Raw genomic sequence first — 87,152 nt, forward strand, 5'->3', positions numbered from 1 at the left:
TGCCAATGGCTGGCCAAACAGCGATATCGACGCCCTCATGCCATGGAATTACCAGCGCTGAACGGCCTCAGCTGCCCGCTTACGGACAATCACCTGGAACGGCCGTTGATCTCGTTTGCGGCATGTTGAGCATCGAAACGATTGCGCAAACGTTTCGATTGCATTATCGTTTCGCCTAATCGCCAATCAGAACAAGAGCGGATGGGAAACACAGTGAGGGAGGAGCGCTTGCGAGCACCCCATTCGAGCCGCCATGCCGACAATGGCTGAAGTGGCGCGCCGCGCGGGCGTGTCGGTTTCGACCGTGTCGCATGTCGTCAACCGCACCCGTTTTGTATCGCCCGAGAAGGCGAAGCTCATCAACGACGTGATTGCCTCGATGGGCTATCAGCCTAATGAACTGGCGCGCTCTCTCAAGGTCTCGACGACCAACAGCGTCGGCCTGGCAATCTCGGCAATTTCCAATCCCTATTTCACCGACATCATCTGCGCAGTGGAGGCCGAGTGCGCGCGTCTCGGCCTCATGGTTTTCCTGTCCGACACCCAGGACGACCCGGATCGCGAGCTTTCGGTAGTTCGTGCGTTCCATCAGCGGCGGGTCGACGGCGTCATTCTGGCGCCATCGGGCGCGCCGCAGCGAGCGATCGACTATCTGGCCGAGAAGAAGCTGCCCTGCGTCTTGATAGACCGCTTGGCCGACGAGCGCTTCGACCAGATCGGCGTTGAAAACCATTCGGCAATGCGAGCCCTTATCGATCACGTCGCCTCCTTCGGCCACAAGCGGATCGGCTTCGTCGCTGGCCAGCCGGGCTTGGCGACGACCCGCGAACGCGTCGAGGCGTTCCGGTCTTCCCTGGCCGGCAACGGACTTGACTGCCTGCCGCGCTATTTGTCGGTCGGGAACGTAGACACCGCGTCCGCGACAGCATCGACCCGCGTCATACTGTCTTTGCCGTCGCCGCCCACGGCCTTGGTCACCGGCAACAACATGACGACGATCGGAGCAGTCCGCGCGATCCGCGAAATGGGCCTGGCGATACCGGGCGATCTTTCGCTTGCCGGCTTCGACGACTTCGAGTGGGCCGATTGTTTCGAGCCGCGGCTGACGCTGGTGGCGCAGCCTTGCGCCGAGATCGGCCGGCAGGCGGCCGCTTTGCTCAGCGCTCGTATCGCATCCTCCGCGACGGAGCCGCGCACCGTCCGACTCCAAGCCACGCTTCATGCCCGCCAATCCTGCGCGAGGCCGAGATGAGCGCGCCGCTGCTTTGGGTCACCGGCGCGGTCAAGCGCTTCGGTGGTGTCCAGGCTCTGCGCGGCGTCGACTTCGAGCTCAGGGCCGGTGAAATCCACGCCCTTCTCGGTGAGAACGGCGCCGGCAAATCGACATTGATGAACCTGTTGTCGGGCGTCTATGCGGCGGACGAAGGCACGATTGAGATCGACGGCAAGCCAGTGCGCTTCAGCAATCCACGCGAAGCGCAGGGTGCCGGCATTGCCACCATCTTCCAGGAGCTCGATCTCGTACCGACGCTCGATGTGGCGTCGAACCTCTTCCTGGGCCGCGAGTTAATGCGCCCGGGCGGCTTGCTCGATGTGGCGGCGATGCGCCGCGAGGCCCACAGGCGGCTGGAAGCGATCGGACTCGCCATTGACCCGGCACGACTGGTCGCCGATCTCTCGATCGGCCAGCGCCAGGTGGTGGCGATCGTCAAGGCGCTGTCCTACGCGTCGCGCGTGCTGATCATGGACGAGCCGACGGCGGCCCTGACGGTGGGCGAGGTCGAAAGGCTGTTCGACATCATGCGCAAGCTCGCCGCCAGCGGCATCGGCATCGTCTATATCTCGCATCGGCTGGAGGAAGTGCCCGAGATCGCAGACCGGGTGACGGTGATGCGCGACGGGCGCGTCGCCGGCGTCACCGAGCCGCACGCGCCGCAAGCCGAGTTGGTGCGGCTGCTGGTCGGGCGTCCGCTCGACGAGCTTTATCCCCAGCGCGCTAAAGCAGTCGGCCGGGCACTGCTCAGCTTGCGCGATGCAAGCTTCCGGCTGGCGCGCGACAGTGCCGGCTGGCAGGCCCCGACAGGGCTTTCGCTCGATGTGCATGAAGGGGAGATCGTCGGACTGGCCGGCATCATGGGGGCAGGGCGGACCGAACTTCTCAGCGCGCTTTACGGCACCGGCCTCTCCGGCCACTGGGAGGGCTGTGTCGCCCTCGACGGCCGTCAGGTGAAGCTCAATTCGATCAGGGCGGCGCGAGCGGCCGGCATCGCCTTCGTCACGGACGACCGTCGCGGCAGCGGCCTAATGCTGAGGATGGCTGTCGGCCTCAACCTGGTCATGTCGGTGATCCGCCGCCTCTCGCCGGCCGGACTGATGTCGCCGGGCCGGCAGGCGGAGGCGGTGAAGCAATCCTTCGGTCAGTTCGACATCCGGCCGAAGAATCCCGACATCGCCGTCGGCGCGCTTTCGGGTGGCAACCAGCAGAAGGTGGTATTGGCTAAGGAAATCTTAGGCAATCCGCGTCTGCTGCTGCTCGACGAACCGACGCGCGGCGTCGATGTCGGTGCCAAAGGCGAGATCTATGCGCGGCTGAGGCAACTGGCCGCTCAAGGGTTGGGCATTCTGGTCGCCTCCAGCGAAATGCCTGAGCTGATCGGCCTATGCGACCGCATCGTGGTGCTGCGCCAAGGGCGCAATGTGGCGGAATTCATCGGCGGCGTCGACGAGCACACGGTGCTGGCCGCAGCAAACGGCAAGGAGGCCTAATGTCTGACGAGACGACTTCGGTTGCAGGCGGCCCGTTGGCGGCAGCACCCGTGCATCGCGATCCGCTCGCTTTGGTCGTGCGCTTCCAGAGCTTGATCGGCCTGGTGCTGGTGGCGATCGGCGGCGTCATCTTCTCGCCGAGGCGCCATGGCGAGATCCTGTTTCTTGCGCCCGACAACATGGCCAACATCGTGCGCGCGGTGTCTGAGACCGGCATTATCGCAATCGGCATGACCTTCGTCATCATCACCGCCGGCATCGACCTCTCAGTGGGCGCCGTGCTCGGTCTCTCCAGCGTGGTTACCGCAACGATGATGATCTCCGGCGGCTTCGGGCTTATCCCGACCGTCCTCGCCGTGCTGGTAATGGGCACCGTCTTCGGCATGATCCAGGGCATGATTTCCAGCCGCTTTCGCCTCGAGCCGTTCATTGTCACGCTCGCCGGCCTGCAGGCGGCGCGGGGGCTCGCGCTGGTCGTTTCGGGCAACCAGTACATCAACATTTCCTATGGCGACGGCCCCGGCCTGGCGCCACCTGTTTTCGCGGTGCTGGGCGAGCGTCTGTTCAACAACACCGTGCCGGTGGCGACCATTGTCTTCATCGTCTTCGCCGCCATTGCCACCTTGGTACTGAACACGACGCGCTTCGGCCGCTATGTCTTTGCCGTCGGCGGCAACGAGCGGGCGGCGCGTATTTCCGGCGTGCCGGTCTCGGTGGTCAAGATGTCAGTTTATGCCATCACCGGCTTTGCCGCCGCCCTTGCCGGCATCGTTCATGCCGGCCAGTTCAATTTCGGCAGCGCCAATGACGGCATGGGCTATGAGCTCACGGCAATCGCAGCAGTGGTCATTGGCGGGACAAGCCTGTTCGGTGGGGCCGGCTCTATGGTCGGCACCGTCGCCGGGACTATCATGCTCGGCGCGCTCGCCAACATCCTTCAGCTCAACAACATTACCCCGGCCATGCAGTTGCTCGCGACCGCCGCGATCATCGTGCTGGCGGCAGTGCTTCAATCCCTTGTTCGCCGCCGCGAGGGTTTGGGCAGATAGCAGGCAGACGGCGAGCAAGTGGAAGGCGTTAAAAACCAAGGTCTGGCCGCAGCGGCCCCAAAAGGAGGAGAGAGAGCATGAGAACCATAGAACGAGGATCGTGGCGTGCCTGGCGGCTTGGACTGCTCGCCGGCACGTGCCTGTGCATGGCGGGCACCGCAGAGGCCGCCGACCCTATGGTCAAGGCCTGCGCCAAGGACGGCCAGTTCATCATTGGCTTTTCGCAGGCAAACAACGCCGAGCCCTACCGCCAGCATGTCAATGACGAACTGAGCGCGGCGGTCAAGGAAGTGTCTCAGTTCACGCTGCAGATCGCCGATGGCGCCGGCAACGTCAACACGCAGACATCGCAGGTCGACAACTTCATCACTCAAAAAGTCGATCTGCTCTTGATCTCGCCCTTCGAGGCAGCGCCCCTGACCCCGGCGGTGAAGCGCGCCATGGATGCCGGCATTCCTGTGATCGAGCTAGACCGCAAGACGGTAGGCGACCCAGGTAAAGACTACACCGCCTTCATCGGCGGCGACAATTACAAGATCGCGCTCGAAGCGGGCAAATACACCGCAAAGACCCTGCTCCCGGAAGGCGGCGAGGCAGCGGTGCTTGAAGGCCTGCCAAGTTCGACGCCGGCGGTGGAGCGACTCAACGGCTTCAAGGATGGTGTGAAGGAAAATGACAAGATCCAGGTGGTGGCCGAGCAGGCCGCCGACTGGGTGCCCGACAAAGCTCAGACCGCTTTTTCTGCCATGCTGCAAGCGCACCCCGACATCAAGGTGCTCTACGCCTCGAACGACATGATGGCAGCCGGCGCGCTGCTTGCAGCCAAGGGCGCGGGCAAGCAGGTCAAGATTATCGGCACCGACGGCCTGCCGGGCCCAGCCGGTGGCATCGAGGCCGTGGCCAAGGGCGACTGGGCGGCAACCTTCACCTACCCGACCGGCGCCAAGGAGGCGATCGAGATGTCGAAGAAGATTCTGCTTGATTGTGCTTCGTCGGTGGAGCCGACGGTGACGGTGGCCACGACCGCGATCACGCCAGAGAATGCCAAGCAGTTGATGGGGAAATGAGTTCAGAGCAAAAGTTGACAGGACAAGGCCCCCGTGAGGGGCCTTGTTGCGTATTGGGAGACGCCATGCAGCGCACGCACCGTGCCGAAGAGCCTGCCGATTCATCGCCTGGGAAATTAGCTAGTCTGATGGAAGGGTGGCACGCGCCGAATGAATAAGTTGTCCATGAGTAGATAGATTGCCGGCAACCGGACTTTCGCCAGGGCTCACGCCGGCCGATAGATCTGCGCCACCGCGCCCCCGGAAATGCCTTCGAGCTTGTCAGCTTGAGAGACATCGGCGCGGCGACTTCGGAGAACAGCGGCAGGCCTTTGCCCAGCGCCACGGGCACCACCATCAGGGCGAGCTGGTCGACCAGTCCCTGAGCGGCGAGACTGCGGGCAAAGCTCACTCCGCCGTGCGCGATGATCGGCTTGCCTCTTGGGCTTTTCAACTTCCCGATTTCCTCCGCCATGTCACCGCTCGCCACATAGGCCTCCGCCCAACTTTCACCACCGGGCTGCAACTCCGCAAGCTGTCCTGTTCCCGCATTGACGGCGCGCGCCTCATCCAGCGCTGCCGTCGTGTTCGGAGCTGTGCAAAGACCGGTTCTCGGGGCGCCATGCGCTTGGAGCTTGAAACCAGTCGAAAAGCGCCATATGTTTTGCACAGTAAATGCGGCTGTTAATATGACAAGGAACTCCATGGGGCAGGTCCTCAAGAAATCCGTGCAGAAGGAACCCCTGGTTTTGTCCTATATGGACCGGGCCGGGAAAATTGCCGTTGACCAGGTGGCCGACAGCTTTGGAATGTCCAAGGCTCAGTTGGCTCAGACGGCCGGGCTTGCCCGCGAAACCCTCTATCGGCTGGAGCGCAGCCGAACGGCCAAGACGCAGGGCCGTCTGCGCGAGATGCTCGAGATCATCAGCCGCGTGACGGATTGGGCGGGAGGCAAGGAACAGGCCATGGCCTGGTACCGAGCCCAGCCGCTGCCGGCATTCGGTGGACGGACCGCCGAAGCCCTCGTGAAGGACGGCAAGGCCGCTGCTATTCGCGACTACCTCGATCACATGGCCTTGGGTGGCTTTGCTTGAGGTTTGTCGGAACCTGCTACCGGGCGCATCATCCACGTTGGGCATTCAAGCCGAGTTCCGGTGATGGAGCGGCGATCAGGGGCGCTCGATTCAATCCCAAAGGTGTGCCCGCGCTATATCTGGCGCTGACCGTCATGACAGCTGTCAAGGAAGCCAACCAGGGCTTCGCGCATCGCATCGACCCCTGCGTGCTGTGCTCTTATGAGGTGGACTGCGAGGACATCACTGATCTGACAACCGAGCGGGGGAGGGGAGAATCTTTTGTCACGCTTGCGGACATGGGCAGCGCCTGGGCCACGGCTCTCAGCAACGGAGAGCGACCTGCATCCTGGTCCATCCATGACCGGCTGCGGCCTGAAGGCATCGCTGGAATTCTGGTGCCGAGTTTTGCTCCGGGCGCGGAGACGGAAGACCGCAATCTGGTGCTATGGTACTGGGGCCCCGATCTTCCGCACAAAGTGAACGTGTTCGATCCGAGCGGTCGGTTGCCGAAAGACCAGCTGTCCTGGCGATGAAACAGGCCTGGAGGCTCCGGGGCTGCCCGAATGGCAGAAACCAGTCTGTTGGCGCTCAGGGTGAAGGCGTTCGCGCGAACCTGAGCGGCGGAATAACGGCAGAGGAGGGGTTTTTTGCCTCGAGGTCGGAAGCCCTGGTCAGGTTGATGCGGAAGCGATGTCTGCGGCGCTGACAGCGGCGGGTCATCTCCGAGGAGGTATGGCCGAGCTGTTTTTGCACATCGCGTTCGTCGACCTCGGCCGACGAGGCGAGGTCAGCGCGCAGCGAGTGGCCGGCGAATTTGACGATGCGGGCTGGCTCCCACGCCCTGCATCGCCAGCGACCGATCGGGAGCACCTGCTGCTCTGTCTAGGTGCAGAATAGGAGCCGCGTCTACAACTGCTCGCGGCGCCAATGGCGCCCAAAAGGCATTCGTCGACGAAGCTGGTGCACGACGAGGCATTGAGCATCCACGGCCTGCGGCGCCTCTACGCGTTGATGACCCGAAGCCGCCTTACGCATCGCCTGTTGACCCAGGCATATCTTCTCTGTCCGCACAAAAGGCATACAGTGGTATAAACAAGAGATATCGTCGGTTTCCAATCTGATAACCGGATGAAGGGAGTTGAGTGATGTTCACGAACAGCAAACGTTTTTCGCGCCGTCGGTTCCTCGGCGTCAGCGCCGGCGCCCTCGCAGCCGGCCCGTTGGGCCCGTTTGTGCGAGCGGCACGCGCGCAGGTGACGACATTCAAGGCCGGCGTTATCACCTCGCTGTCGGGCGAGAACATCCTCGGCGGCAACCTGACCAAACGCGGTTACGACCTATGGGCCGAGGCCATCAACGCCAAGGGTGGGGTTGAAGTCGCCGGCGAGCGCTTCAAGGTCGACATGTTCTACGGTGACGACCAAAGCAACCCCGCGACCGGCGCCGATGCCGCCGAGCGCCTGATCGTCCAGAACGAGGTCGACGTGTTATTCGGCCCCTACACCAGCGGCTCGACTATCGCCGTGCAGCCGATCTGCCAGAAGTACCAGGTGCCGATGATTTCCGGCTCCGCGGAATCGCCAAACGTCTGGAAGGCCAAGCCGGAATTCAACTTCGGCATCATCCCGGCCGTGGACACCACTGCGGGCAAATCGCTGGCCGTGCTGGCGAAACTGTCTAACCCCATGGCCAAGACGATTGCTGTGATCGGCGTCAACGAACCCTTCTCGAAGGAAACCGGCGAAGGTTTTCGCGACGGGGCCAAGGAGGCCGGATTGGAAGTCGTCGCCTACGAATTGGTGCCGGCCTCGGGCGACCTTACCCCCGTCATCTCCAAGATCGCAGCGCTTAATCCCGATATCGTCGCCGTCGGCGGCCATGAGGAGCCGCTCATCAATGTCGTCAAGACGTCCAAGTCGCTGAATTTCCGGCCCAAGGCGCTGATAATGCACTATGGCGTCACCGACCCGGCCTTCGCCCAGGCGCTCGCCACGGACGCCGACGGCACCTGCGGCGTCTCCGTGTGGCTGCCGTCAGTTCCATATAAGGACGACCTCTTCGGCACCGCAAAGGAGTTTGCCGAGATGGCGCAAAAGAAGTCCGGGCACGAGCCCGACTATACCGAAGCGGCCTGCGCGGCCAGCGGTCTCGTTTTCGGCGATGCCGTCAAGCGGCTTGGCAAGAAGCCGGGGCTCACGCCTGAAGACAGGGTGGCTCTTAAGGACGCGATAGCCGCGACCGACATCCAGACCTTCTACGGACCGATCAAGTTCGAGAAGGAAGGCATCCACTACCACGACAACGTCCAGCCGGTGCCGGTGCTGATCCAGATTCAGGGTGGCAAGACCGTAGCGGTGGGGCCGAAAGAGGCCGCGGCAGCGGACCTCACCTACCCGCTGCCAGCTTGGAAATAGCCGGTTCTGGGCAGGGTGCGGGCGGGCCTCGTCGCCATCACCCTTGCCCGGCGCAATGACGGTGGTTGCGCGTGCTCGGAAAATGACGGACCATGCTATCGTGTGTACGGCCGCTTTGCCGCGGCACTCCGCTCTTTCGTTGGCTGACGGACGGTTCCCGCGTTGGATCTATTCCTACAGACCTTGCTGAACGGCCTTCTGATCGGCGGCGTTATCGCCACTTTTACGATCGGTTTCCAGCTCGCTTTCGGCGTGCTGCACGTCATCGATTTCGCGGTGGGCGGCTGGGTCGTGCTGGGCGGCTATCTCGGCTACTACATGGGTGCCGGACTGGGTGTCGACGGATTCCTGGCGATCCCGGTGGCCTTCGTGCTGTTCGGCGCCATCGGCTATCTGATCGGGCCGATCCTCTACAATGTCCGCAACAGCCGCACGGCGCGGCCGGAATTGATGGCGCTTGCGTTGACCTTCGGCCTGTTCACGCTGCTGCGCGGCGGCATGCTGACCGCGTGGGGCTTCAATACCCACAGCGTGCCGACCGTGTTGAGCGGCGAGAGCCTCGCCGTGGGGCCCGTGACGGTGCCACTGATCCGCGTGGCCGCGGCGGTCTTCGCGATCGCCATCGCCGGCGGACTGTTCCTGTTCCTCTACCGCACCCGCTATGGGTTGGCGATCAGAGCGACGGCTGAAAACCGGCAGAACGCCGCACTAATGGGCGTCAACATCCGCCGCCTCAGCGCCACTGTTTACGGGCTCTACGCAGGCATCACTGCCATGGCCGGCGTACTAATGGGTGCAATCTTTTCAGTGAACCCGGAAGTCGGCCTGCGCTATACTCTGTTCGCATTTTTCGTGGCTGTGCTTGCCGGCTTGGGCTCCGTCGGCGGTGCCCTCGTCGCCGCGCTGCTGCTCGGCGTCATCGAAGCCTTCGTCGCGACCTATGTCGGGTCGAGCTATTCGCTGCTGGCGATCTTCGGCACCCTATTCCTCGTCCTTCTCGTGTCTCCGCGCGGGATCCTGCGGCACGGCTTGTGAGGCGGGACATGAAGCCAAGCTGGGCCGGCCTCCTCCTGCTGATCGCCGTGATCGTTGTGCTGGCGCTGCTGCCGATGCTGGTCAACAACTACTGGCTGCGCATTGCCACTGGCGCGCTGATGTGGGCGGGGCTGGCCTGCTCTTGGAACATGCTCGGCGGCTATGCCGGCTACATCAATTTCGGCCATTCGGCCTTCTTCGGGCTCGGCGCCTATGTTACGGCGCTGCTGATGGGCGACAGGCTCGCCTGGCCCTTCTTCGCCACCCTCCCGGCCGGTATCGTGGTGACGGCGCTGTTTGCCATCATCATCGGCGCGCCGACGCTGCGCCTGCGCGGCGCCTATTTCGCCATAGCCACCTGGGCCTTCGCCGAGGTGCTCATACAGTTCGCCTCGGTGATGGACTTCACCGGCGGCATCGGCGGCATTGGGCTGCCGCCCTTTCTTGACGAGCGCTTCTTCTACTTCGCCATGTTCGGCGCGGCTGCGCTCACCTATCTCATTACGTGGGCGCTGTTCGAGCGCTCGCGTTTCGGGCTGAAGGTCAAGGCGCTGCGCGATCATGAGCCGGCGGCCGAGGCTATCGGTATCAACACTTCGCTGGTCAAGCTGCAGACCTTCGTGCTCAGTGCCGTCACCGCCTCGGTATTCGGCGCGATCTTCGCCTACTGGGTCACGTTCATCAATCCGAAAAGCGTCTTCGGCGGCGACATCACCGATCAGATGGTGGTGATGGTGCTGCTGGGCGGGCTGGGCAGCCTGTGGGGGCCGGCATTGGGCGCTGTGGCGCTCTTTGTCGTAAACCGCATCATCTGGATGTACTGGGGTGACACCGCCTTCTATATCGCCATATTGGGCGCGGCCATCGTGCTGGTGGTGCTGTTCCTGCCAAACGGCATCGCCGGCCTGTTTTCGAGGCGCGTGGCCAAGTCTGGCGCCGTGCTGGACAAGGCGGTCGGCAATCTTGTCGGCGGCGGCCCGGGACGGCCCAGTTGAGCGCCGCCGAGGGCAAAACGGCTGGCACCGGCAAGCCTATTCTCGTCGTGCGCGAACTCCACTGCCATTTCGGCGGCATCAAGGCCGTCAACGGTGTCTCCCTTGACGTCGGTCGGCGCGAGATCGCCGGCCTGATCGGACCTAACGGGTCTGGCAAGTCGACTCTGTTCAACCTAATATCGGGCACGGTGACGCCGGATCGTGGCCAGATCCGCTTCGACGGTCACGAAATCGGCGGCCGAAAGGCTCACGCGATCGCGCGGCTGGGGCTTGCTCGCACCTTCCAGATTCCGGCCATGTTCGACAATATGAGCGTCACCGAAAACCTGCTGGCGGCTGCGGCCGAGGGCCACTGGCAGGGCGCGCGCGAACGGGCGGCCGATACGCTGGCGCTGCTCAAGCTGGAGCATGTCGCAGACAACCGCGCATCCGATCTTTCGGGCGGCCAGCAGAAACTGCTGGAGTTCGGGCGCGTTGTGATGCGCCAGGCCTCGCTCATTCTGCTCGACGAGGTGACGGCGGGCGTGCATCCCAGCATCCGCAGGATCATCGTGGATGCCATCGCGCGGCTGCGCGAGCGCGGCACCACCGTCCTGGTCATCGAGCACGACATGGAAATGGTGCGGAACGTGTGCGACCGCATAATCGTCATGGATGCGGGCCGTGTCGTGGCCACAGGGCCTTTCAACGACATCGTTCGCAATTCGGAGGTTATGCAGACCTATCTGGGGCGGCCGCAATGAGCACCACGCTCACCACCGACAACATCGTTACCGGCTACGGCAAGCAGGAGATCGTCCATGGCGTCTCGCTGAGCGCGGAAGCTGGCAAGATTACCTGCATCTTCGGGCCGAACGGCAGTGGCAAGTCGACCCTACTCAAAGCCATTGTCGGCGCGCTGCCGGTGTGGAGCGGCACGGCGAGCCTGGGCGAATCAACACTCTCCAACCTTGCCGTCCATGAAGTGGTGCGCCAGGGGCTGGTGTTGATGCCGCAGGGCGGCGGTGTGTTTCCGCGCCTGACAGTGACGGAGAATTTGCGCATGGGTGGCTACGCCATCGCGGACCGGCGGATAGTCGAACAGCGCATCGAGGCGCTGATCGAGCAATATCCCTCTTTGGCACGGCGGCGCCGTACCGCGGCCGGTTCGCTTTCGGGCGGCGAGCAGGCAATGCTTGCGCTGGCGCGGGCGCTGGTTTCGGAACCGCGCTTCATTCTGCTGGACGAGCCTTCCGCCGGATTGTCGCCGGCCATGGTCATCGAGACGCTCGAACGCATTACCACCCTCACCGCGCACGGCATCGGCATTGTGATGGTGGAGCAGAACATCCGCGAGGCGATGCCGATTGCGGACAAGCTTTACATCCTGGCGGCCGGCGAAAAGCGCTTCGAGGGGACGCGTCGGGACGTGCGCGACGACCGGCAGATCATGGAAATCTATATGGGGGGAGCGTGAGAGAAGCGGTCGACACCCCAGCGCGAGTTTGCAAGTGCCAAATGTGGCTTGGCGGCTAATTGTAGGAAGGCGGTCATTTTCGGCAGTCAATTGGGAGAATGATCAGGCTGAGATCGGTTGTCGTACAGAAGTTCAAGCCTGCTGCTCAGAACCTGAACACTCGCCTATGGCCGACTTGGCGAGACCCTTTGTGTCGAGCAACATTTCCGGTCTCATATCCAACTCCCGCCGTTCGTTTGCCGAAGATCTCGCCGAAAAAGGGAATGTTCAGATCACCGGCCCGGCGCTTCGCCGAAGGCACCGGCAGGATTGCCAAGACGGACCGGCTCCTTGGCGAGTGGCCATGGGAATCTCGCCACACTTGTCACTCCAGTGTCGATGTCCGATCCTATTCTATCGCACGAGCAGCCAACTGGTTTACAATTGCTCCAACTGTCGCAACTATGGAGGAAGCCGATGCAAGAGGCCCTCGTCGTCCGCCGCGAGACACACATCCCGGCGCCCCCCGCTGCGCTGTTTGCCCTCCTGACCGATCCGGAGAAGATCCTGCGCTGGATGGGAACGGAGGCGCAGCTCGAGCCGCAGCCCGGCGGGCTCTATCTCGTCAATGTTACCGGGGCTCGCGTCGCTCGCGGCTCCTTCCGGGAGGTGGTGCCGGTGCACCGTCTGGCATACAGCTTCGGCTGGGAAGAGAGCGATGAGGTGCCGCCGGGATCGAGCCTGGTCGAGATCGATCTGATCGAGCAGCCGGACGGAACGCTGCTGCGCCTGACCCACACCGGCCTGCCCAATGCCGAGCAATGCGCCGGCCATGCGGAGGGCTGGGCTCATTACCTCGGCAGGCTGGGCGAGGTTGCAGCCGGGCGTGATCCCGGCCCGGATCCCAAATACGGCCACACGGGCAGGGGGTGACGGCCTTCCGCGCTCGATATCGCCGCCCGTGAGCCCGTTGCAATTTGACGGCGGACGCCGGCTCGCAGGGCGTGTCGAACCCGGCGCCATCGAGGATCGGACCGTACCAGCGCCGGGGGGCGGGGGGAGGATAGATCGGCGGGCCGGCTGCGCATCGTCACGGCGCGGATGACAGGCCGGGCGCGGTGGCCGCATAATCGCACCATGGATCTGCCCGCGCCTCTCGCCTGGCTGGTGGACGAGGCCGGCGCCTCGGCCGCCCCCGACCGGTTTCTGGCCGAGCTCGGCGGCCGACTTCTGGCCGACGGCCTGCCGCTGGCCGGCGGCGCGCTGACGCTCGCGGTGCCGCATCCCATCATCACCCGCCGCACCTGGCTTTGGCGGGCGGAGACCGGGGCAGTGATCGAGGCGCTGGGCTTCGCCGGCGGTCCGCTCGGCCAGGCCGGGCGCGACTGGCTGGCGGAGCTCGGCCCGGTGCAGGAGGGCCCGGTTGGCCGGGCGCCGGATAGTCCGGTGCTGGGCTGGGCCGGAACCCGGCCGTTCGGCCCCGCCGAGGCTGCCCGGCTGCGCCAGGCCGCGCGCTTCGCCGCGGCGCCCCTTGCCGCACTTGCGGCGCGGGCGGCGCTGACAGCGCTGCTCGAGGCTTATCTCGGCCGGCGCAGTGCCGCCCGGGTGCAGGGCGGTGCCCTGCGCCGCGGCACCGGAGAAACCATTCACGCCGCGCTGCTCTATGCCGACCTGCGCGGCTTCACCGCCCTGTCCGAGGCAACCGAGCCCGCGGCGGTGATCGCCGCGCTCGACGCCTGGTTCGACCGCGTCGCCGGTGCGGTGCACGCCTTCGGGGGCGAAGTGCTGAAATTCATCGGCGACGGCGTGCTGGCGATTTTCCCGGTCACCGCTGCGCCGGCCGAGGCCTGCGAGGCGGCGCTGCGCGCCGTCGTCGCCGCCCGCGCCGGCATGGCCCATCTCGATGCGGGGCGGCAGGCGCAGGGCCTGCCGCGGCTGCCGTTCGGCGCGGCGCTGCATCTCGGCGAGATGCTGTGGGGCAATATCGGCGCCGTCGACCGGCTGGATTTCACCGCCATCGGCCCCGCGGTCAACCTGGTCAGCCGGCTGGAGGGGCTATGCCGGCCGCTCGGCCGCTCGGTGCTGATCTCGGGCGCGGTCGCCGCCGAGACCACCACACCGCTGGTGCCGCTGGGCGAACACGTGCTGCGCGGCATCGCGGCGCCCTGCACCGTCTTCACCCTGCCGGATGCGTAATCGCGGTCCTGCGGGGCGGCGGCGTCAACCGCAGATTTCGTTAGCTTGATTTTGGCCATCTAGTCGTCTCCGAACGTCAAAAACTAGGAGCAGAATAGGGGCACTCAGACCCACTGCTCCGGGCTACTGCCGCGTGCTAGAGAAAAGGTCGAAGGCTCAAGAACGCAAGCTAAGTCCTTGCATCGTAGTGGCTTTTCGCATTTTTACTTGCAAACGGCGGACATGAACTTAGACGAAATTGGCGGGCTCTTAGTCGGCTTCCGCCCCCTTCGGCATCTTCATCCGGTACGGTTTCATCAAAGATGATCGATCAGACAACATCCATCAGCCTGCGGCGCCTCGACGCCATGATCGTCACTTGGGGGGAAGGCCGGACTGGCGCCCTGAGCATTTGTGGCGCAACTGCGACGCATGGCATGTGCATGGAATGGCGCGAAGACACCGTCCTCGGGCAAGGTGCGGCAACGCTATCATGTCACGATGATAGCCATCAATTCGCTCTTCTGCCGTGCAGACTTTGGTCTTCCGCTTGATTGGCGCGAACGCGACTTCCTATTCCAAGCGCGCTCGAATGCTTAGGCTCAGGTTTAAGGTGGCGGCGCATTGCGGTCTGGGCAATCAAGGGTTGAGCCTTCCTCACATGGAGAAGGCTGATCGCCAACGCCGCCATAACGTTCAACGAGTTTTGCGAATCCGTAGGCGAAGGCGGAAAGAAGCGCCAGGATAACCACTATTCGGATGGCCATAGGGGATCGTAACAGGATCCCACATTGGATGTCGCAATTCCTCCGCTGCCGGTAGTGCGTCAGTTTGAAATTTGACCTTTGCCGTGTCGCATCCGGTCCCGGCTCCTATATGCTTAGCGGAGGTACGCAGGAGACGTGGGTCATGAGCGTGACGTCTGGTAAGCCCGAGCATGTCGCTACCGCTTTTGCGAACGCTTGGAACCGGCATGACATGGATGAGTTTGCGTCTCTGTTCGCTTCCGATGCTAAGTTCGTTAACGTCGTAGGTGTTTGGTGGAAGAACCGATCCGAGATCGAAGCGGCGCACCGAGCCACCCATGACACCATGTTTCGGGATAGCCGATTAGAAGGCGATATCTCGTCGGTTGTGGAATTGGCTCCGGGGCTTGCTGCTGTTCATTACACTTGGACCCTAACAGGAGCATTTGCTCCTAACGGCTCCCCGGCCGGGGTTAGGAAAGGCATATTGCTTCTGATTGCCCAAGAAGGGCAGTCGGGATGGCGAATCAAGGTGGCTCAGAACACGGATATTGTTCCAGGCGCAATCGCCCCAGCCGGCTCGAAAGGCTAGCTCGCGCCAACCGGAGGCGGAACAGGGCGTCCACCAGCGAGTCTGACCACCAATACGTATGCGTGTCGGAATGCCGAATTCGACTGCTTTGATCCTCATCACCGAGGCCGTCAGCGCCACGCGTGCCGAATTCCTGGTCTTCGCCAAGGCCCATGGCGCCATGGACCTGAGGGTACCGCCCGAGGTGCGCGTCGTTGCGAAAGTGCCTGTCCTCAGCTCAGGCAAGCTCGATTTCCCCGCCGTGACCAAAATGGTGAGCGGCGAAGACATGAAAACCCGAGCGGCTTGACAATAGCTGACTGAGGAAGTCGGCCTGTTTGCCCAATCACATGCAACTAAGGTCGTCTTGGCTCAAAGGTAGCCTTTGGCCGAGGTCGGTTCTGAATTGAAGCCGGCCTACATCTATCACGAAGTGAACGGCAGTTTTGCGCTTCAATATCGGCCGCAGAGGCGGATTTTGCTTTCGCCCAAAAGCAGACATCGCAGCTGACCATGCTGAAGGTCGCGCTCGCACCACCTGCCGACCTCAGCACCTCTAAGCGCAAACGTCTGGTGTAATGGCTGATGCGCGCGCTCGTAGGGCATCTCGCTGTTACATCGCCGTGACAAAAGCACCGCCACGGTGGCGTCAACCGGTTACACAGGACAGGAAATATCTCCGGCCTTCTGGGAGTGACGTGTCAACGTCTCCAGAGTCTGCGTAGGCGCGGCGACTGGAACGCTCCACGCCTCGCAAGCCGGATAGCGAAATCTCGTGAAGGCAAGGTCAAGCTGCGTTCTCCGTTCTGTATCGGCAACGGCCAGCGACTGGGAAAGATGGATACGATGCACGTGGGGCGTCAGGAAGTTGGCAGGACCCGGACGCGGGGCGGCCCCCGTGCAGGCGCTTGGCTTGCCGGTGCAATGACCACGCAGCGCCACCTCGCAGCGATCCTGGCTTGCGACGTGGTCGGTTATTCGCGCCTGACGGAGCGCGACGAGCGCGGCACGCTCGAGCGGCTGAAGATGTACCGCAAGGACCTCCTCGAACCGCTGGTCACTGAGCACCAGGGTCGGATTGTCAAGCTCACCGGCGACGGGATGCTGTGCGAGTTCGCGAGCGTCGTTAACGCGGTGACCTCGGCGATGGCGATCCAGCAGGCCCTGGCAGAACACGAGGCGGAGAGGTCCGAGGAAGAGCGGATTCGCTTGCGCATCGGCGTCAATCTCGGCGACGTGGTCTGCGAGGAGGACGGCGACCTCTACGGTGACGGGGTCAACATCGCCGCCCGACTCGAAAGCATCGCCGATCCCGGCACCGTGGTCGTCTCGGGCACCGCCTACGACCACCTTCAGGGCAAGCTCGATTGCGGCTTCACGCCGCTCGGCAACCTGCGCCTCAAGAACATCGAGCGGCCCGTGCGCGCCTACCGCGTCGAGACCGACGCCAGCGCCTCGGTGGCTGCACCGCCTCCCTTGCCCGAGAAACCCTCGATCGCGGTTCTGCCTTTCACCAACATGAGCGGCGACCCCGACCAGGAATACTTCGCCGACGGGCTGGTGGAGGACATCATCACGGGATTGAGCCGGGTGAACTCCTTCTTCGTCATCGCCCGCAACTCGTCCTTCACCTACAAGGGCCGGGCGGTGGACCTGCGCCAGGTCGGGCGCGAGCTGGGCGTCCGCTACGTGCTAGAAGGCAGCATCCGCAGAGCAGGATCGCGGGTGCGCATCAGTGGACAGTTGGTGGACGCGATCAGCGGACATCATGTCTGGACCAACCGCTTCGAGGGCGACGTGAGCGACATCTTCGACCTGCAGGACAAGGTGACCGAGAGCGTCGTCGGCGCAGTCGAACCGAGCATCCGGCTGGAGGAGATCAAGCAGGCGCGCATGAAGCCGACCGAGTACATCAGCGCCTACGACCTCTACCTTCGCGCGCTGCCGCGCTTCTACAGCATGACGCGCGAAGGCTTTGCCGACGTGCGCCGGCTCACCAACGAGGCGCTCAGCATCGACCCTGGCTTCAACTTGGCGAAGGCACTCGGCGCCTATATCCGCAGCCTATCCGTGAGCCAGTGCTGGCACGAGCCCGACGATATCCGAGTCGCCGCGCGCATGGCGCGAGAGGTACTGGCGGAAGCGCGCGACGATCCCACGACCCTGCGCTTCGCCGCGCAGGTGATCGCCTACAGCGCGAAGGACTACGAGATGGCGTTGCGCACGATCGAGCGATCCCTGCTGCTCAACCCCAATTCGGCGCAGGGCCATACGGGCAGCGGCTGGGTGAACGCACATTCCAGCCGCCCGCTCGTCGCCATCGAGCACTTTCACAGGGCAATGCGGCTGAGCCCGGTCGACCCCGAGAAGGGCATCGCGCTCTCCGGCATCGGGATGAGCTACCTGATGCTCGAGCGCTACGAGGAAGCGCTGGCATGGGGAGAACGCGCGCTGCACGAGATGCCGAACTACGGCTCCTCGCACCGGGTGGTGATCATGGCGCTGGTCAAACTCAACCGGCTGGACGAGGCGCAGGCGGCGGCGCGGCGGCTTATGAAGGCATTCCCGACCTACACGCTCACCCTGCAGAGACAGATCAACCCGTGGCTGGACGAGGTGTTCGCCGAGCGTTACGTCGAGGCGCTGGGCATCTCCGGCGTGCCAGAGTGATCGTCGCGGTTGCAAAGATGCCCGGCGAGGCGACGTTCCCTTGACCCGCGTCGCTTCTGGAAGGCCAGTTCTCTGGCGGCTTATCTTAGGACTGAGCGCGTAGAGCAGCCGTGAACAGCGGGCGAGCTCTCTGTTGAATTCGCGTCGAACTTCCGGTTTCGATCCGCTTCTTATAAGGCAACAGGCAACCTCCGGGCGGTTCAGATCCTGCTTGGGCACACCGAGATCGAGAATACGGTTCGCCATCCGGATGTCGAGATCGGGGACGCGCTCACACTCGCCGAGGGGACCGAGATCTGATCACGACGGCCTCTCGACTTCGCCGAGAGGCCATCATGTTCTGAAAAGCCAGCGGTCAGTTACGGGGCTGGATTTCAGCAGTGCGCCGCATCACAGCTGTTCGGCAGGGAAGATGGTCATCCCGAAAGCCGCCGGTCCACTGTCGCCCATCAAAAGCGGAACTATGCGGCGTTGAGGCGCTAGGCGAGTTTGCGCCTCGTCTCGGCCGTTGCGACGAGCTCTGCCACTTCCTGAAAGCGCACGCTAACGGCGATCACAAGCCAGATCCGGCCGAGCACCCAGAAGGAAAGCGCCGACCGGAGCAGCAGCCAGAGATGCGGTGTTGGCATTTTCAGGCCCCCTGAATTCGGCCCGGCTAAGTTTGATGGAAAAGTTCGAACAGGCGCCAGGCATTGATCGGCAGCAGAATCAGTTCCAACAGGCTCAGGGATAAGCTGCCGATGAGGGCGCCATAGGCAAAGCACAAACAGCTCAGCACCGCCGTGATGTGCAGCCACAGCATGGCTTTCATTGAGTAGGTGAGAACGGTGGAGAAGCTTCCGAGGAAGCCGATCGTCTCGGTCCAGATCATGATCATGTGCAGCCGGCGGGCCTTGGTCAGCCGGCGAAGCCGCCGTCATCGAGAAAACGTCTCCGCGTCCGCCGTTCCTCTCCTGGTCGCGGCTGGCACTGACCACGACCGGGCATTGGCCCCGGCTGCGCACATGTCCCTCAAAAGTCTGCGCCATGGCGGAGAAGTAACGATTGTCGTGGATGGGCAACATCAGTCCGACCAGGCCCGATCGCGAGCCTCCCAAGCCCCGCGCCTGCAGATTGGTAGTGTACTGGTGGCGTTCGGCGAGGTTGAGAATTGTTTCCGCCGCCGCAACCCGATGGCGCTTGCACGGCGATACGCTTCCTTCACCGGCCCGATAATCACGGCGAACTCGGAGCCAATGCCTCGATCGACAGCCAATACGCGGCGTCAAGACGATAAGGCGATCCGGCTCGGCACGATCCGGCTGCGCTTGCGCCCGTTCCGGCCCGCTCGCATGCGATCAGCCCGCTGGCCGACAAGGCGAAGGTGCGCCGCGATACGTGAGTCTGGTCGCATCGATCCACGGAATGAATGCTTGACCTCAAGTTAACTTCAGCTTGTACCAATGGGTTGTATGGATTGAAGGAGTATCGTCAATGCTGACCAACATTGATCTTCAGGGACTTCGTGTAGCAGTCACCGGCGGCACGTCCGGCCTAGGACTGGCGCTTGTCCGGCAGCTTGCCAGAGAGGGTGCGTTCGTCGCCTTCGTTGCCCGCACTGCCGCGAACGTCGAACGCATCGCTGACGAGACGGGCGCACATGGCATCGTCGGCGACGTCGGCAAAAAGGACATCTACCCGATCGCGTTGCAGGTCACCGCGAGCCTAGGCGGGCTCGACGTTCTGATCAACAATGCGTCGAGCCTCGGGCCCGTTCCACTGGCGCTCCTTGCCGATACCGAGTGCGAAGAGCTGGAAAAAGCGCTCGCGGTCAACCTCGTCGGCGCGTTCCGGCTGACGAAAGCACTGTTCGGTGCACTTGCCGCGTCCGCGCGCGAGGGCCGTGGCGCGCTGGTGATCAACATCTCCAGCGACGCGGCGGTGAACGCTTATCCCGGCTTGGGCGCGTATGGTGCGAGCAAGGCCGCTCTTGCTCACCTGACGGCGATTTGGGACGAGGAGGCGAAGGCCGACGGCATCCGGCTCCTCGCGCTCGATCCCGGCGATATGGACACCCCGCTGCACGCGCTGGCGCTTCCTAACGCCGATCCGTCGACATTGAAGCGTCCCGACCTGGCTGCTGCCGAGATCATCGAAAAAATGCTCGATACGTTGCCGGCCGGCGCAACACTTCTCGCCGAGACACGCGGATGATTGCCGCCGACCGTCCGGATCGGCGCGCCGCCAGGCTGCTCGTCGTGGAGGCGGACGGCGCGACGCGCGACCTGTCGCGCACTGAACTCGCGATACTGTTCGATGCCGGCGATCTGGTCATCGCCAATGACGCCGCGACCTTGCCTGCCAGCTTGCGCGGCACGCACCTTCCCAGCGACGAGGCGATCGAGATCCGCCTGGCAGGCTGGCTGACATTTCCCGACCCAACCAACTTCCTGGCGATTGCCTTCGGCGCGGGCGATCACCGAATGCGCACGGAAAATCGGCTGCCTCCGCCCCCGCTATCACCAGGCGATCACCTCCGGCTCGGCCGGCTTGAAGCCGTCATAGAGTGCCTTCTCGACCATCCTCGCCTTCTCGAGTTGCGCTTCCCAGGCGACCGCGCAGCGGTGCTTGCAGGACTGGCGCAGCACGGCCGGCCGATCCAATATGCGCATGTTCGCGAACCGTTGGCACTTTGGAATGTCTGGACGAAGATTGCCGCCGGGCCGGTGGCGTTCGAGGCGCCATCGGCAGGCTTCGCACTCAACTGGCGCACGCTCCAGGCCTGGCGTCGGCGAGACGTGGGCTTCGCAACACTCACGCATGCCGCGGGCGTGTCTTCCACTGGGGACCCCGCTCTCGACTTGCGCCTCCCTCTCGACGAGCCGTACCGCATTCCCGAGCGCACGGCGGCGCAGGTCGCGCGGGCGAAGCTCCGCGGAAGCCGCATCATCGCAATCGGCACGAGCGTGGTGCGCGCGCTTGAGGCAGCTGCCAACCCCGACGGCAATGTGCGTGCCGGAAATGGCATTGCGACAGGGCGTATCGCGCTGGGCACGCCACTTCGCGTGGTCGATGCGATTCTAACAGGCGTCCACCAGCCCGGCGAAAGCCATTTCGAGCTCCTGCGAGCCTTTGCCGACGATGCCCTGCTCGCCAAGGCCTCCGCAGCCTTCGCCGAGCACCGATATCGCACGCATGAATTCGGCGATTCCATGCTGCTCAATCGCCAACGGCTGGATCGATCACGCGAACAGAAGCGACTGAAGTGCGCGAAACGAAGCCTCAACTCTAGGCGATCCGATGATCTTGGTTTTCCAGCCTTTCGAAAATGACATTTTGATTAAGTAATTCATCTAAAACAACTATTTTTGACACCAGTAACTTCGACTCTAGGGGTCCGGAGTTCGAATTTCGTCGCCGGGAGTCACGCGCGAGCTGCGGCTGAGACGCGGATAGGCCCGCGCCCTGCGCCGCCCAGCGGTGATCGCCACCACTGCCTATTCGCCGCGCCAGGGGCTGAGCCGGGACCGACGATGGCGGTATTCAAATTGACGCTAATACAATATTGCCTACGCTCCAACGTTGGGCGAAAGTGTGCGCCGAGAGGCAGGAGGCCATAGTTGGCTTTAGCTTAGACCTTGCCCAAATCACGAGAGAATACCTTGCAGCTCGTGAACCGGCTCAAGGCAGCAGCTTGTGCTTCAGCCTAGGCGGAAGATGCCAGGTGGATCGTCTCTTCCACTGTAACGTTGCGTGGTTGGGAAGCAATTCGGCAAGCCTTTTCACAGAACGAAGACAGAGATCTCGCTTGCGCAATACAGGAACTCAGCAATTACCCTGATGTTTGGGCAGGATGCCTTCGATGCGCCATGACGACCAGGAAACTGGGAGGCGACGCGTGAAGTCTTGGTAAGGGCAGCTGGCACGTAGTGGTGGTGTCGACGATCGGCTGAACGCCCGGGCTCCAGACAGTGTCGAGGAGACAGCGGATGAGGCAACTCGAATTTTTCTATTTCCTTGGGAGTGGTTATGCATACCTCTCCGTCATGCGTATCGGCCCTTTGGCGAGGGACGCTGGCACGCGATGAACGGGAATGTTTGATATGACAACGTTGACAGTGACGACAAGGGGACAGGTAACGTTCCGCAAGGACGTGCTGCAACATCTGGGCATCAAGCCGGGCGAGAAGATCGAGCTTGATCTGCTGCCCGACGGTCGGGCAGAATTGAAGGCGGCACGCGCGAAGGGGTCGTTCCGGGACCTCCACGGCTTCCTCAGAGGCAAGACGAACGGCCGGGCGCTCAGCATCGAGGAGATCAACGAGGCGATAGCGGAAGCGGGCGCCGCGGCCGGGTCCGGCAAGGAATGAGGGTTACGGCCGACACGAATGTGCTTCTGCGCGCCTATGTCGCCGATGATGAGGGGTAGGCAGCCATTGCGGTCGACCTGCTGGCCAAAGCGGACATCGTGGCCGTGAGCTTGCAGGCCTTGTGCGAGTTCGCCTGGGTTCTGGCCCGGCAATACCAGACAGAGCGCGAAAATATTGCCGCGGCGATCCGGGCGTTGCTGAACACCGCGAATGTTGTAGTCAACCGGCCCGCAGTTGAGGCAGGGCTGTCAGTCCTCGATGCCGGCGGCGATTTCGCGGACGGCGTGATCGCTTTTGAAGGCGGCTGGCTTGGCGGGGAGACTTTCGTCTCGTTTAATCGGAAGGCCGTCAAACTGCTTTCGGCGCAGGGACAATCCGTACAGCTTCTTTTCTAACGTTTCCGCGGTGGTCTTTCGCCCTGTGCTGTCCGTCTTTAGAGGCTGCTGCGAGCAATCGGATTCAGTCTGCGGTTCGGATGTCAGATCAAGAATGGCGCGGTGAGAGCCGATAATCGCCGATAGATGGGTTGTGGAAATCGTTAGAAATTTCCCAACTACGAGGCCGACTTGGTCGCGCAGATCGCGTAGCGATGCTGCGTCGAGCGTTCCAGCGCCCTGAGGAAGTTCATGTGCCGTGCCTGCGCGCGATGAATCGCGCCGAGCCGGGTGTCGACCACCGGTATCTCGAAGCCAGCCTCCACGAGAAGCGCGCAAACCTCGTCCGCTTTGGCGCCGTGCGAAAAGTGCAGCCGCGAAAGGATGCTGCGATGGCGGTCCGCCATCGCCTGATCCAGTCCGTGGACCGGCTCGCCTGTCCGGCCAATGGCCCTTTCCAGGACTTGTCGCAGAGAGGTTACCCAGGTCTTACTGACGAAATCACCATCAATGATCAGCAGCCGTCCGCCAGGCTTGAGCAGCGAGAACCATTCGGCGAACGCCGCTCGCGGATCCACCAACGTCCAGACGAGATGACGGGTGACGAGGACGTCATAGCTTTCTCCTTTTTCAAGGGTGCGCTCGGCGTCGCCGACCAGGAACCGGATGCCGCTTTCCCTCTGCGTCGCCTTTGCACGCGCGCGGGCAAGCATGGTCTCTGACCAATCGAGCCCGGTCACGGCATAACCCAGGTCGTGCATGAGATGGGATACGACCCCGGTGCCGCAAGCGAGGTCGAGCGCGCGACGCCCATCCCCGCGCCCCAAATGCTTGAGCATCAGCCTGTGCCAGGCCAAGCGTTCCCGCTGTGAGAAGATTTCATGCCCCACCGAAAGGTCGAATGTTCCGGCGCGCGTCGACCAATAGTCGCGTATCTCGTCCCGCAGCGAATAATTGGGCTCGCCCGCCATTCCAGACCCCTTGTCGTCGCACCAGTCTGGAATGGCTCTAAAAGATATTTCTTGAGAATTGAAGTCATCTTTTATAAGCCACCCTCTGGCTAGTCCACTTCAAGAGAGGGCGCGATGAATTTCGGAAGGATCCCAGCAGGGACGATGGCGGCCGCTATCGTCGCCCTGTCGATGACGCTGGCCGCCAGGGCCGAAAGGGTTGCAGTGACTGACATCACGGGCCGCCAGGTCGAGGTGAACGTCCCGGTCGAGAAGGTAATCCTGGGTGAGGGCCGGCAGGTCTATCTCGTCGCGGCACTCGACACCGAGGATCCGTTCAAGCGCATCGCTGGCTGGCGCGAGGATTTCAGCCAAGCGGATCCGGACAATTACGCCGCCTATCTCGAAAAATTCCCCAGGATGGCGGAGATCCCAACTTTTGGCGGCTTCAAGGACGGTACTTTCGACGTCGAGCAGGCCGTCTCGCTCAAGCCCGACGTCATCCTGATGAATATCGAGTCGAAGCAGGCTACGGAAGACGGCAAGTATATCGAGAAGCTCGCCGCCGCCGGCATTCCGTTGGTCTATGTCGATTTCCGCGAGCGCCCCTTCACCAACACCGAACCCAGCATGCGCCTGTTCGGCAAGCTGTTCGGCAAGGAGGAGCGCGCCGAGGAATTCATCACCTGGCGCGCCGCCGAGATCGCGCGCGTTACCGATGTCATCGAGAAGGCCAAGCCGGAAAGGCCCAAGGTCCTCATCGAACGCGCCGGCGGCTATTCCGACGACTGCTGCATGAGCTTCGGCGACGACAATTTCGGCAAATTCGTCGAGATGGCAGGCGGCGACAACATCGCCAAGGACATCATCCCCGGCACGTTCGGCACGCTCAATCCCGAACAGATCATCGCATCCGACCCGGATCAGATCATCGTCACCGGCGGATGGTGGGAAGCCTATGTGCCGGGCGGTGCCTGGGTCGGCGTCGGGCCCGGCCGTGATCAGGCAGAGGCGCTGCGCAAGCTGAAGGCGCTGACCGAGCGGCCGGCGCTGACCGGCGTGAAGGCCGTCGAGGATGGCGCGGTGCATGCCATCTGGCATCAGTTCTACAACAGCCCCTATCAGTTCGTGGCCATCCAGCAGATGGCGAAGTGGCTTCATCCGGATCTTTTCGCCGATCTCGATCCCGAGGCGACCTTCAGGGAGTTGCACGAGAAATTCCTGCCCGTCGCATATAGGCCCGGCCACTGGGTCTCGCTGACCGATGTCGATTGAATCGACGGCCGTCAGCACCGCGCTCGACAGCACCGATGGACGAGGGCGTTACCGCGCTCTCGTCTGGCGGCGGCAGTTGATCCTTGCCGGCCTCGGCGCTGCCCTGCTCTTCAGCCTGTGCGTCGACCTTGCGGTCGGTCCCGCCCGCTACGGACTTGGCGAGGTCGTGCGGGCGCTTGTGTTTCCCGACACGGTGCCGCAGCAGGTGCGCGTGGTGCTCTGGGACATCCGCATGCCGGTGGCCCTGATGGCCATTGTCGTCGGGGCAGCGCTCGCCGTGGCCGGCGCGCAGATGCAGACCATCCTCAACAACCCGCTGGCGAGCCCCTTCACGCTCGGCATATCCGCCGCCGCGAGCTTCGGCGCCGCGCTTGCACTTGCCTTCGGCGTGAGGCTAGTCCCCGCCGCGGTAGAGTATGTTGTGCCGATCAACGCCTTCGTGATGGCGATGCTGGCGGCCTTCCTCATTCACGTGCTGAGCGTAAAGCGCGGCGTCAGCGCGGAGACCATCGTGCTGCTCGGCATCGCGCTGGTTTTCACCTTCAACGCGCTGCTCGCGCTCGTCCAGTTTTTCGCGTCGGCGGAAGCGCTGGCGGCGGTCGTCTTCTGGACAATGGGCAGCCTCACCAAGGCCACCTGGCCGAAGCTTGCAGTCACCACATTCATTCTCCTCGCAGTCTTACCCATTTTCGCCCGGCGCGCCTGGGCGCTGACGGCGTTGAGGCTCGGTGAGGACAAGGCGGCCAGCTTCGGCGTCAAGGTCGGTCGCCTGCGGCTCGAGACGCTCATCCTGGTGAGCCTCCTCGCCGCCGTTCCCGTCGCCTTCGTCGGCACCATAGGTTTTATCGGCCTCGTGGGCCCGCACATCGCGCGCATGGTCATCGGCGAGGACCAACGCTTCTTCCTGCCCGCCTCGGCCCTTGCGGGCGCGCTCATCCTGTCGGCTAGCTCGGTCGTCAGCAAGTCGCTTATCGCTGGGACGGTCTTCCCGATCGGCATCGTCACCTCGCTGATCGGCATCCCGTTCTTCATCTCGCTCATCCTGTCCAGCACGAGGCGCTCATGGTGACGATCCGGCTCGAGGCGCTCGGCGCGCGCTACGGCACGAGCCTCCGGCTTCGGGATGTGACGACGCCAGCGTTCGAGGGCGGAGACATCGTGGCCGTGATCGGTCCGAATGCCGCCGGGAAGTCGACGCTCTTCAGGCGCATCGCCGGCCTCCTGCACGGACCGGGAGCAATGCATGTCGAGGGGGCCATTCGCGGGAAGAGCGGCATCTGCTACATGCCACAGGAAACGTCCGCCAACGCGGTGCTCACCGTCTATGAGTCAGTGTTGCTCGCCCGTAAGCAGGGTATGGGCTGGTCTGTGAGCGACGATGATCTGGCTCGCATCGACGAGACACTGGCGGCGCTCGGCATCGCCGACATCGCTTTCCGCAACATTGGCGAGCTTTCCGGCGGCCAGCGGCAACTCGCCAGCCTGGCACAAACGCTGGTGCGCGAGCCGGAGATCCTGCTGATGGACGAACCGACATCAGCACTCGATCTGTCTCGGCAGGTGGAAGTGCTCGGCCTCATGCGGGAACTTGCTCTGGCGCGAGGCATGGTCGTGCTGATCGCCCTGCATGATCTCAATCACGCCCTGCGCTTCAGCGATCAGACAATGGTCATCGCGGACGGCCGGCTGGTCGCATGCGGGTCATCGCCGGCCGTCATCACATCCGATCTGCTGCGGGACATTTATCACCTCAACGCGCGCATCGAGCCGTGCTCGCGCGGCATCGGCCATGTCATCGTGGATGGCGTGGCGGATGCGCGTCGGACGGTCATAATGCCGGCAGCGGAAACCGAATCCGGGATTCGGAGCAGATTCGAAGCGGCAGCCGTTCCGGCCGCGTGACGGCAACCGCATTTTGCCGGTTGATCGACGCGCGCACTGATCGACCTGATCCTCTGACCGCTGGTTGAAGCGCGGCAGCGTGCCTGCATTCAGCTCAAGGCGTGGCCGGCCAATCCATAGACCCAAGGCCCATTGTCTTCCCGGTTCAGAAAGCGGCGCCCTTTGGACATGGTCGTAACGGTCTCGGCAATGCCGAGGCCGCACTGCTGGAGAAACGCGGCAAACACGCCATCCTTCTCGCGGGTGTCGACGCGGGCGAACCGTCCTGCCAGTTCCTTCAGATGCACGGCTGTGAGATGGACCGCATCAAGATCGTTGCGCGCGACCATGGGGCCGATCACGTGACCACGTCCGAACTCGCGACATATGGAATAGCCGACGATCTCGCCGCCGCGGCTCAAAGTGCAGATTGAGGCATCGGCCGCGAGCAACGCGAGCAGCCTCTCGCGGTTTGTCCCAAACGCGCGCGTATCCAGCGCCGTGATCTCCTTCAGCCTGTCGCTCGATAGCGCCTGCAATTGACCGTCCAGGGCCGGCATTGTTGGGAGCGTCTGTGGGACCTCCCCCTGGCGCATGTATACGATCGCCTCGGTCGTGAAGCCGAGTGAGACATAAAGAGGATAGGCAGCATGGGTAGCATTGAGTGCCAAGTTGCGATCGCCGCACTGCTCGAGCACCAAGTCCATGAGCCATCGGCCGCCTCCTTGCGCTTGCGTGCGGGGCGTTGTGATCACTACGCCGATGGTGGCGAAATCGTCCCCGTGAGGAAACCACATCGCGCTGCCGAAAACGCGTCCAATACCATCAACGGCAACAATGCCGCGGCCGGCACGGCGCAGAAAGTCCCAATCCTTCGGCCGATGAGGCCAGCGGACTGAGATCGACAGCGCGTGCAGTAGCTTGACGTCGACATCATCAATGTCCCGCGCGACCAGTTCGAAGGATTTCAGGCGTACTGATCTCTGCATCTCAGTCGATCCGCTCCTTCAACGAATGCGCAAGGCACGCGGTGTTGATCCTGTCATCGATCACCATATCGCGACATGCCCCTTTTGCCGCAGCATTACACGGGAAAGCCAGCAGGTTTCGCTGGTTCGAGGTGCTTTTTCGCAATCTTTGGCCAAAGCACGACGCGATTCGGCAGGGAACACTGCTGCCTACGGATAGGCTGGTTGCACCCGGTGATAGTGTGCAAGCAGATCGGACCGCCATGAACGTTGAAGAAATCCTCGCGACGCTGATTGGATTTCCCTCTGTTGTGGGCACCCCAAACGGCGCGATCGTCGATTGGATCCGCGACTACTGTCAGGCAGCCGGAGCCGAGGTGACGGTTCTACCCGGTCCCGAGGGCGACCGGTCCAACCTTTTCCTCACGATCGGCCCGTGCCAGGGTCGGGGCTACATCATCTCCGGACATATGGATGTCGTCCCGGCCGGCGAGCCGGAATGGAGCTCGGACCCGTTCGTCCTGCGCCGCGAGGGCGGCAGGCTATACGGCCGCGGCACCACCGACATGAAGGGCTTCCTCGCCTGCGCATTGGCCGCACTCCCAGGACTTGCGGCGATGACCCTGCGGCAGCCAGTTCATCTCGCATTCTCCTACGACGAAGAGGCGGGGTGCCGTGGTGTGCCGCATCTCCTAGCCGCGTTGCCGAGCTTATGCGAGAGGCCGCTTGGCGCGATTGTCGGCGAGCCGAGCCGGATGCAGCCTGTGCGCGCGCACACGGGGAAGGCCGCCGCGCGGCTCGAGGTGATCGGGCGATCAGGCCATTCCTCACGCCCCGATCTCGGACTCAATGCCGTGCATGCCATGGCCGGCGTCATCACGCACGCCGTGGCCTACGGCCGATCCCTCGCCGACGGGCCGCTCGATCAAAATTTCGAGCCCCCATATTCTTCCTTGCAGGTGGGCGTCATCGCCGGTGGGCAGGCGGTCAACATCATCCCTGGCCACTGCACTGCCGATATCGAGGCGCGCGCCGTGCCCGGCGTTTCTCCAGCCTCCCTGCTTGAGCCGGTCAAGGCCCGGCTTTTCGCCCTGCGAGACAGCGGCTTCGATGTGGCGTGGCACGAGTTGAGCACCTATCCCGCCCTTGCGCCCGCCAACGGGAGCGAGCTAGCGGCCGTTCTGACGGAGCTGACGGGGCAGGAGCCGCTGACAGCCGTGAGTTACGGCACGGAGGCCGGACTTTATCAGCAGGCCGGCATCGATGCGGTCGTTTGCGGACCCGGCGACATCGGCCGTGCCCATCGTCCCGACGAATATATCGAGATTGGTGAACTCGCCGCTTGCCGGAAGATGATCGAGGGGCTCGGCGCGCGTCTTGCGGCCTGAAGGAAGGGCGGTCACCATGGCGTTTCTTTTCAATTCCGATGCGGCGCGTGCTGCGGTCTTCCGCGAGATCTTTGCGCGCCAGCTCCCGGATCTGGAATTCTTCCATTCCGGGGACGAGATGGAGCCGGAGAAGGTGCGCTATCTCATCACCTGGACGGTGCCGGACGAGATCGCGCGCTACCGCAATCTGGAAGTGCTGTTTTCGATCGGCGCGGGCGTTGACCAATTCAAGCAGGACGTGGTGCCAAGCCATGTGAAGCTTGTGCGCATGGTCGAGGACGGCATCATACGCATGATGCAGGAATACGTCGCGCTCGGCGTGTTGGCGCTCCACCGGGAGATGCCCGCCTATCTCGAGCAGCAGAAAAGATGCCTCTGGCAACCGATTGCCGCTCGACAGGCGGCCGAACGCCGGGTTGGCTTCCTCGGCCTTGGCATGCTGGCCCGCGCAGCTATCGAGCGCTTGGAACCGTTCCAGTTTCCGGTTGCCGGGTGGAGCCGCAGCGAAAGGCGCATAGAGGGCGTCGCCTGTTTTCACGGCACGGACCAACTCGCGGGCTTTCTGAAGCAAACGGATATTCTTGTCTGCCTGCTCCCGCTCACGGAACAAACGCACGGCATGCTCGATGCAGAGTTCTTCGACTTACTGCCCGTCGGGGCGCAGCTGCTGCATGTCGGCAGGGGTCCGCAACTGGACCAGGCCGCGCTGATCGACGCGCTCGACACCGGTCACGTATCTGCGGCGATGCTTGATGTCACCGATCCAGAACCGCTCCCGCAAGACCATCCGCTGTGGTCGCATCCGAAGGTGATGATAACGCCGCACATCGCCTCGGTGACGCAACCGCATACGGCGGCACAATCCGTCGTGGACAATATCCGGCGCCACCGCGCCGGAGAAGAATTGATCGGCCTCGTCGATCGGACACTCGGCTACTAACCAGGAAACATCACATGTCACTTCTGATCACGATCGACACAGTTCCAGACTTCGCGCCGAAGGAGGCATTACCGGCTCCGGAGCGGCTCATTTCGGGCAATCCATCCTTCAAGACCTGGGCGCAGGATGCCTCGAAAGGTGAGAAGGTTCTGACCGGCGTCTGGGAGGCGACGCCCGGCGAGACGCATTCGATCAAGGGCACTATCTACGAGTTCTGCCACATCGTTTCGGGTCTCGTCGAAATCGAGGAGAGGGGCGGTGAGACCAAGACCTACCGCGCCGGCGACAGTTTCGTAATGAAGCCCGGTTTCGTCGGCGTCTGGCGCACGATCGAGACCGTGCGCAAGATCTACGTCTGCGTTTATGATTGAGTTCAGTGCTCAAGGTCGGGCCGAATAGCGCGCGCGGCCGTTCCAGAACAATCGGCTTTCCAGGTTCCGCCTGACGCGATTCGACGCCGTCGGGCGGCTCATCCACGACGGAAAATGCGGCCGGCGGTCCATTATTGTTCCGATGACGCTAGTGCGAATGAGGACCCCCATCAATGAAGACCTACAAGATAGCGCTTATCCCCGGCGACGGCATCGGCAAGGACGTGACGCAGGCGGCATGGCAGGTGCTGCAGGCGGCGGCTAAGCGGGGCGGTTTCGCCCTTGATGACACAAGATTCCCGTGGTCGTGCGCCTACTATCTGGAGACCGGTGCAATGATGCCGTCAGACGGCATCGAGACACTTCGAAAATTCGATGCGATCTATCTCGGCGCCGTCGGCTGGTCCGCGGAAGTGCCCGACTCTGTATCGCTTCACGGACTGCTCCTGCCGATCCGGAAAGGGTTCACGCAGTACGCCAACATACGACCGCACCGGCTGTTGCCGGGCGTTCAGGGGCCCCTCCGCTCCGATGGTTTCGATATCCTGTGCATCCGCGAGAATACGGAAGGCGAATATTCCGGCGCCGGTGGGCGGGTTCATTCCGGCACGGCCGATGAGGTCGCGGTCGAGACTGCGATCTTCACGCGTACGGGTGTCGAACGGATCATCCGTTTCGGTTTCGAACAGGCGCGGTCGCGTCGCAAGCAGCTCGCATCTGTCACCAAATCCAACGCGCAGAAACACTCCATGGTTTTCTGGGATGAGGTCACGCGCGAGTTGGCGAAAGACTATGCCGATGTGGAGGTCTCGCAGTACCACATCGACGCCATTGCCGCCCGCATGGTCCTGGCGCCGGAAAGCCTCGACGTAATCGTCGCATCGAACCTTTTCGGCGACATCCTCACGGATATTGGAGCGGCCATTCAGGGCGGGCTGGGTTACGCCGCCTCCGCCAATATCAATCCCGATCGCAGCGCGCCTTCCATGTTCGAGCCGGTCCATGGTTCGGCGCCCGACATCGCGCATCTCGGCGTCGCCAATCCGATCGCAGCGATCTGGTCCGGTGCGATGATGCTCGAGCACCTGGGCGAGAGGCAGGCTGCGGCAGAAGTGATGTCGGCAATCGAGTCCGCAACCGCGCGGGGGATTGGCACGATCGCGGGCAAGGACAGGACTGAAACAATCACGCAGGCCGTGCTGGCACGATTGAGCTGAAAGAGCAGAGGAAAGACCATGAATGCGATGACGAAGATTGGTATGTTCAACGATTCCGACCTTTTCCGCCAGCAGGCGCTGATTGGCGGTGTCTGGTGGGATGGCGAAACGAAGGGCGTGGTCGATGTCATTGACCCTGCCAGCCAAAGTGTTCTCGGCACCGTTCCCGAAATGGGGGAGAACGAGACGAGAGCCGCAATCGACGCTGCGGCCGAGGCGTTCAAAGGCTGGAAGAAAAGGACCCATGCCGAGCGTGCAGGATTTCTGGAGCGCTGGCACGACCTCATCCGTCAGCACGAACAGGATCTTGCGCTCCTGCTGACGCTGGAACAAGGCAAGCCGCTTGCCGAGGCGTTGGCGGAAATCCGCTACGGCGCATCTTTTGTGAAATGGTTTGCGGAGGAGGCGCGCCGGATCGGTGGCTCGACCATTCCGTCACCCACGGCCGATCGCCGCATTCTGGTGCTGAAAGAACCCGTCGGGGTCTGCGCCATCATCACGCCGTGGAATTTCCCCAACGCGATGATCACGCGCAAAGTAGCACCGGCGCTGGCCGCAGGTTGTACGGTTGTCATCAAGCCGTCGGAATTTACGCCATTCTCGGCGCTGGCGCTCGGCGTTCTGGCGGAACGGGCAGGTATCCCTGCCGGCGTGATCAACATTGTGACCGGTATGCCCATCGAAATCGGCAACGAACTGATGGCCAACGAGACGGTGCGCAAGATCTCGTTCACCGGTTCGACCCGCGTCGGTGCGCTGCTCATGCGCGGCGCGGCCGATAGCATCAAGCGGCTGAGCCTGGAGCTTGGCGGCAACGCGCCCTTTATCGTCTTTGACGACGCCGATCTGGATAAGGCAGTTGAAGGGGTGATCGCATCCAAGTTCCGCAATGGTGGTCAAACCTGCGTTTGCGCGAACCGGATTCTCGTGCAGGAAGGCGTTTACGATGCTTTCGCCGAAAAGCTGAGCCAGCGTGTCGCGCGGATGAAGGTTGGCGCAGGGACCGACGAGGGCACTGAGATCGGGCCGATGATCAACGCCGCCGCGATCGATAAGATCGAGCGTCACATCGCGGATGCACAGGCGAAAGGTGCGCGGGTCATCGCCCAAAGCGAGACGGTGCCGGAGGGCAAGCAATATGCACGGCCGGTCGTGCTGGGAGAGGCTACCACCGAGATGCTCCTGGCATCGGAAGAGACGTTCGGTCCGGTGGCGCCGCTCTTTCGCTTCGAGACGGAGGAAGAGGCCATCGCGATCGCAAACGGTACGCCGTTCGGCCTTGCCGCCTACTTCTACACCGACAACCTCAAGCGGTCATGGCGTGTTGCTGAGGCGCTGGAGTTCGGTATGGTCGGGCTCAACACAGGCATGATCTCGACCGAGGTTGCGCCTTTCGGCGGTGTCAAGCAGTCAGGAGTGGGGCGCGAAGGATCGCAGCTCGGCATCGAGGAATATCTCGAGGTCAAGACGCTTCATGTTGGCGGGCTTAATTAGTTATCTTGCAAGCAGGTGGAAATACTTGCAGCGCCTAGAGCGTTGGAACAACAAGAAAGGGGCGGTGAAAACCGCCCCTTCTCTATTGCGACCAGTGATTATTAACGTTTGGGAGCGCCTCGGTCTGGCGACTGCGCCAGCAAACAGACGTTCAGGCGAATTCCCGAACAGGCTCCAGTCCGACGGCGCCGGCCAGACCGCCGATATCCTTGATCTCGGTATATTCGTAGAAGGGGTTCGCAGGCTCGTGGCCGCGGTTCACCCAGACCTTGCTCTTGATACCGAGATCATAGGCGGTCATGAGATCATAGCGAAATGAGGACGACACGTGCGTAATGTCCTCCGGGCCGCAGCCGAGCTTCTCGAACATATATTCGAAGCCCTTCATCAAAGGCTTGTAGGCGCCGGTCTCCTCGGCCGTGATGACCATGTGGAACGGTACGCCGAGCTTCTCCACGTTTGACATGATCAGGCTCTTCATGGAGTTCGACAGGATCACCAGTGGGATTTCCCTGGCGACCTTGGCCAGGCCCGCCGGCACATCCGGGTGCGGGCCCCATGTCGGCACTTCCGCATAGATGCGCTGGGCATCCTCGGGCCGGAATGCGACGCCGTTGCGCTTGCAGGTCCGTTCCACGGAATTGTGCACGACCTCGACATAGGGCTTCCAGGCGCCAAGAACCTCATCGAGGCGATAGGCCGAGAAATCCTTGATGAACTGCGCCATTCCAGCTGGGGAGAGCTGCGCGCCGTAAACGCGTCTCGCCGCGCCGGCCATGTCGAAGTTGGTCAGTGTACCGTAGCAGTCGAAGGTGATGTATTTCGGTCTGAACTGGGTCATGGGCGTCGATCCTTCCTGTCGGCACTGCGTGCCTTTAACAGCAAGGATCATAATGAGAACCGGAGAAGACTAGTCGCCGCATTCGATGCGCCCTGAAGCAGATTGTTTTGTATTGCGTGAGAGCTTTGGCAGAGAGTTGCGCCTGAGTTCGTTTCGAGCTTCGGCGGGAGCGCGATCTTTCAGCCGTGCGTCGGCATAAGATGCGGCGCCAGCGACAAAGGAAAGTCAAAACGCCTATCGCTCAGGTTCTGGTCGGGAGGAACTGCTGTCCGCGGCAGCCTACCTTGGGCCCAGGAGAATTCAGGCCCGGAATGAACCATGACCGCGCAGCAGATCACGCTGGAAAACGACCTGAAGGACGAAACCACACCACACCGGACTTATGCTCTCGCCAGTCAGGCACTACACTGAATCGGAGGAAGAAATGCTGGCAAACTCGCTGATCGAACTCGATCGCGCACATCTGGTTCACCCGTTTTCATGCTATCGGAGCCACGAGGAGACGGGCGTGCGGGTGCTCAAATCCGCCAAGGGCGCAACAGTGACCGATGCAAGCGGGAAAACCCTGCTGGACGGATTCGCCGGTCTATGGTGTGTAAACATCGGATACGGCCAGGAAAGCGTCGTTGAAGCAGCAGCAAAGCAGCTAAGAGAGCTTCCCTATGCGACGGGATATTTCGGGCTGGGATCCGAGCCTGCCATTCGCCTTGCTGCCAGGCTTGCCGAACTGGCGCCCGGCGATTTGAACCATGTGTATTTCACGCTTGGCGGCTCCGACGCAGTCGACAGTACGATCCGCTTCATTCGCTATTACTACCATGCCAAGGGTACGCCGCAAAAAGACCAGTTCATCTCGGTCGAGTATGGCTACCATGGATCCTCGACGGCAGGGTCAGGTCTGACCGCGATCCCGGCTTTCCATGCGGGTTTCGGCGTGCCTTACGACTGGCAGCACAAAATTCCCTCGCACTACGCCTATCGCAATCCGGTCGGTTCCGACCCGCAGGCGATCATCGATGCATCGGTCGCGGCCCTGCGGGCCAAAATCGCAGTACTCGGCGCGGGCCGCGTTGCGGCTTTCTACGCCGAACCCATCCAGGGTTCGGGTGGTGTCCTCGTTCCACCGACAGGTTGGCTGAAGGCTCTGCACGCCGTATGCAAGGAACACGACATTCTGTTCGTCGCCGACGAAGTTATCACTGCCTTTGGCCGTACCGGCCCGCTCTTCGCCTGCGAGGAAGACGAGGTCGTGCCGGATTTCATGACCACGGCGAAGGGTCTGACCTCGGGCTACGTGCCGATGGGCGCCGTCTTCATGTCGGACCACGTATACAATACGATCGCGGACGGAGCCGGCAAAGCGGCTGTCGGCCATGGCTATACTTATTCGGCCCATCCCGTCAGCGCGGCGGTCGGGCTCGAATGCCTGCGTCTCTATGAAGATGGCTTGCTCGAGAATGGGCGGAAGGTGGGGAAGCGCTTGATGGAAGGCCTTCGCTCGTTCGCCGACCACCCGCTGGTTGGCGATATTCGCGGTCGCGGCATGCTGGCAGCAATCGAGTTGGTCACCGACAAGGCACGCAAGACGCCGCTGCCGGCGGCGGCCGATCCGGGGCGCCGCATCTTCGAACGCGCGTGGGTGAACGGCCTTGTCATCCGTGCCTTCAACAGCGGCATCCTCGGCTATGCGCCGCCGCTCTGCTGCACAGACGACGATATTGATGGAATCCTCGAACGCACGCGGATGACGCTGGATCAAACCCTCGAAGACAAGGACGTACGGTCAGCGATGAAGGGATGATCATTGCCATCGCCGAACCGACCTCGGTCAATCCAGAAGACATCTAGCGGGCATCGCATCGACCAGGGCGAAACTCACACAGTCCGGGTCTTTCGGATGTTTCCGGCCTAAGTGTCAGGCTAGACGCTTCGTTCTCCCGAAGCAAATCCCGAGGTGCTGCGCCAACAAGACCGACTTGGCAACCGTCCGCGCTCGGCCCGGGAAATCTTCTGTATACCAACGGCTCCGAGAGCGACATTCAATGCCAGGTGATCCGGCGCAAGATTTCCGGCGAAACCCGCTTACAGGCAGGACGCGCCTGTCGTGATACCTTACTGGGCCTAATGAAACTTGCCAAAAACTCCGGCTCTCCTTTTGGGACTATCTGCGATCGGCTCGGCGTGAGGCTTTACGTCCAATACTTGCCAAACCTCGTCAGCGGCGGCTGCGCATCCCACTGATCGACTTTGCCCCTGTTATTCATGGCACAGCAAAGATGATGGTCCGGCGATTTTTTTCCACGAATCGTCGACCTCGCATCGGCCATTCTGAAGCTCAGCGAGGTCGATCGTGACTCGTTGCACGGCGAGTTCGGGTCTCTTCGGCCTGGAGCCCGCCATTGAGACAATTCCCGCCCGCTCAAGGGCCGCCAAGGAGCGGATACGTTCGGCTGCGGGGGCGCCGCCAACCTGCACAGTTCCGTGATGCTTTGCGGTCGATACCGATGGATCAGCGCCACCAGCCGACAATTCTCAGGGGTCAACGCCCACAGAATCTCTTCCGGCGCACACGACTGAGCCATTGGGTTCAGGGACCACCAGATGCCCCGCCTCCTGAGCCGTCGCCGCCGCCATCACTGTCATGCGTGTTTCCTGAGTAAGAGTGCTTTCCAAGTAAACAATGGCCTTGACGAAAGACGGAAATGCCTCTTTCACCCTGTCGAGGTTTTCCTGCACCTTGTCTGTTTTCAGGTCAAAGCCGTAGCGATGCCTCACCAACTGACGGAATCCCTTCAACTCACTCAGGGACTGATAAAGCTCGGGGTCGAGCACAGCCGGGCGGATGCCTGCAATTTCCGCCGACATCTGATCGAGCACATCCTGGCGCATCGTAGGCCTTGGGGAACGAGGCCGTCTATGTCGTTGGACAGGCTGAGCAGGATGTCCTCGATGCCGTTGTAGACATTGTGGACTGCCAGCGAAACAGCTGCGACCGCTCCCCATTCGCCCAGTGACATCTCACTCCCATGAGCCGACAGATATTCCTCGATTTGCTGCAGTTCCTTCGCACCGCGGGCGATTTTTGGCGACAGTTTTGCGAATGCCGGATGCTTAAACGCTGTCATCAAGCAATTCCTGCACTCGTTCGGACGAAACGTCTGAGGCAAAGATCAGGTCATAGGGAATGTTCGTTCCCCGAAGCTGGTCTGCGACCAAGCGCCCTACCATGGCCCGGTGCGCGGGATCAGTGCTTCCGTGAACCAGCAGATCTACGTCGGAGTGGACGCGGAAACGGTCTTTCGCGAGGGATCCGACAATGGAGATATCGACACCGCGGGCTTTGGCGTTCCGGAGAATGCGCGATACACAGGCTTGCGCGGTCTTCCGGCGATCGTCAGCTCTTCGGCGGATCAAAGCGTCGATCTTGTTCATCTTTTTCGCCTGTTGCCTTTGGTCCAACTGTGACCCGAGGCTAGACTGTCGCAACTCTGCGAGCATCTGTGCGTGCAGACTTATCATCGCATGATATATATATTTAATCATTTGACGAGGATAAGGCGACAACAGGCGTTCGCTGGAAGTGTCCAGATGCAGTCGAAGTTTTAGGCTAAGCACCGTTCAGACGAGTGACAATGACGGCCTCCCCTGAAACGTGACATCGATTCGACAAATGCCGCGCGCGACAAGATGGAGCGTGGCACGAGCGCACGCGCTTGAGAATCGAGCCGGAGCTGCGTTCTCATCTGTCGAAAATGATGTCGAGAGGCAAATGGGATTTCACGATCGGTGACTTCAGCACGACGAAGCTGAAATATTTGTCGATTCCGATATCCAATTCGATCATGCGCTCCATGATCGTCTGATACTCGCTTATGCCCGCTGTGACAAACTTCACAAGATAGTCGTAGCCGCCTGAAACCAGATGGCATTCGATGACAGAATCGACTTTCTGAATTGCGGTGAGAAATCTCGCGAAGTCGTTCTGTTGATGGTGCTTGAGCGTGACTTCGGTGAAGATCGTTAGAGTCTGTCCGAGCTTGGACACGTCGATCTGGGCGGAATAGCCGGTGATGAAGCCTTCGGCCTGAAGCTTCTTCACCCGCATCAGGCAAGGGCTCGGCGAAAGGTTGACCAGATCGGCAAGCTCGACATTGGTGACCCGCCCGTTCTTTTGCAATTGGGATAAGATCTTGATGTCGATCTTGTCGAGCTTCATTGGAAACCTGTCACACGTTCGAACCGCGGATCGTCCGGCAGACGGCGTCCGTCACTTCCTGCGTGGTCGCTGTCCCTCCCACGTCGGGCGTTAGCACGCCTTCACTCGTCACCGTTTCCACAGCGCTCATCAACCGGACGGCCGCTGCGCTCTCGTCCAGATGTTCGAGCATCTGGGCAGCGGTCCAGAAGGTGGCGACCGGGTTGGCAATACCCTTGCCGGCGATGTCGAATGCCGAGCCGTGAATTGGCTCGAACATCGAGGGATAGCGCCGCTCGGGATCAATGTTGGCGGTCGGTGCAACGCCGAGACTGCCCGCGAGCGCGCCTGCAAGGTCCGACAATATGTCGGCGTGAAGATTGGTGGCGACGATCGTATCGAGGCTCCGAGGTTTCAACGTCATACGCACTGTCATAGCATCGACTAGCATCTTGTCCCACGCGACGTCCGGGAATTCCCGCGCCACCTCGGCTGCGATTTCGTCCCACATTACCATGCCGTGACGCTGCGCGTTGGATTTCGTAACAACTGTCAGGAGCTTTCGCGGCCGTGACTGCGCCAGCCGGAATGCATAGCGCATGATGCGGGTGACGCCGACGCGCGTGAAGATCGCGACCTCGGTTCCGACCTCCTCGGGGAGGCCGCGATGGGCGCGGCCGCCGTGGCCCGAATACTCGCCCTCGGAATTCTCACGCACGATCACCCAATCCAGATCGCCAGGGCCAACGCCCGCCAGCGGCGAAACAATCCCGGGCAATATCCTGGTCGGCCGCACATTCGCGTACTGATCAAAGCCTTGGCAGATCGGCAGCCGGAGGCCCCAGAGCGTGATGTCGTCAGGCAGATCGGGGGCGCCTACCGCGCCAAAGAAGATGGCGTCGAAGCGCTTCAGTTGCGCCACCCCATCTTCGGGCATCATCCGACCATGGGCCTTGTAATAGTCTGAGCCCCAGTCGAAGTGCTGGACGCGCAGCTTGAAGTCGCCGCAGCGCTGCTGCAGCGCCTCAAGCGCCTGGAGACCTGCGGCAATCACCTCTGGGCCGATCCCGTCGGCAGGAATGGCGGCAATCTCATATTCGCGCATCGTCACTTCCCTGTTTTTTGGTGCTGGCCGCCTCGTGGCCTCAATCTCGTGCGCGACCGATTGTACCTTGGCAAGACGGTCTTCTCAGAATTCAGCGACCTTGCCCCACGCAGCGGTCTTCAGACGCTCGGGCCTATAAGGACGCGGATCGACAATAGGCTCGCTGCCTGTGATGATGTCGGCGATCATATGCCCCGCGCCGGGGCCAATCCCGAAGCCGTGACCACTGAATCCCGCCGCCAGGATGAAGCCCGGAATCCCCTCCACTTCACCGACTGCGGGAATGCCATCGGGTGTACTGTCGATATAACCCGCCCAGACATCGGAGATCGCGACGCGGTGGAGTTCGGGGATCAATTCGCAGGCTCTTCGATATGTCAGCCGAATCTGTCCAATGTCGGGCTTCGGGTCGAGAATCCGGTTCCGTTCCATTGGCGTGATGCCGTCGAGGGTCCATTTGCGCAGGCTTTCATGGCCTTGACGCCAGCCCTCGAAGGCGCCCGGGGCGAGATTGCGCCAGCGGCGGGCGAACATAGGTACAAACTCGCGGCTGAACCTGAACTGCTGCGGCGTTGGATCGACACGCGCCCGCCCGCTGATCGCCAGCGCGTATCCACCGTTGCTGCGCCGCGTCAGAGAGACGCGCGTGGTATGCAGGGCATCCGGCAGGCTGTTTGCGCCGGGTGCCACGGCCAGAATGGACGAACGCACGGCAGCTTGCGGGAAACGCACACCAAGCTGGTTGCAGAAGGAAGAAGCCCACGCGCCCCCGGCCATGACCACGGTCTTTGTCTGGATGGTGCCCGCTTCGGTCACCACAGCGCTCACCCGGCCGGCGCTCAACTCCAGCCCGCGCGCCGCGCAATGCTGATGTAGGGTGCCGCCCGCCGCCATGATGCCGCGCGCGGCAACCGGCACTGCCTTGGAAGGGTCCGCCGTTCCGTCAGTTGGCGAGAACACGCCACCTTTCCATTTGCGGCCCGTCGCTTTGCCCCGTTCTGTGGCTTCTTCCGCACTCAGCATGTGCGTGGTGACCCCGACCGTTCTCGCAAAATCGCGCCACTTTGCCCAGCCCGCCAGCTCATTTTCGTCTTGTGAGAGATAGAGGAGCCCGCAGCGGTGAAAGCCGGTGTCTTGGCCGGTCTCCTGTGCTACCTTCTCCCAGAGGTCGAGGCTCTTGGTCGCCATCGGCAGCTCACGCGCATCGCGGTTCTGCTGACGGCACCAGCCCCAGTTGCGGCTGGACTGCTCGGCAGCGATACGCCCCTTCTCGACCAGGGCGACTTTGAGGCCGCGGCGCGCCAGATAGTATGCGCTGAACACGCCCACCACGCCGCCGCCGATGACGACGACGTCCGCCTCGCGAGAGAGGGAAGGGCTGCAGTCGATGTGCATGAGCGGCGCGGACATGGATGGACTCCGGTAATTTGAAGCATCCTAACCTGCCGCCTGCAGAGGCAGTCTGCGGAGTTTGTGCCTGGACGGAATATCCTGCGTTTAGCAGCCCTCAGGACAGGCAATTATTGTGCGAAAGCTCGCTGCGCGAGGCAAGCGGGGGTACACTTCATGCAGTCGCGTGATCTTCGGCATGGGCAATTCGGCACACGGCGCAGTCATCGACCTTGATCGGCAGCGCCAACATTGCGATGGGCCGTACGGTCACCAATCCGCTCGGCGGCATGGCCTGCACACGGTGCCGATGTACACCGGAAAGCCTTGGTCCTATCCCTCATGGGCGCGTATTGCCGGATGAAGGATATGGTTGCCTGATCCCGGTTTCCGCGCCGAAACGGGAACAGAGTGAAATGCCGAACTGGATGTTCTTTTCAGAAGTTCCTGCCGCGCGAGGGCCAAGTTTCGAAGACTCTGCGGAAACGGAACAGTCAAACTGGCTGGAAGAACGGAGCAACCCTTATGGAAGGCAGGCTCCAGAGGACATCCGATAGGCAGGGCTTGCCCCTTCGGAGAGTTCTCCAAGAAGGGGAACAGAGTCCGGTACACGGACCGGATTTCACAAGGGAGCCGCCAGGATGAGCAGAACCCGTCTCTCGCAGCCTCAGCGCGCGAAGCGCCGAGAAGGCCAGACTACGGCCGCTACGGTGAGGCGCTTCAGCTCAAAGGGCGATGAAGCGGTCCGCAACAGGGTGGACGCGCTCGGTTGAAAGGGGAGGTGATCTCGATGGTCGCAAGCATCCAGGCTGTAGCCCCCCACGATGTGGCGCTTTCGGTGCGCGACCTCACGGTGAATTTGCCGCAAGGCATGGAACGGACCCATGCTGTCAAGAACATTTCCTTCGATCTGAAACGCGGCCAGATCCTCTGCATCATAGGCGAGTCCGGATCGGGTAAGTCGGTCACGGCGAACGCGATCATGGGGCTTCTGCCAAAGGTGATCCGCCTCTCATCGGGTGTCATCCAGCTGGAGGGGATGAACATCATCGGCATGTCGCCAGACAAGCTGCGCAATCTGCGTGGACGGGTCGTGTCGATGATCTTTCAGGACCCGCTCTCTGCGCTCAATCCCCTGATGACGGTGGGCGCGCAGATTGACGAGGTCATGGCCGCGCATGGCTTCGGCACGCCACAAACCTGTCGCAACCGCGCCATCGAGCTGCTCACTGAAGTAGGCCTGCCAGATCCCGAACTCATGTATCACCAGTACCCTTTCCGGCTTTCGGGCGGGCAGCGGCAGCGCGTCATGATCGCCATGGCCTTGGCGCTCGAGCCGACGGTGCTGATTGCGGATGAACCAACCACCGCGCTCGACGTCACCACCCAAGCTCAGATCCTGCAACTGATCCGTGACATTCAGCGGCGCAAGGGCATGAGCGTGATGTTCATCACCCACGATTTCGGCGTGGTGGCCGAGATCGCCGACAGCGTCGTTGTGATGGAAAAGGGCCATGTCGTCGAACAGGGCAGCGCCGAGCAGGTGTTGAAGTCGCCCAAGCACCCTTATACCCAGCGCCTGATTGCAGCCGTACCGCATTTGACCGGCGAAGATCGCCCTCGTCCGGAGGCTGCCAGCAAGGAGCCGATCCTGAAGGTCGAGGGTCTGGTGAAGACCTATCGCGGCGGCAGCGCGCTATTCGGCGCGCAACGAGTTGTGACAGCGGTCAACGAGGTTTCGTTCGAACTGGCGCCCGGCCGCACGCTGGGGGTCGTAGGCGAGAGCGGTTCAGGAAAATCGTCGCTGGGTCGGCTGCTGATCAAGCTGCTGGACAGTGACGGCGGCGGGATCTTGTTCGAGGGATGTGACATAGCCAAGCTTTCCGAAGCGAAGTTCCGCCCGCTTCGACCCCAGATCCAGATGATCTTCCAGGATCCCTTCGCTTCTCTGAACCCACGCTCGACGGTCGGTCACATCATGACGGTAGGCCCGATGGCGCACGGGATGCCTTATGTCCAAGCGCGCGATGAAGCGCGTGCGCTTCTGGCCCATGTCGGTCTCGATGCCGGCGCTTTTGGCCGCTACCCGCACGAGTTCTCGGGTGGGCAACGCCAGCGCATCGGCATCGCTCGTGCGCTGATGTTCAAGCCGAAGCTGTTGATTGCCGACGAGGCGGTCTCCGCACTCGACGTGTCGATCCAGGCGCAGATCCTGCAGCTTCTGGACCAGATCCAGCGCGAGACCGGCGTGTCGATGGTCTTCATCACGCACGACCTGCGCGTCGCCAGCCAGATCTGCGACGAAATCGCTGTGATGCAGAAGGGCCGGATCGTCGAGCGCGGGCCGCCCTCGCAAATATTCCTGAACCCGCAAGCAGCCTACACGCGCCAACTGGTAGCGGCAATTCCAGGAGAGCGGCCGGGCAATGCCCGTCCAGTAGCAGCAAACGCATAACAGATAACAAGAGAGGAACTACCATGACCAAAAATTCATCGACTACGTCCAACTACTCGAGGCGCGAAGCGCTGCGACTGATGGCGCTAGGTGGGGCTGCAGGCATCATCGCGCCCAATCTGTTGGGCAAGCCCGCCTTCGCCAAGACCCCTCCTGCCGGCCCGGCCGGTCGCGTCGTCGTCGGCCTCTCCCAAGAGCCGACCGTGTTCAATCCGCTGATGGCGCATATCGAAGTCGATGACGCGGTTCATTTCTCGGTTTTCGATGCGTTGGTCCGCATGGATCCCCAAGGTGGCCTACATCCAAACCTCGCAGCCGAGGTGCCAAGCCAGAAGAACGGCGGCATTTCGGAGGACGGTCTCAACTGGCGCATCCGGTTGCGCGACAATGCCCGCTGGCACGACGGTGAGCCCTTCACGGCCGAGGACGTGAAATTCACTCTTGAACTCATCACGAACCCGAAGTTTCGCGCTTGGCGCACGAGCGGCCATTCGCTCGTGCAGGACATCACAGTGGTTTCGCCCACAGAGATCACATGGCGGATGAAGGAGGCTTTTGCGCCCTATCTTTCGTTCTTGGCCGAAACCTTCATTGTGCCCAAGCACATTCTGGAGAAAGAGGCCGATCCGAATACAGCCGCGTTCAACCAGGCGCCGGTCGGCACCGGCGCATTCAAATGGAGCCAGCGCGTCGCGGGCGATCATATCGAGCTCGTCGCCAATCCTGAGTACGCCGGCGAAGGTCCCTATGTCGAGCAGCTCATCTTCAAATACATCCCCGACATGACGGTGCTCTACACGCAGTTCAAGAGCGGCGACGTGGACCTGGTCGATCAGTCGTTCATCACCGCCGACCATTATACTGAAGCCCGCGAACTACCAGACCGCGTGGTGACACTGGAGACAGGGGCATCGCTGGAGTCGATCTACCTCAATTTGGGCCGCCCGCAGTTCAAGGAGTTGGCAGTGCGCCAGGCGCTCTACGCCGCGTTGGACAGGAAGGCGATTGTCGACACGATCTATTACGGCGTGGGCACCCTCACCGAGACCTTCATGCCGAAGGAGTCCTACTACTACGACCCGAACTTGCCGGTTCAGGAGTTCAATCTGGACCGGGCGCGCCAAATCCTTGATGAGGCCGGCTGGGCGCCGGGGCCGGATGGAATCCGCGCCAAGGATGGGGTGCGACTGTCCTTCTCCAACTCAACAACTTCTGGCAACAACCTCCGCGAGCAGACGCAGCAGTTCCTGCAGCAGACGTTTGCCGAGATCGGCGTCGAGATGACGATCTCGAATTTGCCGGCTGCAGTCATGTGGGGCGAGTTCTGGCTGAAGTCGCAATTCGACACCGCCATGGTGGGCGTCACCTATCTGATTGCCGCGGACCCCGACGCCACAAACCGGCTCCATACGAAGGCAATCGCCGCTCAAGGCGGACACGGTTCGAACACCGGGCAATATTCCAACCCTGAGGTCGATGCCCTGCTCGAAAAGGGCGCTCGCAGCTTCGATCCGGAAGAACGGCGCGGGATCTATAATCGCGTGCAGGAAGTGGTGCGCCACGATCTGCCCTTCCTGCCGCTGTTCGCGTACACAATCGTCCTCGGGCGCAAGAAAGGGTTAGACGGCTTCGAACCTAACGCCAACACCCGCACCGCGTCGTGGAATGCCGCGGCCTGGCAGTGGAAGGCCTAATCTACGCAGTTGCCGCCGCCCCGCCCGATTCCGCCGCGGCGGCGGCAACAGACTAAAATGGTCAACCCACAACGGAGGACTCGAATGCGCGGCTTCCTGCTCAATCGCCTCTCGCAGAGCCTGGTGCTGCTTGTGATCATTTCGATCATCGGCTTCGGCATTCTGAACCTCCTTCCCGGCGGCCCGCTGGCGCAATTTGGGCTCGATCCCGGAATGACCCAGCAGGATATCGAGCGTCTCAAGGGGCTGCTGGGCCTCGATCGGCCTATATGGATCCAATATCTGGACTGGGCATGGCGGCTGGTGCGTGGCGACTGGGGTCACTCCTTCCGCGACGGAGCGCCGGTATTGGAGGTCATTGGCAGCCATCTCTTCGCCACGCTGCTGCTGATGGGGTCCTCAACCGCGATTGCGATCTCCATTGGCGCCTGGATCGGAATCCGCGGCGCCACGCACCGCTACTCGCTGTTCGACTATCTCGCAACTGTCGGGGCCATGGTCGCGTTGTCGGTCCCTACCTTCTGGTTCGGACTCGTCGGCATCTACGTCTTTTCCCTGAAGTTGGGTTGGCTGCCCGCGGGTAATATGTCCGAGATCGGCGATGGCTCGATCCTGGGCTACCTCCACCATCTGATCCTGCCAAGTATCGTGCTGTCGCTGGTCCATGTCGCGATCTGGAGCCGCTACATGCGGACGGCGACTCTCGACGCCATTAGCCAGGACTTCGTCAAGACGGCCCGGGCCAAGGGGTTGAGTGAACGCCGGATTCTGATGAAGCATGTCGTCGGCAACGCACTTTTGCCGATGATTACCTTGGCCGGGATGCAGCTTCCCAGCGTCCTCACTGGCGCGCTCGTGACCGAAACCGTCTTTACCTGGCCAGGAATGGGACGGTTGTTCCTCGATAGCCTTGGTTACAGCGACTATCCGGTTGTGATGGGGCTGCTGATGTTCTCCGCCATCCTCGTTCTGCTTGGAAACCTGATCGCCGACATTGTCGTCGCTATTGTCGATCCGCGCATTCGCCTGGCTTGAGCGCGCAACTTCCCCGACAGGAGACAGCCGATATGACCGCTCTCACCGCAAATGCAGCTCCAAGCCGATGGAGAAACAACCGCGCGGCACTTCGTTTCATGCGGCATCGCTTGGCGCTGCTCGGGTTGGCGATGATCATCTTCCTGAGCCTCGCTTGCGTCCTCGGCCCCCATCTCCTGCCTTATAACTCACTGTTCATCGATCTGCGGGCCCGCTTTGCCCCCCCGCTGACGGGCTACCACTTTCTAGGTACCGATCCGCTTGGCCGCGACGTGGCGGCAAGGCTTTTGATGGCGGGACGAATCTCGCTGCTGGTCGGTTTCTTTGCCATGGTTTTGTCGACGCTCATCGGCACCCTGGTCGGCGTAATTGCCGGCTATCGCGGTGGCTGGGTCGGGGCCACGCTGATGCGCATGGTCGATGGATTCCTGTCATTCCCATCGATCTTTCTGCTGCTGGCGCTGGCTGCCGCACTGAAGCCCAGTCCCGTGATGATCACCGTCATTATCGCTCTCACCAGTTGGATGGAGGTTGCCCGCATCGTCGAAGCGGAAGTCCGCTCGTTACGCGAACGCGAGTTCGTCCTGGCCGGGCGAATGCTGGGATTGAGCGGCACCCACATCATGTTCCGCGAGATACTGCCCAACGCCATGGGGCCGATTATCGTCGCTTCCACCTTGACGGTCGCGCGCGCCATTCTCATGGAAGCCTACATCAGTTTCCTCGGCTACGGGATCCAGCCGCCACTGCCCAGTTGGGGCAACATGCTCAATGGCGCCCAGCAATATCTGGGCAGCGCACCTTGGCTTGCCATCATTCCCGGGGCTGCAATCACCATCGCGGTAACCAGTTTCAATTTCATCGGTGACGGGCTGCGAGACGCGCTGGATGTCCGGGATGACCATATTTGAATACTGCGTCTGATCGCTTTCTTAATCCCTGGAAATCAAGAGAAGTCAGCCACGTGCAAGAGCCTCACATCGCCGACAAGAACACGCCCTACTGGTGGGAAGCGGCGCCCGTCATGCCGCTGCCGCGGCAACCAGTCGCAAAGACGCTTGACGTGGCAATCGTCGGCGCCGGTTATGCCGGTCTTTCGGCCGGGCTTGTGCTGGCGCGCGAAGGACGCTCGGTCGCAGCTTTTGATGCGATGAATCCGGGCGAGGGTGCTTCCACCCGCAACGGCGGGATTACGAGCGGGAGCATCCGGCCGGACTATGCCACGATCACCCGGCGCTTCGGGGAAGAGAAGGCCATGGCGATCGAGGCCGAGGGCAAGGTCGCACGCGAATTCCTCTACGACTTCATCAAGACCGAAGGGCTCGACTGCGACTTCCGACTGGTTGGCCAATTCAAAGGCGCTCTCGGATATGAACAGTATGAGAAGATGGCGCGCGGCGCCGAGACGCTGGCGAAGAAACTGGGGATCGAGTCCTACGCGGTTCCGCATGCCGAGCAGCGAAATTATATCGGCACCGACTTCTACCGCGGCGGAACCGTTCGGATGGACATTGGCGGGCTGCACCCCGCAAAATTCCATGCTGAGCTCCTGCGGGTGGCGCTCGCATCCGGGTTGACGGTCCATTCGCATACAGTGGTCAAGTCGATCGAGAGGAATGGTTCGGGGTTCCGCGTCGCGACTTCGGCAGGGACGGTGGATGCACGGCAGGTTCTGGTCTGTACCAACGGCTATACCGACGGCGCCGCTCCCTTCCTGCGCCGCCGCCTGGTTCCGGTCCGCAGCCGGATCATTGTCACCGAAGAACTTGCGCCTAATGTCATGGCGCGACTAATGCCGAAGCTGATGACGATCACCGAGAACCGGCAACTCGGTTTCTATTATCGCCCCTCGCCCGACGGAAAACGTATCCTGCTGGGGGGCCGTGACAGTTCTCGCGTCGGCGATCCCGCAGCGCCGAAACTTCTCCTACGCAAGGGACTGGTGAACCTTTTCCCGGAGTTGGAGAACGTGCGCCTTTCGCATTGCTGGTTCGGCAACGTGGCGATGAACCGAGACATGCTGCCCCGCATCTTCGAGAAGGACGGTGTGGTCTATGCCTCCGGCTTCTGCGGTTCGGGCGTGGTCTGGGCGCCATGGATTGGCATGCGTGCGGCCCACAAGTTGATGGGGCATGGCGAGCAGTCGCGCACTGCGTTCGACTTTCGACCGCCTTCGGCCGTCCCGCTCTATCGTGGCAATCCATGGTTCATGCCGGCGATTATCCAGGGCTATCGGATACAGGACCGTATCGCCTTCTGGCGCGCCAGCCGCTGATCGCCGGAAATATCAGGACATTCTCCAGGTTGGATTCGGCCTGGATTATAGCTCCCTGCCGTGGCTGGAAGAAACGCATTGCTGAACTACGACACGCAGCGATCCCGATCGCAAGCGGTTTTGCGACACCTTGTTGCCGGAGAGCACTCCAGTAGTATCGAAAAATCCGTCGGGGCTGGGGCCTGTCGGTGCGAAGCTGATCAGCGGTGGGACGCCTTTGCGCGGATCAGCGCGTCGGCCATGTAGAGGTCCTGCAGGGAGATGCCGGAACTGTCGAAGACCGTGATCTCATTGTCGAAGCGGCGTCCGGGCACACGCTTTTCAATGACGTCGCCGATTGGTGTTACCGCAAGCATGCCGGCGTCGATCTCGTCGCGCAAATGTTGGAACTCGCCGATCTGGACCGACTGGGAAAGCAGATCACAAAACAGACGTGCCTTGGGAAATAATTCGCTCGGCAATTCGCGCTTACCCGGAGCATCCGACCCCATGCTGACGATATGCGTTCCGGGTCCCACCCAAGCGGCATCGAACAGCGGTTCGCGTGAGGGTGTCGCCGTCACCACGATGTCGGCCGCGCGCACGGCTTCTTCCGGCAAGGCAGCGCGCGCCTTCAGTCCCCTTTCGCCGATCTGATCGACAAAAGCGTCGCGCCGCGGCGAAGGCCGGGCCACAACCAGCACGGTTTCGATTGGGCGGATGCGTGCCAGCGCCATCACTTCGAAGCTCGCCTGGTTGCCCGCACCGAAGATCGCCAGAACCTTGGCTTGCTTGCGCGCAAGAAGATCAGCCGCAACCGCGTCGGCTGCGGCCGTCCTGTAGGCGTTCACCTTTCCGGCCTCGATTACGGCGCGGAGCCGTCCTGTATGCTGATCGAGCAGGACGATGGTCGAGTTGTGGCGGGGAAGGCCACGTGCCGGGTTGCCCGACCAGAAGGAGCCAATTTTCACTCCGGTCAGGTCGTCCGACGAACCGGATTTGATTGAGAAGGTATTGGTCGCCTCCTGTGTGCGCCCGAGAACAGCGGGAAAGACCCAGCTCTGCCGCGATGCTGCCGCCACGAGAGCCTCGCGCGCCGCCTCGAAGGCAAGTTCATGCGTGACGAGGGCGGCTGACTCCTCTTCGCTGATGTAGATCATCAAAAATTCCTTCTGAGCATCATGCGTTTTATCGCTGGGGAGTGTTGCGGCTATGCCATTGCAGAGGCTGAGATCACATCCATTGGGGATGGTGCGGGCGTAACGCCGATCGCGGGCAACCACGAGGCGGCGATTCAATGTGTCAGGTATTCCTCGCCTGATTTGCGCGATTTGGCATGCCGAGGAACTGCTTAAAACGAATAATCCCGCTGATTTGAAGGGGCAAAACAGCAGCGAAATCTGTCCGCCGGGCGCGACTCTAAGATCCGACTTCAATCCGACTCCGGATCAACTGACAGCGTTGCATCTTATGGCCTTTGAGCATGACAGAGATATCGTCAGCGCCCCGACCGAGCTGATGAAATTGGAAACCCGCCATTTGCCGGGCGCGCTGAAGCTGTCGCAGGAGATGGCCTGGCCCTACCGCCAGGAGGATTGGGAATTTGCCGTGATGGTCGGCAATGGCCTGGTCCTCGAGCGGGCAGGACAGGTGATTGGCACCGCCATGTCGTGGAATTACGGACAGTCCTATGCCACGGTCGGGATGATCATAGTTACTGGCTCCGCGCAAGGCGGTGGCAACGGCGCCCGGCTCTTTGATGGATTGCTTGAGGCGGCACACGGTCGCAACGTGCTGCTCAACTCAACCGAAGAGGGGCTGGCGCTCTACAAGCGACGCGGCTTCACTGCCTGGGGCACGGTGCTTCAGCACCAGGGCTCGCTGGCTGTCGCCGTGACGCGGAGTACCCGCGACGACATCCGTCAAGCGACGGCCTCCGACCTCGCGGCGATCCAGGCCTTCGACGAACGGGCCACGGGCATGCCGCGGCTGGCGATGATGGCTGCGCTCGCCGATGTGGGCAACGCATTGGTCATTGAGCGCAGGGGACGGATTGCAGGCTACGCTATCGCGAGGAGGTTCGGCCGCGGCTATGTCGTCGGCCCTTGTGCAGCCGAGAGCGACCAAGACGCGCGGCTTCTGATCCTGGCCCAGCTTTCGAAGCTTCACAATCAATTCGTTCGCATCGACGTCTATGCCGAGGATGGATTGGGCGACTGGCTTGAGAACCTTGGTCTTCAGCAGTCCGGCAGTGCGACCGCCATGGTCAAAGGCCAACGACCCGTCTCCGAGCGGCCAGCCCATATGTATGCGTTGGCAAACCAATCGTTCACTTAGGAAACGAATTTATGAACAAGAGGGCGGCAAACCTGGCGGTGAGCGGGACGGCTCGGACGATCGACGCCTTGGTCACTCCGGCGCTGCTTCTCGACCGTGGGCGGCTCGAGCGCAACATCCAGGGTCTGGCCGAGCGCGCCAGGAAGCTTGGCGTGGTGCTGCGCCCGCATATGAAGACGGCCAAAAGCATTGACGTCGCCCGATGCGCGTTCCATCCAGAACCCGGTCCGATCACGGTTTCGACCATCGCCGAGGCGGAGTATTTTGCGGGCCATGGCTTTCGAGACATGACCTATGCGGTCGGCATCTCGCCGGCTTCGGCCATGCGTGCCATGGAGTTTTGTCGCCGTACCGGTGTCGATCTGAAGCTGTTGCTCGATTCGGTCGGGCAGGCCGATGCCCTGGCCGGCGTGCGCGAAGCAATCGGCGTGACGCCGTCCGTCTTCATCGAACTGGACTGCGATGACCATCGCGGTGGATTGAAGCCAGACGATCCCAAGCTACTCGAGGTGGCCAACAGGGTCGGCGAAGCGGGCGCTAATCTCGTCGGCGTCCTCGCCCATGCGGGCGAGTCCTATACCTTGAGCACGCCCGAGGCGCTGATCAAAGCAGCCGAGAACGAGCGTTCGGCCAGCTTGCGCGCGGCCGAAACTTTGCGCGCACACGGCCATGCCTGCCCGATCATCAGCCTCGGTTCGACGCCGACTGCACACTTCGCCGAGAGTCTAGAAGGCATTACGGAGTTGCGCGCCGGCGTCTACATGTTTTTCGACCTCGTCCAGCACGGGGTCGGGGTCTGTGCCATCGACGATATCGCGGTTTCCGTGTTGGCCACCGTGATCGGCGCCAAGCCGGAAAAGGGATGGGTGCTGGTCGACGCCGGGTGGATGGCGCTTTCGCGCGACCGGGGAACCGCAAACCAGCAGATCGACCAGGGTTACGGCGTGGTCTGCGACGAAAAGGGGCGGGTGCTTGAAGATGTGATCGTGGCCCAGGCCAGCCAGGAACACGGTATCCTCGCCGTTCGTGCCGGTTCTGGAAAGTCCATGCCCGAGCTGCCGCTCGGGTCTCGGGTCCGGATTCTGCCCAACCATGCGTGTGCAATGGCCGCCCAGCATGATTTCTACAGCGTCGTCAACGGGGACAGCCCCAAGATTGAAGCGCGCTGGGAGCGGATGCGCGGCTGGTAGGCGCGCAACTACGCTCGGATGTCGCCCCACTCAAATCAACACTGGTGGTCAAGAAAATGAAGTTTACCTCTTACTGGCTGGATACATCTCAGCCGTTCAATGAAGGGTCGTCCAAACCGCTCGAAGGCCACTACGACGTGGCGATTGTGGGCGGCGGCCTGACCGGCTCCTCCGCCGCGCTGGCCCTTGCCAAAAAGGGCGCCCGGGTTGCCCTGTTGGAGGCCGAAACGATCGGCAACGCCGCGTCCGGCCGCAATGGCGGGATGTGCAACAACGGCTTTGCCCAGAACTATGCAATCATGGCTGGCAAGCACGGCAAGCCGGCCGCAAATGCGCTCTACAAGGCTTTCGACGCCGGCGTCGATATGGTCGAGCGGTTGGTGCAGGAAGAGAAGATCGACTGCAGCTTCTCCCGCGTCGGCAAGCTCAAGCTTGCCGCCAAGCCCGAACACTACGACATGCTGGCGCGCAGCCAGGAACTGCTGGCGGCCAATGTCGATCCCGAAACCAGGATGATCGCGCGCGAGGACCTGCGAACCGAAGTCGGCACCAACCGCTACCATGGCGGGCTGCTCTTTCCCAAGAGCGCGGGCATGCATGTCGGCCGGTTCGTCCGGGGCCTCGCGACCGCCGCTGCCCGGCGTGGCGCAGAGGTCCATGAACGCTCGCCCGTCATGGCGATGCGCAAGGTTTCAGGCGGGCATGAGGTAACGACGCCAAAGGGCAAGATCGTCGCGCGGCAGGTCCTGTTGGCAAGCGGCATTTCCCAGGTTGGCCCGCTCGGCTGGATCCGCCGGCGCATGATCCCAGTCGGCGCATTTCTGATCGTGACCGAGCCGCTGTCGCCTGACCACCTTAGGCGTCTCATGCCGACCGGGCGCATGGTCGTCGACACGCGCAATCTCGTTGTCTACTGGCGGCTCACGCCGGACAATCGCCTTTTGTTCGGCGGGAGGGCGCGCTTTGCCGTGTCCAACCCTCAATCCGACGAAAAAAGCGGCCGGATACTCAAGGCGGCGATGGTCGAGGTCTTTCCGGAACTGGCCGGCACCCGCATCGACTACTGCTGGGGCGGCATGGTCGATATGACCCGCGATCGCCTGCCGCGCGCCGGAGAGCGCGATGGCATCTATTACTCGATGGGCTATAGCGGACACGGGACCCAGATGTCGACGTTGATGGGCACCATCATGGCCGACGTCATGGACGGGCACCCCGAGATCAATCCCTGGAAGGATTTCGACTGGCCAGCGATCCCGGGTTATTTCGGGCGCCCCTGGTTCCTGCCGATTCTCGGCGCCTATTACCGCATGAAGGACCTTGTAGGGTGATGACGCCCCTCGAACACCTGTCCCGCAACGGCCACCTGGACAAGTTTTTCATCGACGGTCAATGGGTTGAGCCGAGCGGCACCGCGACGGGCGTCGTCGTCAATCCCGCCACAGAAGAGGTTGTGAGCCAGTTTCCGCTTGGAAATGGCGAGGACGTGGACGCGGCCGTTGCAGCGGCTCGCAGGGCATTCGCCACCTGGAGTCGGACCACGCCAGAAGACCGCGCGGGTCTGCTCGATCGCCTGCAAGCGCTGCTCGAGGCGCGCGGCGAACTGCTGGCTCAATGCCTGAGCCTCGAAATGGGCGCGGCGATCGGCTATGCGCGCAGCGCGCAGGTGCCGCTGGCGATCACGCATGTTAAGGTCGCTCGCGGTGTGCTGACAGACTTTCGCTTCGTCAAGCAACGGGGGCAAACCGCCGTCACCCACGAACCGATCGGTGTCTGCGCCTTGATCACTCCGTGGAACTAGCCACTTTACCAGATCACCGCCAAGGTTGCGCCGGCGCTGGCTGCAGGCTGCACGGTCGTGCTGAAGCCAAGCGAGCTTTCTCCCTTGGACGCCCTTCTGTTCGCCGAAGCTATCGAGGAAGCCGGCTTCCCGGCCGGGGTGTTCAACCTCGTGCAAGGTGATGGTCCATGCGTAGGTGCTGGTCTCGCCTCCCATCCGGATGTGGATATGATCTCCATTACCGGGTCCACCCGCGCGGGCATTGCTGTGGCCCGGGCGGCAGCGACCACGGTCAAGCGTGTCGCGCAGGAGCTCGGCGGCAAGTCGCCGAACGTGATCCTGCCGGACGCAGATCTCGATCGCGCCGTTTCTCTGGGCATAGCCGCCGCCTTCCGCAATCTCGGTCAGTCATGCAGCGCCCCGACGCGCATGATCGCGCCACGCGCGCTGCTCTCCGAGATCGAGGAAATCGCCAGAAGGGCCGCAGCCCAGATCATCATTGGTGATCCTCTTTCGGAAGCCACAACTCATGGTGCAATCGCGAACCGTGCCCAATTCGACCGCATCCAAACCATGATCGGCGTCGGCATTTCTGAGGGCGCCAGGCTCCTCACCGGAGGACCGGGCCGTGCGCACGATCTGAACGTCGGGTTCTATGTGAAGCCGACCATCTTTTCCGACGTGCGCACGAGCATGCGCATCGCCCAGGAAGAGGTCTTCGGGCCAGTTCTCTGCATCATCCCCTACGACACAATCGAGGAGGCCGTTACCATCGCCAACGACACGGTCTACGGTTTGGGGGCCCATGTGCAGGGCGAGGATGTGGACGCCGTCAGGGACGTGGCCTCGCGGATTCGCTCCGGTCAGGTGCATCTCAACTACCCGGCCTGGGATCCGCACGCCCCGTTTGGCGGTTTCAAGCAGTCCGGAAACGGACGCGAATACGGGATCGAGGGCATGTTGGAGTATCTCGAGGTCAAATCCATCCTCGGCTATTTCTAGGCGACATCTTCGCCCAGCGCAGGGGGCGCGCCCGTCGGCCGAGCCGAGCTCCTGGACCGGGCTCGCGTACGAATCTGGCAATTTGCCATGGCTCCGCAGCGTGCGGGCAATCTGCCGAGAAACCGGTCGAGGCCCGGTAGCCAGGCGTGGTCGATCTAGAATGCCGTCGAAATTAGAAATGTCTGGCCGTAACGGTCCAGTCGATCAAGTCTGTACGGTTTCGTACATCGAATTGAACACAACCGTGGATAGATTACCATCGCCCTGGGCCGCGTACGGGGAGGGTTGGATGAGTAAGGTGCAGAGGGTCAGTCCGGTAGTAGAGCAAGCAATCGCCGCAGTCCTCAATAGGGAGGATCGTGGTGACACCATCTCGATCACAGCGACATTAAAGGCAGCACGGCAAGCCGCCCCTTATCTGGTCGCATCCGACGAAGAGCTAACCGAGGCGATCGTCGAGGCAGCAACTGCCCTTGGCCTGTCCGTGGCTTTCGACAGCCGGGAATAGCCGCCGGCTCACCAGTTCTTGCTCGCTACCCTGGCGCGCTTACTGCGAGCCCACGCGATGACGCGTGCGTGCTCGTCCGCCATAGCCGCGCCGAAGCGGCAAGGCATCGCCGATGCCCTGCGCAGTGATTGCGTCCTTGTTATAGCCAGCATCGCCAACGAGCGCCCACACTGCTTGCGAAAGACGTTGGGCAACGCTGCGCCAGCGAATGGCCTCTCGCGCCTTGCTGCGCCAAAACGGTCGGCCAAGGCAGGCCATCCCCGGCTCCGATCAAGAGCCCTGCGCGCCAGCCGGCCCACCAAGGTTGCAGCGATCACCCTCGACGTCGTAGAGCCTACGGTCGGCGGTTAAAATTGGCGGAGAAGAATATATGCCAGAGCACCCGAAACTCGTCTCGACTGCCAAGTCGCATGGCGGCGCCCAGCATGTTTACTCTCATCTCTCGACGAGCTGCTCGTGCGAAATGACGTTTGCCATTTTCGTGCCTCCGCAGGCACGGGAAAGGCGTTGCCCCGTGGTGTGGTACCTCTCCGGACTCACCTGCACCCATGCGAATGTAATGGAAAAAGGCGAATACAGACGTATTGCCGCCGAACTTGGCTTGATCGTCGTCTGTCCCGACACCAGCCCGCGTGGTGCCGACATTCCGGATGAAAAGGACAATTGGCAGTTCGGCAGCGGCGCCGGTTTCTACCTCGACGCGACGCAAGAGCCGTATGCCAGGAACTATCGCATGTATTCCTATATCGTCGAGGAGCTGCCAGCCGTGATCGGGCGCGAATTTCCCGCCGATATGGCGCGCCAGTCGATCTTCGGCCATTCGATGGGCGGGCATGGCGCGCTGACGATCGCACTGAAAAATCCCGCTCGTTTCAGGAGTTGCTCGGCCTTTGCGCCGATCGTGCAGCCAAGCACAGCCGGCTGGTCGAAGCCGGCTTTCGAAAAATATCTCGGCCTGGATGAGGTCTCGTGGCGGCGCTACGATGCCACATCGCTCATCGAGGATGGACACCGTTTCCCGGAATTCCTGGTCGATCAGGGAACGTCAGACGGTTTCCTCCAGGAGGGCCTCAGGCCTTGGCTGCTCGAAGACGCCTGCTCCAAGGCAGGCATTCCGTTGAAATTGCGGATGCAGGACGAATACGATCACTCCTATTTTTTCATTTCGACGTTCATGCATGACCATATGACGTGGCATGCCGACCGGCTTTCACGAGCCTAGGCCGTAGGAATAGGTCGGCAGTCAGGCGGGCTCGGTGACGACGCCGATACGCCGGTAGACGAATGGTTCGTCCCTCAAAGGGACCGTCGCAGCGCGCTGGGCTTCGTCGACCAGCATTGCCATGCGCGCATGGATCGGCGATTTCGCGCAAGCCGGGTCCGTCGCGGCGGCATCGCCGGCGATTGCCATCGCCTGGCAGCGGCAGCCGCCCCAGTCGATCTCGCGCCGCTCACAGTTGCGGCAGGGCTCCTGCATCCAGTCCGTGCCTCGAAAGGCATTAAATGCAGGGGACTCGGTCCAGATCGCGGCCAGGCTGCGTGGTCCAAAACGCTCGAAGCTGAGCGACGGGATGGTCTGGGCGGCATGGCATGGCAGTACGGTGCCGTCCGGCGTCACCATGAAGGCGTCGCGCGCCCAGCCGCCCATGCACGGCTTGGGATAGATGGCGAAATAATCCGGCGTGACGAAATCGATGTTCATGATGCCGGTGAGCCGTTCGCGCGCCGCCGCGACGATCTCCGCCTGCCGGTCGACGTCAGCACGCTCGGGCATCAGTTGATCGCGATTGGTCAGCGCCCAGCCGGCGTACTGCACGTTGGCGATCTCGAGACGCTCCGCACCCAGCGAAAGGGCCAGATCGATGAATTCCGGTACCTCCTCGATATTGTGGCGATGGATCGGCGCGTTGATGGTAAGCGGCAAGCCGGCCGCGCGAGCGCGCCGTGCCGTTTCCAGCTTCTTTTCGTGGCTGCCCCTGTGATTGCCGATGCGCTCGGTGGTCGCCGGTCGTGCGCCTTGAAAGCTCAGTTGCAGATGGTCGAGCCCGGCTTCGGCAAATGCCTCGATGCGGCCATCAGCAATGCCGACGCCGGCGGTGATCAGGTTGGTGTAGACGCCGCGGGCCGAAAGCCCGGCGATCAATTGCTCGAGATCGCGACGCAGCGTCGGTTCACCGCCGGACAGATGCACCTGGAGAACGCCAAGATCGGCCGCCTGCGAGAACAGGTCGAGCCAGCTCTGCGTGTCGAGTTCGCGATTGGCCTTCAGCAATTCGAGCGGATTGGAGCAATAGGGGCATTGCAGCGGGCAGCGATGCGTCAGTTCCGCCAGCATGCCGATCGGGGGGAGAGGGGGCTCGCTCATAGCTTCACCAGCAGCTTGTCCGACCATTCCTGCAGGAAGGCGATGACATCGGCCGCCACAGCCTCCTGTTCGGCGTCATAATCTGCGGCAAGGCCGGCAATGATGTGGCCGACCGTGGACCGCCCATCGCAGCGGCGCAATATGTCGAGGCTGATATCGTTTGGCCAGAACACCTTTTCGGGCGAAAGCACGGCGAACGCCTGGCGCACGGGGTCGTACTGTATGCGCACGTGCTTCGGCAGCGATGGAACCGACTGCGGCGACACCATGGCTCTTTCGCGCAGTGCTATCATTGGGCTGCCTCCGGACGGAAGGCGCCGGGCGGGATATTGCCCGGCTCGCCATAGGCGTGTTGAAGCGCGTCGAGCATGGCCCAGAGTATATCGCATTTGAACACCAGTGCATCGATCGCCTGCTGCTGGCGTTCCGCCGTGTCGGCATGTTCGAGCACATAGGCAAGCGCGAAGTCGGCGTCGCGCGATGCCTGTTCGGGCCGTCGGCTGAAGTAGGCCAGCGTGTCCTCGGTGATATAATCGTATCTGGCCAGCATCGCCGGTACCCGCTCGCCGATGATGAGCGGCGAGAACATCTCGGTCAGCGACGACGCGACCGCCTCCAGCAGGGTCCGGTTCGTGCAAAAGGAGAGGTAAGCGCCAACTGCGAAACGTGTCGCCGGCAGGGCCAGCCTCTCGCTCTTCACCGCGCCGGCATCGAGACCGAGCGAGGTCGCCAGGTGCAACCAGCGCGCAATACCGCCGCTCCAGCCGTCCTCGCCGTCATGATCCTCGATGCGTTTGCGCCAGGCGGCGCGAAACGCCGGATCCTCGGCATGTGCGAGGATCATAGCGTCCTTGCGTGGAATGACGGCCTGATAGCAATAGCGGTTCAGCGCCCAGGCCTGCATCTCGGTCTTCGACAGCGCACCGCTGGTCATCCTGTGATGGAAAGGATGGCGGTTGTGATAGCGCTCGGCACCGACCTGCCGCAGCACGGCTTCGAGCTCTCTGGAGGACAGGCCGTTGCTGGCTGCGTCGTGGAAATCACTCAAAGTTGCATCTCCATCCCGTCGCGGGCCACTTCCCAGCCAGCCGCTTTGACTGCAGCATGCTCGGCAGAATTCTCGTCCAGAACAGGATTGGTGTTGTTGATGTGGACGAAGACACGGCGGCCGATCCTCACATCGGCCAAGCCGGCGATCGACCCCGCGTCTCCCGACATTGCCAGATGCCCCATACGCGCACCGGTCTTTTGGCCGACGCGGGCAGCAATCATCTCGTCGTCGGTGAAGACCGTGCCGTCGAACAGAAGGCATGCGGCATCGGCTAGACGCGTGCACAGGGTCGCATCGATGCGGGCGCAGCCGGGGATGTAGAAGACGGAGCCGCGACTGCCGGCACCGGCGATTCGAACGCCGATCGTGTCGCCGGCATCGGAGCTGAAATTGGCATCCGGCTGGCCTCTTTCTTCGAGATAGAGGGCTATCTTCCCGGGGACGGGAAAGCTCTCGACAGCCACGCCTGTGTCGTGGCCGTCTGCATCGCAGATCGACAGTTCTTGCGCCGGCGGCAAGATGCGTCGCGGCACGAGCGCCGGATCGAGGACATTGAAAATCGAATTCGCCTCCAGCGTCGCCAGAACCTGTGTCGTTGCATAGATAGCGAAAGGCTGCCGCTCACGCAGGCTGAGCAGGCCGGCGACATGATCGACATCGGCATTGGTCAGCACCACCGCGCGAATAGGTGTCGAGCGCAGCGGCGCATCGTGCGCGGGTTGCAATTCAGGCGTTGCCGCGATCTGCTGGCGAATGTCGGGCGAGGCGTTGAACAGAACCCAGCCGAGTCCATCCGCCGATACGGCGACACTCGATTGGGTTCGTGAATGCACGCCAGCTACCCCGGCGCGAGCCCCGCGGCTCAGACGATAATTGCAGTTCCATTGCGGGAAGCCGCCGCCAGCGGCCGATCCGATGATTTTTAAGCGCATGAAAACGCCCGCCCCGCGGCTTCTCTGACCAGCAGCCAATTTGCGGCCGCAAGAAACGCCCCGCTCGCTTTGCGTGCTTCAAACTCTTTCACGAAAATCCCATGCGGCAAGGGGATGCGTGCCCCTGTTGCCAGGGACACGCACCTCTGCGGCCTACTTCTTGGGAGTAATTTCAGCAGGCAGATACCGCGAAATTTCGAAGCCCGCAGCAACCTGACACATGGTCGGTTTTGTCCAGCTCTTCTTCATAGCATTTCTCCTCTTCTACCAGCCCGAAGGGGCCGATGCTGTCGTTAGTCAACCATTGCAGGGCACCGAAGCAATGGCTCGTCCATCACGTTTCAAAATGGACAAATGAATGAATAGGTTTTCAAAAGTCGAAAAAAGATCGAAAGTAGCTCTGGTCCTTCAATTGTTCATCGCGTAGGGTTTTTGCTCCTCCAGCGGAAGAATTGCACCTTCCCACCCATCCGCGCCGTGCGGATACCAGATCACTGAACTGTAGCCCCACTCGACTGCCCGTTTCGCGGCATTCCACGACATCCAGCAATTCGTCATGCAATAAAACAGAATCGCGCGCGATTTGTCGGTACCGGCCGCGGCCGCGTGGCCTTGGCGAAAGTAGTTGGCGGTCTCCTCCGAAATAGCGCCGTATCCCACGTTGGCCAGCCATATGCTGCCTGGAATGTCCTTTCTGACCTTGTCTCTCCATATCGTTCCTGCCGGCAGATTGGTCGGCCTCGGCGTGTCCGGCATCACGTCGAAAAAGACTGCCTTTTTCCCTCGCCACAGCGCTTCCGCCTCCTCCGTGGTCACCACTGTCGCGCCCTGCAGCGTGTCCGGCACGGGTGCCCGGTATTCGTCCAGCCGGTAGCCGGCGGGCTCGTCAACCCCGCCTGCCCATGCCGGCTCCGCAATGCCCAGGAGGCCCACCGTGAGCAGCAAAACCACTTCCATTCCTTTCATCGCCTGCCACAATCTGGCCTCCGCCGGGCCCGTCCCAACTATTGCGTGATCGGATTGTCATGTTCGTCGATCAGCGGCACGTTGTAACCCAGCAGGATCTTGATGATCTCCGCCTGGTTCTCCCTGATCGCCCGGTTGAGCGTCCGCTTCCATTCCTGATCGGACGGACGTACGCCCATGGTGATGCGGTAAGACATGCGCGAGCCGGCTTTTTTCTTCAGCAGCGGAACGATCGTGACGTCGGCTCCGAGTTCCCTGGCATAGTAGCCCGCCATCGGGCCCCACAGGACCGCCGCGTCGATCTTGCCGGCGAGCATGTCCTTGATCATGACCTCCCCCATGGAAGGGGTGACGCGCGTATCCACCGCCAGCGGGTAGATCTTGGCGGTCCGCAGAAGCTTGTTGGCGGCCATGTTGGCGGTTGGCGGCGTGCTTTCGACGACGCCGATTCTCTTGCCGGAAAGTTTCGGATCTTCGATCGTCTCGACGCCTTCCATCCCGTTGCCTTTCGGGTATACGAGCACATAGGCGGAGCGATAGTAGGCATTGGTGTTCTGCACCAGTTCATCACCTTGGGCGTAGCCCATGATGATGTCGCATCGGTTGGCCCCAAGCGTGTTGCGCACAAAGCCGGTGACAGTGGGAAACCACGTGTAAGCGACTGATTTCCGCCCCGTCTTCTTGGCAACCAGTTCAGCCAGCTTGTTTTCGAAGCCTTGGCCGTTCTTGTCGGTAAAGGGCATGTTCGAGGGATCTGCGCAGACGCGCAGAATGTCGGGATCGACCAGTTCGCCCGCAGCGCCAAGCCCGGCATTTTGTGCCAGAACATTCGACGGCAGCAAGGCGAGCGCGCCGAGGATCGGCAGAACGACGCGCAGCTTCGATGCAGTGCAGCCGGTCATATCATCCACCCATGCAGGATGCTTCGGCATCCTTGGCTGCCTGAGCCTTGTTTTCGTGCTTGGGCGGCCTGCCGCGGGGTGCCGCGCCATCGGCGCGCGCGCGCAGATAGACGTAGAGATCGTCCAGGTAACAATAGACGTTCTTGTTGTCGCCAAAGGCAGGCATGACATTTTCCTTGCCGCCGCCGACATTCTTGCGGCCCTCGGCGACGATCGACAGGAACGTGGCGTAATCCATGTTCTTCAGGCTATTAGCCAGGGCAGGCGCATAGCTCGAACCTGTGGCGTCCTGTCCGTGACAGACATGGCAATCTGAGTGATACCGGCGATACCCGCTGAAGGTGTACCAATCGACGGTACCGTTTTCGATCTTGTAGGTCGGATTTCCGTCCGCATCTAAATATTTGCCTCCTTCTTGCTTCACCGCCTTGGCTTTTTCCATGCTGTCTTCGGCCCGTGCCAGACTTGAGCTGGCCAGAGGCAGCAGGACCAGGGCGAGAGCGGAAACTGCAATGCGAACGATCATTCAGACTCTTCCTTCATTTGCCAGAAACCCTGGCTGCCGTCGTGCAGCGGCATTGATCGGTGTTGGGTGGGCGGCGCAATCGAGAGCCCGGTTCCCGGCTTCGGGTGACCCGGGCTCTCGTTTTTCGAACCTAGTCGTAAGGCTCTTCCCGGCTATCAGTCCGGGAGGCCGAACACGGTGAGCTGGCCGCCCAGCGTCGTATAGTCGGCAAGTGCAGCGTAACCGCCGACAGCACCCAGACCGGCGGTTCCAACGACTGCGGTCTGGTCGCCCTGCGCACGGCCCTGATCAACGGCACCATGCCAGGCAGCGGCGTTATCGGGCGAAAGCAGCCCACCTGCCAGACCGATACCGGCCCATCCACCGACGCCGGACAGAACGGCGACGTACTGCTTGCCGTCATGTTCATAGGTCGTGATGTTGCCGATGATGCCGGACGGGGTCTTGAACTTGTACAGTTCCTTGCCGTCCTTATCGACCGCCTTGATGTAACCTTCGAGGGTACCGTAGAAGACGACGTCGCCATCGGTCGCCAACGCCCCCGACCACACCGAGAACTGCTCGGGCTTCGACCAGACGATCTCACCCTTGGCTGCATCCCAGGCAATGAAGTTGCCCATGTTACCGTCACCGCCAGGCGCCGCATACATCGACACGGTAGCGCCCACATAGGGCTGACCGGCGGTGTAGCTCACTTTGTAAGGCTCATAGTCCATGCAGACATGGTTGGTCGGCACGTAGAACAACCCGGTCTTCGGCGAGTAGGCGGCCGGCTGCTGGTCCTTGGTTCCAAGCGCGGCCGGGCAGATTCCGGTCGAGTTGGTGTCTTCGCCGTTCTGCTGGGTCGAATACTTGGCGACGACCTGTGGGCGGCCATACTGGTCGCTCTTGGGATCCATGTTGACTTCCGTCGCCCAGTTCACTGCCGGATCGTATTTTTTGGCGACGAGAAGTTCGCCGGTGGCTCGATCCATTGTGTAGGCAAAGCCGTTGCGGTCGAAATGCACCAGCACGTCGTGCTTGGCGCCGTTGACCTCCATGCCATCGACGAGAATCATCTCGTTGATGCCGTCATAGTCCCACTCGTCATGCGGGGTCATTTGGTAGAGCCATTTGGCAACACCGGTATCCGCATCGCGAGCCATGATTGTCATGGACCAGCGATTGTCGCCTGGGCGCTGGACCGGGTTCCACGTCGAGGGATTGCCGGTGCCGTAGTAGACGAGGTTCAGCTTGGGATCATAGGAATACCATCCCCATGTCGTGCCGCCGCCCGTCTTCCACTGTTCGCCTTCCCAGGTGTTCGTGCCGGAATCCTTTCCGACAGGCTTGCCGAGATGGGTCGTCTTCTCGGGATCGAGAAGGGTGTCTGCATCAGGACCTTCCGAATAGGCTTTCCAGGCGAGCTTGCCGTCTTTCAGATTGTAGGCGGCTAGCCAGCCGCGAACACCGAATTCAGCACCGGAGACGCCCACGAGCACCTTGTCCTTGATGACTACGGGTGCCGACGTGCCGGATTCGCCCTTCCCGCCGTCGGTCTGGTCGCCGTTTTTGACGGACCACACCACCTTGCCGGTCTTGGCATCGAGCGCGACGACGGTGGTGTCGGCCTGGTTGAGAATGATCTTGCCGTCACCATAGGCAACACCGCGATTGACCGTGTCGCAGCACATGATTGGAATGACGTTCGTGTCCTGCTTGGGCTCGTATTTCCACAGGATCTTCCCGTCGTTCTTGAGGTCGAGAGCAAAGACGTTGTTTGGGAAAGGCGTGTGGACATACATCACGTCGCCGATGATCAGCGGCCCGCCTTCGTGACCGCGCAGCACGCCGGTGGAAAAGCTCCATTTGACCTGCAGGTTCTTCACATTATCCGCAGTGATCTGGTTGAGTTTGGAATAGCGGGTGTTGGCGTAGTCACCCGTCTGCATCGCCCAGTTCTTCGCATCCGATGCGAGCTTTGCAAGGTCTTCATTGGCCGAAGCCGTATAGGCAGCGCCGAGCGATAAAAACGCCGCGGTCGTCAGAATGTAGGTAGTTTTCGCAAGTACACGCATCCAAAATCCTCCCGGGTTCACAGTGAAGAATCGACCGTCAAGCCCCACAAGGGGCTTGCCCAAGCAATTCATGTTGGGAAGTTATTTTCCGGCAGCTGTCACGACCTACCCCGAAGCGGAGGGCACCGTTACCGCCCGCCCCCCTTGGTCTTCGAAAGACTGCCGCCGCTCCCTGATGACGGTGGCGCTCTTGAAGCCGGAAACAGGAAAAAGCTATGTCATCGCAAAAGGCCAGGCAAGCAAAAACCTACAATGCATCGTTGCGCTGCAATATCGACTATGGTGCGGTGCAATATTCAGAAACAATTAAAAGAAGCGTCTTGTGAAAAACTATTAAGCAGATGAGCGTCCAGCCGCGACATATATAGCAACCATATTGTTCTCGTATTCCCGAGGTGATACACGTTTGACTTTATTTCGATATATTCTAGGAGGCACCTCGGAGTAAGTATGCGTGCATCTCGCTGGCTACCGATAGTGCGCGAAGCATGAAATGAACGCGTGAAGGGGGGTGCACAGCGGGTCATGAAGTCGGCTCCTGTCGGCCGATAGGGCATTCCTCCTTTGGTCCTATACGCAGGCCATGGGAGCTTGACTGGCTTTGCGGCACGTCGCCAATTGGCGCGATGATCCCGTCTGGATGCATGGTGTCCAGGCCAACTGGAGGTTCCTCATGATAAGGTCTGTTGGATCTCTCACCTTGCCGCTGGCCTTTGCGGCGCTGGCCTTTGCGAACTCGGCCAACGCCGCGGGAGACTACCCGACGGCAACGATTGCCGACTACGTCCTCGGCTGCATGCAAACAAATGGCCAGACACGTCAGGCGCTTGAAAGCTGTTCCTGCTCGATCGATGTTATCGCCTCGATTGTTCCTTATGATCACTATGAGAGGGCGGAGACCTTCAAAAGCATGTCGTTGACGACAGGGGAGGCGGCAGGGTTGTTTCGCGAAAGCGCGCCAGCGAAGGCGGCGCGCACGGAACTGAAACGCGCGCAGGCGGAAGCTGACATACGTTGCTTTTAGTCAGGCGGAACAGGCACGTGTGGCCGTGCGCCTCACAGTCCCGCTGTTTCCATCGGCAATGGCCGCGAAATACCTTGCCATCCGTGATACCTTGCCATCCGTGTCTGTCGCCTCCACACGGATTTCGCCTTTGCCATCCGCCGTGATCAATTCATCCACGCCCTGGAAAGCAAAGACGTTGTCGGCGACTTTCCTGATCTTGAATTCAAGGCCGCCGGTACCGCGGCGCTGACCGCGGTGCAGGCGAAGCCGTTCACAAGCTTGCGTCGTACCCTGTCGATCGGCATGTCTCCTCCGATATGCATTCCGAACGGCAAGGCGATCAGGCCACACCCGGAAATTTTTGCTGGAACGACCGCAAAAGGTCGCTCATCACCTGTGGATTGCGATGTTGCCGCGGCAATCTTACGTCGAACATGCGAACCAGGAATGCCGATCAAATCGCTCGTTCCCTGCTCGGAAAGGCACATTTCCAGCGCACGACCTTGAGCCTCGGATGTTCCTGAGACCATTTTGCGATCTCGGCGGGCGCCAGGAACATGCATTGGAACAGAGAGCCGTGGCTCTCGAAATAGAGATGTTCATCTCGGCAATTGCCCGGATTGGCGCTAAGGCACACCGTTAATATGAGATCGACCATGTCCGTTTGGCACTTATCGTCGCCTGAGCGGCGAACTCTCCAGAGTTCGTGCTTTGGAGTTGCAGCGGATTCCTGAAGGTGCCCAAACAGCGAACCGGTTGGAGTGAGGCTACGCGTTCGGCCAATAGGCGTCAATAATGTGAACCGCGTGTCGCTACGCACTTCCCCTTCGCGCAGTCGGGAAACGAAACAGGACCTTTGTACGATTGACTTCCTTCATCGGCAGTCTAGCTTTTCGAGGCGTGCAGGTGCTGCCAGTCCGGGGAGGAAGGACGAACGTTTGCTCTCCCGCGTAAAAGCGGATGCCGGCGGTCAAGGCATCGACACGCGTAAATTGTCCGGGGCACTCACACGATCAATGAGGAAATGCCATGCGCGCAGTCGCATTTTTCGCCGCCGTGTCCGTCGCAACCTTTGTCACTACCCAGTCTCAGGCACAGGATGCCGCGGCGGGTGAGAAGGTCTTCGCAAAATGCAAGGTCTGCCACGTGGCAGACAAGGACCAGAACAAGATCGGTCCGTCCTTGAACGGCGTCATCGGCCGAACGGCCGGGACGCATCCGGGGTTCAGCTATTCCAAGGCCATGACCGAGGCCGGCAAGTCCGGCGTCAAATGGGATGAGGCCACGTTGACCACCTACCTTCACGATCCGAAAGCGATGGTCAAAGGAACGAAGATGGCGTTTGTCGGCCTCAAGAAAGACGAGGACATCGCCAATGTCATTGCCTACCTGAAGCAATTCTCCAAATAACGCTGTACCGCCGGCCATTTTGACTGCGGACGGCCGGCGTTGGCCTGGGTCTTGCGCTTGGGGTCACGCAGCGTCTTGCAGCCTCTGCATCGCGGACGGCAGATCGAACAGGCTGTCGCAAACGAGGTCGGCGCCAAGCTCTTCAACGGGAATTTGGCTGTATCCGCCACGCAGCAGAATGACTGCCATGCCGGCGGCGCGGGCGGCGGCCACGTCGGCGCCGCTGTCTCCGACCATCAGCGTGTCACGAGGTTCGACCTGAAGCTGGTCGAGCGCCAGCAACAGCGCGTCTGGCGCCGGTTTCAAGTATGTCACCGCGTCTCCGCCGACGATCGCGCCGAGATATTCCGTCAGCCGAAAATGCAGCAGGATTTCGCGAGCCGCCAACTGCGGCTTGTTGGTCACCACGCCCATGGCTATTCCGCTCAAATGCAAGTGCGTGAGAACTTCCCTGACGCCAGGCATCAGCCTCGTGCGGCCGGTCAGATGCCTGCGATAGATCGGCGCCATGACGCGGTTGGCCTCATCGAGCGCGCGGCCGAGGAGCGGCGTGCCGGAAGCCGCGAAGGCTCGTTCGACCAGTTTCCTGATGCCGCCGCCGATCATGGACTTGACCTGATCCAGACGCAGCGGCGGCAGATCGCGGCCGGCCAGCAATTCGTTGACGGCGGCCGTTATATCAGGCGCCGAATCGACCAGCGTGCCGTCGAGATCGAACAGGATCGCCTTGGGCGACCCAAACGGCCTGCCTGCGCCGACGTTCATGCAGCATCCTTCCACTTGATCGAACAGCCGATCGAGGCGATCTGGTCGAGTGGTCCGTCGCCGGTTCGGGCAACCTGCTTCATCGCCTCGAACAGGTCGCGCCTCAGCCTGGGCGATTCGGCGTCGCGTCGCGACGCGTCCAGCCGGCCGCGATATTGCAGCGTCAACTCGCTGTTGAGCCCGAAGAAATCCGGGGTGCAAACGGCTCCGTAGGCACGCGCCACCGTCTGGCGCTCGTCGTGGAGATAGGGGAAAGTGAAGGCGTTCGTGCTGGCGAAGAGCTTCATATTGTCGAAGGAATCATCCGGATAGGCCCCGGCATCGTTTGAGTTGATCGCGACAAAGCCGATGCCTTCGGCCTTGAGATCGTTGGCGTCGCGCACCATGCGTGAAATCACCGCCTTCACATAGGGGCAGTGGTTGCAGATGAAGGCCACCACCAACCCGTTCGGGCCGGCGTGGCTTAAGATCGAATGCGATGTGCCGTCGACGCCGGGCAAAACGGCGTCGATGGCTCGCCAGCCGAAATCGCAGACAGGTGGAATTGCCGCCATATTTGCCCTCCGATGAAACGGTTTTATGCAGCTTTCCGAATCGCCCCGTCGGCCGCCTGCCTGATGGCGCCGATATTGGCGCAATAGGCAGCCTCGGTGCCGCCCTTAAAGATGGCCGAGCCGGCGACCAGCACATTGGCGCCGGCCGCGGTGACCAGCGGAGCGGTTTCGGGCGTGACGCCGCCGTCGATCTCGATGTCGATCGGACGATGGCCGACCAACGCCTTGACACGCCTGACTTTGTCGACGACTGCCGCAATGAAGGCCTGGCCGCCGAAGCCCGGATTGACCGTCATCAGAAGCACCAGATCGAGCCGGTCGAGCACATATTCGATGACGCTTTCCGGCGTTGACGGGTTCAGCGACACGCCGGCCTTCTTGCCGAGATTCCTGATTGCCTGCAGCGAACGGTCGAGATGCGGTCCGGCCTCGGCATGCACTGTAATGATGTCGCAGCCGGCGTCGGCGAAGGCGCCGAGATAGGCGTCGGCCGGCGCGATCATCAGGTGGCAGTCGAAGACCTTGTCCGTTCGATTACGGATCGCCTTGACCACCGGCGGACCGAAGGTGATGTTGGGCACGAAATGGCCATCCATCACATCGAGATGGATCCAATCGGCACCCGCCCGGACGACCGCTTCGACCTCGTCGCCGAGCCGCGAGAAGTCCGCGGAAAGCACCGAGGGCGCGATGATTGTCTTGGTATCCATGGTCGTAGGCTCCCATTCTGTCGTCCGTTTCCGGTCGCTGCACACCAACCGGCGTCGTCTCGTCAGCGCGCCTTCGTCTCCGGTTCGCCTTCGAGCTTACCTTCGGCGAATACGCGGCTGCCGCGAATATCGGATTCCTCGATGGTGATAAGGTCGGCTTTCGTCAACGCCCGGTCGCGCGATGCGAAAAGCCGGCTGGCCTGGCGAAGCCGCGCCCGGTCGAGGCCATTGCGGACCGAACGGGCGTTCGAGAAATGCGGCAGTCGCATGCGGATCGGGAGATACTCTTCGAGCGCCTTGGCCGCCGCTTCGCTGAGACGGTAATTCTGTTCCGCCAGCATGATCTCGGCGATCAATTTGAGTTCGCTGACGCCGTAGTCGGGAAAATCGAGGTGATGGGCGATGCGCGAGCGCATGCCGGGATTGCTGTCGAAGAAGCGGTCCATCTTGTCCTTGTAGCCGGCAAGAATCACAACCAGATCGTCACGGTTGTTTTCCATGCATTGCAGCAGGATTTCGATCGATTCCTGGCCGTAGTCGCGTTCGTTCTCGGGCTTGTAGAGATAGTAGGCCTCGTCGATGAAAAGCACCCCGCCCATGGCGCGCTTGATCACGTCGCGGGTTTTGGGCGCGGTGTGGCCCACATATTGGCCGACGAGATCGTCGCGCGTCACCGCGACCATGTGCCCTTCGCGGACATAACCGAGACGATGCAGGATTTCGGCCATTCTGAGCGCCACGGTAGTCTTTCCGGTACCGGGATTTCCCGTAAAGTTCATGTGCAGCGTCGGCGCGCCCGAGGTCAGGCCGAACTTGCGGCGAAGCCGGTCGACCAGGAGCAGCGCGGCGATCTCGCGGATGCGGTTCTTGACAGGTTTCAGGCCAACGAGTTCGCGGTCGAGCTTTTCCATCACCTCGTCGATGTTGGATGCCTCGAACTCGGCCTGCAGATCCACCGATTCGCCCTGCGCGGCAGCGCCCTTTGCTATCGCGTCCAGCATGGTTTCGCCTAGCTCCGCTCGCCTTCGGGCCTGTCGGTCGCATAAGGCACGATCGAATAGCCCTGGCTGCGCCCGTCACGCTCCTGGCGCAGCAGCCGGAACCCGGGTTCATTGGGCGGCCGGTTGACGATGAATGACATGCGCGGCGCTTCCCAGCCCTTGGTCGAATCGAAGGCGGTGACCCGGACATACATGTTCGGCATGGCTTTCCGGCAATTGTTGACTTCAAGCAGGATGCCCGCCGGGTCCCTCAGGTCGAACATCGGGTTGCCGTACATTTCCCAATAGGTGTTTCGCGGATGCGGATCGTCGGTGTATTCGACGCTGACCGCCCAGTGGTTTTTCAGCGCGTATTTGATCTGCGCCGAAATCTGCTCATCGGTCAGCTCGGGCAGGAACGAAAACTGTCCCTGCGTGACCTTGTTTCCGGGATTGGTCATCATGGCGACGGTTCCTTTCGTCTAGAAGCTCGGCGTTGCGGTTGGCACAAAGTCGGCCGTGTCGGTCGATTCGTAGTTGAAGGTGACGTCCTTCCACGTCTCCAGGGCCGCCTTGAGCGGCGTGCACCATCTGGCCGCCTGTTCGAGGATTTTGGTCCCTTCGCGCAGATAGTCGCGGCCCTCGTTGCGGGCGAGGATCATCGCCTCCAACGCGACGCGATTGGCCGTCGCGCCGGCCTGGATGCCGTCCGGATGGCCGATCGTGCCGCCGCCGAACTGCAGGATAACGTCCTCGCCGAGATAATGGATCAACTGGTGCATCTGGCCGGCATGGATGCCGCCCGAGGCGACGGGCATCACCTTGTTGAGCGAGGCCCAGTCCTGATCGAAGAACAGCCCGGTTTCGAGGTTCTGCGGCGTGCGCTCCTCGCGCAGCGTGTCATAAAACCCCTTGATCATAAGCGGGTCGCCTTCCAGCTTGCCGACCACCGTGCCGGCATGGATGTGATCGACGCCGGCCATCCGCATCCATTTGCAGATGACGCGAAAATTCATGCCGTGGTTCTTCTGGCGCGAATAGGTCGAGTTGCCGGCCCGGTGCAGGTGCAGGATCATGTCATTGCGGCGTGCCCACTTGGCCATCGACTGGATCGCCGTATAGCCAATGACGAGGTCGATCATGACGATGCAGGAGCCAAGCTGTTTTGCAAATTCGGCGCGCTCGTACATCTCCTCCATCGTGCCGGCGGTGACGTTGAGATAATGGCCCTTGACTTCGCCGGTGGCGGCCGACGCCTTGTTCACAGCCTCCATGCAGTAGAGGAAACGGTCGCGCCAATGCATGAAGGGCTGCGAGTTGATGTTCTCGTCGTCCTTGACGAAGTCGAGGCCACCCTTCAGCGCCTCGTAGACGACGCGGCCGTAGTTGCGGCCTGACAGGCCAAGCTTCGGCTTCGTCGTCGCGCCGAGCAGCGGCCGGCCGAACTTGTCGAGCCGCTCGCGTTCCACCACGATGCCGGTCGCCGGGCCCTGGAAGGTTTTGAGGTAAGCCACCGGGATGCGCATGTCCTCGAGCCGCAAGGCCTTGACGGCCTTGAAGCCGAACACGTTGCCGATGATCGATGCAGTCAGGTTGGCGATGGAGCCGGGCTCGAACAGGTCGAGGTCGTAGGCAATATAGGCGAAGTACTGCTGCTCGATCCTGGTGCCTGGACCTGTGTTCGGCACCGGCTCGGATTTGAACGCCTTGGCGCGGTAGAGCTCGCAGGCGGTCAGCCTGTCGGTCCACACCACGGTCCATGTCGCGGTAGAGGATTCACCGGCGATGGCGGCGGCCGCCTCCTCGTGGTCGACGCCGGGCTGCGGCGTGATCCGAAACATAGCGATCAGGTCGGTCTCCTTTGGCCGGTAGTCCGGCTCCCAGTAGCCCATCTTCTTGTAGGGGATGACGCCCGACCGGTAGCGTTCCTTGCCTTCCTTGAGCGTGCCTGCTGACGGCATGTCGATCTTGTTCATGGCAGGTCTCCTGTTTGCCGCTCAGGCGGCTTTCGCGGTTGCGATATGGGGGTCTAGCTTTCCTGCGGCGTAACGTTTCGCCATCTCATCCATCGCGATCACCCTGATCTTCGACGCATGGCCTGCGGTGCCGAAGCGTTCGAAGCGATCGCGGCAAAGGTCGCGCAGGGCGTCCATGGCGGGTTTCAGGAATTTACGCGGATCGAATTCGCGCGGGTCCTCCGTCGCGACGCGGCGGAACTGTCCGGCCATGGCCATTCTGCAATCGGTGTCGATGTTGACCTTGCGCACGCCGTATCGGATGCCGCGCTCGATCTCCTCGACCGGGACGCCAAAGGTCTGGGGCATCTCGCCGCCATAGTTGTTGATGATGTCCTGCAGTTCCTGCGGCACGGAGGAAGAGCCGTGCATGACCAGATGCGTGTTGGGCAGTTTTTCGTGGATCGCCTCGATCACCTGCATGGCCAGGATGCCGCCGTCGGGCTTGCGGCTGAATTTGTAGGCGCCGTGTGAGGTACCGCAGGCGATCGCCAGCGCGTCGACCCGGGTGGCGGTCACGAAGTCGACCGCCTGATCGGGATCGGTCAAAAGCTGGTCGTGGGAAAGCGCACCTTCGGCGCCGTGCCCGTCCTCGGCCTCGCCCTGGCCGGTTTCGAGCGAGCCGAGCACGCCGAGCTCGCCTTCGACCGAAGCGCCTACCCAGTGCGCCATGCGTGCGACACGTTCGGTGATGGCGACGTTGTAATCGTAGCTCGCCGGCGTCTTGGCATCCGCCATCAGCGACCCGTCCATCATCACCGAGGTGAAGCCGTGGCGGATCGCCGACAGGCAGGTGGCTTCGTTGTTGCCGTGATCCTGATGGATGCATAACGGAATGGCCGGATGGATTTCGGTCAAAGCCTCCATCATCTTGGCCAGCATGATGTCGTTGGCATAGGAACGGGCGCCGCGCGAGGCCTGGATGATGACCGGCGCATCGCAGGCCCTGGCGGCCTCCATGATGGCGAGGCCCTGCTCCATGTTGTTGATGTTGAATGCCGGCACCCCGTAGCCGTGCTCGGCGGCATGGTCGAGAAGCTGGCGAAGGGTGATGCGGGCCATGGTCGTCCTCCTAGATGATGAGCTTCAGCGCCGCTGCCGCGACGGCTTCGGGCGTGATGTCGAAATGCCGATAGAGATCCGGGGCAGGGGCGCTGGCGCCGAAACCGGCCATGCCGATGAAAGTGCCGGTGTCGCCGATCCAGCGGTCCCAGCCGAGCCGTGCTGCGGCTTCGATGGCAATGCGCGGCGCTGAGCCGAGGACGGCTTTGCGGGTGCCGGCGTCCTGTTCCTCGAAAAGCTCCCAGCACGGCATCGAGACAACCGCGGCGGCGATGCCGTGCTCGGTCTCCAGCCGTTCGGCGGCGGCAACCGCGATTTCGACCTCCGAGCCGGTGGCGATCAGCGTCACCGCGCGGTGCCCGGCTGGCTCGCGCAGGATGTAGGCGCCCCGGCTCGACCGGTTCTCGTCGCTGTCTGTCTGGCGCAGCATCGGCAGGTTCTGGCGCGAGAGCACCAGCACGCTCGGCCGGTTCTCGCTCTTCAGGGCCAGTTCCCAGCACTCCGCCGTTTCGATGATGTCGGCCGGACGGAAGACGTTGAGGTTCGGCGTGGCCCGCAGCATCGCCAGGTGCTCGACCGGCTGGTGGGTCGGGCCGTCCTCGCCGAGACCAATGGAATCATGCGTCATCACATAAATCACGCGCTGGCCCATGAGCGCCGAGAGCCGCATCGCGCCGCGCGCATAGTCGGCGAAGCACAGGAACGTGCCGCCATAAGGCACGAAGCCGCCATGCAGTGCGATCCCGTTCATGGCTGCGGCCATGCCGTGCTCTCGGATTCCATAGTGGATGTAGCGGCCTGCGTAGTCGCCCGGCGCGATGCGGTTCATACCCTTGGTGATCGTCAGGTTCGAATGCGTCAGATCGGCGGAGCCGCCGACGGTCAGTTCGGTTGCGCCATTGATCGCAGCGAGTGCCATTTCCGAGGCTTTTCGCGTTGCAACCTTGGTCGCCTTCCCGACATGCTCCTTGCGGAAAGCGCCGAGCGCTTCGAACACCGCGTCGGGCAGGGCGCCGGCGACCGCGCTCTCGAAAGCCTGCCGCCGTGGCGAGGCGGCAAGCCGCTGCTCCCAGGCGCGGCGTGCCGCTTGCCCGCGCTCGGCAATGTCGCGCCAAGCGAAAAGGATATCGTCCGGCACCTCGAACGGCGCGTAGGCCCAGCCGATGTTTTCGCGCGTCGCGGCGATCTCCGCATCGCCCAGCGGCGCGCCATGCGTCTTTTCCGAACCGCCCAGATTGGGCGCTCCCTTGCCGATCACCGTGCGGCAGGCGATCAGGGACGGCTGGTCCGATTGCTGCGCCGCTTCGATTGCCGCCGCAACGGTTTCGGTGTCGTGGCCGTTCACCGACTGGACCTGCCATCCAGCGGCTTTGAAACGTGCCGGCTGGTCCACCGATGTCGACAGCGAAGTCGGTCCGTCGATCGAGATCGCATTGTCGTCCCAAAAGACGATCAGCCGGGAGAGCTTCAGGTGACCGGCAAGATCGATCGCCTCGTGGCTGATGCCTTCCTGCAGGCAGCCGTCGCCGGCGATCGCGTAGGTGAAATGGTCAACGAGATCTGCGCCGTGGCGGGCAGCAAGCATGCGCTCCGCCAGCGCCATGCCGACAGCGGTCGAAATGCCTTGTCCAAGCGGGCCGGTCGTCGTCTCGATGCCAAGCGCATGGCCATATTCCGGATGTCCGGCGGTGCGGCTGCCCAGCTGGCGAAACCGCTGCAACTCCTCGATCGGCATGTCTTCAAAGCCTAGCAGGTAATGCAGCGCATACTGCAGCATCGAGCCGTGCCCGGCCGACAGCACGAAGCGGTCGCGATCGGGCCAGTTGGGGGCCGACGGATCGATATTGATAAAGCGGCTGAACAGCACCGTTGCGACATCGGCCATGCCCATCGGCATGCCCGGATGACCGGAATTGGCCTTTTGGACGCTGTCCATCGCCAGTGCGCGAATGGCGTTGGCCATATCGCGTTCCGAGACGGCGGCGACGGGCTTCAGTGCTGCTGCTTGGCTGTTCATGGCGTCCTCCTCACGACACACGGTTCTTGCGTTCGATCAATTGCAGGATGAGCGGCGTCAGGATCAGCTGCATGGCAAGGTCGAGCTTGTTGCCGGGCACCACTATGGAATTCGGCCGCGACATGAACGAGTCGTGGATCATCGAAAGCAGGTAGGGGAAATCGATGCCGCGGGGGTTGGCGAAGCGGATGACCAGCATCGATTCGTCGGGCGTCGGAATCCAGCGCGCGATGAATGGATTGGACGTGTCGACGATCGGCACGCGCTGGAAGTTGATGGCGGTCTGCGAAAACTGCGGGACGATGTAGCGGACATAGTCCGGCATGCGACGCAGGATCACGTCCATCACTGCCTCGGTGGAATAGCCGCGCGTTGCGCGGTCGCGATGGATCTTCTGGATCCATTCGAGATTTATGACCGGCACCACGCCGATCTTGAGGTCCGCGTGCCTGGCCAGGTTGATCTTGTCGGTGACGACGCAGCCATGCAGGCCCTCGTAGAAGAGCAGGTCGCTCGGCGGAAATTCGCGCCATTCGGTGAAATGTCCCGGCGGCGTGCCGTACTGCTTCTCCTCATCCTCGTCATGGATGTAGGTGCGGGTCTTTCCGGTTCCCCGGCGGCCATATTCCTCGAATACCTCTTCGAGGATTGCCAGTTCATTGGCCTCGGCGTGGAAGTGGGTGAAGTTCGGATTGCCTGCCTTTTCCTCCTCGGCCACCTTCGCCTTCATCGTGGCGCGGTCGTAGCGATGAAAGGCATCGCCTTCGATGAAGGCGGCCCCGATGTTCTCGCGCCGGAAGATCAGCTCGAAGATGCGCTTGACAGAGGTAGTGCCTGCGCCCGACGACCCGGTGATGGTAATGATGGGGTGCTTTGCCGACATGGTCTTCAGGCCCTGAAAAGGCCGCGGCGGCTGAACAGCGGCGCGCGCTCGCCGATGGCGCTCGGCTCGGTGTGGTAGCGGGTGATACGCGCGACTTCCCGCGCCGATCCGAAAACCATGGGCACGCGCTGGTGCAGGCTCTCGGGTTCGATTTCGAGGATGCGGGTGATCGTATCGGTGGCGGCACCGGCCGCCTGTTCGACGAGATAGGCGATCGGGTTTGCCTCATAAACGAGGCGAAGCCGCCCCTGCCTGTAGCCCTTGCGCTTGTCGCCCGGATACAGGAATACGCCGCCGCGCATCAATATGCGGTAGCAGTCCGCGACCAGGGAGGCGATCCAGCGCATGTTGAAGTCCTTCTCGCGGGGGCCTTCGGTGCCTTCGAGGCAGTCGTCGATGTAGAGCCGTACCGCCTCATCCCAGTGCCGGTAGTTGGCCGCGTTGATGGCGAACTCCTGGGTACGCTGGGGGATGACCCGGCTCTCGTAGGCCTGGACGAAGGTGCCGAGCCTGGCCGAGAGAACGAAGACGTGCGTGCCGCTGCCGAGAGACAGAACGAGCGCCAGCTGAGGCCCGTAGATGAAGAAACCGGCGCCCAGCTGGTTCACCCCTGCCTGCAAGAACGAGACGGCCGGATTCGCATCCGGCGCGCCAATTGCGGGGAGAAGCGAGAAGATCGTTCCAATCGACACGTTGGTGTCGATGTTGGAAGAGCCGTCGAGCGGGTCGATGGCGATGGCAAGAGGCGCTTGCGGGTCGAGGAGCACCGGCTGCTCCAGTTCCTCGGAAGCGTAGAGCGCGACCGGAGCGTGGCGCATGGCATCGAGAAAGATGTCGTCGGCGAAGACATCGAGATCCTTCTGAACATCGCCGTCAGCATTGGCGCCACGGGTTCCGGCAAACGCGGTACCGAGTACCCCTTGATTGATGGTGTTGCGGATCGTGGTGGCCGCCTGCGTCAGCCGACGGACGGTCATGACGACCGCGGCGCGCAGTTCGTTCGGCTCGCCGAGATAGGAGTTCAGAAAAGCGTCGAGCGTTGCCGCTGGCATCGTAACCTCCCGATCCAGCCGCCTCTCCTCGGGTCGGCCGGATTGGGGAATGAAAACAAACGATGCTGGATAAGTAAAATTCAATAACTTTACTTTGGCACTAAAAAAAATTTAGTATGCTGCATGAGAAACCTCACGCTCAAGCAGTTCAAGACCGTTCAGGCAATCGTCCGCCACGGGAAAATCGTCAGTGCGGCCAGGGTGTTAGGCCTGTCTCCTCCAGCGGTGACGATCCAGTTGCGGCAGGTTGAGGAAGAGTTCCAGCTGGCCTTGTTTGACCGGACGGCGGACGGTATGCGTCCCACTGCCGCAGGTCTTGCCTTCGTCGAGACCGCACAGGCCATCGAGGAGCGGCTTCGTCTGCTCGAAGACAAGATGGATGCGATCAAGGGCGTGCGCGCCGGCAGCTTGCGACTCGGTGTCGTTTCCACGGCCAAATATTTCGCACCGCGGCTGATGGCTGCCTTCATGAAGGAACATCCCGACATTGACATGCGGCTTGCCATTGGTAATCGCGCCGAGACGATCGACAATCTGAAGAATCACGACATCGACATCGCGCTGATGGGACGCCCGGCGAAGGAAGTCCCGGTGCGTGCCTCGGTCTTCGGCGATCATCCGCTGGTCATCATCGCGCCGCCGGACCACCCGCTGGCCTCGGTGCGCGAGATATCCAAGGAGCGGATCGCCCAGGAACATTTCCTCATTCGCGAGTCCGGCTCCGGCACGCGCATCTCGCTGGAAATATTCCTGAGCGACGTGCCTGGCCGCATCGACGATCTCGGCGTCGAGATGGGCTCGAACGAGACGATCAAACAGGCGGTGATGGCCGGGCTCGGCATCGCCTTCATCTCTGCCCACACCATCGCCGCGGAAATCGAGGCTGGCCGGCTGGTCATCCTCGACGTTGTCGGCATGCCGATCCGCCGGCAATGGTTTTCGGTGATGCGCAGCGATCACGCGATCTCGCCGGCGATGGCGACCTTCCACGATTTTCTGATGCGCAAGGGCGCGATGTACCTGCCGCTGTTCGGCAAGCTCTATCCGCACGAGGAACCGAACACTAGAGGCCGCGCGAGTTAGGGCGCGCGGTCCAGGCAAACGCTTTTCACAAACGATGGCGTGCGTCAGCTACTGATCGGCTGTGACCTGTAGACCGATGTTCATGAGCCGAGGATCGGGAGGCATCGCTGGTGGCACGCATTTGCGGAGCCGAGGCGACTGCCATCCAAGCGGTGAGGGCCACGGGGTGCGCACCGCGTTCACGGAACGGGTGGGCTTTGACTGAGCTTCTGCTAGCCTACAATTGGTTCGGCGACAGCTTCTTCGAGGCCAGCTGCCGCTTGGTTGGCAAGACCGCGGGCCGCTGCTTGTGAATCGTAAAATTCCTCAAGTGCATAGACTCTGCCCCACCGCAGGGTGAACACGTGGAGACCACGGTTGACGTACGACGCGTCGCCATTGAGCAGCGTTGCGGTGCCGTCCCACTGGGCAAACACGGTGGTATGCCACGGCCAGCCCTTCACCCAGATGTGGTTGACCGTGAGATGGAGATTGGGCAGGACGCGGCCGAGGCGCTCAAACCAGCGGCGCATGGCTTCTTTGTCGTGGCGCTCACCACCAAGCGCGTGGGCGCCGGAAACGCGGTGATGGACATGCGGCGCGAGTGCCTTCACCGCCTCATCCCAGCGATGGTTGTTGACGTGGTCGAAGCTGTCTCGGATCGATTTCTCGACAAAATAACTGTATAGCATTTGACCTCTCCTCAAGCTTATTCGATGGCGCGATCGAAGGCACCGTGGCGCTCCGTCGGCTGATTCTGATGATGCTCGCCGCCCTTGGGGAACGCTGGCGTTGATCCGGTGGAACCTTATTGGTTTCTGTCCGGTGGCTGCTGCTGTGGCCGTCTCTAATGCGGCTTTTGCCTGCTCCTAGCGCTCTCGGGAGGACCATCCGAACAGGACGCCCGCCAGCACAATGGCGGGTCTCGTTTTCATGCCCATCTCCTCATATCGAGTAGATTGCGTTCGACCTCTACGTCGGCCGCGCGGACGCGAGAGCCCACGGTCCGCAGCACGCAGGTCGCGGTCTGCACGTCGGGTCAGCGCATTGTCGCGTCGGCTCGCAGATCCATGTCAGTCTCGGTCGAGACCGTCACCTGCTCGCCGGACCTTGAGAACGCGTAAAGCGAGCCCTGGTGGCCCGGCATGGAAAAGGCCACGGAGTCATCGTTGGCGAGACCCATGACGACGCGCAGCGGATCGCCCCCGGTCTTCGGCGCGAAGGTGGCGGTGACCTCTAGGAGGCCGCCGTCGACCGGGACGTAGTAGACCACCATGTCAAGGTGTCCCTCGTGCAGGCTGCCGCCCTCGATCGGGCGTCCGATGGTGGCTTCCTCGGCAAAAGCCGGGGTCGCAAGAAACAGCGCGGCCAGGAGCGATGCGCTCAGGGTTTTGCGGATCATTTTCGTATCTCCTTTTTAGATTGCGTTCGAACTCTATATAGGCTATAGATTACGAACGCAATCTAAAAAAAGAGGTCAACAATGCGCGTAAGTCGCACTCGGGCCGCGGAAAACCGCGAAACCGTAATCAACGTGGCAAGCCGCCTTTTTCGGGAGCGCGGCTTTGACGGTATTGGCCTTAAGGATTTGATGAAGGGTGCCGGACTGACCCAAGGCGCGTTTTACAAGCAGTTCGCATCCAAGGACGACCTGGCGGCGCAGGCGTCCAGGCGGGCGATGGAGAGCGCCACGCATCGATGGTCGGCCGCGACTGCGGCAAACCCTAATGATCCGCTTGGCGCGGTGATCGCGTTCTACCTCAGTATGGACCATCGCGGAGAAAAGATGGACGGCTGCCCGATCGTGGCGCTCGGCTCGGATGCCGCCAGACAGGGCATGGACGTGAAAGCGCCGTTCGAAGCCGGGATCAAGGAGCATCTCGAGATCCTCGGCCGTTTCGTTGCCGAGGCCAATGGCGGGGAGTTCGATGGCAAGGCCATGGCCATTCTCTCGACGATGGTCGGTGCGCTGATGTTATCGCGCGTCATCAACGATCCTGACCTCGCGCAGGCCTTTCTGGATGCGGCGGCCAATCAGGTTCGTGAATCAGCCGGCGCTTGAACGGCGTGGCGGCGCCGGCGGCGCGCCCAACCTGACAGGAAAATAGATGCGACGGATTATTGTTACGGGCATGGGAGCGGTCACGCCCCTTGCTGCCGATGTTGAAACGTCCTGGTTGCGTCTCCTGGCCGGCCGCTCGGGCATCCGGAGGCTTGCGGATCATGTGGTGGGCGACCTGCCGGCGAAGGTCGGCGGGGTGGTGCCCTCCACAGAAGAAGATCCGGACGCTGGTTTCGATCCGGAAGCCGTCCTTCCGCCGAAGGATCAGCGCAAGGTAGACCGGTTCATTCTCTTTGCGCTGGCGGCGGCAGAAGAGGCGCTCGCCCAAGCAAGATGGGCCCCCGTCTCGGAAGCGGATCGCTTGCGCACGGCCACGATCATCGCCTCGGGCGTCGGCGGGTTCCCGGCCATAACCGAGGCGGTGCGCACGGTCGACCGGCGCGGCGTACGCCGTCTATCACCTTTTACGGTGCCGTCCTTCCTGGTGAACCTCGCGGCAGGCCACATCTCGATCCGCTATGGCTTCAAAGGTCCGCTCGGTGCACCGGTGACGGCGTGCGCGGCCGGCATTCAGGCGATCGGCGATGCGGCTCGCCTAATCCGCGCCAATGAAGCCGATATTGCCGTGTGCGGCGGGACGGAAGCATGCATGAATCTTGTCAGCCTTGGTGGGTTTGCCGCGGCACGCTCTCTTTCGACCTCCTTTAATCACCGTCCTGATGAGGCCTCCCGACCGTTCGACAAGTCGCGGGACGGCTTCGTCATGGGCCAAGGAGCCGGCATGCTGGTCATCGAGGAATTGAGCCACGCGCTGGCGCGCGGCGCAAGACCGCTGGCCGAGCTTGTCGGCTACGGCACGACGGCGGATGCTCATCACGTCACCTCCGGTCCCGAGGACGGCGACGGTGCGCGCCGGGCCATGGAGATCGCAATCGCCCAAGCAGGGATTTCGCCCCGCGAGGTTCGTCATCTCAATGCCCATGCGACCTCCACGCCGGTAGGCGACCTGGGTGAGATCGAAGCGATCAAGAGCGTGTTCGGGCGCGATTTCGCGATAGCTGTCAGTGCAACGAAATCGGCGACCGGACACCTGCTCGGAGCCGCCGGCGGGCTCGGAGCAATCTTCGCAATCCTGGCGCTCAGGGATCAGATGGCACCGCCGACCCTCAATCTGGGCGCTCCCGATCCGGCCGGCGACGGGATCGACTTCGTCGCAAACCGGGCCCGGCCGATGGCGATGGGCTATGCAATCTCCAATGGCTTCGGCTTCGGAGGCGTTAATGCCAGCGCGCTGTTCCGGCGCTGGACGGATGATCTGGCCGGCGCGAGCACCGGAGGCGCTCATGATTGACGCCTTTCGCTCCGACCTTTCGTGCTTCTCCCACGCCAATCCAATACGAAGAAAGTGACCTCCATGAACAAGACCAATCTAGGCGTCGCCCTGGTGACCGGGGCATCCAGCGGCATCGGGCACACAACGGCCAAAGCCCTGCAGAACGCGGGCTTTCGCGTGTTTGGAACCAGCCGTCGCGCGGTCGCCGACCGATCCGGCGGCGTTACCATGCTGGCCTGCGACGTGACCGATGACACGTCCGTGGCGAAACTTGTCCAGGACGTGCTGGCCGAGACCGGGCGCATCGACCTGCTCGTCAACAATGCCGGCGTTGGCCTGCTTGGCGGCGCGGAGGAGTCCTCGATGGCCCAGGCCAAATCGCTATTTGACGTGAACGTCTTTGGCGTTATGCGAGTAACCAAAGCGGTGTTGCCGACAATGCGCCGTCAAGGCAAGGGCAGAATCGTCAATTTGAGCTCGGTGCAGGGGTTCATTCCAGCTCCCTATTTCGCGCTTTATTCGTCGACCAAGCATGCCGTTGAGGGCTATTCCGAATCGCTCGACCACGAACTGCGTACTTTCGGAATTCGCGTCGTGTTGGTGGAGCCCGCCTATACCCGCACCTCATTTGAAGAAAATCTCGCCAGGCCGGATCAGTTGCTTGATATCTATGACTCCGCGCGCGCTGGCATGAATGCAGCTGTGCGGAAAGCGATGGAAAAAGGCGATGCGCCGGAAGTGGTAGCCAGGACCGTTTTGGCGGCTGCGACCGATCCCGCTCCGAAGAGGCGCTATGCGGCTGGAAAAATGGCGCGTCAGGTCAGTTTCCTGCGTCGTTTCGTCCCCGCATCTGCATTCGACAAAAGCCTGCGAAAGCAGAACGGGCTGCCGGTCTGAGGTCGACAACAATGATATTCCTGTTTCGGTCGAACCCGTGGGAGAGCGCGTTCCAGGAGTTCACATTTTTTGGCATTGGCACAGCCGGACGCGCATGTTCGATGCGCCAGCGTCCGCGACTTAGCCCTGCGGTCATTGGCGTTAGATTAGCGCCATGTTATATTGCGGCGCGAAAGAGCGGGGGCCACGTTCCTTTCACACCCGTAAGTGATCCGTATGTGCGACCCCTGCAGACTGGTCGGTATCACGGAAGCTCCCGGGCATGGGGTTCGGGATTCGATGGGGACAAGGGGTAATGCTCTACACGCTCGTTATGATGGTCTGCCTGACGGATGTGCCGCAGACCTGTGAACAACGCGAACAGATGGTGGACGGCCTGGCGATGAATCCCGGGACCGCCTTCATGCAGGCGCAATCGCTGGTAGCCCAGTGGATCGGGACGCATCCCGGTTATTTCGTTCAGCGCTGGCGCGTGCTGCCCGGCCGCGGATCGTGATATCCGCCGCGAAGATCGAATGAGTTCTATTTCTTCGCGGCGAGCGTTTCCGAGACGACCTTGGACAATTGATAGAGCCGCTGCTCGATTATCGTCGGCACTTCACAGACGTAAGTCAGTGATTGGACGCGTTCATTGAAAATTCGCGTTGCAAATTTCAGCTGTTCGGTTCGCCGATCGATCTCTTCGGGATCTGGATCCGGCTTTGCCCGCAACGCATCGACATCGGAGGCTTCCTTGCGCAACGCGGCGGCCATTTCGAGCTGCTTGTCGGCGTAACGGGAAATGCCGGAGATCACCTGCGAGCGCTCGGCGTCCATGTGATCGAACATGCCTTGCACCAGCATCGCCATTTTGGGTGCAAGTTGCTCGGCCGGCAAGGAGGCGGCGAAATCCTTGATCTTCTTTTGAGCTTCCGCAATCGGTATCCGGCGAGCTGCCAGCTCCTCGACCAGGGCGGAGATGGTGGGGTCCTTCGACCAGTCCTTCGCCGCTGAAGGAAGGTCCGGTCCGCTCCAGATCTGGCCGAGCGAGAGTTGCGGCACCTTGCGCTGTATGCAGGGCCAGTCTGGATCGGGGTTGGCCGCCATGGCGTTGACGCCCGGCGCGAGCATCGCGACCAGAGCCAGGCCGCGAACATGGATCATTCGTGCCATCAGGCATTGCCTCCCGTGTCCTGTTTGCGGGTCATGAGGCCGCGCGAAGGGTCGTAGGCGATGATGGCGGCGGCAAGGAACAGCAGCGTGCAGCCGGCAACGACGCCCAGCGACAGCCAGTCAACCTGGCCGTAGAAGGCGAAGCGGATCAGTTCGACGGCGTAAGTAAACGGATTGGCGAGGCAGATTTTGTAGAGCAGGGGGCTAGCCTCCTGGATACGCCACAAGGGATAGAGTGCCGGAGAAGCGAAATAGCCAGGAAAGATGACGAAGTTCATGATGCCAGCGAAGTTTTCGAGCTGCTTGATCATCGAAGACAAAAACATGCCGAGCGCGCACAGCATCATGCCTGACAGGAACAGCGCCGGCAGTACGGTGAGATAGCCAAGCGGCGGCGCCTTGACGCCCCAGAACCAGGCAACGATCAGGAACGCGTAAACCTGCGCGATCGACACGGCGACACCGGCGAGCATCTTCGAGATCAGTAAAAACCAACGCGGGAAGGGGCTGACCAGCAGGGTGCGCATGTTGCCCATTTCGCGGTCATAGACCATCGACAGCGAAGACTGCATGCCCGAAAACAGCAGAATCATGCCGCACAGGCCCGGCGTGATGTAGACCTCGTAGAGCACGTAGGTCTTGTAGGGCGGGATGATCGATACACCGAGCACCTGCCGGAATCCGGCTGCAAAAATGAACAGCCAGACGAGCGGCCGAACCAGCGAGGATATGAAACGCTCGCGTTGGTGCAGGAAGCGCAGGCACTCCCGCACGACGATCCCTTTGAGGCAAATGAGGTAGTGGCGGATCCCAAATTGTTCGAACTTCACCGGCGTGAGGGCGGCGACTTTTGCGGGCATTGCGGGAGCGCTCATGGCGACATCTCCGCGATGCCGCTTGTTTCGATGCGGTTGAGCCTGGAAAAGGCGTCGCGGATCGAACTGGCACCGCTCGTCCCAACGACATCGGCCACCTTACCCTTGGCAACCAGGTCGCCCCGCCGCAGCACGACGACATGGTCGCCGTCTTCAACCTCATCGATCAGATGCGTCGCCCACAGCACGCCGATGCCCTCGGTTTCGACGAGCTTGCGGATGGTGGCCAAAATGCCCGCACGCGACTGGATGTCGAGACCGACCGTCGCCTCGTCGAGCAACAGCAGGGAAGGGCGGTGGAGCAGCGCCCGCGCGATCTCGATGCGCCGCATTTGGCCGCCGGAAAGACTGCGTGCCTTGTCATGCTGACGGCCCTGCATGTTGACTATGTCGAGCAGCGCGGCAATGCGCTGCCGGGCTTGGTGTCCGCCAATGCCATGCAGCGAGGCGTGGTAGGAGAGGTTCTGGTGGACGCTGAGGTCGAGGTCGAGCGTGCGTGCCTGGAACACGATGCCGACACGTCTGAGCGCTTCGCCCGAAGCGCGGCTGACATCATGGCCGAAGATGCGGATCGATCCGCGGCGAGTGCCGTAAAGATGGCTGATCAGTGAGAACAAAGTTGTCTTGCCGGCGCCGTTGAGGCCGAGCAGAACGGTGAAAGTTCCCGGCGCGATCGAGAATGAGACGTCGTGGAGCGCCCGCTTCGGACCATAGGAATGGCTGATACCGGCAACATCGAGCGCCGCCACCTCCTCTCCAGGTCCGCTTGTCCTCACATGCCGCATGCCGCTGGCTCCTTCGGGGCGCGCTGGTTATCTAGTGCACTTGCAACAGCCCCGCGGCAAATATTCATCATGTCGGCCTCCCTGATAATCGCTGCGGTCTAGTGGGGCGATATCGCCACGCCCCAAGGCTGCTGGCCCACCGTGACCGATTGAACCGGCTCGTCCGTCGCCGTATCGATGAAGGTGATGTCGTTGGAATTGCCGTTGGTGGTGATCAGCGTCTTCTGATCGGGGGTGAAGTCGAGATGCCAGACTCGCTGGCCGACCAGGATGTATTTTTCCACCTCGTAGGTTTCGGTGTTGATGACGGCAACGTGGTTCGCTGGGCCGAGCGCGACATAGGCTTTCTTGCCATCGGCGCTGATCGCGATGCCGACCGGCTGGATGGTTTCGGGCCGCAGTCCCGCAATCGCGAACTGGATCTTCTTCACCACCTCGCGTTTGAAACTGTCGATGACGCTGACGGTGCCGCCGATTTCGGCACTGACCCAGATCTGTGATCCGTCGGGCTTGAATTGCGCAAAGCGCGGACGCGTGTCGACCAGGACATTGTCGGTCACCTCATGGCTGTCGGTATCGATGAAATGCGCCATGCTGGTGGTTTCGGAGGTGTTGACCATGGTTTTGCCATCGGGACTGACGGCCATGCCTTCAGGCTCCACCCCAACGGGAATCTCGGTCATGACTTGCTTGCTCTCGATGTTGATCGCGGTGACGAGATTGTCATCCTCGTTGGCGACGTAGAGCGTCTTACCGTCGGGCGAAAGCACGAACAGTTCGGGATCTGGGCCCGATGGCAGCGTGCCCACGATCTGCAGCGTCGCGGTATCGATGATTTCGATCGTATCGTCATCGCTGGCGCACAAATAGATGAACTTGCCGTCGTGCGAGATGGTGATACCGCGCGGCCTCTGGCCGACTTCGACGGTCTTCACCACTTGCATCGTCGCCGTATCGACGACCGTTACCGTATTGTCTTTCTCGTTGGAGACATAAACGGTGTAAGCCCACGCCGGATTGGCCATGAAGCCGGTCGCGAGAATGGCGAGTGCGCAAGCTCGTCTCTGCACGAAAATTCCTCCCGATTGGTTCTACTTAAGGACGCATTTCGTTTCCGGCTGATCGATGCCGAGCGTATCGAGCTCGGAGATTTGGTGGAGATAACCCTCCTGTGGCGATGTCGAGACCACCGATTCGGTGTCGCCGAGCAGGATTGGCTGGCGAAGCTGATGGTTCCACTTGCGGAAGGTCAGCTTCTGTCCCTTGAAGGCAGCGACCGAGAAATCGTCCGAGCGGATGTAGTCGCTGATCTTCTTCGGATCGTCGCCATTGGTCCGCGTGCTGGCTTCGCCCACCGCCCGCACCGCCGTCCAGGCCGACATATCCTTGGACAGCATTCGCCGGCCGGTCGTCCTCAGGAAACGGCTCTGCATTTGAATGCCACCCCATTGCTCGCTCGCGGGATGCCAGGAGGATGCGACAAGACCGGCCGTGCCAGCGACCAGCCGCGGTGTCCAGGTGCGGTAGGGCACGTAGGTTCCGAACACCTCGCTCTCATCGGCGACAAGCACCACGTCATGCTCCGGCAGATCCTGCGTGAACACGGAAATCTGCTGCTGTATCTGCGTAGCGCCGGTGTCGGTGCGGCGCGCCGTGCCAGTGTCTTTGAATTCCTTCTCGGCGACGATCTGACCGCCGAAGCGAGCCGCCGCGCGGCGCAACGCGGCCGCATAGAGATGATCCCGCTCATGCGAACCGTAGAGCAGCACCCAATTCAGCCATTTCTTTACCACGAGATACTGCGCCAGCGCGTCGGCCAGCATGCTTCGCGTCGGCGCCACATGGAAAATGTTTATCCGGCAGTCTTCCTCGCGCAGGCTGTCGTCAGTGGCACCGACATTGAAGACCAGAACGCCCTTGTCGCGGGCGATGTCGGCGATCGACAGCAATTGCCTGGCCGAGAGGTCCGCGACAACATAGCGGTCACCTTTGGCAATCAGATCGTTGAACGCCTGAACCGCGTCGGCCTCCGGCTTGACCTCGGTTATGTCGAGGCTGAATTTCTGGCTGAGGAACTTTCCTGTCGTATTGTTGTCGCCGATCGCCACATTGGCGCCGGCGACACCTTCGTCGCGTGGCGGCAGGTCCAGCAGGGAAAGCGCCAGTTGCGGCGCGTAGGCCCGCAAATAACCTATTCTGATTTCGGTTATCTTTCTTTCCGGCCTGCCGGTTGCGACCGGTTGCTTGCCCGTCACTTCCTGGGCCATCACGTCCGCAACGTTGGCGGTCTGGAAAAAAAAGCACAAAAAGGCCGCGAGAGTGCCTGGCACCGCGCTCGTCATCGATAAAACTGCCCATTCTTGCACTAAAGTCCGATTGTTCCCGGACCAGCGCGAATTCAAGGTGCCCACAATGAGCTTAGCGGACCCCACAAGATTTATCAAAGCCCTGCAAGTGGACTTACGTGTCTGCTTTAGTCCTATGTCTTTTCGCGGAGATACGGCGGTGAATGAGCGTGTTGCGGTCTTCGACTCCGAGATCATCCGCAGCAATACCGGAATGTGAAACTCTATGGGTTGCCTTGGGAGGATTGCCTGATGAAAACGCGCGCCGCTGTCGCCGTCGCCGCCGGAAAGCCGCTGGAGATCATGGAGGTCGACCTCGAGGGCCCTCGCGAGGGCGAGGTGCTGGTCGAGATCAAGGCAACCGGCATCTGCCACACCGACGAGTTCACGCTGTCGGGCGCCGACCCGGAAGGCCTGT

General features: G+C 61.8%; 84 protein-coding genes and 6 pseudogenes. 49 read left to right on the plus strand and 41 right to left on the minus strand.

Annotated elements, in window-relative coordinates; genetic code table 11:
* The first annotated feature begins 253 nt into the window (after window positions 1–253).
* The 4 genes from NKH70_RS26680 (at window position 254) to NKH70_RS26695 (ending at window position 4,882) form a co-directional block, all read left to right on the plus strand.
* Window positions 254–1,252, plus strand: coding sequence for a LacI family DNA-binding transcriptional regulator (locus NKH70_RS26680; protein WP_352718779.1), 999 nt, complete (start codon window positions 254–256; stop codon window positions 1,250–1,252).
* Window positions 1,249–2,766 carry a sugar ABC transporter ATP-binding protein gene (locus NKH70_RS26685; RefSeq protein ID WP_352718780.1) on the plus strand — a complete coding sequence of 506 codons (1,518 nt, stop codon included), beginning with the start codon at window positions 1,249–1,251 and terminating at the stop codon, window positions 2,764–2,766. The genes NKH70_RS26680 and NKH70_RS26685 overlap by 4 nt, the downstream gene beginning before the upstream one ends.
* Entirely contained in the window at window positions 2,766–3,815 is a 1,050-nt protein-coding gene (locus NKH70_RS26690) for an ABC transporter permease (RefSeq protein ID WP_352464116.1), read from the plus strand. Before NKH70_RS26685 ends, NKH70_RS26690 begins: the two co-directional genes overlap by 1 nt.
* Window positions 3,816–3,892: 77 nt before the next feature.
* The gene (locus NKH70_RS26695) at window positions 3,893–4,882 is read left to right on the plus strand and encodes a substrate-binding domain-containing protein (RefSeq protein WP_352464118.1); all 990 of its coding nucleotides are present in this window, start codon (window positions 3,893–3,895) and stop codon (window positions 4,880–4,882) included.
* Here the strand turns inward: NKH70_RS26695 and NKH70_RS26700 are convergent.
* Window positions 4,845–5,567 carry a dihydrofolate reductase family protein gene (locus NKH70_RS26700; protein WP_353026526.1) on the minus strand — a complete coding sequence of 241 codons (723 nt, stop codon included), beginning with the start codon at window positions 5,565–5,567 and terminating at the stop codon, window positions 4,845–4,847. The genes NKH70_RS26695 and NKH70_RS26700 overlap by 38 nt on opposite strands.
* Between NKH70_RS26700 and NKH70_RS26705 the strand changes: the two genes are divergently transcribed.
* Both NKH70_RS26705 and NKH70_RS26710 read left to right on the plus strand, forming a co-directional pair.
* Entirely contained in the window at window positions 5,566–5,955 is a 390-nt protein-coding gene (locus tag NKH70_RS26705; RefSeq protein WP_352464121.1) for an antitoxin Xre/MbcA/ParS toxin-binding domain-containing protein, read from the plus strand. The two genes, NKH70_RS26700 and NKH70_RS26705, sit on opposite strands and share 2 nt — an antisense overlap.
* Window positions 5,952–6,470 (plus strand): RES family NAD+ phosphorylase, encoded by a 519-nt coding sequence (locus NKH70_RS26710; RefSeq protein ID WP_352464123.1) that lies wholly within the window; start codon window positions 5,952–5,954, stop codon window positions 6,468–6,470. Before NKH70_RS26705 ends, NKH70_RS26710 begins: the two co-directional genes overlap by 4 nt.
* Window positions 6,471–6,591: 121 nt before the next feature.
* Here NKH70_RS26710 and NKH70_RS26715 read toward each other — a convergent pair.
* Window positions 6,592–6,771 (minus strand): annotated as a pseudogene (locus NKH70_RS26715) (integrase); the annotation flags it as partial.
* A gap of 311 nt (window positions 6,772–7,082) precedes the next feature.
* Here NKH70_RS26715 and NKH70_RS26720 point away from each other — a divergent pair.
* The 11 genes and pseudogenes from NKH70_RS26720 to NKH70_RS35865 all read left to right on the plus strand — a co-directional run.
* Window positions 7,083–8,351 carry an amino acid ABC transporter substrate-binding protein gene (locus NKH70_RS26720; protein WP_352464125.1) on the plus strand — a complete coding sequence of 423 codons (1,269 nt, stop codon included), beginning with the start codon at window positions 7,083–7,085 and terminating at the stop codon, window positions 8,349–8,351.
* Between the two features lie 162 nt (window positions 8,352–8,513).
* Entirely contained in the window at window positions 8,514–9,386 is an 873-nt protein-coding gene (locus NKH70_RS26725; protein ID WP_352464127.1) for a branched-chain amino acid ABC transporter permease, read from the plus strand.
* A gap of 8 nt (window positions 9,387–9,394) precedes the next feature.
* Window positions 9,395–10,381 carry a branched-chain amino acid ABC transporter permease gene (locus tag NKH70_RS26730; protein WP_352913528.1) on the plus strand — a complete coding sequence of 329 codons (987 nt, stop codon included), beginning with the start codon at window positions 9,395–9,397 and terminating at the stop codon, window positions 10,379–10,381.
* On the plus strand, window positions 10,378–11,124 hold the full coding sequence (locus NKH70_RS26735) for an ABC transporter ATP-binding protein (protein WP_352913530.1): 747 nt from the start codon (window positions 10,378–10,380) through the stop codon (window positions 11,122–11,124). Before NKH70_RS26730 ends, NKH70_RS26735 begins: the two co-directional genes overlap by 4 nt.
* A complete protein-coding gene (locus NKH70_RS26740; protein WP_352913532.1) occupies window positions 11,121–11,837 on the plus strand; it encodes an ABC transporter ATP-binding protein in 717 nt (238 codons plus the stop codon). Before NKH70_RS26735 ends, NKH70_RS26740 begins: the two co-directional genes overlap by 4 nt.
* Before the next feature lie 456 nt (window positions 11,838–12,293).
* Complete coding sequence (locus tag NKH70_RS26745; protein ID WP_352464137.1) at window positions 12,294–12,749, plus strand: SRPBCC family protein; 456 nt, start codon at window positions 12,294–12,296, stop codon at window positions 12,747–12,749.
* 204 nt (window positions 12,750–12,953) lie between these two features.
* Window positions 12,954–14,012 (plus strand): adenylate/guanylate cyclase domain-containing protein, encoded by a 1,059-nt coding sequence (locus NKH70_RS26750; RefSeq protein WP_352913533.1) that lies wholly within the window; start codon window positions 12,954–12,956, stop codon window positions 14,010–14,012.
* Between the two features lie 888 nt (window positions 14,013–14,900).
* On the plus strand, window positions 14,901–15,329 hold the full coding sequence (locus tag NKH70_RS26755) for an SgcJ/EcaC family oxidoreductase (protein ID WP_352913534.1): 429 nt from the start codon (window positions 14,901–14,903) through the stop codon (window positions 15,327–15,329).
* A gap of 70 nt (window positions 15,330–15,399) precedes the next feature.
* Entirely contained in the window at window positions 15,400–15,618 is a 219-nt protein-coding gene (locus NKH70_RS26760; protein ID WP_502908401.1) for a hypothetical protein, read from the plus strand.
* Between the two features lie 614 nt (window positions 15,619–16,232).
* Window positions 16,233–17,978, plus strand: coding sequence for an adenylate/guanylate cyclase domain-containing protein (locus NKH70_RS26765; protein WP_352913536.1), 1,746 nt, complete (start codon window positions 16,233–16,235; stop codon window positions 17,976–17,978).
* Between the two features lie 162 nt (window positions 17,979–18,140).
* Window positions 18,141–18,278 (plus strand): annotated as a pseudogene (locus NKH70_RS35865) (integrase); the annotation flags it as partial.
* 179 nt (window positions 18,279–18,457) lie between these two features.
* Here the strand turns inward: NKH70_RS35865 and NKH70_RS26770 are convergent.
* From NKH70_RS26770 to NKH70_RS26780, 3 genes and pseudogenes are all read right to left on the minus strand, one after another.
* The gene (locus NKH70_RS26770) at window positions 18,458–18,607 is read right to left on the minus strand and encodes a hypothetical protein (RefSeq protein ID WP_352464145.1); all 150 of its coding nucleotides are present in this window, start codon (window positions 18,605–18,607) and stop codon (window positions 18,458–18,460) included.
* Between the two features lie 26 nt (window positions 18,608–18,633).
* The gene (locus tag NKH70_RS26775; protein WP_352913538.1) at window positions 18,634–18,849 is read right to left on the minus strand and encodes a cyclic nucleotide-binding protein; all 216 of its coding nucleotides are present in this window, start codon (window positions 18,847–18,849) and stop codon (window positions 18,634–18,636) included.
* A 79-nt stretch (window positions 18,850–18,928) separates the two neighbouring features.
* Window positions 18,929–19,138: pseudogene (locus tag NKH70_RS26780) on the minus strand (LacI family transcriptional regulator); the annotation flags it as partial.
* Window positions 19,139–19,451: 313 nt separating this feature from the next.
* On the opposite strand from NKH70_RS26780, the gene NKH70_RS26785 reads away from it, so the two are divergent.
* The 4 genes and pseudogenes from NKH70_RS26785 to NKH70_RS26800 all read left to right on the plus strand — a co-directional run bounded on the left by NKH70_RS26785 (window position 19,452) and on the right by NKH70_RS26800 (window position 22,722).
* Window positions 19,452–20,171, plus strand: coding sequence for an SDR family NAD(P)-dependent oxidoreductase (locus tag NKH70_RS26785; protein WP_353026531.1), 720 nt, complete (start codon window positions 19,452–19,454; stop codon window positions 20,169–20,171).
* Window positions 20,168–21,289, plus strand: a complete 1,122-nt coding sequence (locus NKH70_RS26790; RefSeq protein ID WP_352913542.1) for an S-adenosylmethionine:tRNA ribosyltransferase-isomerase — start codon at window positions 20,168–20,170, stop codon at window positions 21,287–21,289. Before NKH70_RS26785 ends, NKH70_RS26790 begins: the two co-directional genes overlap by 4 nt.
* Before the next feature lie 771 nt (window positions 21,290–22,060).
* Window positions 22,061–22,327 (plus strand): AbrB/MazE/SpoVT family DNA-binding domain-containing protein, encoded by a 267-nt coding sequence (locus NKH70_RS26795; RefSeq protein ID WP_352718798.1) that lies wholly within the window; start codon window positions 22,061–22,063, stop codon window positions 22,325–22,327.
* A pseudogene (locus tag NKH70_RS26800) lies at window positions 22,324–22,722 on the plus strand (type II toxin-antitoxin system VapC family toxin). Before NKH70_RS26795 ends, NKH70_RS26800 begins: the two are co-directional and overlap by 4 nt.
* Before the next feature lie 158 nt (window positions 22,723–22,880).
* On the opposite strand, the gene NKH70_RS26805 reads toward NKH70_RS26800, so the two are convergent.
* Entirely contained in the window at window positions 22,881–23,672 is a 792-nt protein-coding gene (locus NKH70_RS26805; RefSeq protein ID WP_352913544.1) for a class I SAM-dependent methyltransferase, read from the minus strand.
* 144 nt (window positions 23,673–23,816) lie between these two features.
* On the opposite strand from NKH70_RS26805, the gene NKH70_RS26810 reads away from it, so the two are divergent.
* From NKH70_RS26810 to NKH70_RS26820, 3 genes are read left to right on the plus strand one after another with little or no spacing between them, the layout of a single operon-like run.
* Window positions 23,817–24,926: an ABC transporter substrate-binding protein gene (locus tag NKH70_RS26810; RefSeq protein ID WP_353026534.1), complete on the plus strand. Its 1,110-nt coding sequence runs from the start codon at window positions 23,817–23,819 to the stop codon at window positions 24,924–24,926.
* Window positions 24,916–25,995 (plus strand): FecCD family ABC transporter permease, encoded by a 1,080-nt coding sequence (locus NKH70_RS26815; RefSeq protein WP_352913549.1) that lies wholly within the window; start codon window positions 24,916–24,918, stop codon window positions 25,993–25,995. Before NKH70_RS26810 ends, NKH70_RS26815 begins: the two co-directional genes overlap by 11 nt.
* A complete protein-coding gene (locus NKH70_RS26820) occupies window positions 25,989–26,828 on the plus strand; it encodes an ABC transporter ATP-binding protein (RefSeq protein ID WP_352913552.1) in 840 nt (279 codons plus the stop codon). Before NKH70_RS26815 ends, NKH70_RS26820 begins: the two co-directional genes overlap by 7 nt.
* 89 nt (window positions 26,829–26,917) lie before the next feature.
* Here NKH70_RS26820 and NKH70_RS26825 read toward each other — a convergent pair whose 3' ends face one another.
* Window positions 26,918–27,796, minus strand: a complete 879-nt coding sequence (locus NKH70_RS26825) for a GNAT family N-acetyltransferase (protein WP_352913554.1) — start codon at window positions 27,794–27,796, stop codon at window positions 26,918–26,920.
* Between the two features lie 242 nt (window positions 27,797–28,038).
* Between NKH70_RS26825 and argE the strand changes: the two genes are divergently transcribed.
* The 5 genes from argE (at window position 28,039) to NKH70_RS26850 (ending at window position 33,185) form a co-directional block, all read left to right on the plus strand.
* Entirely contained in the window at window positions 28,039–29,163 is a 1,125-nt protein-coding gene (gene argE / locus NKH70_RS26830; protein ID WP_352913557.1) for an acetylornithine deacetylase, read from the plus strand.
* Window positions 29,164–29,179: 16 nt separating this feature from the next.
* Window positions 29,180–30,103, plus strand: coding sequence for a 2-hydroxyacid dehydrogenase (locus tag NKH70_RS26835; RefSeq protein WP_352913559.1), 924 nt, complete (start codon window positions 29,180–29,182; stop codon window positions 30,101–30,103).
* A 14-nt stretch (window positions 30,104–30,117) separates the two neighbouring features.
* On the plus strand, window positions 30,118–30,474 hold the full coding sequence (locus NKH70_RS26840) for a cupin domain-containing protein (protein WP_352464152.1): 357 nt from the start codon (window positions 30,118–30,120) through the stop codon (window positions 30,472–30,474).
* A gap of 173 nt (window positions 30,475–30,647) precedes the next feature.
* The gene (locus tag NKH70_RS26845; RefSeq protein ID WP_352913562.1) at window positions 30,648–31,691 is read left to right on the plus strand and encodes a tartrate dehydrogenase; all 1,044 of its coding nucleotides are present in this window, start codon (window positions 30,648–30,650) and stop codon (window positions 31,689–31,691) included.
* Between the two features lie 18 nt (window positions 31,692–31,709).
* Entirely contained in the window at window positions 31,710–33,185 is a 1,476-nt protein-coding gene (locus tag NKH70_RS26850; RefSeq protein ID WP_352913565.1) for an NAD-dependent succinate-semialdehyde dehydrogenase, read from the plus strand.
* 151 nt (window positions 33,186–33,336) lie between these two features.
* Here the strand turns inward: NKH70_RS26850 and NKH70_RS26855 are convergent, their stop codons facing one another.
* Complete coding sequence (locus tag NKH70_RS26855) at window positions 33,337–34,026, minus strand: haloacid dehalogenase type II (RefSeq protein WP_352913567.1); 690 nt, start codon at window positions 34,024–34,026, stop codon at window positions 33,337–33,339.
* 424 nt (window positions 34,027–34,450) lie between these two features.
* On the opposite strand from NKH70_RS26855, the gene NKH70_RS26860 reads away from it, so the two are divergent.
* Window positions 34,451–35,827, plus strand: a complete 1,377-nt coding sequence (locus NKH70_RS26860; protein ID WP_352913569.1) for an aspartate aminotransferase family protein — start codon at window positions 34,451–34,453, stop codon at window positions 35,825–35,827.
* Between the two features lie 731 nt (window positions 35,828–36,558).
* On the opposite strand, the gene NKH70_RS26865 is transcribed toward NKH70_RS26860, so the two are convergent.
* From NKH70_RS26865 to NKH70_RS26890, 6 genes are all read right to left on the minus strand, one after another.
* Window positions 36,559–36,891 carry a ribonuclease toxin HepT-like protein gene (locus tag NKH70_RS26865; RefSeq protein ID WP_353026538.1) on the minus strand — a complete coding sequence of 111 codons (333 nt, stop codon included), beginning with the start codon at window positions 36,889–36,891 and terminating at the stop codon, window positions 36,559–36,561.
* Complete coding sequence (locus NKH70_RS26870) at window positions 36,828–37,151, minus strand: hypothetical protein (protein WP_353026540.1); 324 nt, start codon at window positions 37,149–37,151, stop codon at window positions 36,828–36,830. Before NKH70_RS26870 ends, NKH70_RS26865 begins: the two co-directional genes overlap by 64 nt.
* A complete protein-coding gene (locus tag NKH70_RS26875; RefSeq protein ID WP_353026542.1) occupies window positions 37,138–37,458 on the minus strand; it encodes a nucleotidyltransferase domain-containing protein in 321 nt (106 codons plus the stop codon). The genes NKH70_RS26870 and NKH70_RS26875 overlap by 14 nt, the downstream gene beginning before the upstream one ends.
* A gap of 307 nt (window positions 37,459–37,765) precedes the next feature.
* A complete protein-coding gene (locus tag NKH70_RS26880) occupies window positions 37,766–38,242 on the minus strand; it encodes an Lrp/AsnC family transcriptional regulator (protein ID WP_352492386.1) in 477 nt (158 codons plus the stop codon).
* Between the two features lie 10 nt (window positions 38,243–38,252).
* Window positions 38,253–39,326: a tartrate dehydrogenase gene (locus tag NKH70_RS26885; protein ID WP_352913576.1), complete on the minus strand. Its 1,074-nt coding sequence runs from the start codon at window positions 39,324–39,326 to the stop codon at window positions 38,253–38,255.
* Window positions 39,327–39,410: 84 nt separating this feature from the next.
* Window positions 39,411–40,736 carry an NAD(P)/FAD-dependent oxidoreductase gene (locus NKH70_RS26890; protein ID WP_353026544.1) on the minus strand — a complete coding sequence of 442 codons (1,326 nt, stop codon included), beginning with the start codon at window positions 40,734–40,736 and terminating at the stop codon, window positions 39,411–39,413.
* Window positions 40,737–41,505: 769 nt separating this feature from the next.
* On the opposite strand from NKH70_RS26890, the gene NKH70_RS26895 reads away from it, so the two are divergent.
* From NKH70_RS26895 to NKH70_RS26915, 5 genes are all read left to right on the plus strand, one after another.
* Window positions 41,506–43,170 carry an ABC transporter ATP-binding protein gene (locus NKH70_RS26895; protein ID WP_352913580.1) on the plus strand — a complete coding sequence of 555 codons (1,665 nt, stop codon included), beginning with the start codon at window positions 41,506–41,508 and terminating at the stop codon, window positions 43,168–43,170.
* 23 nt (window positions 43,171–43,193) lie between these two features.
* Window positions 43,194–44,864 carry a peptide ABC transporter substrate-binding protein gene (locus NKH70_RS26900; RefSeq protein WP_352913583.1) on the plus strand — a complete coding sequence of 557 codons (1,671 nt, stop codon included), beginning with the start codon at window positions 43,194–43,196 and terminating at the stop codon, window positions 44,862–44,864.
* 84 nt (window positions 44,865–44,948) lie between these two features.
* Window positions 44,949–45,899, plus strand: coding sequence for an ABC transporter permease (locus NKH70_RS26905; protein ID WP_352913586.1), 951 nt, complete (start codon window positions 44,949–44,951; stop codon window positions 45,897–45,899).
* Window positions 45,900–45,931: 32 nt separating this feature from the next.
* The gene (locus NKH70_RS26910; protein ID WP_352913589.1) at window positions 45,932–46,810 is read left to right on the plus strand and encodes an ABC transporter permease; all 879 of its coding nucleotides are present in this window, start codon (window positions 45,932–45,934) and stop codon (window positions 46,808–46,810) included.
* 113 nt (window positions 46,811–46,923) lie between these two features.
* On the plus strand, window positions 46,924–48,174 hold the full coding sequence (locus tag NKH70_RS26915) for an NAD(P)/FAD-dependent oxidoreductase (protein WP_502908402.1): 1,251 nt from the start codon (window positions 46,924–46,926) through the stop codon (window positions 48,172–48,174).
* Between the two features lie 200 nt (window positions 48,175–48,374).
* Here NKH70_RS26915 and NKH70_RS26920 read toward each other — a convergent pair whose 3' ends face one another.
* Entirely contained in the window at window positions 48,375–49,313 is a 939-nt protein-coding gene (locus tag NKH70_RS26920; RefSeq protein WP_352913593.1) for an ornithine cyclodeaminase family protein, read from the minus strand.
* Window positions 49,314–49,452: 139 nt separating this feature from the next.
* Between NKH70_RS26920 and NKH70_RS26925 the strand changes: the two genes are divergently transcribed.
* The 6 genes and pseudogenes from NKH70_RS26925 to fghA all read left to right on the plus strand — a co-directional run bounded on the left by NKH70_RS26925 (window position 49,453) and on the right by fghA (window position 56,192).
* Window positions 49,453–50,490: a GNAT family N-acetyltransferase gene (locus NKH70_RS26925; protein ID WP_352913595.1), complete on the plus strand. Its 1,038-nt coding sequence runs from the start codon at window positions 49,453–49,455 to the stop codon at window positions 50,488–50,490.
* Window positions 50,491–50,501: 11 nt separating this feature from the next.
* Window positions 50,502–51,680: an alanine racemase gene (locus NKH70_RS26930; protein WP_352913597.1), complete on the plus strand. Its 1,179-nt coding sequence runs from the start codon at window positions 50,502–50,504 to the stop codon at window positions 51,678–51,680.
* A 56-nt stretch (window positions 51,681–51,736) separates the two neighbouring features.
* Window positions 51,737–53,011, plus strand: a complete 1,275-nt coding sequence (locus NKH70_RS26935) for an NAD(P)/FAD-dependent oxidoreductase (protein ID WP_353026550.1) — start codon at window positions 51,737–51,739, stop codon at window positions 53,009–53,011.
* Window positions 53,008–54,462: pseudogene (locus NKH70_RS26940) on the plus strand (aldehyde dehydrogenase family protein). Before NKH70_RS26935 ends, NKH70_RS26940 begins: the two are co-directional and overlap by 4 nt.
* A gap of 289 nt (window positions 54,463–54,751) precedes the next feature.
* Complete coding sequence (locus NKH70_RS26945) at window positions 54,752–54,970, plus strand: hypothetical protein (protein ID WP_353026552.1); 219 nt, start codon at window positions 54,752–54,754, stop codon at window positions 54,968–54,970.
* A 370-nt stretch (window positions 54,971–55,340) separates the two neighbouring features.
* A complete protein-coding gene (gene fghA / locus NKH70_RS26950) occupies window positions 55,341–56,192 on the plus strand; it encodes an S-formylglutathione hydrolase (RefSeq protein WP_353026553.1) in 852 nt (283 codons plus the stop codon).
* 21 nt (window positions 56,193–56,213) lie between these two features.
* Here fghA and pqqE read toward each other — a convergent pair whose 3' ends face one another.
* From pqqE to NKH70_RS26990, 8 genes are all read right to left on the minus strand, one after another.
* Window positions 56,214–57,335, minus strand: coding sequence for a pyrroloquinoline quinone biosynthesis protein PqqE (gene pqqE, locus NKH70_RS26955; RefSeq protein WP_353026555.1), 1,122 nt, complete (start codon window positions 57,333–57,335; stop codon window positions 56,214–56,216).
* Complete coding sequence (gene pqqD, locus NKH70_RS26960; protein WP_352913610.1) at window positions 57,332–57,628, minus strand: pyrroloquinoline quinone biosynthesis peptide chaperone PqqD; 297 nt, start codon at window positions 57,626–57,628, stop codon at window positions 57,332–57,334. The genes pqqE and pqqD overlap by 4 nt, the downstream gene beginning before the upstream one ends.
* Complete coding sequence (gene pqqC, locus NKH70_RS26965; RefSeq protein ID WP_352913613.1) at window positions 57,625–58,383, minus strand: pyrroloquinoline-quinone synthase PqqC; 759 nt, start codon at window positions 58,381–58,383, stop codon at window positions 57,625–57,627. Before pqqC ends, pqqD begins: the two co-directional genes overlap by 4 nt.
* Window positions 58,380–59,318, minus strand: a complete 939-nt coding sequence (pqqB, locus tag NKH70_RS26970) for a pyrroloquinoline quinone biosynthesis protein PqqB (RefSeq protein WP_352913616.1) — start codon at window positions 59,316–59,318, stop codon at window positions 58,380–58,382. The genes pqqC and pqqB overlap by 4 nt, the downstream gene beginning before the upstream one ends.
* A gap of 408 nt (window positions 59,319–59,726) precedes the next feature.
* A complete protein-coding gene (locus NKH70_RS26975) occupies window positions 59,727–60,284 on the minus strand; it encodes a PQQ-dependent catabolism-associated CXXCW motif protein (RefSeq protein ID WP_353026578.1) in 558 nt (185 codons plus the stop codon).
* Between the two features lie 38 nt (window positions 60,285–60,322).
* Complete coding sequence (locus tag NKH70_RS26980; RefSeq protein ID WP_353026558.1) at window positions 60,323–61,186, minus strand: substrate-binding domain-containing protein; 864 nt, start codon at window positions 61,184–61,186, stop codon at window positions 60,323–60,325.
* A gap of 1 nt (window position 61,187) precedes the next feature.
* Window positions 61,188–61,712, minus strand: coding sequence for a c-type cytochrome, methanol metabolism-related (locus tag NKH70_RS26985; protein ID WP_352854905.1), 525 nt, complete (start codon window positions 61,710–61,712; stop codon window positions 61,188–61,190).
* A gap of 155 nt (window positions 61,713–61,867) precedes the next feature.
* Entirely contained in the window at window positions 61,868–63,643 is a 1,776-nt protein-coding gene (locus NKH70_RS26990; RefSeq protein WP_502908403.1) for a methanol/ethanol family PQQ-dependent dehydrogenase, read from the minus strand.
* 799 nt (window positions 63,644–64,442) lie between these two features.
* Between NKH70_RS26990 and NKH70_RS26995 the strand changes: the two genes are divergently transcribed.
* Entirely contained in the window at window positions 64,443–64,793 is a 351-nt protein-coding gene (locus NKH70_RS26995; RefSeq protein WP_292655032.1) for a hypothetical protein, read from the plus strand.
* Window positions 64,794–64,939: 146 nt separating this feature from the next.
* Here the strand turns inward: NKH70_RS26995 and NKH70_RS27000 are convergent, their stop codons facing one another.
* Window positions 64,940–65,305, minus strand: coding sequence for a hypothetical protein (locus NKH70_RS27000; protein WP_353026562.1), 366 nt, complete (start codon window positions 65,303–65,305; stop codon window positions 64,940–64,942).
* Between the two features lie 499 nt (window positions 65,306–65,804).
* Here NKH70_RS27000 and NKH70_RS27005 point away from each other — a divergent pair, with 499 nt between their 5' ends.
* The gene (locus NKH70_RS27005) at window positions 65,805–66,185 is read left to right on the plus strand and encodes a c-type cytochrome (RefSeq protein WP_352516570.1); all 381 of its coding nucleotides are present in this window, start codon (window positions 65,805–65,807) and stop codon (window positions 66,183–66,185) included.
* 63 nt (window positions 66,186–66,248) lie between these two features.
* Here the strand turns inward: NKH70_RS27005 and gph are convergent, their stop codons facing one another.
* From gph to NKH70_RS27055, 10 genes are all read right to left on the minus strand, one after another.
* Window positions 66,249–66,950, minus strand: coding sequence for a phosphoglycolate phosphatase (gene gph, locus NKH70_RS27010; RefSeq protein WP_353017022.1), 702 nt, complete (start codon window positions 66,948–66,950; stop codon window positions 66,249–66,251).
* Window positions 66,947–67,504, minus strand: a complete 558-nt coding sequence (locus NKH70_RS27015; RefSeq protein WP_353017025.1) for a thioredoxin family protein — start codon at window positions 67,502–67,504, stop codon at window positions 66,947–66,949. The genes gph and NKH70_RS27015 overlap by 4 nt, the downstream gene beginning before the upstream one ends.
* Before the next feature lie 23 nt (window positions 67,505–67,527).
* Window positions 67,528–68,214: a ribulose-phosphate 3-epimerase gene (gene rpe / locus NKH70_RS27020; RefSeq protein WP_352978119.1), complete on the minus strand. Its 687-nt coding sequence runs from the start codon at window positions 68,212–68,214 to the stop codon at window positions 67,528–67,530.
* Between the two features lie 62 nt (window positions 68,215–68,276).
* The gene (gene cbbX, locus NKH70_RS27025) at window positions 68,277–69,215 is read right to left on the minus strand and encodes a CbbX protein (protein WP_353026566.1); all 939 of its coding nucleotides are present in this window, start codon (window positions 69,213–69,215) and stop codon (window positions 68,277–68,279) included.
* 8 nt (window positions 69,216–69,223) lie between these two features.
* Window positions 69,224–69,658 (minus strand): ribulose bisphosphate carboxylase small subunit, encoded by a 435-nt coding sequence (locus tag NKH70_RS27030; RefSeq protein WP_023678835.1) that lies wholly within the window; start codon window positions 69,656–69,658, stop codon window positions 69,224–69,226.
* Between the two features lie 18 nt (window positions 69,659–69,676).
* Window positions 69,677–71,170, minus strand: coding sequence for a ribulose-bisphosphate carboxylase large subunit (locus NKH70_RS27035; protein WP_376705236.1), 1,494 nt, complete (start codon window positions 71,168–71,170; stop codon window positions 69,677–69,679).
* Between the two features lie 21 nt (window positions 71,171–71,191).
* Window positions 71,192–72,271: a class II fructose-bisphosphate aldolase gene (gene fba, locus NKH70_RS27040; protein ID WP_352507750.1), complete on the minus strand. Its 1,080-nt coding sequence runs from the start codon at window positions 72,269–72,271 to the stop codon at window positions 71,192–71,194.
* Window positions 72,272–72,281: 10 nt separating this feature from the next.
* On the minus strand, window positions 72,282–74,288 hold the full coding sequence (gene tkt, locus NKH70_RS27045; RefSeq protein ID WP_352978123.1) for a transketolase: 2,007 nt from the start codon (window positions 74,286–74,288) through the stop codon (window positions 72,282–72,284).
* A gap of 10 nt (window positions 74,289–74,298) precedes the next feature.
* The gene (locus NKH70_RS27050; RefSeq protein WP_023678839.1) at window positions 74,299–75,171 is read right to left on the minus strand and encodes a phosphoribulokinase; all 873 of its coding nucleotides are present in this window, start codon (window positions 75,169–75,171) and stop codon (window positions 74,299–74,301) included.
* 5 nt (window positions 75,172–75,176) lie between these two features.
* On the minus strand, window positions 75,177–76,223 hold the full coding sequence (locus tag NKH70_RS27055; RefSeq protein WP_352978125.1) for a class 1 fructose-bisphosphatase: 1,047 nt from the start codon (window positions 76,221–76,223) through the stop codon (window positions 75,177–75,179).
* Window positions 76,224–76,346: 123 nt separating this feature from the next.
* On the opposite strand from NKH70_RS27055, the gene NKH70_RS27060 reads away from it, so the two are divergent.
* Complete coding sequence (locus NKH70_RS27060; protein ID WP_352978127.1) at window positions 76,347–77,306, plus strand: LysR family transcriptional regulator; 960 nt, start codon at window positions 76,347–76,349, stop codon at window positions 77,304–77,306.
* Window positions 77,307–77,518: 212 nt separating this feature from the next.
* Here the strand turns inward: NKH70_RS27060 and NKH70_RS27065 are convergent, their stop codons facing one another.
* Together NKH70_RS27065 and NKH70_RS27070 are read right to left on the minus strand one after the other, a co-directional pair.
* On the minus strand, window positions 77,519–77,977 hold the full coding sequence (locus NKH70_RS27065; protein WP_352464226.1) for a nuclear transport factor 2 family protein: 459 nt from the start codon (window positions 77,975–77,977) through the stop codon (window positions 77,519–77,521).
* Window positions 77,978–78,324: 347 nt separating this feature from the next.
* Window positions 78,325–78,687 carry a hypothetical protein gene (locus tag NKH70_RS27070; protein ID WP_352978129.1) on the minus strand — a complete coding sequence of 121 codons (363 nt, stop codon included), beginning with the start codon at window positions 78,685–78,687 and terminating at the stop codon, window positions 78,325–78,327.
* Window positions 78,688–78,768: 81 nt separating this feature from the next.
* Between NKH70_RS27070 and NKH70_RS27075 the strand changes: the two genes are divergently transcribed.
* The 4 genes from NKH70_RS27075 to NKH70_RS27090 all read left to right on the plus strand — a co-directional run bounded on the left by NKH70_RS27075 (window position 78,769) and on the right by NKH70_RS27090 (window position 82,073).
* The gene (locus NKH70_RS27075; protein WP_352978131.1) at window positions 78,769–79,347 is read left to right on the plus strand and encodes a TetR/AcrR family transcriptional regulator; all 579 of its coding nucleotides are present in this window, start codon (window positions 78,769–78,771) and stop codon (window positions 79,345–79,347) included.
* Between the two features lie 46 nt (window positions 79,348–79,393).
* A complete protein-coding gene (gene fabF / locus NKH70_RS27080) occupies window positions 79,394–80,698 on the plus strand; it encodes a beta-ketoacyl-ACP synthase II (RefSeq protein ID WP_353026570.1) in 1,305 nt (434 codons plus the stop codon).
* A 63-nt stretch (window positions 80,699–80,761) separates the two neighbouring features.
* Complete coding sequence (locus tag NKH70_RS27085) at window positions 80,762–81,577, plus strand: oxidoreductase (protein ID WP_353026572.1); 816 nt, start codon at window positions 80,762–80,764, stop codon at window positions 81,575–81,577.
* A 295-nt stretch (window positions 81,578–81,872) separates the two neighbouring features.
* A complete protein-coding gene (locus NKH70_RS27090) occupies window positions 81,873–82,073 on the plus strand; it encodes a hypothetical protein (protein ID WP_352493646.1) in 201 nt (66 codons plus the stop codon).
* 26 nt (window positions 82,074–82,099) lie between these two features.
* Here NKH70_RS27090 and NKH70_RS27095 read toward each other — a convergent pair whose 3' ends face one another.
* The 5 genes from NKH70_RS27095 to NKH70_RS27115 all read right to left on the minus strand — a co-directional run bounded on the left by NKH70_RS27095 (window position 82,100) and on the right by NKH70_RS27115 (window position 86,656).
* Complete coding sequence (locus tag NKH70_RS27095) at window positions 82,100–82,729, minus strand: hypothetical protein (RefSeq protein WP_353026574.1); 630 nt, start codon at window positions 82,727–82,729, stop codon at window positions 82,100–82,102.
* Window positions 82,729–83,589 carry a lanthanide ABC transporter permease protein PedC gene (locus NKH70_RS27100; protein ID WP_352978164.1) on the minus strand — a complete coding sequence of 287 codons (861 nt, stop codon included), beginning with the start codon at window positions 83,587–83,589 and terminating at the stop codon, window positions 82,729–82,731. The genes NKH70_RS27095 and NKH70_RS27100 overlap by 1 nt, the downstream gene beginning before the upstream one ends.
* 11 nt (window positions 83,590–83,600) lie before the next feature.
* On the minus strand, window positions 83,601–84,389 hold the full coding sequence (locus tag NKH70_RS27105) for a lanthanide ABC transporter ATP-binding protein PedB/LutE (RefSeq protein WP_353026576.1): 789 nt from the start codon (window positions 84,387–84,389) through the stop codon (window positions 83,601–83,603).
* 98 nt (window positions 84,390–84,487) lie between these two features.
* The gene (locus NKH70_RS27110) at window positions 84,488–85,459 is read right to left on the minus strand and encodes a YVTN family beta-propeller repeat protein (RefSeq protein WP_352978141.1); all 972 of its coding nucleotides are present in this window, start codon (window positions 85,457–85,459) and stop codon (window positions 84,488–84,490) included.
* 21 nt (window positions 85,460–85,480) lie between these two features.
* Complete coding sequence (locus NKH70_RS27115) at window positions 85,481–86,656, minus strand: lanthanide ABC transporter ABC transporter substrate-binding protein PedA1 (protein ID WP_352978142.1); 1,176 nt, start codon at window positions 86,654–86,656, stop codon at window positions 85,481–85,483.
* Between the two features lie 330 nt (window positions 86,657–86,986).
* Between NKH70_RS27115 and NKH70_RS27120 the strand changes: the two are divergent.
* A pseudogene (locus NKH70_RS27120) lies at window positions 86,987–87,152 on the plus strand (S-(hydroxymethyl)glutathione dehydrogenase); the annotation flags it as partial.

It is taken from the genome of Mesorhizobium sp. M0991 (genome assembly GCF_040318915.1).
Taxonomy (GTDB): Bacteria; Pseudomonadota; Alphaproteobacteria; order Rhizobiales; family Rhizobiaceae; genus Mesorhizobium.

Excerpts from the sequence above, each read along its gene's own strand:
- NKH70_RS26750 (WP_352913533.1), top strand. The coding sequence starts at position 12,954 with ATGGATCTGCCCGCGCCTCTCGCCTGGCTGGTGGACGAGGCCGGCGCC.
- NKH70_RS26810 (WP_353026534.1), top strand. The coding sequence starts at position 23,817 with ATGGCGGCCGCTATCGTCGCCCTGTCGATGACGCTGGCCGCCAGGGCC.
- NKH70_RS26680 (WP_352718779.1), top strand. The coding sequence starts at position 254 with ATGCCGACAATGGCTGAAGTGGCGCGCCGCGCGGGCGTGTCGGTTTCG.
- pqqB (WP_352913616.1), bottom strand. The coding sequence starts at position 59,318 with ATGCGCTTAAAAATCATCGGATCGGCCGCTGGCGGCGGCTTCCCGCAA.
- argE (WP_352913557.1), top strand. The coding sequence starts at position 28,039 with ATGAACGTTGAAGAAATCCTCGCGACGCTGATTGGATTTCCCTCTGTT.
- NKH70_RS27000 (WP_353026562.1), bottom strand. The coding sequence starts at position 65,305 with ATGGTCTCAGGAACATCCGAGGCTCAAGGTCGTGCGCTGGAAATGTGC.
- NKH70_RS26825 (WP_352913554.1), bottom strand. The coding sequence starts at position 27,796 with ATGCAGAGATCAGTACGCCTGAAATCCTTCGAACTGGTCGCGCGGGAC.
- NKH70_RS27085 (WP_353026572.1), top strand. The coding sequence starts at position 80,762 with ATGAACAAGACCAATCTAGGCGTCGCCCTGGTGACCGGGGCATCCAGC.
- NKH70_RS26995 (WP_292655032.1), top strand. The coding sequence starts at position 64,443 with ATGATAAGGTCTGTTGGATCTCTCACCTTGCCGCTGGCCTTTGCGGCG.
- NKH70_RS26730 (WP_352913528.1), top strand. The coding sequence starts at position 9,395 with ATGAAGCCAAGCTGGGCCGGCCTCCTCCTGCTGATCGCCGTGATCGTT.
- NKH70_RS26820 (WP_352913552.1), top strand. The coding sequence starts at position 25,989 with ATGGTGACGATCCGGCTCGAGGCGCTCGGCGCGCGCTACGGCACGAGC.
- NKH70_RS27090 (WP_352493646.1), top strand. The coding sequence starts at position 81,873 with ATGCTCTACACGCTCGTTATGATGGTCTGCCTGACGGATGTGCCGCAG.
- NKH70_RS26900 (WP_352913583.1), top strand. The coding sequence starts at position 43,194 with ATGACCAAAAATTCATCGACTACGTCCAACTACTCGAGGCGCGAAGCG.
- NKH70_RS26695 (WP_352464118.1), top strand. The coding sequence starts at position 3,893 with ATGAGAACCATAGAACGAGGATCGTGGCGTGCCTGGCGGCTTGGACTG.
- NKH70_RS26790 (WP_352913542.1), top strand. The coding sequence starts at position 20,168 with ATGATTGCCGCCGACCGTCCGGATCGGCGCGCCGCCAGGCTGCTCGTC.
- NKH70_RS26815 (WP_352913549.1), top strand. The coding sequence starts at position 24,916 with ATGTCGATTGAATCGACGGCCGTCAGCACCGCGCTCGACAGCACCGAT.
- NKH70_RS27070 (WP_352978129.1), bottom strand. The coding sequence starts at position 78,687 with ATGATCCGCAAAACCCTGAGCGCATCGCTCCTGGCCGCGCTGTTTCTT.
- NKH70_RS26720 (WP_352464125.1), top strand. The coding sequence starts at position 7,083 with ATGTTCACGAACAGCAAACGTTTTTCGCGCCGTCGGTTCCTCGGCGTC.
- NKH70_RS26980 (WP_353026558.1), bottom strand. The coding sequence starts at position 61,186 with ATGACCGGCTGCACTGCATCGAAGCTGCGCGTCGTTCTGCCGATCCTC.
- NKH70_RS27035 (WP_376705236.1), bottom strand. The coding sequence starts at position 71,170 with ATGAACAAGATCGACATGCCGTCAGCAGGCACGCTCAAGGAAGGCAAG.
- tkt (WP_352978123.1), bottom strand. The coding sequence starts at position 74,288 with ATGAACAGCCAAGCAGCAGCACTGAAGCCCGTCGCCGCCGTCTCGGAA.
- NKH70_RS27015 (WP_353017025.1), bottom strand. The coding sequence starts at position 67,504 with ATGGCGGCAATTCCACCTGTCTGCGATTTCGGCTGGCGAGCCATCGAC.
- pqqD (WP_352913610.1), bottom strand. The coding sequence starts at position 57,628 with ATGATAGCACTGCGCGAAAGAGCCATGGTGTCGCCGCAGTCGGTTCCA.
- NKH70_RS26835 (WP_352913559.1), top strand. The coding sequence starts at position 29,180 with ATGGCGTTTCTTTTCAATTCCGATGCGGCGCGTGCTGCGGTCTTCCGC.
- NKH70_RS26860 (WP_352913569.1), top strand. The coding sequence starts at position 34,451 with ATGCTGGCAAACTCGCTGATCGAACTCGATCGCGCACATCTGGTTCAC.
- NKH70_RS26895 (WP_352913580.1), top strand. The coding sequence starts at position 41,506 with ATGGTCGCAAGCATCCAGGCTGTAGCCCCCCACGATGTGGCGCTTTCG.
- NKH70_RS26985 (WP_352854905.1), bottom strand. The coding sequence starts at position 61,712 with ATGATCGTTCGCATTGCAGTTTCCGCTCTCGCCCTGGTCCTGCTGCCT.
- NKH70_RS26685 (WP_352718780.1), top strand. The coding sequence starts at position 1,249 with ATGAGCGCGCCGCTGCTTTGGGTCACCGGCGCGGTCAAGCGCTTCGGT.
- NKH70_RS27030 (WP_023678835.1), bottom strand. The coding sequence starts at position 69,658 with ATGATGACCAATCCCGGAAACAAGGTCACGCAGGGACAGTTTTCGTTC.
- NKH70_RS27105 (WP_353026576.1), bottom strand. The coding sequence starts at position 84,389 with ATGCGGCATGTGAGGACAAGCGGACCTGGAGAGGAGGTGGCGGCGCTC.
- NKH70_RS26840 (WP_352464152.1), top strand. The coding sequence starts at position 30,118 with ATGTCACTTCTGATCACGATCGACACAGTTCCAGACTTCGCGCCGAAG.
- NKH70_RS27060 (WP_352978127.1), top strand. The coding sequence starts at position 76,347 with ATGAGAAACCTCACGCTCAAGCAGTTCAAGACCGTTCAGGCAATCGTC.
- gph (WP_353017022.1), bottom strand. The coding sequence starts at position 66,950 with ATGAACGTCGGCGCAGGCAGGCCGTTTGGGTCGCCCAAGGCGATCCTG.
- NKH70_RS26770 (WP_352464145.1), bottom strand. The coding sequence starts at position 18,607 with ATGCCAACACCGCATCTCTGGCTGCTGCTCCGGTCGGCGCTTTCCTTC.
- fghA (WP_353026553.1), top strand. The coding sequence starts at position 55,341 with ATGCCAGAGCACCCGAAACTCGTCTCGACTGCCAAGTCGCATGGCGGC.
- NKH70_RS27095 (WP_353026574.1), bottom strand. The coding sequence starts at position 82,729 with ATGGCACGAATGATCCATGTTCGCGGCCTGGCTCTGGTCGCGATGCTC.
- NKH70_RS26690 (WP_352464116.1), top strand. The coding sequence starts at position 2,766 with ATGTCTGACGAGACGACTTCGGTTGCAGGCGGCCCGTTGGCGGCAGCA.
- NKH70_RS26865 (WP_353026538.1), bottom strand. The coding sequence starts at position 36,891 with ATGTCGGCGGAAATTGCAGGCATCCGCCCGGCTGTGCTCGACCCCGAG.
- pqqE (WP_353026555.1), bottom strand. The coding sequence starts at position 57,335 with ATGAGCGAGCCCCCTCTCCCCCCGATCGGCATGCTGGCGGAACTGACG.
- NKH70_RS27050 (WP_023678839.1), bottom strand. The coding sequence starts at position 75,171 with ATGTCGGCAAAGCACCCCATCATTACCATCACCGGGTCGTCGGGCGCA.
- NKH70_RS27005 (WP_352516570.1), top strand. The coding sequence starts at position 65,805 with ATGCGCGCAGTCGCATTTTTCGCCGCCGTGTCCGTCGCAACCTTTGTC.
- NKH70_RS26870 (WP_353026540.1), bottom strand. The coding sequence starts at position 37,151 with ATGACAGCGTTTAAGCATCCGGCATTCGCAAAACTGTCGCCAAAAATC.
- NKH70_RS27100 (WP_352978164.1), bottom strand. The coding sequence starts at position 83,589 with ATGCCCGCAAAAGTCGCCGCCCTCACGCCGGTGAAGTTCGAACAATTT.
- rpe (WP_352978119.1), bottom strand. The coding sequence starts at position 68,214 with ATGGATACCAAGACAATCATCGCGCCCTCGGTGCTTTCCGCGGACTTC.
- NKH70_RS26975 (WP_353026578.1), bottom strand. The coding sequence starts at position 60,284 with ATGAAAGGAATGGAAGTGGTTTTGCTGCTCACGGTGGGCCTCCTGGGC.
- NKH70_RS26740 (WP_352913532.1), top strand. The coding sequence starts at position 11,121 with ATGAGCACCACGCTCACCACCGACAACATCGTTACCGGCTACGGCAAG.
- NKH70_RS27065 (WP_352464226.1), bottom strand. The coding sequence starts at position 77,977 with ATGCTATACAGTTATTTTGTCGAGAAATCGATCCGAGACAGCTTCGAC.
- NKH70_RS26795 (WP_352718798.1), top strand. The coding sequence starts at position 22,061 with ATGACAACGTTGACAGTGACGACAAGGGGACAGGTAACGTTCCGCAAG.
- NKH70_RS26880 (WP_352492386.1), bottom strand. The coding sequence starts at position 38,242 with ATGAAGCTCGACAAGATCGACATCAAGATCTTATCCCAATTGCAAAAG.
- NKH70_RS26885 (WP_352913576.1), bottom strand. The coding sequence starts at position 39,326 with ATGCGCGAATATGAGATTGCCGCCATTCCTGCCGACGGGATCGGCCCA.
- NKH70_RS27115 (WP_352978142.1), bottom strand. The coding sequence starts at position 86,656 with ATGGCCCAGGAAGTGACGGGCAAGCAACCGGTCGCAACCGGCAGGCCG.
- NKH70_RS26930 (WP_352913597.1), top strand. The coding sequence starts at position 50,502 with ATGAACAAGAGGGCGGCAAACCTGGCGGTGAGCGGGACGGCTCGGACG.
- NKH70_RS26855 (WP_352913567.1), bottom strand. The coding sequence starts at position 34,026 with ATGACCCAGTTCAGACCGAAATACATCACCTTCGACTGCTACGGTACA.
- NKH70_RS26755 (WP_352913534.1), top strand. The coding sequence starts at position 14,901 with ATGAGCGTGACGTCTGGTAAGCCCGAGCATGTCGCTACCGCTTTTGCG.
- fba (WP_352507750.1), bottom strand. The coding sequence starts at position 72,271 with ATGGCCCGCATCACCCTTCGCCAGCTTCTCGACCATGCCGCCGAGCAC.
- NKH70_RS26905 (WP_352913586.1), top strand. The coding sequence starts at position 44,949 with ATGCGCGGCTTCCTGCTCAATCGCCTCTCGCAGAGCCTGGTGCTGCTT.
- fabF (WP_353026570.1), top strand. The coding sequence starts at position 79,394 with ATGCGACGGATTATTGTTACGGGCATGGGAGCGGTCACGCCCCTTGCT.
- NKH70_RS26890 (WP_353026544.1), bottom strand. The coding sequence starts at position 40,736 with ATGTCCGCGCCGCTCATGCACATCGACTGCAGCCCTTCCCTCTCTCGC.
- NKH70_RS26945 (WP_353026552.1), top strand. The coding sequence starts at position 54,752 with ATGAGTAAGGTGCAGAGGGTCAGTCCGGTAGTAGAGCAAGCAATCGCC.
- NKH70_RS26775 (WP_352913538.1), bottom strand. The coding sequence starts at position 18,849 with ATGATCTGGACCGAGACGATCGGCTTCCTCGGAAGCTTCTCCACCGTT.
- NKH70_RS26875 (WP_353026542.1), bottom strand. The coding sequence starts at position 37,458 with ATGAACAAGATCGACGCTTTGATCCGCCGAAGAGCTGACGATCGCCGG.
- NKH70_RS26785 (WP_353026531.1), top strand. The coding sequence starts at position 19,452 with ATGCTGACCAACATTGATCTTCAGGGACTTCGTGTAGCAGTCACCGGC.
- NKH70_RS26920 (WP_352913593.1), bottom strand. The coding sequence starts at position 49,313 with ATGATCTACATCAGCGAAGAGGAGTCAGCCGCCCTCGTCACGCATGAA.
- NKH70_RS26990 (WP_502908403.1), bottom strand. The coding sequence starts at position 63,643 with ATGCAGACGGGTGACTACGCCAACACCCGCTATTCCAAACTCAACCAG.
- NKH70_RS26805 (WP_352913544.1), bottom strand. The coding sequence starts at position 23,672 with ATGGCGGGCGAGCCCAATTATTCGCTGCGGGACGAGATACGCGACTAT.
- NKH70_RS26745 (WP_352464137.1), top strand. The coding sequence starts at position 12,294 with ATGCAAGAGGCCCTCGTCGTCCGCCGCGAGACACACATCCCGGCGCCC.
- NKH70_RS27075 (WP_352978131.1), top strand. The coding sequence starts at position 78,769 with ATGCGCGTAAGTCGCACTCGGGCCGCGGAAAACCGCGAAACCGTAATC.
- NKH70_RS26910 (WP_352913589.1), top strand. The coding sequence starts at position 45,932 with ATGACCGCTCTCACCGCAAATGCAGCTCCAAGCCGATGGAGAAACAAC.
- NKH70_RS26760 (WP_502908401.1), top strand. The coding sequence starts at position 15,400 with ATGCCGAATTCGACTGCTTTGATCCTCATCACCGAGGCCGTCAGCGCC.
- NKH70_RS26765 (WP_352913536.1), top strand. The coding sequence starts at position 16,233 with ATGACCACGCAGCGCCACCTCGCAGCGATCCTGGCTTGCGACGTGGTC.
- NKH70_RS26915 (WP_502908402.1), top strand. The coding sequence starts at position 46,924 with ATGCCGCTGCCGCGGCAACCAGTCGCAAAGACGCTTGACGTGGCAATC.
- cbbX (WP_353026566.1), bottom strand. The coding sequence starts at position 69,215 with ATGCTGGACGCGATAGCAAAGGGCGCTGCCGCGCAGGGCGAATCGGTG.
- NKH70_RS27055 (WP_352978125.1), bottom strand. The coding sequence starts at position 76,223 with ATGCCAGCGGCAACGCTCGACGCTTTTCTGAACTCCTATCTCGGCGAG.
- NKH70_RS26705 (WP_352464121.1), top strand. The coding sequence starts at position 5,566 with ATGGGGCAGGTCCTCAAGAAATCCGTGCAGAAGGAACCCCTGGTTTTG.
- NKH70_RS26700 (WP_353026526.1), bottom strand. The coding sequence starts at position 5,567 with ATGGAGTTCCTTGTCATATTAACAGCCGCATTTACTGTGCAAAACATA.
- NKH70_RS26935 (WP_353026550.1), top strand. The coding sequence starts at position 51,737 with ATGAAGTTTACCTCTTACTGGCTGGATACATCTCAGCCGTTCAATGAA.
- NKH70_RS26850 (WP_352913565.1), top strand. The coding sequence starts at position 31,710 with ATGAATGCGATGACGAAGATTGGTATGTTCAACGATTCCGACCTTTTC.
- NKH70_RS26845 (WP_352913562.1), top strand. The coding sequence starts at position 30,648 with ATGAAGACCTACAAGATAGCGCTTATCCCCGGCGACGGCATCGGCAAG.